Origin of the sequence: Salmonella sp. SAL04157 (assembly GCF_046551635.1) — a bacterium.
Taxonomy (GTDB): domain Bacteria; phylum Pseudomonadota; class Gammaproteobacteria; order Enterobacterales; family Enterobacteriaceae; genus Salmonella; species Salmonella enterica.
This window is the reverse complement of the sequence record NZ_JBGDVS010000002.1, coordinates 284,192-396,088: the sequence shown is the minus strand read 5'-3', so window position 1 is coordinate 396,088 and position 111,897 is coordinate 284,192. Positions and strand designations below refer to the sequence as shown.

The window sequence follows — 111,897 nt, the reverse complement described above, 5'->3', positions numbered from 1 at the left end:
AACTGATCGTTCAGACCCGCAATGACGGTAATGGAGTCTGATAATCTGGCGTTTGGCGCCGGTGCCCGATGAGTACTGCATCCTGCCAGGAACAATGCTGTGATAACAAGAAGCCAAAAACGCATGCCGCAACAATCCTCTGTTTTTATTTTGGTATTAATTTAGCGTCGAAATTACCTGCTTTTCAAGAAACGATTTTACTTAAGTGGCCGAAATGAGCATTGGATGCCCCTCAACGTCGAGTCGTCGAAAGCGCAGACCGTAGGCTTGCGCCAGATAAGAGGGGATGAGCACCTCTTCCCGGCGGCCGCAGGCAATGAGTTTACCGCGCTTTAGTAACCAGGCTTTATGCGCATGGCGCAGCGTGTGGTTCAGATCGTGGCTACTCATCACAATCGCGATTCCTGCCTGACACAAATGATGTAATACCCGATCCAAAGCGTTTTGTTGCGCAACATCGAGACTGTTCATCGGCTCATCAAGCAGCAATAATTGACCGACCGGATTAGCGTCGGGATGAATTTGTAGTACAACGGCAGCAAGGCGAACACGTTGCCACTCGCCACCGGAAAGCTGATTCACGCTTCGCCCCAGTTTGTCGCCCAATCCAAGCATATCGGCCACCTCGTTAAGCTGCCCGGTTCGCGTTTTATCCGGTTGATGCAATGTCAGGTAATGCCAGACCGGCATGGCGAACGGCGGATTTTGCTGTTGCGCAAGATAAGCGCGGTGTTGGGCAAGCGTTGCCGTCGCCCATGCCTCCAGCGGCGCTCCGCCAAACCTGATGCTCCCCTCGCCTGAGGTTAACCCCGCCATACGCGCCAGCAACGTGCTTTTTCCGGCGCCGTTCGGCCCGACAAGGTGAAGGATCTCTCCTGCGCTTACTTCGCCGGAAAGCGGCCCCAGGCGGGTGCTCTCGGCGACGTCCTTTAATTGCATCAATTGAGACATTATTTTGCCAACGCGATTTTTATGCTTTCCATCACAATAGGATCTTCAGGCGTCATATCCGGCGAAAAACGCTGTACTACCTGACCATCCCGGCCTACCAAAAATTTTTCAAAATTCCACAGAATATCATCCGGATAGAGTGGCGTACGCCCTTTGCTTACCATCCGTTCGTAAAAGCCGCTCTTCTCCGGCGCGACTGCCGTTGGCGCAGCGGCTATCAGTTTTTGATACAGCGGATGGCGCGCGTCGCCATTCACATCAATTTTACTGAACATCGGGAACGTGACGCCCCAGGTGCTGGCACAATAGGTTTTAATCTCCTCTTCGCTGCCTGGCTCCTGCCCCATAAACTGGTTGCAGGGAAAACCCAACACGACAAACCCCTGATCTGCCCACGCCTTCTGGATATTTTCCAGCTGTTCATATTGCGGCGTCAGGCCACATCTGGAGGCGACATTTACAATGAGCAGCACTTTTCCAGCGTATTTTTCAAGTGTAGTGACCTCTCCATCAATCGTCGTAACGTGAGTATTAAGAAGCGAGTTTTGCATGGTGTCTCCCTGATGTCGGTAGAATAGCGGGTTTCATCGTTAGCCTTTAATCATAGACTGCGAATGATGAAAGCAGTTGTTTACCGATGCGCTAACGCGCGGATTTGAGCAGCAGCCAGATAAACACTGGTGCCCCCAATGTGGCGGTGACCACCCCGATAGGCAGTTCAGCCGACGCCAGCGCCAGTCGGGCGACCACATCAGCCAATAGCAGGGCGATAGCCCCGGCCAACGCACAGCCGGGAAGTAAAACCCGGTGATCGGTTAAACCACATAAGCGCAGGATGTGCGGAATAACCAGACCGATAAAACCAATCGCCCCCGCCATCGCCACGCTGACGCCCACCATCCAGCCGGTGGCGACGACCAACAAATTGCGCCAGAACCACAGCGGCAGGCCAAGCTGCCGCGCCGAGGTTTCCCCTAGCGCCAGCATATTCAGCGGTTGCGACTGGCAACATATCCAGATCAGTACCGGGATGAGCGCAATCATTAGCCAGCTCTGCTGCCAGTCAACGCCGCCGAATCCTCCCATCATCCAGTACATTAATTGCCGCAGATCGAAAGAGGTGGAAAAATAGATAGCCCACGTCATCAGCGCGCTACAGATAATGCCCAGCGCGACGCCCGCCAACAACAAGCGGCTGGTAGAGAGATGGCGGCGCGCAAAACGCAGCAGGATTAACGTAATAATGAGCGCGCCGGCTATAGCGCACAGTCCCAGCGCCCATCCAGGCAGTTGCCCCTGCCCCAGTAAGACGGCGGCAATAAGCCCAACACCGGCCCCATTCGAAACGCCGAGCAGGCCCGGTTCAGCAAGTGGGTTTTCAAACAGCGCCTGCATCACAGCGCCCGATAGCGCCAGCGCAGCGCCAACCAGCAATACCGCAAGCGTGCGGGGAAGACGAATTTGCCAGACAAACAGTTCTCCCCGGGCGCTTAACCAGTCACCGGGGGCAATCCACTGTTCGCCTGCGCATAAGCTCAGAAATGTAGCCAGTAGCACCAGCAGTGACAGGCTCAGAAGCCAGCGAACGTTTCGTCGCTGTTGTTGGCGGGCAAAAGTCAGCATGTTATCCATTCAGCTGAAAAGAGGTAGCGTGATTTTACGGTGGGTATCCTTTACTTGAAAGAAAAAAGGCCGCAATGCGGCCTTTTTAGTTATACGAGTCATCTTTCAGGCTAACAGATACGCTGTCATCCCGCTGATCTACTTTCGGGATGGCAGCGTATCTGCCGCAATACACCCTGATGGATGTTATGCCTGGATCTGATTACTCTTCTTTGGGCGAAGCGTTCTCGACCCGGCTCTTTAACTTCTGCCCGGGTCTGAAGGTCACCACGCGCCGTGCTGTAATAGGAATATCTTCACCCGTTTTCGGGTTACGCCCCGGACGTTGATTTTTATCACGCAGATCGAAGTTACCAAAACCAGAGAGTTTCACCTGCTCACCGTTTTCCAGAGCACGACGGATCTCTTCGAAAAACAGTTCAACCAGTTCTTTGGCATCCCGCTTGCTAAGCCCAAGCTTATCAAACAGATATTCTGACATTTCAGCTTTTGTAAGCGCCATAGGTTCAATCCCTCAATGATGCCTGGAATCGCTCTTTTAATGCCTCTACACATTTGGCGACGGTAGCGGCAATCTCCTCTTCTTCGAGTGTACGGTTGGTATCCTGAAGGATCAGGCTGATAGCGAGGCTCTTATAACCCTCCGCAACACCCTTACCGCGGTACACGTCAAATAAGTTTACGCCAACTACCTGATTTACGCCAACTTTCTTACATTCGGATAAAATATCCGCTGCGGGAACGTTTTCTGCAACAACAACCGCAATATCGCGACGGTTGGCCGGGAAGCGTGAAATCTCCCGCGCCTGCGGCACGATACGGTCTGCGAGCTTATTCCATTCCAGTTCAAACACCAGCGTACGACCATTCAGATCCAGTTTACGTTCCAGTTCAGGGTGAACAACCCCAATAAAACCAATACGTTCATCTTTCAGATAAATCGCCGCAGACTGTCCCGGATGCAGAGCCGGATTCATCTCCGCCTTAAACTGGATATCACCCAGTTTGCCGGTTAAATCCAGTACTGCTTCCAGATCGCCTTTCAAATCATAGAAATCAACGGTCTCTTTTGCCAGGTTCCAGTGCTCATCATAGCGGTTGCCGCAAATCACGCCAGCCAGCATCAGATCCTGTCGAATACCCAGATTGGCTTGTGTATCCGGAACGAAACGTAAACCGGTTTCAAAAATACGCACGCGATTCTGCTGGCGGTTTTGGTTATAGACCACCGTCGTCAGCAATCCGCTCCACAGAGACAGACGCATCGCCGACATCTCAACGGAGATAGGGTTTGGCAGCAGCAGCGCTTCTGCGCCTGGATGGATAAGCTGTTGTACTTTAGGATCGACAAAGCTATAGGTAATCACTTCCTGATAGCCTTTGTCGTTCAGCATGGTTTTAACCCGCTTCAACGACAGATCGGCTTCACGGTGCGTCCCCATGATTAAACCGGCCTGGATTGGCTCGTCCGGAATATTGTTATAACCGTAAACGCGGGCCACCTCTTCCACCAGATCTTCTTCAATCTCCATATCGAAACGCCAGGTCGGCGCCACGGCTTTCCACTCGTCCTGCCCTTCGGTCACTTCACAGCCCAGACGACGCAGAATATCACTGACCTGCTCATCCGCAATATGATGCCCGATCAGGCGATCCAGTTTACTGCGACGCAGCGTAATGGTGGCGCGTTTCGGCAACGTTGCTTCGTTGCTCACATCAATTATCGGACCCGCATCACCGCCACAGATATCAAGAAGCAGACGAGTAGCGCGCTCTATCGCTTTATATTGCAGCGCCGGGTCTACCCCGCGCTCGTAGCGGTGAGACGCATCGGTATGCAGACCGTGGCGGCGAGCGCGACCGGTGATAGACAGCGGATTAAAGTACGCACATTCCAGCAGCACATTTTGCGTTTCGCCGTTCACGCCGGAATGTTCGCCGCCAAAAATACCGGCTATCCCCAGCGCCTTATGGTGATCGGCGATCACCAGCGTGTCCGCATTTAACGTCGCTTCGCTACCGTCCAGCAGGACGACGGTTTCACCCTCTTTTGCCATCCGCACGACAATACCGCCATCAATGCGATCTTTATCGAAAGCATGCATTGGCTGACCCAGTTCGAGCAGCACATAGTTCGTGACGTCAACCACCGCATCGATGGAGCGAATACCGCAGCGACGCAGTTTCTCTTTCATCCACAGCGGCGTCGGCGCGTTAACATTGATGCCTTTTACCACCCGGCCAAGATAGCGTGGACACGCATCAGCGGCCTCTACCGTAATCGGCAGCGTATCGCTGATGGTTGCCGCAACCGGCGCCATTTCAGGCTCCTGGAGCGGCGCTTTGTTCAGTACCGCCACATCACGCGCAACGCCGATGATACCTAAGCAATCCGCACGGTTTGGCGTGACGCTAATTTCGATGGTATTGTCGTCGAGCTTCAGGTATTCACGGATATCGGTACCCAGCGGCGCATCCGCCGGCAGTTCGATAATGCCGCTGTGATCGTCGGAAATCCCCAGTTCGGAGAAGGAGCACAGCATCCCTTCAGACGGTTCGCCGCGCAGTTTTGCCGCTTTAATTTTGAAATCGCCCGGCAGAATAGCGCCAATGGTGGCCACCGCTACTTTCAGCCCCTGACGACAGTTTGGCGCGCCGCAGACGATATCCAACAGGCGTTCTCCGCCAACGTTGACTTTCGTTACACGCAATTTGTCAGCGTTCGGATGCTGGGCGCACTCAACCACTTCCCCAACCACAACGCCATTGAAGCTTCCCGCGACCGGCTCAACGCCGTCTACTTCCAGGCCAGCCATCGTAATCTGGTTAGCCAACGCATCGCTATCAATTGCCGGGTTAACCCACTCGCGTAACCACAGTTCGCTGAATTTCATTGTTTTATCCTGCCTTTATTTAAACTGTTTGAGGAAACGCAGATCGTTTTCGAAGAATGAACGCAGGTCGGTGACGCCGTAACGCAACATGGTCAGACGTTCCATCCCCATACCAAAAGCGAAGCCAGAATAGATTTCCGGATCGATACCGACATTACGCAGCACATTCGGATGCACCATCCCGCAGCCCAGCACTTCCAGCCATTTGCCGTTTTTACCCATCACATCCACTTCTGCAGAAGGTTCGGTAAACGGAAAATAAGAAGGACGGAAGCGAATCTGCAGATCCTCCTCAAAGAAATTACGCAGGAAGTCGTGCAGCGTACCTTTGAGGTTGGTGAAGCTGATGTTGGTATCAACAATCAGACCTTCCATCTGATGGAACATCGGAGTATGCGTCTGGTCGTAGTCATTACGGTATACACGGCCCGGCGCAATAATACGGATCGGCGGTTGCTGCGCTTTCATCGTCCGGATCTGGACGCCAGACGTCTGGGTCCGCAGCAGACGGGTCGCGTCAAACCAGAAGGTATCATGATCGGCGCGGGCCGGATGATGACCCGGAATGTTTAACGCATCGAAGTTATGGTAGTCATCTTCGATTTCCGGGCCAGTCGCCACGGTAAAACCAAGCTCACCGAAGAAACTTTCAATACGGTCAATGGTACGCGTGACCGGATGCAGACCACCGTTCTCAATACGGCGCCCCGGCAGGGAGATATCAATGGTTTCAGCGGCCAGACGGGCGTTAAGCGCTGCGCTTTCCAGCTCGGCTTTACGCGCGTTAAGCGCCTGTTGTACCTGCTCTTTCGCGGCGTTAATGACTGCCCCGGCTGCCGGACGCTCTTCCGGCGGCAGATCGCGTAGGGTCGTCATCTGAAGGGTTAAATGCCCTTTCTTGCCCAAATATTCGACGCGTACATTGTCTAACGCGGCAACATCTGACGCCTGGTTAATGGCGGCCGCTGCATTGGCAACCAGCTCTGCGAGATGTGACATGGTTTTCCTCATTGTGTCGGTGAAGACACCGGTTCATTGGACGTAATCTCTCGATTTCAGATACAAAAAAAGCCTCCATCAGGAGGCTTTTTTGCGCTGTTTTTCGTTTCGTTTTTCACGCGCTAGCCTCCTGGGATCAGGTGCTAAAGTAAAAAAAGAAACGGAAAATAGCAGCGTTCATGCTTGCGTTACCTTATGTGGTAAAACCGAATATCCTTTATTGAAAAGGGTTACAGGTCAATTGTCAACTCACTGAACAGTAAATAAAAGAGAGGGAGCCAGGCTCCCTCTTTTCACTGGCTTATGCCAGAGCTGCTTTCGCTTTTTCAACCAGTGCGGTGAACGCGACTTTGTCGAATACGGCGATATCAGCCAGGATCTTACGGTCGATTTCAACAGAGGCTTTTTTCAGGCCGTTGATGAATTTGCTGTAAGAAATACCGTTCTGACGTGCTGCTGCGTTGATACGCGCAATCCACAGTTGACGGAACTGACGCTTACGTTGACGACGGTCACGGTAAGCATACTGACCAGCTTTGATAACTGCCTGGAAGGCAACGCGGTATACGCGAGAACGCGCACCGTAGTAGCCTTTGGCTTGTTTCAAAATTTTCTTGTGACGTGCGCGTGCAATTACACCACGTTTTACGCGAGCCATATGTGCTCTCCTGTATCTATTCTAATTAAAAAGTTAAAAACGTTAACGGCTTATGCGTACGGCAGGCACGCGATAACCAGGCCCAGATCGCCTTTAGAAACCATGGCTTTCGGACGCAGGTGACGTTTACGTTTAGTCGCTTTTTTGGTCAGAATGTGACGCAGGTTAGCGTGCTTGTGCTTAAAACCACCTTTACCGGTTTTTTTGAAGCGCTTAGCAGCACCGCGTACGGTCTTAATTTTTGGCATTTTAATAACTTCCACTTCGCATTGTTAATAAACGAAACATAGGCGAACAAAACCTGTGAAGCCCGAAGGCTTCACAGAATTGTTACTTGAAGGCCTTACTGTTTCTTCTTAGGAGCAAGCACCATGATCATCTGACGGCCTTCGATCTTCGTTGGGAAGGATTCGACCACTGCCAGTTCTTGCAAATCGTCTTTCACGCGATTAAGCACTTCCATACCGATTTGCTGGTGGGCCATTTCACGACCGCGGAAACGCAGCGTGATTTTGGCCTTATCGCCCTCTTCGAGAAAGCGAATCAGGCTGCGGAGTTTTACCTGATAGTCGCCTTCATCTGTCCCAGGACGGAATTTAATTTCCTTCACCTGGATAACTTTTTGCTTTTTCTTCTGTTCCTTAGAAGACTTACTCTTTTCATAGAGGAATTTGCCGTAATCCATTATACGACAAACCGGCGGCTCGGCGTTAGGGCTGATTTCGACTAAGTCTACTCCGGCTTCTTCAGCTTTTTCCAGAGCTTCTCTCAGACTCACAATACCAAGCTGCTCGCCTTCCAGACCTGTTAAGCGAACTTCTTGCGCGCGAATTTCGCTATTAATACGATTCGGACGCGCCGTTTGAACTCGTTTTCCGCCTTTAATACTTTATTCCTCCAGTTGTTGAAGACTGCGGCTGCGAATCTCTTGTTGCAGCTTCTCAATCACGTCATTTACGTCCAGACTGCCCAGGTCTTTACCGCGGCGGGTGCGAACGGCAACTTTGCCTGCTTCCACCTCTTTATCACCACAGACCAACATATAAGGGACACGACGTAAAGTGTGCTCGCGGATTTTAAAGCCAATCTTCTCATTTCTCAAGTCTGCTTTTACACGAATGCCCGCATTTTGTAGTTTCTGCGTCAATTCGTTAACGTATTCAGACTGCGAATCGGTAATATTCATCACGACTACCTGAACAGGCGCGAGCCATGTCGGGAAGAAACCAGCGAACTCTTCGGTCAGGATACCGATGAAGCGTTCCATCGACCCAAGAATCGCACGGTGAATCATTACCGGCACCTTACGCTCGTTGTCTTCACCTACATAGGAGGCGCTCAGACGAGACGGTAAGGAGAAGTCCAGCTGTACTGTACCGCACTGCCATGCACGATCGAGGCAGTCATATAAGGTAAATTCAATTTTCGGACCGTAGAATGCGCCTTCACCCAGTTGATACTCAAACGGGATATTATTTTCTTCCAGCGCAACCGCCAGATCCGCCTCAGCACGATCCCACATCTCATCGCTGCCGATACGCTTGTCAGGACGAGTGGAAAGCTTGACGACGATCTTCTCGAAGCCAAAGGTGCTGTACATATCGTAGACCATACGAATACAAGCGTTAACTTCATCGCGGATCTGCTCTTCGGTGCAGAAGATATGCGCATCATCCTGCGTAAAGCCGCGTACGCGCATCAGACCATGCAGCGCGCCTGATGGCTCGTTACGGTGGCAGCTACCGAATTCCGCCATACGCAGCGGCAAATCACGATAGGATTTCAGACCCTGGTTAAAGATCTGAACGTGGCCCGGGCAGTTCATCGGCTTGATGCAATATTCGCGGTTTTCTGAGGACGTGGTGAACATCGCATCTTTATAGTTGTCCCAGTGCCCGGTTTTTTCCCACAGCACACGGTCCATCATGAACGGGCCTTTAACTTCTTGATACTGGTACTCTTTGAGTTTAGAACGAACAAAGACCTCCAGCTCGCGGAAGATAGTCCAGCCGTCGTTATGCCAGAACACCATGCCCGGCGCTTCTTCCTGCATATGATACAGGTCGAGCTGCTTACCAATTTTACGGTGGTCGCGTTTTGCGGCCTCTTCCAGGCGCTGCAGATAAGCGTTCAGGGCTTTTTTATCTGCCCATGCCGTACCGTAAATACGCTGCAACATCTTATTATTGCTGTCACCACGCCAGTATGCGCCGGCAGTTTTCATCAGTTTAAAGTGATGGCAGAAACGCATATTCGGCACGTGCGGACCACGACACATGTCGACATATTCTTCATGATGGTACAAACCAGGCTTGTCATCATGAGCAATGTTTTCATCAAGAATGGAAACTTTGTAGCTTTCACCACGCTTCACGAAGGTTTCACGCGCTTCGTGCCAGCTGACTTTCTTCTTGATAACGTCGTAATTTTTCTCGGCGAGCTCATGCATCCGCTTTTCGAGCGCTTCGACATCTTCCTGAGTTAACGTGCGGTCAAGATCAACGTCATAGTAAAAACCGTTGTCGACAACCGGGCCGATCGCCATTTTCGTGTGCGGCCAAAGTTGCTTGATTGCGTGACCTAACAGATGCGCGCAAGAGTGACGAATGATCTCCAGACCCTCTTCATCTTTTGCGGTGATGATGGAAAGCGTCGCATCATTTTCAATCAGATCGGAAGCATCAACCAGCTCGCCATTCACACGGCCCGCAATGGTGGCTTTCGCCAGGCCAGGACCAATGTCCAGAGCAACATCCATCGGGCTTACAGGGTGGTCATAATGGCGTTGGCTGCCATCAGGAAGAGTAATAACAGGCATGTAATATCCTTATTTGCAGTGGTGACCCATACGCAAGATCACATACAAAGAGAAAATGAATTTATTGACAGTGAGTTGTGTATCCATCTAGCCAACCATTGCTAAATTGGCGCACAACCTTCGACACAGACGAAAATCGCTATTTTCGTCCGGCATGACGATGGTAACACTAAAAAAAGGGAGATTGCATCTTTCTGTTCTACAGAACCTGAATCCCAACACACTACCCAGCACGCGTATCGTTAATGATGTACATGGTCACTCTGAGTCTCGACTTACTGCCACCGTATGAGTCATTCACATCAGATAGCTTTTTACGACGACCGCTATCTATTATTCTCCAGATGGGGACCTGGCAGCATGCGATAACGCACAATACGAAACCCACTTTCCAAAGCACATACCAGCAAAGAGCCATTACATGCTGCTATGAAGCTTCTATAACTAGCAACGTCTCCCTTATGATGCCGTACTTGTAATTCGTCTGTGTTGCTTGAAGTATGTCGCGGCACGATGTGAGATGAGTTACTCGTCAAGTGATAGCCCTTTCTCTGTATAGTCTTTTACAGAACTAGGGAACCTCATGATGAACCTTTGAATACCACTGTATATAAACGCAGTAACAATCATGCGTAATTATCAAAAGCATTTACATTGCTTGATGTTTGTGCTGCAAACGCTTGATAGCTTCATGCTATCGGAGGCGCAGTAGATAGGAGTGTTAATGAGTGTTAATATGTCAATAACACGGTTTTGATATCGGGAAGATAGTGATGAGTAATGATTATAGACTACCAGATTCAGAATATCTTGCCAGAAGATTTTCCGTACCACACCTTGTTTGCCTGATGGCAATATTATTAATATTTTTAATACTAAGCATTTTTTCTAAAGGCTCTATATGCTTATAATTTCATACATTGTATTATGCTTATTATTTATAGTTTATCTCTATACTCTTTCCGTAAGAATTGAGGGAAAAATAATAAACGTAATGGTCCCATACCTGATAATAACAGTGCCTACACTGTACGTGTTTGAAGGTATATTTGTATACCTCTCAGAGGTGCGGAAGTATACAGTGGAATATTTGTTTTTCTATACTTGCTATATAACATACATAGCATCATTTGTTATTTCTTATCTTTACACACAAAGAAAACCCATATACAACAAATCAAACACAAAAAATAAACCAAGGTATGTGTTTACTTCATTGTTATTCACCCTCCTTGCTTTTATCATTTACCTTCCAGTGTTGATGGAGTTCAGAGAGTACATACTTAGCCCAAGAAGAATATACGAATTAACCAGAACAGGGTATGGTATATACTTCTATCCTTCATTAATGTTTTCTCTTGTCGCTTCTATTTGCGCGTTCTTTACATACAAAAAATCAAAGTTATTTTGTATTTCCATAGTTTTATTTAACTGTATACTTATTTTCTTGCATGGTAACAAAGGACCAATATTTAGTATATTTATAGCATTCATCCTTTATCTTTCATATATTGAAAATAAAAAAATTAAATTTATGTTCCTGGTGAAATCGTTTGCTGTTATAGCAGTCATTGTAACGGCATTCTTTGCATATACGTTTACTGATGGGAATCCGATAGAAAATATGGCGAATTACTCGGATTATACCCGTAATGCTGTTCTTGTTGCTTCCTCAAACTTTGACTTTATGTATGGAAAATTACTAATGGAGAGCGAGGTTTACTCGAGGATTCCGAGGGCTATTTGGCCTGATAAGCCTGAAGATTTTGGCGCATTGTATCTGGCAAAAGTATTTTTCCCTGATGCATTCTACAGAAATCAGGGCGCTCCTGCTTTCGGGTATGGTGAACTATACGCAGATTTCGGGCTTTTTACACCAGTTTGGTTAGTTATATCTGGAGTATTTAAAGGCGTCCTGGCTAAGTATTTCTCCAATAAAACTCAGGAAACAAAGTCAGCACATTATTTCATAATGTTCCTATTTTGCATTGGAATAAGTGTGATTCCTGTTAGCATGGGATGGTTGTTCCCTGAGCATTTGATGATTGCCTTTATGGTATACATTGCATCTTCCTTTATTTTTTCAGCGCATATAAGATTCGTTTTACTAAGAAGCGATAAATAAGTTATACGGCGGCAATGCCGCCGTTTTATTTAGTTTTGAAGCGTAAATCTTGTTGGGTTTGCTGAACAGCATTACCAACGTAAATTACTTTTGATGCATTCATGATAGTGCTTGAGTTTCCTAATAATGATTTATGAATAGCCCCTCAATTATGTATTTCTCGCCGCCGGTTATTATTAGTCCTGCCGCTACTCCCCCCTAATCCACATCTACTCATATGCGGATCATCCCGAGATTATCACCGTAATATAATCTACCATTGATACCAATAAACGCTGTGTTATGAATGACAGTTCCCTGCTTAAGTTAGATTAGGTACACACATCTTACGGCACGAAAGGGATCAATGTGAAACAGTATGAAACATATATATGCGTTATTACCAGTAATGACGCGGAACTGGTGAAACAGGTTTAAACGAACGTGAATGGATGTGAATGAAGGATAGTACTTATACGCAAGATCACATACAAAGAGAAAATGAATTTATTGACAGTGAGTTGTGTATCCATCTAGCCAACCATTGCTAAATTGGCGCACAACCTTCGACACAGGCGAAAATCGCTATTTTCGTCCGGCATGACGATGGTAACACTAAAAAAAGGGAGATTGCATCACTCTGTAGCAAATCAAGACCCTTGACAGGATTTCTCCGTTATCTTTCTACGCGCCGTATAGCGCTTCTCATCGACAACCTAACTTCTGCGCCAGACTCCCCTTTGTTGTTTTCACCTCGCTGGCTACCGCTTCAGGCAAGGCAGACCACAGCGTCAGCACTGGCTTCGTTTTATGTTCGATAGCGTCCACGGTAACCTGATAGTCGCAAAAATTCGCCGAACGGGGCGTATTCTGATCCATAATAAACGCAGCGTAATTTCCTTCACTTTTTGACGGCGCCGTTCCGGTGAATAAAACCTTCCAGTACCCGCTGGGAATTTCTACCGTCGCATCTTCTGGCAATGTGGCGATATGCCGCTCAAAAAGGGGGCCGGTCACTACGTGCACTACAGATACATCAGCCTGTTTGGCAAGTTCGCGCACCCGGTTTTCCAGTGCAGCCCATGCTCCCTGATTCAGGGCGGATTTCTGCGGCGTAATATTCGATAAATAATTTAACGACGGCCAGTCCGATACGCCGCCCAATCCTGCCAACGGCGCCTGGTGTCCCCTATCGACTTTTAATAGCGTATGGGCATTTTTATAGGCGGAAGGGGCCAACGTATCCGAGGGCGGTAAATCGGGGTCCTGCGCCCAGTTCCGCGGGCGACCGCTTGCCTGGCTGGTCTTTGTCACGCTATAGGCAACCCAGTTGGCAAATTTCGTGGCGCTATTATTATTGAGCGTATAGACATGGCGATAGATTGTTTGTTGACTTCCTCCTTGAGGACAGCCAACGCTACAGTTATCAGGTTGCTGAACGAGTACGTTACGATGGGGTAACTCGGGTGCCGATGTTGTATCCTGGGGAGGATACGATGTAGTACATGCGCTTAATAATACTACGGGCAGTAATTTTAGCAGATTAATGGTCTTATTCACTTTTGCTTCCTTAATAATAACCGCCCTAATAATTCAGATAGTAATAATTTGGTTATATTACCCTACCAGCCGTTAGATACTCTCATCATTAAAGACAACACTATCACGGTAAAAATTAATAACAGATAAACATCGAAGTCATCATAGAAAATGAGCTCAAAAGAATACAACGTGATATTCATGTTGATACCAAAAAACATCGTATTATATGCATAATCGTGAAGCCAATAATTTCTCGCACTCAGATAGCGAATGAAAAATGGATATTCAATAATATCTGACGCATTTTTTTCAACACCATTTTTCAACATTAAGGCAACGTATCCTCTCAATGACTCGCTGCTGGCAGGAGTTTAGTTATATTTAAAGGTTTAATAAGCACTGCGCATCATGCTGCTGTGCTTATTACTTTGTAAAAATAAGAGTATTCACTTTCATATTCAGGGGTAAAAAGTGAACAAATACAGCTATTGCGCAACGATGATTGCCGCCATACTCAGTACGACCACAATGGCCAATGCCAGTAGCCTTGCTATTTCAGTGGCGAATGATGATGCAGGTATATTTCAACCATCCTTAAATGCCCTTTATGGGCACAAGGCTGCAGACCGGGGTGATTATACTGCCGGGCTCTTTTTAGGCTACAGCCACGATCTCACTGACGCCAGTCAACTCTCTTTTCATATCGCGCAAGATATTTATTCTCCATCAGGCGCTAACAAGAGAAAGCCTGAAGCCGTCAAAGGCGACCGCGCGTTCAGCGCCTTTCTTCATACCGGACTGGAGTGGAATTCATTAGCCACCAATTGGTTACGTTATCGTTTAGGTACCGATATCGGCGTTATTGGTCCTGACGCAGGTGGTCAGGAGGTTCAGAATCGGGCGCATCGAATAATAGGCGCAGAAAAATACCCTGCCTGGCAGGATCAAATTGAAAACCGTTATGGTTATACGGCCAAAGGAATGGTGTCCCTTACGCCAGCTATTGATATTCTGGGCGTCAATGTGGGCTTCTATCCAGAAGTCTCTGCTGTCGGCGGCAATCTCTTCCAGTATTTAGGGTACGGCGCAACCGTTGCGCTGGGAAATGATAAGACCTTCAACTCTGATAATGGGTTTGGGTTACTGTCCCGCCGAGGGTTAATACACACTCAAAAAGAGAGATTGATCTATAAGGTATTTGCTGGCGTTGAGCGCAGGGAAGTTGATAAAAACTACACGTTACAGGGGAAAACGCTGCAAACAAAAATGGAAACGGTGGATATTAATAAAACCGTGGATGAATATCGCGTCGGTGCCACCATCGGCTATTCTCCCGTCGCATTTTCTCTTTCTTTAAACAAAGTCACGTCGGAATTTCGCACCGGAGACGACTATTCTTATATCAACGGCGACATCACCTTCTTCTTCTGAGGCGTCACCACGGAATAACCGGGTTACGTAATGTAACCCGGTACAATATTACATCTTATAGCCCAGCGTTACCGTAGTGCGGCGATCGGTATGTTCAGGCGCTGATTCAGGCGGCTGCGAGTTCCACGTTAAATTATACCCCACCTTTAGACCAAAATGTTCGTTAATGGCGACATTGAGGGCTGTTTCCGAATTTAGTGTGGTGTCTTCTGCGCCAAATACTGACACCCCCTGTGTAAACTTAGCATTGTCAGTTAACTGCCAGGCATAGCTGCCGGAAGCATAACCCAACGGCTGCGTTTCAGTGGTATCGTCCGTATGTTCGTCATAGCGAACCCCTGGACCGAATTCAAAACGGAAGCTGTGCACTGGACCATTAAGGAACTGCCGCCCGTAACCGGCGGTCAGTACGTCGCGCTGACGATAACCGTTGAAACGGTCTGTCAGCCAACTGGCCTGGCCAAAGGTATAATCATAATCCGTCATATTAAAACGGTTACGCGCGCCTACCGCATATTTTTCTGAAGAGCGTTCATCATTAGAGGAGGTATTGCTGGCATTGCCCCATAATGACCAGGCGGTACGTTGTCCATACCAGGTCATCGCCGTGTCAGCCGTTAAGGAAGAACTTTTAGTATTGCCTGACTGAGCAAGGTAGCCCGCATTCAGATTACCTTCAAAAGGTTTTTTCGCGGTGGAGGGATCATCCATGACAGTAAAAACGGAATCATCGGCGGCGGCATACAGAGACGCGAACACGCCACCCGCCAGCATAACTACAGCGGGTACTGCCTTCAAAAGCTTCATTTATATAGAGTCCGTACAACTAAAAAAGAGACCACGACGGTCCCGGAAACTTTCATAGGGATCAATGACAAACGCCCCTGGAAAGGTAGCGAATTATAAGAAGCCCCGAATAACATAGCAATCAATTACTATTTCATTTTTTGAATAAGAACCCTCCCGAAGCATTCATTTATTTATATAACTTTACATCGTACTTCTTTAAATAAAGATCCGGAAAATCATATTGTTAATTCCTTCACTTTCCGGGGATTAAGTGCCAGACTGAAATCAGCCTAACAGGAGGTAACGATGGTACGTATCTATACGTTGACGCTTGCGCCCTCTCTCGATAGCGCAACAATCACGCCGCAAATTTATCCCGAAGGTAAACTGCGGTGCTCCGCGCCGGTATTCGAACCCGGCGGCGGGGGTATTAATGTCGCTCGCGCCATTGCGCATCTTGGCGGCGCCGCGACCGCAATTTTCCCGGCTGGCGGCGCTACCGGCGAACATCTGGTCGCACTACTGGCTGACGAAAATGTCCCCGTGTCTACCGTCGATGCGAAAGACTGGACGCGTCAGAACCTGCACGTCCACGTCGAGTCCAGCGGCGAACAGTATCGTTTTGTTATGCCCGGCGCCACGCTGGACGATGACGAATTTCGCCAGCTTGAAGAACAGGTACTGGAAATTGAATCCGGGGCAATTCTGGTTATCAGCGGCAGCCTTCCGCCCGGCGTTAAGGTCGAGAAACTCACGCAACTGATTTCCGCCGCGCAGAAGCAAGGCATTCGCTGCATTATTGATAGCTCTGGCGACGCGCTCACCGCCGCGCTGGCGCTTGGCGATATCGAACTGGTGAAACCGAACCTGAAAGAATTGAGCGCGTTGGTTAATCGCGATCTGACGCAACCTGATGATGTGCGTAAAGCGGCCCAGGAATTAGTGCAAAGCGGCAAGGCTCGCCGGGTAGTGGTCTCTCTGGGGCCGCAAGGGGCACTGGGCATAGACAGTGAGAATTGCATCCAGGTTGTTCCTCCCCCGGTGAAAAGTCAAAGTACTGTTGGCGCAGGCGACAGTATGGTAGGCGCGATGACGTTAAAACTGGCGCAAGACGCGCCGCTGGAAGAGATGGTGCGCTTCGGTGTGGCGGCAGGCAGCGCTGCTACGCTCAATCAAGGTACGCGTCTGTGTTCTCGTGACGATACCCAAAAAATATACGCCTATCTTTCCGCGCAATAATCGTTTCCCCCTCGCCGAGGGGGAAACCGGAAAATCGGTTAACGGGCGGCGCATCCGCCGCTGTTAAAAACACAGTTGCTCCCAACGAGGTGAACGATGGCCAGTGGCGATATTACCCGTTATGTTATTACCGTAACCTTCCATGAAGATTCCCTGACCGAGATTAACGAACTCAATAATCATCTGACGCGCAGCGGTTTTTTGCTGACATTAACGGACGATGAAGGGAATGTGCATGAGCTCGGCACCAATACGTTTGGCTTTGTTAGCGCTCAGAGCGCTGATGAAATCAAAGCGCTTGTCGCCGGACTTGCGAAAAGCGCGTTAGATAAGGATGTCGACATTACCGTGGCGACCTGGGAGGCGTGGAGTAAAAACGCACAATAAGTGCCATTCCCGCCGCGGCGCGTCCGCGATGTGCGTTAGTTCGTATTTTTCAACCGCATTTTTGCGCTAACCTTATGATCTGGCAGACAACGTGGGGAGAGACATTATGTGGCAAGCTATCAGTCGTCTTTTAAGCGAGCAAGTCGGTGAAGGCGAAATCGAACTGCGTAATGAACTGCCAGGCGGAGAAGTTCATGCCGCATGGCATTTACGTTATGCAGGCCATGATTTTTTCGTAAAGTGCGATGAACGAGAAATGCTTCGCGGTTTTACCGCTGAAGCCGATCAGCTGGAGCTGCTCTCCCGCAGTAAAACCGTTGTTGTGCCTAAGGTATGGGCGGTAGGTTCGGATCGGGATTACAGCTTTTTAGTCATGGACTACCTCTCGCCCCGCCCGCTGGATGCCCATAATGCGTTTATTCTTGGGCAACAGCTGGCGCGCCTGCACCAATGGAGCGACCAACCTCAATTCGGCCTCGATTTTGATAACGCGCTCTCTACCACGCCGCAGCCGAATACCTGGCAACGCCGTTGGTCGACTTTTTTCGCCGAACAGCGCATTGGCTGGCAGCTTGAACTCGCTGCGGAAAAAGGCATTACCTTTGGTAATATTGACGCCATTGTTGAACATGTTCAGCAACGTCTGGCGTCGCATCAACCGCAGCCTTCTCTTTTGCATGGCGATCTATGGTCGGCGAACTGCGCGCTTGGCCCTGACGGCCCCTATATCTTCGATCCAGCCTGCTATTGGGGCGACAGAGAATGCGATCTGGCGATGCTGCCGCTGCATACCGATCAGCCACCGCAGATTTATGATGGCTATCAGTCCGTTTCGCCGCTACCGCTGGATTTTCTCGACAGGCAGCCGATTTACCAGCTCTACACCCTGCTTAATCGGGCAAGGCTGTTTGGCGGTCAGCACCTGGCTACTGCGCAAAAAGCGATGGATCGGCTGCTTGCGGTATAGGTACAGCCCATGCCGGATACGGGCTATCCGGCATTTTTCAGTTTACATGAAGCCTAACAAGGAAAAGAAAAAGTAGCCGAGCACGATAGTAATGACCGGCAAAATATAGAGCGGGAAAAACTGTAAAAAGATGGTATGGTGCGGCACCACGATACGTGACTCTATCTGCTCACGCGTTAGCCCTTCCGCGCCTTTTGCTTTTTCCAGAATCAACTGATCTTCCACGCCTTCACGCAAAAAACGTGACTGGCGGCTCATTCTGGCGCCGGAATCCTGCATCGCCAGCCCGACAAAAATCAGAATAAAAATGAGCCAGAAACCGATATTCAGGCTTCCCTGAAAATTCGGCGTCGGCGAGTTGTACCAAAAAACATTCAGAAACGGCGTATTCACGCGCATCATGTCTATCATTACGTGGGTAAAATCCAGCATTACCGCATTTATCCCCTCCTGCTTTTCACTGTGCGCATACATAAATTTAAGGACTGAGATGAGCGTGGAAAGCAGTGCCGGAATAAAAATAACCCACCCAACAACTCTTTTTAGGATTGCAATGCGTCCAGCTTGTTGATACGTCATGAGTTCCCCTTGATAAAGACGCGTCGTTTTGGCCTAAGTCTACCTGTTGATTCCCGTTTTCGCCTGATCTTTAAGGGCGATATACTAAGAACATGGTCATAATGAACGCTTAATTCGTTATTTTTTAATCTCAACAGGAGAGGTTGTGATGTCAACCCCACGTCAAATTCTTGCTGCAATTTTCGATATGGATGGACTACTGATCGATTCCGAACCGCTCTGGGATCGCGCTGAACTGGACGTGATGGCAAGTTTAGGCGTAGATATTACTCGGCGCCATGAGTTACCAGACACGCTTGGGCTACGCATTGATATGGTTGTCGATCTCTGGTTTGCGCAGCAACCGTGGAGCGGCCCCGATCGCCAGGAAGTGACAAACCGTGTCATTGCCCGCGCGATTACGCTTATCGAAGAGACGCGCCCTCTTTTACCGGGTGTGCGCGAGGCCGTGGCGCTGTGTAAAGCGCAGGGGCTATTAGTGGGGCTTGCCTCGGCATCGCCGCTGCATATGCTGGAAAAAGTGCTCACCATGTTTGAACTGCGCGACAGTTTTGACGCGCTGGCCTCTGCGGAAAAATTGCCCTACAGCAAACCGCATCCGCAGGTCTATCTGGATTGTGCGGCCAAACTAGGCGTTGATCCATTAACCTGTGTGGCGCTGGAGGATTCAGTGAATGGTTTAATCGCGGCAAAGGCGGCGCGAATGCGCGCCATTGTGGTGCCAGCAGAAGAAAACCAGCATGATCCGCGCTTTGCGCTGGCGAATATCAAACTTAACTCACTGACAGAGCTGACGGCGGCGCATCTACTCGGTTAAGATGTTTCCGAAACAAAGTCAACGGGCAATTAGCCGCTGAGCCAGACAGCAAGCGGCTTTGACAGAGACAAAGAGTTACAACGTCACCACTTCCGCCTACTGTATAAAAACCCTATACTGTATGAATTGACAGTTTAATGGGTTTTATCATGACGGCGGAAGGACATCTTCTTTTTTCTATAGCCAGCGCGGTTTTCGCCAAGAATGCCGAGTTAACGCCCGTCCTTGCGCACGGCGACTGGTGGCATATTATTCCTTCGGCTATTTTGACCTGTCTGCTGCCGGATATCGACCACCCCAAATCTTTTCTTGGTCAGCGCCTGAAATGGGTATCGAAACCGATCGCCCGCGCGTTCGGTCACCGGGGGTTTACCCATAGTCTGCTGGCGGTCTTTGCCCTACTGGCGACCTTTTATCTCAAGGTACCGGATACGTGGATTATCCCGGCGGATGCGCTGCAAGGCATGGTACTCGGCTATTTAAGCCATATCGTCGCGGATATGCTCACCCCCGCAGGCGTTCCCTTACTGTGGCCGTGTCGCTGGCGTTTCCGCCTGCCTATTCTGGCGCCGCGCAAGGGCAATCAACTGGAGCGATTTTTATGTATGGCGTTGTTTGCCTGGGCGGTGTGGATGCCGCAATCCATGCCGGAAAACAACGTCATACGCTGGTCTTCGCAGATGATCACTATCCTGCAAATGCAGTTCAATCGTTTTATAAATCACCAGATTGATTAGTAAACCAACGCCAAAGTCATTTTTGGTATAAACCATTCCATTTGAATATAAGAGCCAGCTCACAGTTCTGCTAATCTTGCGCGAACAGAATCGCTAAAACACAGCGCTTCATAATAAAAAAATCAGGAGAACGGGGATGAATTTTCCATTAATTGCGAACATTGCGGTGTTCGTCATTCTGCTGTTTGTACTGGCGCAGGCCCGTCATAAACAGTGGAGTCTGGCTAAAAAAGTGCTTGTCGGCCTTGTGATGGGCGTGGTCTTTGGTCTGGCCCTGCACACCATTTATGGCGCTGACAGTCAGGTGTTAAAAGACTCCATTCAGTGGTTCAATATTGTCGGCAACGGCTATGTGCAATTGCTACAAATGATTGTGATGCCGCTGGTATTCGCCTCTATTTTAAGCGCCGTGGCACGACTGCATAACGCCTCTCAATTGGGGAAAATCAGTTTTCTGACTATCGGCACACTGTTATTTACTACCCTTATCGCAGCGCTGGTGGGCGTGCTGGTTACCAATCTGTTCGGACTGACGGCGGAAGGTCTGGTTCAGGGCGGCGCGGAAACCGCGCGTCTGAATGCCATTGAGACGAGCTATGTCGGCAAAGTGGCCGATCTCAGCGTGCCGCAGCTGGTGCTGTCTTTTGTACCGAAAAATCCGTTTGCGGATCTGACTGGCGCAAATCCTACGTCTATTATCAGCGTGGTGATTTTCGCCGCATTCCTGGGCGTGGCCGCGCTTAAACTGCTGAAAGATGATGCGCCAAAAGGCGAGCGTGTGCTTGTTGCTATCGATACCCTGCAAAGCTGGGTGATGAAGCTGGTGCGTCTGGTGATGCAACTTACGCCTTATGGCGTACTGGCGCTGATGACGAAAGTGGTTGCCGGCTCCAATCTGCAGGACATTATTAAGCTTGGAAGCTTCGTGGTAGCGTCATATCTTGGTCTGGCGATAATGTTTGTGGTTCACGGCATACTATTGGGCGTGAACGGGATTAGCCCGCTGAAATATTTCCGCAAGGTGTGGCCGGTGCTGACATTTGCCTTTACCAGCCGCTCCAGCGCCGCCTCCATTCCACTTAATGTGGAAGCGCAAACCCGCCGCCTGGGCGTGCCGGAGTCCATCGCCAGCTTTGCTGCCTCTTTTGGCGCGACCATCGGCCAAAACGGTTGTGCCGGTCTTTATCCTGCGATGTTGGCGGTAATGGTTGCGCCGACGGTCGGCATCAACCCCTTAGACCCCGTATGGATAGCCACGCTGGTGGGTATCGTTACCGTAAGTTCGGCGGGTGTTGCCGGCGTTGGCGGCGGCGCGACCTTCGCCGCGCTGATTGTGCTGCCTGCCATGGGCTTACCGGTCACGCTGGTCGCGCTGTTAATCTCCGTCGAACCGTTGATTGATATGGGCCGTACCGCACTGAACGTGAGCGGCTCAATGACCGCGGGTACGCTGACCAGCCAGTGGCTGAAGCAGACCGATAAAACCATTCTCGATAGCGGAGAAGACGCCGAACTGGCGCATCGATAATACATTATCGGGAGTTCACATCGTCTGAGACACGACGATCAACAACTCAAAATGTCTGTCACTAAAAACGCCGGTCTCCAGTACCGGCGTTTTGTTTTTTCTTAGTCAGCGATTTCGTTTTCCTGGCGAACCTGATTCGCCCAACGTTGCGCCGATTCTGGCACGCTAAAGGCGGGCGACCGTTGAAATGACTCCCCCGTCAGAACAAAGGCAACATATTTACCGCGCAGTATCCAGACGTCGCGAAACGTATCCATTTTTATCGCATGTTCCGGCGGCGCGGGTTCAACACGCGGAATATAGCTAATAATCTGGCGATTTTGCTGGCGAAGAGGTTTCATCATTAATGCTTCACTAAAAGAGGCTAAGGCTAAAAATCAGAAAAACACTATTTTAGCCGATCTTCGCCCCCGACGTCCTGTTCCGCGCGTGCGATTTCCCCGTTATACCCTGTCTTCCGTTCCGCTCTCCCCCGGCATAATTGCTGAAATGTTCTATAGTTAGAGTGATTTTGACTACTACCACGCCCATTTCAGTGATGAAAGCAGGAGACGAGTTCAATGTCGCATAATGAGAAATCCCCCCATCAGTCCCCCGTGCATGATACCCGTGAATCACAGCCCGGCCTGGACTCCCTGGCGCCGTCAGACGGTTCACATCGCCCCACGCCAGAACCGACGCCGCCGGGCGCGCAACCGACGGCCCCCGGCAGCTTAAAAGCGCCCGAGACCGCGAATGATAAGCTCACTGCCCTCGACGCCTTTCGTAAAGGCAGCGAAAATTATGCGCTGACCACCAATCAGGGCGTGCGCATCGCCGACGATCAAAATTCTCTTCGCGCCGGCAGCCGTGGCCCTACGCTGTTGGAAGATTTTATCCTGCGCGAGAAAATTACCCACTTTGACCATGAGCGTATCCCGGAGAGGATCGTTCACGCCCGCGGATCTGCAGCGCACGGCTATTTTCAGCCATATAAAGACCTGAGCGACATCACGAAAGCCGCGTTTCTGTGCGATCCACAGAAAATTACCCCGGTCTTTGTTCGTTTTTCGACAGTACAGGGCGGCGCGGGGTCTGCTGATACCGTACGTGATATCCGCGGTTTTGCGACCAAATTTTATACCGAAGAGGGAATTTTCGATCTCGTCGGTAATAACACGCCGATCTTTTTTATCCAGGATGCGCATAAGTTTCCGGATTTTGTGCACGCCGTTAAGCCCGAACCTCATTGGGCTATTCCGCAAGGACAGAGCGCGCACGACACCTTCTGGGACTATGTTTCCTTACAGCCTGAGACGCTGCACAACGTCATGTGGGCAATGTCGGATCGCGGTATTCCACGGAGTTATCGGACGATGGAAGGGTTCGGCATTCACACCTTCCGTCTGATCAATGCACAAGGGAAAGCGACCTTTGTCCGTTTCCACTGGAAACCGTTGGCAGGTAAAGCCTCGCTGGTGTGGGATGAGTCACAAAAACTGACCGGTCGCGATCCGGATTTTCACCGCCGGGATCTGTGGGAGGCCATCGAAGCGGGCGATTTCCCGGAATACGAGCTGGGCCTACAACTCATTGCCGAAGAGGATGAATTTAAATTCGATTTTGATCTGCTCGATCCGACCAAACTGATTCCGGAAGAGTTGGTGCCAGTACAACGCGTCGGCAAAATGGTGTTAAACCGTAATCCGGATAACTTTTTCGCTGAAAACGAACAGGCGGCATTTCATCCAGGGCATATTGTTCCCGGCATTGATTTTACCAACGATCCGCTGTTACAGGGGCGTCTGTTCTCTTATACCGACACGCAAATCAGCCGTCTGGGCGGGCCAAACTTCCACGAAATTCCGATTAACCGCCCTACCTGCCCCTACCATAACTTCCAGCGTGACGGTATGCACCGGATGGATATCGACACCAATCCGGCGAACTATGAACCGAACTCCATTAATGACAACTGGCCGCGCGAAACGCCGCCAGCGCCAAAACGCGGCGGCTTCGAATCATACCAGGAACGCGTGGATGGCAATAAAATCCGCGAACGCAGCCCTTCTTTTGGTGAATATTACGCGCATCCTCGCCTGTTCTGGCTCAGTCAGACGCCGATAGAGCAGCAGCATATTATTGACGCGTTCAGCTTTGAACTGGGTAAAGTCGCCCGCGCGTATATTCGGGAGCGGGTGGTCGATCAGTTAGCGCATATTGATGTCACGCTGGCTCAGGGCGTCGCGCATAATCTCGGTTTTGCACTCACCCATGAGCAAACGCAAATTGCCCCGCCTCCTGATGTCAACGGTCTGAAAAAAGATCCGGCGCTCAGCCTGTATGCGGTGCCGGACGGCGATGTTAAAGGCCGCGTGGTCGCTATCCTGCTGAACGACAAGGTTAACGCCGCCGATCTGCTGACCATTTTGCAGGCTTTAAAAGCTAAAGGCGTCCACGCAAAACTGCTCTATTCACGGATGGGTGAAGTAACGGCTGATGACGGTTCAACATTAACTATTGCGGCAACCTTTGCCGGCGCGCCGTCGCTAACGGTCGATGCGGTAATAGTACCGTGCGGCAATATTGCCGATATCGAGAGTTGCGGCGATGCCCGTTACTACCTTCTGGAAGCCTACAAACATCTGAAGCCCATCGCACTGGCAGGCGACGCCCGACGGTTTAAGGCGCTTTTAAACATTGATAGCCAGGGGGAAGAAGGACTTGTTGAGGCAGATAACGTTGACCACCACTTTATGGACACTCTATTGACGTTGATGGCGGCACACCGTGTCTGGTCGCGTGCGGGGAAAATTAACGCGATTCCTGCATAAACGGCAAAAAATGCGGCGCATTCTTGCGCCGCAAACTCAGGAGCTAAATATCAAGAAAACTGCCAGGACGATATCCACGTTCTGCAATCGCTGCCTTGAGTGACACAGACGTCAACACCTCCAGTTCAGTTAAGCGGGGGTAACAATAGGCGCTCTGGCGAATAATGTTGTCCACAAATGCCGGATGACACATCACCTCCAGAGAGGCTTCTCCTCGATGCGCCGAGGCATCCAGAATGCGTAAAAAGCACGCTTCGGTGATCTCCTCGCCGTAAAATTCACTACTAAATCCTTGAGTGCTGCGCAAATCCGACGGCAGATCGTCGGCGTTCAACACCGTCTGGCGGTCAATACGTAACGCAATCCCGCGCTGCGCCGCAAAGCGGGCGACGATGGGGAAAATTTGCGGGAACATATGCACATGATGGTGGCTGTCGAGATGCGTTGGCTCGCGGCCAAATACGTCGATGAAACGCTGATACTGACACGCCAGTTCATGCGCAATTTCATCCAGCGGAAGCGTATCCTCCTCCGCCATTTGCCAGATCCATTTCCCCAACAGGCCGTCTCGCGTCAGGCCCGGCATCTCTGACACCGGTTTGCCTAACGTCAAAACAAAATGCATTCCCACCCCAAGCGCAGGCAGCTCGCGGCTAAGCTGCGCCGCATGGTCAATAGCCTCGCCATTGACCAGCGCCGTCGTGGAGGTCACAACGCCGTTGCGATATGCTTCAACAATGCCGTAATTTTGCCCTTTACTCAGGCCAAAATCATCGGCATTCACAATCAACACGCGTTCCATAGCCTACCTCTGTCAGTGGTGCTTACCTTTAAGCGCTTCGATGCAAGCGGCAAAATTAGGCAGCCATTTTTCATGCGCCAGAATGAGCTCACGCGCCAGGACTTCTGCGTCGCGGTCGGAATGCACCAGCGGACTCAGGTTAAGCGCCAGCAGCACATCATTAAAGTTTCCGCTCAGCGCCGCATTGCTGGCCGCGACCTCAAATCCTTTAATAGTGTGGATAAGCCCCAGCACTTTTTCGTCAAAACGGGTGATACGCGGGTGCGGCGTCGCGCCATTGCGTCCCAGAATGCAGGTCATTTCCACCGCCCAGTCCGCCGGGATATTCTCGACATGCCCATGATGTGGAATATTAACGTAATGCTCAGTCTGCTTGTCATTATAAATAGCGTTAATGACTTCACAAGCGGCATCGGAATAATAAGCGCCGCCGCGTTGTTCAAGCTCTTTCGGCTTCACGTTTAGCTCAGGATTTTTGTACAAGTCGAAGAGTTGTTTCTCCACTTTCTGTACGACCTGAGCGCGCGCGCCGCCTTTGTAATATTCGCCCATTTCAATCGCCAGCATCTCTTTTTGCTTGAAGTAATACAACAAATAAGAGCACGGCAGCATGTTCAGCGAGCGAATCAATCCTTCACTAAACGGCAGATCAAAGATATTTTTTACGGTTGATGCTTTCAACTGACCGGACGCCACGCCATCCAGTAATTCTGCGAACCGTGAGGTGCCATTCACCAGCACATCTTTAATAAAGACCATATGGTTTAGACCAAACAGGTCAATGGAAAGATCGTCATTCTCATTCAGCGCCAGCACGTCATGAATAAACATTTTCATGCCGACAGGAATATTACATACGCCAATGAACTTTTTAAAGTTGGTATGACGATAAACCGCTTCCGTCACCATCCCCGCCGGATTAGTAAAGTTAATGACCCACGCATTCGGACATAATTCTTCAACATCTTTAATGATGTCAAAAATAACCGGAATGGTACGCAACCCTTTAAATAAACCGCCAGCGCCGTTGGTTTCTTGCCCCAGATAGCCGTGGCTAAGCGGGATACGCTCGTCCAGTTCACGGGCTTTGAGTTGACCAACGCGTAGCTGGGTAGTAACAAAATTAGCGTCTTTCAGCGCTTCCCGGCGATCCAGCGTTTTATACAATTTTAGCGGAACGCCTGCTTTATCAATCATTCGCTGGCAGAGATCATAAATAATGCCCAGCTTCTCTTTCCCGCCTTCAACGTCAACCAGCCATAATTCGGTGACAGGTAATTCATGGTAGCGTTTAATAAAGCCTTCAAGTAATTCAGGGGTGTAGCTGCTCCCGCCACCAATAGTGACGACTTTTAATTTCTGGCTCATAATATCTCCCTTCAGTGTATGACACTGATATGTATTACGCTATGCCCGCTCGTAAGAAATAGCGTGACGTTCCCCGCGCTATTGGGGCAAGCGTGAAATGTAATTAATCGAGCAATGCAAACCGTTACTCATTAATTTCCGTCAATCGCTTCCGATAACTATTCGGCGTGAATGAGGTCATCTTCTTAAACGTTTTAATAAACAGACTTGGACTGCTATACCCGGCTTCATAAGCAATATCCGTAACCGAATAGTTGGTCATTTCCAACTGTTTCTTGGCAAAATTAATGCGAATCTCATTAATGATTTGCATCGGCGTTTTGCTGTAATAACGTCGGGTGGCGCGCGTCAGATACTCCTGGGATTTTGCCGACAGGCGCACCATATTTTCCAGCGCATGTTCGCCAAACTGCGTTTTATCATGCATTATCTCCACGGTTGCTTTCAGCCATTGTGGAATATCATCATAAACCTGCTCTTCGCGGTAATGACGTAAGCGGTTTATAATATAAAATGTCACCACTTCAATAAATTCGTCGAGCCCATTACCGCGAAAGTTCAACGACGCAATCACCGTTTCAATATAGGTAAGGAAGGTGCTATTCGCCCTGTATACCTGCGATGCCACAAAACAAAACGGCAGTAACGGAAGATAATGCTGTTCAAAAAAACGTTTACTAATTCCTACGTTCAGAATACGCGTTGCGCCAAACTCATAGAAACTTTGGTGATTCGAACCCACCGGGATAAAAACAAAATCTCCACGTTCCAGCAGCACACGCTTCCCGTTAATCTCCTGGTAATAACGTCCGGTTAATACCAGGGTAAATTCATAATAGTCGTGCTGATGCAGCCCGGTGACGCTTTCCGTCTTGTTATAGATAAACACATGGAAATTTTTGCCATTGAAGAGCTGCTGCTCATAAACCGTTTTGATTTCCGTTGCGTTAACCTGTAGCTGCATCATCCGCCCCCTGTTATTTCAGTTTCTCATGGAGCTCAATCAACTCGGCGATCAGTTCACGAGCCAGCATTGAGGTCATCAAATGATCCTGAGCGTGAACCAGGACCAGACTGACTTTCATTTTACCTTCGCCCTGATCGCCTTCGATGAGTTTTGTCTGCACAAGATGCGCTTCATTGAGCGCTATGCGCGACTGGTCCATCATCGCTTTCGCCGCCTCAAAATCGCCTTCTTTCGCTTTTCTGAGCGCGCCATATGCCAGGCTGCGCGCCTGACCAGAATTGATGATAAGCCCCATAACGACTTCTTCGAGTTCCTCAGCCGCTGTCTGGTTATCTACAACATTTTCAAGATCAAACATAGTCTTTCCTCTGATTCAGCCCGGCATGGCATCCCATGCCGACGCGGAGTTTAGAATTTCAGTGCGTTAGCGATATCTTCTTCGCTTTCTTCCTGCTCGATGGCGTTCTGCGCTTTGTTAGCCACCACCACGAAGGGGAGATAAATCAGGGTAGCGACCGCTAGGTTAAATAGCGCAACCAGTAATGCGGCGACGCTGCCGTTGGTGTTAAAGAACGCCCCCAGCCCGGTTGGCATGGTCCACGGCGCAATATTGGTAATCGGCGGAATAATACCCAAATAGTAAGCCACCAGCGTAATCGCCGCCAGAATCGGTTGTACCAGAATAAAGGGGATAAACATCACCGGGTTCATAATAATCGGCAGACCAAACAGGATGGGTTCGTTAATCTGGAAGATACCTGACGGCAGCGCCAGTTTTGCCACCTGGCGATAGTCCGCGCGACGAGATGCGAGGAAGATAGCGATGATCAGACCCAGCGTTGCGCCGCTACCACCGAGGAAGATATAAGAATCCAGCATCGGTTTCGCCCAGATATGGAACGTTTTACCGGCTTCCAGCGCCGCATCGACGGAGCCATACTGCTGGTAAATAGAGATGTTTTCCAGCGCCCAGGGCGTCATGATGCCGCTGTCCAGCGCGGTCAGCGCCAGCGAACCATGAATACCAAAGAACCACAGCAGCGGTACAAAAATGACATATGCCCACCCTACCACGCTACCCAGCGATGCCAGCGGCGTAGAGATAGTGTCCATAATAATCTGATGGAAGTTAGAACCGTAATTAGACAGCGCCCAGGCAATAATCCCCATAATAGAGAGAATAATAAAGCCGGGAATTAATGCTGAGAATGAACGAGACACCGAAGCCGGTACGCTGTCCGGTAGCTTAATCACCCAGTTACGCCGGACAATAAATGTAAACATCTCCGCGACCACCAGGCCAATAATAATACCGGAGATAATATTCGCGCCGCCCAGCCAGTTAGCGCCTACGGCATAGGCCTCGCCGACACTATACGGCGTTACGGTCATAAATGCCGCCACGGAGAGCAGTCCGGCGGCCAGCGCATCAACCTTGCGCTCTTCCGCCAGCGCCATGCCGATAAAAAATGGCGCCATGAGCGACATAATGCCCAATGTGCCGTTATAGACGTTCCCGCCGATGCCTTTCAATCCATTAAGTGTTTCAATGGTTGAGGCATCAAGCCGAATGCCCATGGAATAAAAAAACGACCCCTCCCCAAAGCTCAGGAAAACGTTATTAATTAATACAAACATCGCCCCCGCAAGGGTTAATGGCATTAAACGAATAAAGCCGTTCTTGATTGCATTAACGTGTGGCTGCTTTCCTATTTTTACAGCAAAAGGAAGGAGTACCTTTTCAAGTGAAGCAATAACGTTACTCATAGAAAAATACCCTTAAATACCGCAATAAAATATTGCGGTTAGTGTATGAAATAACTCTTTGACGGGAAAAATTAAAAAATAATTAATTCGCGGCGGCTTTTTTAATTGCCGCTACCGCAGCTTTAAGCACGCCTAAACCATCTACCTTGCCGTACAACATTGAATCAATGACTTCTACCGGTTTACCGGGTAATAAACGCTGAATTTCGGGGAGCATATAAGCAATTTGCGGGCCTAATAACACGACGTCCGCTGCCGGGCCTTTTTCACCGGCCAGGGTTTCAGGGAATGCTTCAATAATAACCGGTACTTCATATTTTTCAGCCTGAGCGCGCATTTTTGATACCAGTAACGATGTTGACATGCCCGCAGAACAAAACAGATAAATGTGTTTCTTTTCCATAAAAACCTTCCTCATGTGCGATTATCTGTCAACCAGATACGCCGCAAGCCTCAACCTGCATCCATACTCTGGGCGACTTGCGTAACCGGATTTACTTTTTTAGGTGGCTGAAATGAGTATACGGGATCGGACCGCCGGATGGTATTTCCTTGACCCACTAAATTGTCTCTCATTGACCTGGCGTTATGACCCCCCTCACATTTCGGGCAAATAATTCGCGATAATAAATAAGGTTATTGCAGGCACAAAAAAACCGGCTCGCAGGCCGGTTTCCTTGAATGTTCAGGCAATGTACAGTTGTTACTGCTTCGGCGCCTGTGGGTCAGTGTCGTACTCCGCACAGGTCTGGTAGCCGGAGTTAATCACGTGCCCGGTATCATCCAGCGCAACAAAGTAGGTTTCCGCTTTACCATCACGTTGACCCAGGATGTAGGTCTGACAGGTACCGCGCGCATGAATCATGCTCACTTCAGATGACGGTTTGCCCGCAATCTGCGCAACCTGTGCCCTGCTCATTCCTTTTTTAACATCTTTAACGACAGGCTCAACAAATTGGTCTTTTGTACGATCATACGCCGTACAGCCTGCCAGCATAGTCATTACCGCCGCTGCGCTTAAAATTCCTGCTACGTTCTTGTTCATTTTCCGTCCTCTTGTTTATCAGCGTGTTATGTAAGCCTGGAATACATCAGAATATTTTTCAAGCCGCGACCCGCCACAAAAAGCCTTTCGGAAAATTCTCTAACGCGGCGATATGTTGTTTTAAACACCGCTTAGCCCGCCAAACCTTGTCGTTTCAGCGGCGAAGGGTTAGCTTTAACAGGGTAAAGATTCATTTTTTTAATGTCGAAGGGGGTTAAATGACTCTGCAGCAAGAGATAATCCAGGCGCTTGGCGCGAAACCGCATATCAACCCTGAAGAAGAAATTCGCCGCAGCGTGGATTTTCTTAAAGCGTACCTGAAAACCTATCCCTTTTTGAAATCGCTGGTGTTAGGCATCAGCGGCGGGCAGGATTCGACGCTGGCCGGGAAACTTAGCCAGATGGCTATCGCCGAATTGCGGGAAGAGACCGGTGATAATGCGCTGCAGTTTATCGCCGTTCGTCTGCCTTATGGCGTGCAGGCCGATGAACAGGATTGCCAGGACGCCATTGCTTTTATTCAGCCGGACAGAGTACTCACCGTCAATATTAAAGGCGCCGTCCTCGCCAGCGAACAGGCGCTGCGCGAAGCGGGAATTGAGCTGAGCGATTTTGTTCGCGGCAATGAAAAAGCGCGTGAGCGAATGAAAGCGCAATATAGCATCGCCGGTATGACTCACGGCGTCGTGGTGGGCACCGACCATGCGGCGGAAGCGATAACCGGGTTCTTCACCAAATATGGCGATGGCGGTACCGACATTAACCCGCTTCATCGCCTTAACAAACGCCAGGGCAAACAGCTTCTCGCAGCGCTGGGCTGTCCTGAGCATCTGTATAAAAAAGTCCCCACCGCCGATTTGGAAGACGACCGCCCTTCACTACCTGATGAAGCCGCGCTGGGCGTAACGTATGACAATATTGACGATTACCTGGAAGGCAAAACGCTGGACCCCGCCATCGCTAAAACTATCGAAGGCTGGTATGTAAAAACTGAACATAAGCGCCGTTTACCGATTACGGTATTCGACGACTTTTGGAAAAAGTAAGCGTACTTCTACTGTTGCGCCGGATATCGCTCGTCTATCCGGCCTCCTCTCTTCCCAGCCTCTTTTTTAATCACCCATCCGCTGTTATACTGGATGAATAACCAGTTAACGGAGATCACTGTGGTACGGCGTCAATCAGCCCCCCGCCTTGAGTTTGAAGCGGCGGCCATTTACGAATATCCAGAACATTTACGTCCTTTCCTCAGCGAAGCGCCAGCCTTACCGGGCGTCTATATATTTCATAGCGAAAGCGATACGCTGCCGCTTTATATCGGTAAAAGCGTAAATATTCGCAGCCGGGTGCTCTCACATCTGCGAACGCCTGACGAGGCCGCTATGCTGCGACAGGCGCGGCGGATAAGCTGGATCTGCACCGCTGGGGAAATGGGCGCGTTGCTGCTGGAGGCGCGGCTGATCAAAGAACAACAGCCGCTGTTTAACAAGCGGTTACGGCGTAATCGCCAGCTTTGCTCTCTACAGTTGAGCGAACAAAAGATTGAGGTCGTTTCCGCCCGCAGCGTCGATTTTTCCCATGAGCCGAACCTGTTTGGGCTCTTCGCCAACCGTCGGGCGGCGCTGCAAAGCTTACAGAACCTCGCCGATGAACAAAAATTGTGTTATGGCCTGCTGGGGCTTGAACCGGTAAGCCGTGGGCGCGCCTGTTTTCGTTTCGCTCTGAAGCGCTGCGCTGGCGCGTGCTGTGGGCAAGAAACCCCGCAGGCGCATTTTCTTCGCCTGCAGGCCTCACTGGAACGGTTACGTGTGGTTTGCTGGCCCTGGAAAGGCGCTATCGCGTTAAAAGAGAGCCGCCCACAAATGACCCAGTTCCACATTATCAACAACTGGTTATGGCTGGGGGCGGTCCCCTCGCTGGATGAGGCCACCACCCTGGTGCGCACCCCTGCGGGCTTTGATCAGGATGGCTATAAAATTCTCTGTAAACCGTTAATGTCAGGTCAATATGAGATCATTGAACTGCACACCGACTGTCGCCAGTCATAAAGAAAACCGCCGATCCTGTCCACCTCAACGATTGTGTTGTCGACAAGACCGGCGGTCTTAAATTATGCGGAAAGTTATTCTGCCGCAGCAGGCATTTTACCTTGTTGCGCCGGGCGTTCTGTCAGACGCTTCTCAAAATTAGCGTTATATTGCTTTTTCTGCTCCGGTGTCAGAACGTTATAAATTTTATTCTGGGTTTCCATATGCGCCAGCATATTGGCCTTGCGCTGCGCTTCCATTTTCGTAATTTGCGCTTCGGCTTTGGCTTTATCGAAGGTATCGCTGGCGATAATATCATGCATGGCGCGACGCTCTTCCAGCAGCGGACGTTTCATTTGCTCGCGCTGCGCTTTCATAATATCGCGAATTTGTTGCTTCTGTGCGTCTGTCAGGTTCAGGTTTTTAAACATCATATCGTGATGTGGGCCAAATTTACCTTTATGCTGCATCATTGGCTTCGCATCCGCTGGCGCGGCGGTGGTAGTCTCAGCGGCATGAGCCAGATTCGCAGCACCCATCGCCAGGGTAGAGGCAACAAATAGAGCAGTCAGTTTACGCATATTTCCATCCTTCCTTTCAGTTATTTTTACGGCATATTTAAAACAGCGCCGTGTTGTCGTGATTAACTTTAACCGTCTTAGCGTCAATTAGTCATAACAACGGTAAAACAATGAAAGTATAAAAAACACTTTTTCGCCAATTGTGAAGAAAAAAAGAATAAATTGCGCAGAGTTGAAAGATAAATATACAGTAGCATGATATAGCAGAAATTATGCAGAACTATAACGCAGCAACGCTTATTAATAAAGCAATTCTCCAGGAATAATCCGTAATAGCATGAAACTGTGTCCCAAATCATCCCTGTAATCCTAACGTGAGCTTACAGGGACATTTATCAAGGCAGTCTTTCCAGCATTAATCCAGCCCGCAATCCGCAGGCGACAGAGGGATTAGGAAAGAGAACATATTCAACGTCATGCGTCACCGTCACGCGCTTATCCCCCTCCTCGGCCAGCAACGTTCCCTTCGCAAAGGCAGTAAAATTCAGCGTTTGCGCATCCATATAAAGCGCGAACTTGTCGCTGTGACGCGTGATTTGCGACACCACCCGATAGCGTAGCGGCGGCGAAGATGAGCTTGACGTTTCGATACCGCTCAGCAGCGCCGACAACGCCTGCGAGGTTACGCTGAACTGCGTCAGATCGTTTTGCCCAAACGGCAACGCCTTTCCCAACTCCAGGGTACAGGAAAGCGCGCCGAAATGTTCAGAGCTAAAGTGCGTAAACGTACCGCCGGGCGCCTGATGAAATACCAACGCCTCCAGTCCTGCCGCGCCCAGCCACGCCAGAAAATCCGCCTCCCACGGGCGGTCGCGCTGCGGCAATACGCCAAAACGCAAATGATGCGAGCCACGAATGGCGGTATGCAGATCCAGATGCCAGCGTACCCGCGCCTGGCCAGATGAAAAGAAGGTCTCCAGACTTAGCTCCAGCTCACGCGCCCGCCGCGTTTCATCGCTTTCGGCAAAGGACTGCCAACGCCCGCCAAACATACGGTTCATATCGCTGTGACAATAGCGTATTCCCGCCGCCAGCGCCTGCGGATTGCCGAGCACCACCAGCACTCGCCACGTTAACATCAAGCTGCCTGAGAACAGCGCCGACAGCAGCTTATCCAGCATCTCTACCGGCGCGGTTTCATTGCCGTGTATCCCCGCAGAAAGAATTAACGCGCGGTCGACCGGCGCATCGGGCGTGAATTCAAGCAGACCATGGCCTAACCAGCGCCAGCGAAAACCCGCGCCCTTCCCCTGCGTCACCCGTGGTGTCGTGCCGCTTAGCGTCAACGCCAGAAAGTTATCCATCAGCCGCCCCCGTTTGCTGGAAAGGATAAACCGACCCCAAATCCAGCAGATGCGTTAACACATCCAGCGCCTCCCGGCCTTCTCGCAATAATAACGGATCGGCCAGATCGGCGGCGGTCAGGCGATCGCGATAATAACGATCCGCCCACGCGTTAAGGGCCGTAAACAGAGCGTCATTCATCATTACCGCTGGATTCACCGCCCGTCGTTCTTCTTTTGTTAACACCACGCGTAATCGCAGACAGGCCGGGCCGCCGCCGTTGGCCATACTTTCTCGCAAATCAAACACCTGCATCGCGCTGATGGGGTTATCCTCCGCCACCAGCTTATTCAGATAGCGCCAGACGCCGACATGGTCCTGACATTCCCGCGGCAACACTAACAGCATTGAGCCGTCGTCACGGCTTAACAACTGACTATTAAACAGGTAGGTCGCCACAGCATCTGATACAGAAACCTCTCCGGCGGGCACCTCTATCGCCATAAAACCGTCAACGCGCGTACGCAACTGATTAATGAGCACTTTCTGCCGGGCAAACGCCGCTTCGTGACAAAACAATACCTGTCGATTCGAAACGGCGATGACATCATTATGGAATACGCCTTGATCGATGACCTCCGGGTTCTGCTGAGCGAAGATAACCTGTTGCGGATTCACCTGATTAAGACGCGCCACGGCCTCGCTGGCTTCGCGGCTCTGGCGCGCCGGATAACGAGCGGGTCGTATTTCATTCTCCTCTTCGCGCCCATAGACAAAAAGCTGTACGCCTGCCGAACCATACTCGCCGCCAAGACGGTTATGATTCGCCGCGCCTTCATCTCCCAATAATGCGACCTGCGGTAACGCGCTATGCACTGAAAACTGACTTTCATCGCGAAATATGGCGCGTAGCAGCGCTTCGGTAACAGGCGCCTCAAGAGCGCGATGAAATTTATTGTTTAAATTCGCCACCGTCAGGTGAACTTTCCCGTCCAGCGCGTCTGCCGATGGGCAAACCGTCGCCGCATTCGCAACCCACATTGGCGACGCGGAACTCACGCTGGAAAGCCAGCGTGGCGCCTGACGCGCAACCTTATCCAGAATCTGCTCATCGCTACCCGTGAAGCCGAGCTGACGCAACGCCGGAATAAAAGGCCGCTCATGCGGCGGGATCACCGCCTGGGGAAAGCCGGCATCCGCCAAAGCTTTCATCTTTAGCAGCCCCTGCTTTACCGCCAGACGAGGATTCGACACCTGAAAACGGTGGCGGGTCGATGCCTCATTGCCGAAGGATAGCCCGGCATAATGGTGCGTAAGCCCCACCAGCCCGTCAAAATTAACTTCATGCGCCGTCATACCGCCTCCCTGCGAGAAAAGTCGAGGCCGGGGCTTAATGTCGCAGGCAACGTCAGTTCGGGAGATTCCAGACTGGCCATCGGCCAGGCGCAATAATCGGCGGCATACCAGGCGCTGGGCCGATGGTTGCCAGACGCGCCGACACCACCAAACGGCGCAGTACTCGCTGCCCCGGTGAGCGGTTTATTCCAGTTAACGATCCCTGCCCGCGCCTCCAGCAAGAGCTGTTCGAACTGCGCGCGATCCGTCGACACCAGCCCACACGACAGACCAAAACGGGTATTATTCGCCAGACGAATCGCCTCATCGAAATGCGCATAACGCCAGACGTTCAGCAGCGGACCAAACACCTCTTCATCCGGCACATCCGCGACGCCCGTCAGCTCAATGATGCCAGGCGTCAGCAGAGAGGTTCCCTCTTTGACCTTCCGCGGCGCCAGTAACGTGCGCCCGCCTAATGCCTCTCGTTGACGCCAGGCCTCCATCACATGCTGTGCCGCCTGCGCTGAAATCAGTCCGCCGATAAACGGCTGCGGATCGTCGTCCCATCTGCCGGGCTGCAGACGTCCGGCGATGTCAACCAGCCGCGCCAGAAATGCATCTCCCTGCGCACCCTGTTTTACCAGAAGGCGTCGCGCGCAGGTACAGCGCTGTCCGGCGGTAATAAACGCCGATTGCAGCGTCAGATGTACCGCCGCATCTATATTTGCCACATCCTCAATAATGAGCGGGTTGTTTCCGCCCATTTCAAGAGCCAGGATTTTTTCCGGCTGGCCGGATAGCTGGCGATGAAGCTGATATCCGGTACTGGCGCTGCCGGTAAACAGCAGTCCGTCGAGATCGTCGAGCGAACTTAGCGCTTGTCCGGTCTCCCGGCCGCCCTGCACCAGATTAAGAACGCCTGCCGGTAGCCCCGCCCGTTCCCAGAGTTTTATTACCGTTTCCCCGGTCCATGGCGTTAGCTCGCTAGGTTTGAAGATCAGCGTATTGCCTGCCAGCAACGCGGGCACAATATGGCCATTCGGTAAATGGCCGGGAAAGTTATAAGGGCCGAATACCGCCAGCACACCGTGAGGACGATGGCGCAACGTCGCGGCGCCATCGACAAGTTCGCTTTTTTGTTCGCCGGTTCTGGCGTGGTAAGCCTTAATCGAGATGGCAATCTTATTGATCATCGCCGTCACTTCCGTCGCCGCCTCCCAGCGCGGTTTACCGGTTTCACGTGCGATGACCTCCGTGAGCTCGGCTTTATGCGCCTCCAGCAGGGCGGCAAATTTCTCTACGATAGCCTGTCGTGCGGCAAAAGGCTCTCTGGCCCAACGAGGAAACGCCGCGCGCGCCGCCTGACAGGCTTCGGCGACCTGTGCCGCATTAGCGTCATTCCCCTGCCAAAGTATCTCCGCGCTCACCGGGTTCGTTTTGCGGCGGCGTTCGCCCTGACCGGTTATCCAGTCGCCGTTTATCCATAGCGTCATACGGTTTTCTCCTCAGCGCAAAGGCGTACCAGCCGAACGTGGTCGCCCGCGCGACATTTCAGCGCATCCAACTGCGCAGCGGTAAGTACAAGTCGTGAAGTCTGCGGATCGGCACGCACCAGCGCGGCCCGAAAGTGGTGATAGTTTTCATTGGCGACCAGACATGCCGGATAGTCGCCAGGCGCGGGTTGCCCTTCCGCGACTTCCACCAGTCGGCTTTTACGAATGGCCCGCACGCGGTCAATATCACACTCCAGCGTCGGCCCGCCGTCGAAGATGTCGATATAGTGGCGATAGCGAAAGCCTTCCTTTTCCAGCACCGCGCGGGCTGGCGCCGTTTGCGGGTGGACTTCGCCAATTACGGCCTGTGCCTCTTCAGATAAGAAGTGGGTATAAATAGGATGTTTGGGCATCAGCTCGGCGATAAACGCTTTTTGCCCGGTACCGCATAAAAAATCCGCCCGGCTGAAATCCATAGAAAAAAAGCGTTTGCCGAGACTTTGCCAGAAGGGAGAATAACCGTGCTCGTCAATGACGCCGCGCATTTCCGCCACCACTTTCTCATTGAATTTATCGCGAAACGCGGCCATAAACATAAAGCGCGATTTTGACAACAGGTAGCCGTTACCCTCTTTACGCCATTCGGGATCGAGAAACAGCGTGCAAAGCTCACTGCTGCCAGTGTGATCATTACTCAGGAATAATGTTGGCAACGCGTTATATACATTCAGCTCTTTGGAGGCATGAACCAGCGTACCGACACGATAGTTATACCAGGGGTCATTAAGGCCGACCGCGACCTCAATGGCGCAGATCCCGCCGACCTCACCCGTTTCACTGTCCTCGAGAACGAATACATACCCTTGTTCGCCTTTTGGCAGCTCGCCGGACCAGGTTTTTAGCGCGCGTTCAATGCGGGCCGCCAGCGTCGCTTCATTTGCCGGTAGCGAGGTTAAGCCGCCGCCCGTTTTGCCTGCAAGCTGCATCAGCGCGGCGATATCCGCATGTTCGACAGGACGAATCACCCGCATGATGCGCCTCCCGTCTGAAGGCGTTCGCACGCCAGGGCAAAACGATCAAGCCCGGTGGCTATCTCCTCGTCGCTCACATTTAACGCTGGCGCAAAACGCACCACGTCGCCGCCGGCGATGAGCACCATCACGCCTGCTTTTGCCGCTTCCTGGGCGATGAGTTTGGCTTTTCCGGCAAACTCCGTCTGTAGCACACAGCCAAGCAGTAGCCCCAGCCCGCGAATTTCACTGAACATGCCAAAACGTACATTAATGGTATTTAGACGTTCAATAAACGCATCGTGGCGCTGTCTGACGCCGTTTTGCATCTCCGGCGTATTGATGATATCCAGTACTTTTCCGGCAACTGCCGTCGCCAGCGGATTACCGCCGTAGGTGGTGCCATGGGTGCCTGGCGTCATAACGCTGGCATAGTCTTGCGTGGTCAGCATCGCGCCTATCGGGAAGCCGCCGCCCAACGCTTTAGCAGTCGTCAGGATATCGGGTGTAACGCCATAATGCATATATGCATACAGTTCGCCGGTACGTCCGACGCCCGTCTGCACCTCATCAAAAATCAGTAACGCCTGATGCCGGTCGCACAATTCACGCAGCCCCTGCAAAAAAGCTTTCGTGGCGGGGATCACGCCGCCCTCGCCCTGCACAGGCTCTACGATCACGGCGCAGGTATTGTCATCAATTAGCGCGCTGGCGGAGTTCAGATCGTTATAGGCTGCATGACGAATATCCGGCGGCAGCGGCGCAAAGTCCTGTGAATAGGAGGGTTGACCGCCAGCGCTGACGGTAAAGAGCGTGCGACCATGGAACGCGTTTTTAAAGGCCACAATGCCGCTTTTATGATTGCCGACACGATCGTGGGCATATTTGCGCGCCAGTTTTAATGCTGCTTCATTTGCTTCAGCGCCTGAATTACAAAAGAAAACGCGTTCGGCGAAGGTCGCGTCGATCAGTTTTTTCGCCAGTCGCAGCGCCGGCTCATTGGTGTAACCGTTCCCGGTATGCCAGAAGCGATTCGCCTGTTCATTTAACGCCTCGCGCAACGCCGGATGCGCATGTCCCAATGCGTTGACCGCGATCCCGCCAGCAAAATCAATGTACTCTTTCCCCTGCTGATCCCACAGGCGTGAGCCTTCTCCGCGTACAGGAATAAAAGGCGCGGGAACATATACCGGCACCATCCATTCATCAAAGTTTTCGCGCGTAACTGACAGAGACATAGCGACCTCTTTTGGTAAAAATAAAGTTATCTATATGTTAATTAATATGAGTGTTTGCGCTGTAAATGTAGATTGCAGCATTCGTGCCAGCCAGCGTTAACATTGCATAAACAGAAGTGATAAACGGTAAATCAATGGGTTACAGCGTAGCGATATTCACTTTTACTGCATGAAAAGTGAATATTTCCACATAATCGGTGGCTAAAAAGAGGAAAAAGCGAAATATTATTCAGTTGCCAAATATAATTCTGGAATTGTGATCTTATACGAAATTTACTGGAAATTACCGCCCCGTTCTGGCGCATCTGCACGCAAACCGTGCCATTTTCGCGCTATAGAAAACACCATACGCTTCCATTGGCCGAATCTGACGATGAGTGGCAGTCACCCGGTAAAATTTCTGTTACCATCCCAACACGATTCACCTTGCAAAGTGGCAGTGACTATGAAATTTGTCTCTTTTAATATCAACGGCCTGCGCGCCCGTCCCCATCAGCTTGAAGCGATTGTCGAAAAACACCAGCCCGATGTGATCGGCCTACAGGAGACAAAAGTCCACGACGAAATGTTCCCGCTCGAAGAGGTCGCGAAGCTGGGCTATAACGTTTTCTATCATGGACAAAAAGGCCATTACGGCGTCGCGCTGCTAACAAAAGCCACGCCCATTTCCGTCAGACGCGGTTTCCCGGATGATGGCGAAGAGGCGCAACGCCGCATTATCATGGCGGAAATCCCCTCGCCGCTGGGTAATATTACCGTCATTAACGGCTATTTCCCGCAGGGGGAAAGCCGGGATCATCCGTTGAAGTTCCCCGCGAAAGCGCAGTTTTATCAGAACTTGCAAAACTATCTTGAAACGGAACTCAAGTGCGATAATCCGGTATTAATTATGGGCGACATGAATATCAGCCCGACCGATCTGGATATTGGCATCGGCGAAGAGAACCGCAAACGCTGGCTGCGTACCGGTAAATGCTCCTTCCTGCCGGAGGAGCGTGAATGGATGTCGCGGTTACTGAAGTGGGGATTAGTGGACACGTTCCGTCAGGCGAATCCGCAAACGATGGATAAATTTTCGTGGTTTGATTACCGCTCAAAAGGTTTCGTGGATAATCGCGGGCTGCGTATCGACCTCTTGCTGGCAAGCGCTCCGCTGGCGGAACGTTGCGCAGAAACCGGTATAGACTACGACATTCGCAGTATGGAAAAACCCTCCGACCATGCGCCGGTCTGGGCGACGTTTCGTGTTTGATTCCGCTTTCTGATTAACCGTAAGGCCGGGATAGCGCGACGCTTCCCGGCAGGAATAACGACCTTAACAACAATGATAAAAAAACTCGATGTTGTTGCTGCCATCATTGAACGCGACGGCAAAATTCTGCTGGCCCAGCGCCCAGATCATGCGGATCAAGCCGGTTTATGGGAATTTGCCGGCGGTAAAGTCGAACCCGGCGAAACCCAGCCGCAGGCGCTTATCCGCGAGCTACGCGAAGAGTTAGGGATTGACGCCACGCCCGGCGTCTATATCGCCAGCCATCAACGCGACGTGTCTGGCCGACGGATTCATTTGCACGCCTGGCATGTGCCTGCGTTTAACGGTCTGATACGTGCGCTGGAACATCAGGCATTAGCCTGGTGTACGCCGGAAGAGGCGCTGGAGTACCCCCTCGCCCCGGCGGATATTCCGCTATTGCAGGCGTTTATGGCTTTACGCGACGCCAGACTAACGGATTCGTGCTGATGGTTTTTTCGTCACGCTGGCACTGGAGCAAGACGCCTTCCACTTTTATTACCGCGCCTTCGGAGTAATTCTGATCCTGGTAAACGCAGCACTGAATGCAGGGCTGGGACGACTGACCGCGCGTGCTGAAAACTTCCGGCGGGACATTCACCTGAATATCAGGACGACTGTTCTGGTTTGCCAGCCCGACCATTGGCATTATCGCCATCACGGCGACCACGAGGCTTCGGCGCATAGGATTTCCTTATTTTTCTAAGTATATTCTCAGTATAACGGTAAGCCGCCGTGAAAACTTTAATCCTCTTTTGTCATCGCTTTTAGTTATGACCCTCGCCCCGTTATGAATTTACTTAGCAGCGTCATTTTTTTCTTGCTTACCGTCACATTGCTGATGGTATAGTCGAAAACTGCAAATACATATTCTGATAAAACGCAAATACAACCACATTAATATATAAGAGGTTTTTATATCTATGGATCAGACATGTTCTCTGGAATCGTTCCTCAACCATGTACAAAAGCGCGACCCGCATCAAACCGAGTTCGCGCAAGCCGTCCGTGAAGTCATGACCACCCTGTGGCCGTTTCTTGAACAAAACCCCCGTTACCGCCACATGTCTTTACTGGAACGTTTGGTTGAACCAGAGCGCGTAATTCAGTTTCGCGTAGTGTGGCTGGACGACAAAAACCAGGTGCAGGTAAATCGCGCCTGGCGTGTGCAGTTCAACTCTGCTATCGGCCCCTATAAAGGCGGTATGCGCTTCCATCCTTCGGTAAACCTTTCCATCCTTAAGTTCCTCGGCTTTGAGCAAACCTTTAAAAATGCCCTCACCACGTTGCCGATGGGCGGCGGTAAAGGCGGCAGCGATTTCGATCCGAAAGGGAAAAGCGAAGGCGAAGTGATGCGTTTCTGCCAGGCGTTGATGACTGAACTGTATCGCCATTTAGGGCCGGATACCGACGTGCCTGCCGGGGATATCGGCGTGGGCGGGCGCGAAGTGGGCTTTATGGCGGGAATGATGCGCAAGCTTTCCAATAACAGCGCCTGCGTCTTCACCGGCAAAGGGCTTTCCTTCGGCGGCAGCCTGATTCGTCCGGAGGCGACGGGCTATGGCCTGGTCTACTTCACCGAAGCGATGCTTAAACGTCATGGTCTCGGTTTCGAAGGGATGCGCGTCGCCGTGTCCGGCTCCGGCAACGTAGCGCAATACGCCATTGAGAAAGCGATGGCCTTTGGCGCGCGCGTGGTTACCGCGTCGGATTCGAGCGGGACGGTGGTCGATGAAAGTGGCTTCACGCCAGAGAAGCTGGCGCGTCTGTGTGAAATTAAAGCCAGCCGTGACGGTCGCGTCGCTGACTACGCCCGTGAGTTTGGCTTAACCTATCTGGAAGGCCAGCAGCCCTGGAGCGTACCGGTGGATATCGCCCTGCCATGCGCGACGCAGAACGAACTGGACGTTGACGCCGCGCGCGTACTGATTGCCAATGGCGTAAAAGCCGTGGCGGAAGGGGCAAATATGCCAACCACGATTGAAGCGACCGATCTCTTCCTTGAGGCGGGCGTACTGTTTGCGCCGGGTAAAGCCGCCAACGCAGGCGGCGTGGCGACATCAGGGCTGGAAATGGCGCAGAACGCCGCGCGGTTGAGCTGGAAAGCCGAGAAAGTGGATGCCCGTCTGCATCACATTATGCTGGATATCCACCACGCCTGTGTCGAGTACGGCGGCGATAATAAGCATACCAACTACGTTCAGGGCGCCAACATCGCCGGTTTCGTGAAAGTTGCCGACGCCATGCTGGCGCAGGGCGTCATTTAATCCCGTCGTCAGGCCAGATGGCTTTACGCTTATTCGGTCTGACGGCCTGTCTCCTCAGCAGGCGGGCTTTTTTTGCCCGCTCGCTTACGCGGCGCGCTCTTTTTCTTTTCTCCACCGCCTGGCGCGACTATCCCTCTGAAGCGCTTCACCGGCGTGCGCTTAGCCTGATCGATCAGCTGATATAACGTGCCGACCAGCGGTTGCATAAAATCCTGATAACGGCACTGCTTTTCGCTGATTTGCGTCAAAACAGATTCCCAGTGCGCGGTCATATCTGGACGGGCCGCCATTTCCGGCAGCGAATGTATTAACGCTTTGCCAGCATCGGTAGAATGAATGTAGCGCCCTTTTTTGGTCAGGAAGCTACGTTTGAACAGCAGTTCGATAATCCCGGCGCGCGTGGCTTCCGTCCCCAGCCCATCGGTCGCGCGCAGGATCTTTTTCAGATCTTTATCCTGCACGAAGCGGGCAATTCCGGTCATCGCGGAAAGCAATGTCGCATCGGTGAAATGACGCGGCGGCTGGGTTTGGCGTTCGACCACTTCCCCCTTTTCACACAGCAACTCATCACCTTTGGCGACAACCGGCAGCGGCGTACCGTCGTTTTCCTCGTCGCGCTCTTTACTGCCCAGTAACGTCCGCCAACCGGCCTCCGCCAGAAAACGCGCTTTGGCGACAAATTTTCCTTTGGCGATTTCCAGTTCAATAACGCATTTACGAAACACCGCGTCCGGGCAGAACTGCATCAGATACTGACGCGCAATAAGGGTGTACACTTTCGCTTCGTTTTCCGTCAGATGGACAGAAGAACTGCGCGCCGTCGGGATAATCGCGTGGTGCGCATCCACTTTTTTGTCATCCCAGCAGCGATTGCGCGTATCAGGATTAACCACAGGCTGCGGCAGTAAATCCGGGGCGTGGACGCTAATCGCGTTCATGACCGCCTGCCGTCCGGCAAAGTGTTCTTCCGGCAGATAACGGCAGTCGGAACGCGGATAGGTAATCAGTTTGTGGGTTTCATATAGCTTCTGACAAATATCAAGCACGTTTTGCGCGCTCAGGCCAAAGCGTTTAGCGGCTTCAATCTGTAGCGTCGAGAGCGAAAACGGCAGCGGCGCGGATTCTGATTCCCGTTTATCATTATAACTGGTTACCAGCGCGGGCTGACCGTTGATTCGGTTCACTACATGCTCCGCCAGCGGACGATGAAGCAAGCGCCCCTCTTCATCCTGATAAGGTTCGCACGCCTCGCTCGGCTGCCAGATAGCGGTAAAACGCTCGTCGGCAGGCGTAACGATGTGCGCCTTTACTTCAAAGAAGTCTTTGGCGACGAAGTTCTCAATCTCTTCGTCTCGCCGCACCACCAGCCCCAGTACCGGCGTCTGCACGCGTCCCACGGATAACACGCCCTGATAGCCGGCATTCCGGCCCAGGATCGTGTAAGCGCGGGTCATATTAATGCCATACAGCCAGTCCGCTCGCGCTCGCGCCAGCGCGGAGACGCACAGCGGCACGAAGTCGCTGTTCGCTCGCAGCCTGTCAATAGCACGCTCGACCGCCTGCGGGTTAAGGTCGTTTATCAGACAACGCCGCACCTGCTGGCGCTTTTCGGCAGGAAGCTGGAGATAATCCAGCACTTCATCAACCAGAAGCTGCCCTTCGCGATCCGGGTCACCGGCGTGAATAATTTCACCGGCTTGATGCAAAAAGCGCTTAATCACATTGAGCTGTTTGGTGACGGAAGGACGAGGCTGAAGCTGCCATTTTTCCGGCACGATAGGCAGGTCAGCCAAATTCCAGCGCGCATAACGGCTGTCATACGCATCCGGCTGCGCCTGTTCCAGCAAATGACCAATACACCAGGTGACGACCTGCCCGTTTCCGCACTCAATAAAACCATCGCCTTTACGGTGCGGTTTTGGCAGCACATCCGCAATGGCGCGCCCCAGACTCGGTTTTTCGGCAATAAACAACCGCATCAGGTTAACGAATCTCAACCATAGCGCGACCGCCGCGGGCCTCGACCAGTTCGCCAATCGCGGTCAGATCGATACCAAATTCCGCCGCGGTGGCTTTAACATCGTCTTCGGCGTCCGGCGTTACCGCCAACAACAGACCGCCTGACGTTTGCGGATCGCACAGCAGGCTACGAACTTCACGCGACATGTCGCCCATCAGATGACCATAGCTGGCGAAGTTGCGCTCTGTGCCGCCCGGTACGGCGCCCAGGGCAATATACTCTTCCACACCCGGCAGTTTAGGGATGTCCTGATAGCAAAGCAGCGCCTGCACGCCTGCGCCCTGGCACATCTCGCTCAGGTGCCCCAGCAGGCCAAAACCGGTAACGTCAGTCATGGCTTTTACGCCATCGATATTGGCAAACGCCGCGCCAGCAACGTTCATCCGACACATGACTTCCGTCGCCAGCCCCTGATGTTCAGGTTTAAGCAGCGATTTTTTCTCGGCGGTGGTCAACACGCCAATCCCCAACGGTTTGGTCAGAAAGAGCTTGCATCCCGCCTGCGCGGTACTGTTTTTCTTCACCCGTTCGGTCGGCACTACGCCTGTGACCGCGAGACCAAAGATCGGCTCCGGGGCGTCAATAGAGTGTCCGCCCGCCAGCGCGATACCGGCCTGATGGCAGGCAAAGCGCCCCCCCTCGGTCACTTCACGCGCAATATCGGGCGACAGTGTGTTAATCGGCCAGCCAAGGATCGCGATCGCCATAATCGGTTTGCCGCCCATCGCAAAAATATCGCTGATGGCGTTTGTTGCCGCAATGCGGCCAAAATCAAACGGGTTGTCGACTATCGGCATAAAGAAGTCGGTGGTGCTGATAATACTGGTGCCATTACCCAGATCGTAAACCGCCGCATCATCGCGGGTTTCATTACCCACCAGCAGGTTCGGGTCGACGAACTTCGCCTGCTCGCTATGCAGGATAGTCTCCAGCACTTTAGGGGAAATTTTACAACCGCAACCAGCGCCGTGGCTGTATTGCGTTAAACGAATGGCTTGCTCGCTCATGGACATCTCCTGTCATTGCATTCGCGCTATGGTAGCGCTCATTCCCTGATGTGGTAAGTATCACTGTCTGAATTACCGCGCCTTTGCTCAGAATCCAGACAGTTTTATCCCTCAGCGTCAGAAATAACGCACAAACGGCGTGGGGTCGGGGGTACTGATCGTCGTTGACGCTTTGAGCTGCGGCGTGCCGAGATAGAGAAAACCAACAATTTTATCCTGAGGGCGGCACTCAAAGGCTTCCCGCACGATAGCGCTCTCCGTTAATGCACCGCTACGCCAGATACCATTAAACCCTTGCGCAATCGCCGCCATTTGCATCGCCATCACCGCGCATCCGGCAGACATCTCCTGTTCCCACACCGGAACCTTATGGTTTTCTTCGCATTTCGCCACCACGGTAATGATCAGCGGTGCGCGAAACGGCGCATTACGCGCTTTTTCGATCGCTTTCTCATCGCCCCCGGCAGCGACAGCGCCTTGTTCAAGCACGGCGCTGAAGCGGTCGCGCCCCTCTCCTTCAATCACAAAAAAACGCCACGGCTGTAGAGATTTATGATCGGGAACACGCATTCCCGCCCGCAGAATGTTCTGTAATTGCTCTCCGACAGGCGCCGGTTCTGCGAGACGAGAGGCGCTACGACGGTTGATCAGCAGTTCTAGTGCATCCATTTGATTAACTCCAGCAATGATATTTATTCACAAAATTAACACGGGAGCGGATTTTGTTACAGCGCAGGCAGTGATTCCTGCTGACAACTGCCTGATGGGTCATTACGATAGCCACATCTTAATGCTTTATCCTCACCAAGGTATAAGCGTTGTTACTCAGATAGGGAGAATACATGCGAACCCTGTGGCGATTTATTGCCGGATTTTTTAAATGGACGTGGCGAGTGTTGAACTTCGTCCGTGAAATGGTACTCAACCTGTTCTTTATTTTTTTGGTTCTGGTGGGCGTTGGGATCTGGATGCAGATCGGTAACGGCAGCAACAGTGAGCAAACGGCGCGCGGCGCTTTGCTGCTGGATATTTCCGGCGTCATTGTGGATAAACCCTCCACCAATCACCGTCTGGGCGCGCTGGGTCGCCAGTTATTTGGCGCCAGCTCCGACCGTCTGCAGGAAAACTCCCTGTTTGACATCGTCAACGCTATTCGTCAGGCGAAAGATGACCGTAACATCACTGGTATCGTTCTGGATCTGAAAAACTTCACCGGCGCCGATCAGCCGTCAATGCGCTATATCGGTAAAGCGCTGCGCGAATTCCGCGACAGCGGCAAACCGGTTTTCGCCGTGGGTGAAAACTACAGCCAGGGTCAGTATTACCTCGCCAGTTTCGCCAATAAAATTTGGCTTTCCCCACAGGGTCAGGTAGATCTTCACGGCTTCGCTACGAATGGCCTGTACTACAAAACGCTGCTGGATAAACTGAAAGTCTCTACCCACGTTTTCCGGGTCGGCACCTATAAATCCGCCGTCGAGCCGTTTATCCGCGACGATATGTCGCCCGCCGCCCGCGAGGCCGACAGCCGCTGGATAGGCGAACTGTGGCAGAACTACCTGCATACCGTTTCCGCCAATCGCCAGATTTCGCCGCAACAACTCTTCCCCGGCGCGCAGGCTATTATCGACGGGTTAACCAGCGTGGGCGGCGACACCGCCAAATATGCGCTCGACCATAAACTGGTGGACGCCCTCGCCTCCAGCGCAGATGTTGAAAAAGCGCTGACGAAGCAGTTTGGCTGGAGCAAAACCGAAAATAACTATCGCGCGATCAGCTATTACGATTATTCGCTGAAAACGCCTGCGGATACCGGCGGTACTATTGCGGTTATTTTCGCCAATGGCGCGATTATGGATGGCGAAGAAACGCCAGGGAATGTCGGCGGCGACACTACGGCATCGCAGATCCGCGACGCACGCCTTGATCCTAAAGTGAAAGCGATTGTGCTGCGCGTCAATAGCCCAGGCGGTAGCGTCAACGCCTCCGAAGTTATCCGCGCCGAACTGGCGGCAGCAAGAGCGGCTGGCAAACCGGTGGTGGTCTCAATGGGCGGTATGGCGGCCTCCGGCGGTTACTGGATCTCTACGCCGGCAAACTATATCGTGGCCAGCCCCAGCACGCTGACGGGTTCAATTGGCATCTTCGGCGTCATCAATACGGTAGAAAACAGCCTGTCGTCGATTGGCGTACACAGCGACGGCGTTTCCACCTCGCCACTGGCGGATATTTCGATGACCAAAGCGCTGTCACCGGAAGTGCAGCAGATGATGCAACTCAGTATTGAGTACGGCTACAAACGCTTTATCACACTGGTGGCAGACGCGCGTAAGCGTACGCCGGAGCAGATTGATAAAATCGCACAGGGCCATGTCTGGACCGGAGAAGACGCGAAAGCCAATGGTCTGGTGGACAGTCTCGGCGACTTTGACGACGCCGTCGCCAAAGCGGCGGAGCTGGCGAAACTGAAACAGTGGCATCTTGATTACTATCAGGACGAACCGACGGTCCTTGATATGGTCATGGACAGTATGACCGGATCAGTACGCGCCATGCTGCCGGAGGCCATTCAGGTGATGCTCCCGGCGCCGCTCGTTTCTGCCGCCAACACGGTGAAGGCCGAGGGGGATAAACTGGCGGTATTTAACGATCCGCAAAACCGTTATGCGTTCTGTTTGACTTGCGCGAACGTTCGCTAATGCTTCATCAATAGCCATACCGGATGGCGGCGTCTGCTCATAGCCGCCATCCAATAATCATTAATACGTCCTTCGCGACACGACTGAACATTATCATGCAAAAGAAATCAATTTACGTTGCCTATACCGGCGGTACTATCGGTATGCAGCGCTCAGATAAAGGGTATATCCCGGTGTCCGGGCACCTTCAGCGCCAGCTGGCGCTGATGCCGGAATTCCACCGCCCGGAGATGCCGGATTTTACCATCCATGAATATGCCCCGCTGATGGATTCATCAGATATGACGCCGGAAGACTGGCAGCATATCGCTGCAGATATCAAAGCGCACTACGATGAGTATGACGGTTTTGTTATTCTGCACGGCACCGACACGATGGCGTTTACCGCATCGGCGCTCTCTTTCATGCTGGAAAATCTGGGTAAACCGGTTATTGTGACAGGGTCACAAATTCCGCTGGCTGAGCTCCGCTCCGACGGGCAAATTAATTTGCTGAATGCGCTTTATGTCGCCGCCAACTACCCTATTAATGAAGTAACGCTGTTTTTTAATAATCGTCTGTTCCGCGGCAATCGCACGACCAAAGCCCATGCGGATGGTTTTGACGCTTTTGCCTCTCCTAATCTGCCGCCCTTGCTGGAAGCAGGAATTCACATTCGCCGTTTAAATACGCCTCCCGCGCCCTACGGTTCTGGTGAATTAATCGTTCACCCTATTACGCCGCAGCCGATAGGCGTAGTGACGATTTATCCGGGGATTTCCGCCGAGGTAGTACGTAACTTTCTGCGTCAGCCGGTAAAAGCGCTGATTCTGCGCTCTTATGGCGTAGGCAACGCGCCGCAAAATAAAGCGTTTTTACAGGAGCTGAAAGAGGCCAGTTCGCGCGGCATCGTGGTGGTTAACCTGACGCAATGCATGTCAGGGCGAGTCAATATGGGCGGGTACGCTACCGGTAATGCACTGGCGCACGCTGGCGTGATTGGCGGTGCCGATATGACCGTCGAAGCCACCTTAACCAAACTGCATTATTTGTTAAGCCAGGGTCTGGACACTCAGGCGATTCGTAGCGCGATGGCGCAAAACTTGCGTGGTGAATTGACGCCGGATGATTAAAAAATCCCGACGACAAGGAGAAGATAATGACAAACCGGGCCTTATTACTGGTCGACTTGCAAAATGACTTTTGCGCCGGCGGCGCGCTGGCTGTAGCGGAAGGCGACAGCACCATCGACATCGCCAACGCTCTTATTGACTGGTGCCAGCCCCGGCAGATTCCGGTGCTGGCCAGCCAGGACTGGCATCCCGCGCAGCATGGCAGCTTCGCCAGCCAGCATCAGGCGGAACCCTATAGTCAGGGAAAGCTGGACGGGCTGCCGCAAACGCTCTGGCCGGATCACTGCGTTCAACATACCGACGGCGCGGCGTTACATCCCCTGCTTAACCAACATGCGATTGACGCCTGCATCTATAAGGGTGAAAACCCGCTGATTGATAGCTACAGCGCGTTTTTTGACAACGAACATCGGCAGAAAACTACCCTTGATACCTGGCTTCGCGAGCATGACGTTACCGAGCTTATCGTGATGGGGTTGGCGACCGATTACTGCGTAAAATTTACGGTGCTGGATGCGCTAGAGTTGGGCTATGCCGTTAACGTTATCACCGATGGCTGTCGCGGCGTGAATATTCACCCGCAGGATAGCGCACACGCGTTTATGGAGATGGCGGCGGCAGGCGCGACGCTGTATACGCTGGCAGACTGGGAAGAGACGCAGGGCCAGGCTGTCGCCAGGTAGCGGAGCAGGTATCGTATCCGGTCAATACATCACGCAACGGTGAGACCATTGCATAGATCTTTGGGCCGGATACGTCACGTCAGCGTCGCTACCAGGCAAAGCTCAACGCAGGCTGGAGAGCGCTTCTAACAAAACAGATTAAAAAGCGCGGGCTGGCTGGCGCAATGTTCTGGGAATAAGGCACCGATGACAATAATCAGTTAGCGACACAGTTGGCGGACTCGCTGGACATTAAGCGTAATGGGTAAAAATATGGCGGGCCTGTGCCTGACAGCAATGTGCAGGCCCGGTAAGCACAACGCATCGGCAATGAAACCGCCGGATGGCGGCTACCTCTTATCCGGCTGCCGTTACTGCATTTTCAATGTCGCAATCGGCTTTGACGTAATACCGAAATCCGCTTTGAGCTGCTGCTTGCTTTTCATCACCATCTGACCGTGAGTATCGATCGTCATATGTTGCGCTTCGGTATTGTGCCGCGCCTGCCATAGCATCACCAGCTGTAGGCTGTTTTCTTTCTGTTCCGGCGTCAACGCCACGCCATCCGGCCATTTACCCAGCTCAACGGCGGTGGATAAACGTTGATACACTTCCGGCGTCATGCTGTTAATGATCTCATCAAGATTCATGATGTGTCCGCTCCTGTGGAATAATTTGCTGAATCGTTTTTTCAACCTTTCAGTTGATCGCCGTTTTTCTCGTCAGAAAAGGCCAGCGAGGCCGAATTAACGCAATAGCGCTCACCGGTTGGCTGCGGCCCGTCCGGGAAAACGTGTCCGAGATGCGCATCACAGTTTCCGCAACGAATTTCGACACGCTGCATGCCATGAGAAAAATCGTCTATGTAACGAATCGCCTCTTCGCTGACAGGCTGGTAAAAGCTAGGCCAGCCGCAGCCTGAATCGTATTTGGTGTGGGAGTGAAAAAGCGGCGTATCACAGACCAGGCAGTGATAAACCCCATCGCGTTTATTATGTAGCAGGCGTCCGGTAAATGGCGGTTCTGTGCCACGATCCTGCGTCACGTAGAATTGCATTTCGGACAATTTTTTCTTGAGTTCTTCTGCTGAAGGTTGGTTAGCCATTTGCTCACATCTCACTTTAAACGTGCTCACATTGCCTGACCGATTCTAACAAAACATTAACACCTCAGTACCAACTTTTGTTCTAAACTTGATCATTGCGAAATGGCGGCTCATGAATCGTGACTGATGTCACATTATTATCTCGGTTGCCCTTTAAAATTCGGGGCGGCGCCCCCATGTGGTTTCAAGCCGAAAGGAAGAGTGAGGCGAATCAGCCGCGCAAAGGCCGCGCAAAGGTTGTGCAGAGGATTGATTTGTCGCAATGATTGACACGATTCCGCTTGACGCTGCGTAAGGTTTTTGTAATTTTACAGGCAACCTTTTATTCACTAACAAATAGCTGGTGGAATATATGACTATCAAAGTAGGTATCAACGGTTTTGGCCGTATCGGTCGCATTGTTTTCCGTGCTGCTCAGAAACGTTCTGACATCGAGATCGTTGCAATCAACGACCTGTTAGACGCAGAGTACATGGCATACATGCTGAAATATGACTCCACTCACGGCCGTTTCGACGGTACTGTTGAAGTGAAAGACGGTCATCTGATCGTTAACGGTAAAAAAATCCGTGTTACCGCTGAACGCGATCCGGCTAACCTGAAATGGGACGAAGTTGGTGTTGACGTAGTGGCTGAAGCTACCGGTATCTTCCTGACTGACGAAACCGCGCGTAAACACATCACCGCTGGCGCGAAAAAAGTGGTTCTGACGGGTCCGTCTAAAGACAACACCCCAATGTTTGTTAAAGGCGCTAACTTTGACAAATACGAAGGCCAGGACATCGTTTCCAACGCTTCCTGCACCACCAACTGCCTGGCGCCGCTGGCTAAAGTTATCAACGACAACTTCGGCATCATCGAAGGTCTGATGACTACTGTTCACGCGACTACCGCAACCCAGAAAACCGTTGACGGCCCGTCTCACAAAGACTGGCGCGGCGGCCGCGGCGCATCTCAGAACATCATCCCGTCCTCTACTGGCGCTGCTAAAGCGGTAGGTAAAGTACTGCCTGAACTGAATGGCAAACTGACTGGTATGGCGTTCCGCGTTCCGACTCCGAACGTATCCGTTGTTGACCTGACCGTTCGTCTGGAAAAAGCGGCTACCTACGAGCAGATCAAAGCTGCTGTTAAAGCTGCTGCCGAAGGCGAAATGAAAGGCGTTCTGGGTTACACCGAAGACGACGTTGTATCTACCGATTTCAACGGCGAAGTATGCACTTCCGTGTTCGATGCTAAAGCAGGCATCGCGCTGAACGACAACTTCGTGAAACTGGTCTCCTGGTACGATAACGAAACCGGTTACTCCAACAAAGTACTGGACCTGATTGCTCACATCTCCAAATAAGTTGAGATGACACAGTCATTGGTAAGAGCGACTCAGGTCGCTCTTTTTTTTGCTTAAAGATATACCCGTCATACTTCAAGTTGCAGGTGTGTTGGCTATGCTTTCTCACCCGAATCACTGACGGAAGTCGAACTTATCGGGATGAATCAGGGATGTCCCTGGCCGTAGGTTACCTACGATTGTTCAAATTCGTTCCCGATGAATTTGTCGTTCACTTGCCGCGTTACTCGGCCTGCGGCCCCGCCTCTACGGGCCAGCGCAAGCACTGGTCAAGGCACAAGCGCCTTGTCATGCAACTCGAATTATTTAGGGTTAAGAGGATTGCGTAATGATTAATAAAATTTTTGCCCTCCCGGTTATCGAACAGCTTACCCCTGTCCTTTCCCGTCGTCAGCTTGATGACCTGGATCTGATCGTCGTTGACCATCCGCAGGTTAAAGCCTCTTTTGCATTACAGGGCGCGCACCTTCTCTCCTGGAAACCCGTTGGCGAGGAAGAGGTATTGTGGCTCAGTAATAATACGCCTTTCAAAACCGGCGTGGCGCTACGCGGCGGCGTACCGATCTGCTGGCCCTGGTTTGGACCTGCGGCTCAACAGGGTCTGCCGTCACACGGCTTTGCGCGTAATCTACCGTGGGCGCTAAAAGCGCATAATGAAGATGATAATGGCGTAATGCTGACATTTGAGCTGCAAAGCAGTGAGGCCACCCGGAAATACTGGCCGCACGATTTCACGCTGCTGGCACGTTTTAAAGTGGGCAAAACCTGTGAAATTGAACTGGAAGCGCATGGCGAGTTTGCAACCACATCCGCGCTCCACAGCTATTTTAACGTTGGCGACATCGCCAACGTTAAGGTCAGCGGACTCGGCGATCGGTTTATTGATAAAGTTAACGACGCTAAAGAAGGTGTCCTGACCGACGGTATGCAAACCTTTCCGGACCGTACCGATCGCGTTTACCTCAATCCTGAAGCATGTAGCGTGATCCACGATGCGACATTAAACCGCACGATTGATGTGGTCCACCACCACCATCTTAACGTCGTAGGCTGGAACCCTGGCCCGGCGTTGTCCGTCAGCATGGGCGACATGCCGGATGACGGCTATAAAACGTTTGTCTGCGTTGAAACGGCTTATGCTACTGCGCCGCAACAAGCCACAGAAGAAAAACCCTCTCGTCTGGCGCAGACTATCTGCGTCGCAAAACGCTAAAAGTGAATGGATAACGGCGTTGCTATAGGCTCTGGAAGGCGTCAGCCGCCATCAGGCATGACCTGCCGGATGGCGGCGCTTACGCATTTTATCCGGCGTCACACCATATCCAACGCGGTTTTCCCTTTTGGCGCAGGCCAGGCGTTGTCCAGTAAGGCAAGTTCGTTTGCTGACAAGGCGATCTCAAGCGCCGCCGCATTTTGCTTCACGTGTTCTGTACTTCCGGCTTTCGGGATCGCCATCACGCTCGGATGCGCAATCACCCACGTCAGTAAGATTTGCGCCGCCGTAGCGTTATGCGCTTGCGCAATTTCATTCACCACCGGATGATTCAGTAAACCGCTACGTAATCGGCCAGCCTGCGCCAGCGGGCTATAGGCCATCACTGGCATTCGCTGTTGTTGACACCACGGCAATAAATCATACTCAATACCGCGTGACGCCAGATGATAGAGCACCTGATTTGTCGCGCATTGCTGTCCCCCAGGGATGCGCCACAGCGCCTGCATATCGTCATAAGCAAGATTAGAGACTCCCCAACGGCGAATTTTCCCCTGCGCGATTAGCCGCTCCATACCTTCAACGGTCTCTTCGAATGAAAAGTTTCCGGCCCAGTGCAATAGATAGAGATCGAGATAATCTGTTTTCAGACGACGCAGGCTTTCCTCACAGGCGGCAACTATCTTCTGGCCGCCAGCGTTCCACGGGTACACTTTTGACACCAGAAATGCCTCATCGCGTCGCCCTGCCAGCGCCTCGCCCACGACCTTTTCCGCCCCGCCGTCGGCATACATTTCCGCCGTATCAATAAGGCGTAACCCCAAATCCAGCCCCACGCGCAGCGCCGAAACCTCGCGCTGACGTTGATCCGCGCGCTCGCCCATATACCATGTTCCCTGTCCGATGGCAGGAAGCGTCACCTGCCCGCAAAACGTTACGTTTTTCACTGATTTCATTTCCTTTTCAATGTCACTCGACGGTAAAACAATACAGGACTCTTAGACCCTACGGTAATGTCCGGCATCATACCGCGCAAGGGGGCGATTTTCTTGTCACTGACGAACGTCATCCGCAATCATGTCGACGATGCGGGTAATATGCGCGGCGGGTCGCTGATTCAGTAATAATTGACGCATCACATTCATATAGGGCGTCACATGTTGAAAGAACTCCAGATATCCTTTACAGAGATAATTTTGCCGTTCGCCGCCGTCCATGCAAATTCGATGTTTCGGACAACCGCCGTGACAGGCAAAGCGCCACGTACAGTTCTGGCAGCGTGAGGAAAGGTTTGCTTTAGCCGCGCCAAACTGCTGCTGAAAAGAAGAAGCCGCCATTTCTTCTAAAGAGTGTTGCTGCAGATTGCCCAGTTTATAGGCGGGAAAAACAAAATGGTCACAGCTAAACACGTCGCCATTCTGCTCCACCAGCAAACTTTGCCCGCAGGTCGACTGCATCGTACAAAGCGTGGCGGGCTCCCCCATCCAGACGCCAAGTAAGTTGTCAAAAAGCTGTACGAATATGCGTCCGACATCGTGACGTATCCATTGATCAAAAACATCGCACATAAAGGCGCCCCACCCTTCAGGCGTGACGGAAAAGGGCATCAGCGAAGGCGAATCCTCATTGTCAGATAACGTCAAAGAACGCTGCGTTTTTTGCGCGAGCGGCTCAACAATGGGAATAAATTGCAGGTGTTTACTTTCCAATTCCTGCGTCAAAAAATGATAAATAGCGTTGCCATGACGGCATGACACATCATTCACGACAGTGAGCGTGTTGAACTCGACATCATTTGCCTGCAGAAGGCGGATAGCATTAACGACACGGGAAAAAGACGCCCGCCCTGACGGCGTTTTCCGGTAATTATCATGAACGACTTGCGGCCCATCAATCGATATACCAATCAGGAACTGGTGCTGCGCAAAGAAAGCCGCCCATTCTTCATTGATTAATACGCCATTGGTTTGCAGACTGTTGTAAATAGTTTTGCCGTTGGCATAGCGTTGCTGCAAGCGCACCACTTTTTGGTAAAAAGAAAGACCGCATAGCGTCGGCTCTCCCCCCTGCCAACAAAACGAGACCTCTGAGGATGGCGTATCATCAATTACCCGGCGGATATACGTCTCCAGCACATCGTCAGACATGACGCGCTGGCCCCGGGGTTTATCAAGATAGAAACAGTACTTGCAGGATAAGTTACACAGACTGCCGCTGGGCTTGGCTACGGTATTGAATACTATGCTCATTCGTCTTACTCGCTGTGAAGAATGGGTATAGCATAAGCGGGACGTGACAGGGCGATATCAGCCAGCATTGCAACAATTATTACGCTAATTGTTAGCACAGTTGTAATCACCTGGATTTTTCATATAAAAGGCTAGTTTTTTAAATTGATGTAACAAAGTATAAATCACATAAGGCTGCGCCATACCCGGTCAACAGCGCATTTATGCAAGCCGCCATGTTCGCGTTTCAGACAGCACAAAGCCTGCATAACGCAGGCTTTGTCATGGTTTTTCTGGCAAATTCAATCAATCAGAATCTATAGGTCACGCCAGTAGAAAGGATACCGGTCCAGGATTTATCCACCATCGGGCTATCGGTAATTTCATCCGACAGACGGGTGTAGCGCGCAGTACCATATACGCTCCAGTTACCGGCGAAATTATAGTTAGCGCTCAGTTCAAGATACGGGTTCCAGCTATCGTTCGGGTTATAGCCGCGCAGGCCGCTACGCGAAGATTCTTTACGTGATACGCCGTAATAGTAATCGTTCTGGTTCTCGCTATTCCATTCAACCCCGATACCTGGCGTTAAGGTCAGCCCGCCATTGGTATACCGATAAAGCCAGGCCAGATCCCAGACAATACCGTTACTGTTATCCAACGTATCCCCTGCCAGTGAGGTACGCAGGAATCCATACTGGGTGTGATGCGCGTAAGAAACGCCCGCCATCATAGTACTTTTACGCCTGTCCAGACGACGCAACTGATGGTCATCGCTGTCGCCCGGTTTGAAGTACATCGGGGACCAGTATGCCATGATTGACAACTTATCGGCATTGTCATTCCACAAGTAGTACCCGCCGCCCAGACCACGGAACCAGAAGTTTTCGCTTTCATAAGCGATGACCGGTATCGGATAAACATCGCTATCGTAATCTTTATAAGGGTGTTCAACCACACCAACGCCTGCGCCCAACGTCAGGTTGCTTTCAGCGTGCGCGACGCTGGCGGATGTTGCAATAAACACGCCAAGAGCCAGAAGTTTAAGTTTGGTCACAATCCATAATTCCTTATTCAAATGTTCTGCGGCAAAAGTGTAACCGCCAATACCTGTAAGCCCAACTATTTTACACAATGTAACCGTTTAATATCACCATCACCGATTATTTTCAGATGATCGGCTGATGATCGTTATGTGACCGGGAACGCTTTTTCTGATATCCACCAGCCTTTTCTACCTGATGAGTTATTGATATGTCATCGAAATCCACTGACGCGTACAGGCAAGTTTTGCAAATGCCATCTACGCTTAATGTTAAGAAGGTGTATCACCGGACACGTTGATCTTCTGGCCAATAAAATGGCATGAGAGTTGCTTTTTTTTTTCCTTAGCAGAGACGGCGTTCAGTCTACCTCTTCCGGGAGCCTCTACTATTCATATGAACGGCTCTTAACATGTGCGAAAAAACGAAAGGATGGCATATCATGAATATATTCGATCACTATCGCCAGCGTTACGAAGCTGCCAAGGACGAAGAGTTCACACTGCAGGATTTTCTTACCATTTGTCGGCAAGATCGCAGTGCTTATGCCAACGCGGCAGAGCGGCTATTAATGGCTATCGGCGAGCCTAATATGGTCGACACTGCCCAGGAACCCCGACTTTCCCGACTCTTCTCCAACCGGGTTATTGCTCGCTATCCTGCGTTTGAAGAGTTTTACGGCATGGAAGACGCGATTGAACAGATTGTCTCTTATCTGAAACATGCGGCGCAAGGGCTGGAAGAGAAGAAACAAATTCTCTATTTGCTGGGACCTGTGGGGGGTGGCAAATCATCGCTCGCTGAACGGCTGAAATCGCTAATGCAGCGCGTGCCAATTTATGTTTTAAGCGCCAACGGCGAGCGTAGCCCGGTCAACGATCATCCGTTATGCCTGTTTAATCCGCAGGAAGACGCGCAGATTCTGGAAAAAGAGTACGGTATTCCGCGCCGCTATCTCGGTACGATTATGTCCCCGTGGGCGGCCAAACGCCTGCATGAGTTTGGCGGCGATATTACTAAATTCCGCGTGGTGAAAGTCTGGCCCTCCATTCTGGAGCAGATTGCCATCGCCAAAACGGAACCCGGCGATGAAAACAACCAGGATATTTCGGCGCTGGTCGGCAAGGTGGATATTCGTAAACTCGAACATCACGCCCAGAATGATCCGGATGCGTATGGTTACTCTGGCGCGCTGTGCCGCGCTAACCAGGGGATCATGGAGTTCGTCGAGATGTTTAAAGCGCCTATTAAGGTGCTGCACCCCTTGCTGACCGCAACCCAGGAAGGTAACTACAATGGTACGGAAGGTATTTCCGCCCTGCCCTTTAATGGCATCATACTTGCCCACTCAAACGAATCTGAATGGGTGACTTTCCGTAACAATAAAAATAACGAAGCGTTCCTCGACCGTGTCTATATTGTGAAGGTGCCTTATTGCCTGCGAATCTCCGAAGAGATCAAAATCTACGAGAAACTACTTAATCATAGCGAGCTGGCTCATGCGCCCTGCGCGCCGGGCACATTGGAAACGCTTTCGCGCTTCTCGATTCTTTCCCGCCTTAAAGAGCCGGAAAATTCCAGTATTTACTCGAAAATGCGCGTTTATGACGGTGAAAGCCTGAAAGATACCGACCCCAAAGCTAAATCGTACCAGGAGTATCGCGACTATGCGGGTGTGGATGAAGGGATGAACGGTCTCTCCACCCGATTCGCCTTTAAGATCCTCTCCCGCGTATTCAACTTCGACCATGCGGAAGTGGCGGCAAACCCGGTGCATCTGTTCTACGTTCTGGAACAACAAATCGAGCGCGAGCAGTTCCCGCAGGAGCAAGCTGAGCGTTATCTGGAGTTCCTGAAAGGCTACCTGATCCCGAAATACGCCGAATTTATCGGCAAGGAGATCCAGACGGCCTATCTCGAATCTTACTCTGAGTATGGGCAGAACATTTTTGATCGTTACGTGACTTATGCGGATTTCTGGATTCAGGATCAGGAGTATCGCGACCCGGATACCGGTCAACTGTTCGATCGCGAGTCGCTGAACGCCGAACTGGAGAAAATTGAGAAGCCGGCGGGTATCAGTAACCCGAAAGATTTCCGTAACGAGATCGTCAACTTTGTCCTGCGCGCCAGAGCCAACAATAGCGGCCGTAATCCAAACTGGACCAGTTACGAGAAGCTGCGCACGGTGATTGAGAAAAAAATGTTCTCTAATACTGAAGAGCTGTTGCCGGTCATTTCTTTTAACGCCAAAACATCGACTGACGAGCAGAAAAAGCATGACGACTTTGTCGATCGGATGATGGAGAAAGGGTATACCCGTAAGCAGGTTCGTTTGCTGTGCGAGTGGTACCTGCGCGTGCGTAAATCGTCGTGATGTTAATGCCCGATGGCGCTTGCGCTTACCGGGCCTACAAAGTAATGTTCTGTAGACTGGCTAAGCGTTAGCGCTATTCGGCACTGACAGAACAGGCGCTCAGTTGGCAGTACGGGGGGCATATGACCTGGTTCATAGACCGACGTCTTAACGGCAAAAATAAAAGCACGGTGAATCGCCAGCGCTTTTTGCGCCGTTATAAAGCACAAATTAAGCAGTCGATTTCCGAAGCGATTAATAAACGCTCTGTGACCGATGTCGACAGCGGAGAGTCCGTCTCTATTCCAACCGATGATATTAGCGAACCGATGTTTCATCAGGGGCGCGGCGGTCTGCGCCATCGCGTCCATCCGGGTAACGATCACTTTATCCAGAATGATCGCATTGAGCGTCCGCAAGGCGGTGGTGGCGGCGGTTCCGGCAGCGGTCAAGGTCAGGCCAGCCAGGACGGCGAAGGCCAGGATGAGTTTGTTTTTCAGATTTCAAAAGATGAGTATCTGGATCTGCTCTTTGAAGATTTAGCGCTGCCTAATCTGAAAAAAAACCAGCATCGCCAGCTTAACGAGTATAAAACTCACCGCGCCGGTTTCACCTCAAACGGCGTGCCGGCCAATATCAGCGTGGTACGTTCGCTACAAAACTCTCTGGCGCGACGTACAGCAATGACGGCAGGAAAACGCCGCGAACTGCACGCGCTGGAAACGGAACTGGAGACCATCAGCCATAGCGAACCAGCGCAACTGCTTGAAGAGGAGCGGTTACGTCGGGAGATTGCCGAACTGCGGGCTAAAATCGAGCGGGTGCCGTTTATCGACACCTTTGATTTACGCTATAAAAATTATGAAAAACGGCCTGAACCCTCCAGCCAGGCGGTAATGTTCTGTCTGATGGACGTCTCGGGTTCGATGGACCAGGCAACCAAAGATATGGCCAAGCGTTTTTACATTCTGCTCTATCTGTTTTTGAGCCGAACGTATAAGAACGTAGAGGTGGTTTATATCCGCCACCATACCCAGGCGAAGGAAGTGGACGAACATGAGTTCTTTTATTCGCAAGAGACCGGCGGGACGATTGTCTCCAGCGCGCTTAAACTCATGGATGAAGTAGTTAAAGAGCGCTACGACCCCGGTCAGTGGAACATCTATGCGGCGCAAGCGTCAGACGGTGATAACTGGGCCGACGATTCACCGCTGTGTCATGAGATTCTGGCGAAAAAGCTGCTGCCGGTAGTGCGCTATTACAGCTATATCGAGATTACCCGCCGCGCCCACCAGACCTTATGGCGCGAGTATGAACATCTGCAGGCGACGTTCGATAACTTCGCCATGCAGCATATTCGCGATCAGGAGGATATTTATCCGGTATTCCGCGAATTGTTTCAGAAACAGAGCGCCAATCAAAACGTATAAATAAACCCGCCCGTTCATATGTCGGGCGGATTTTAATAAACCTGGTGTTCGGTTTTTATGACTGAAGCAATTACCCGCGAATAGTCTGAATGAAGGTATTCCGGCATATCGGGTAATTTAACCCATTAATAGAATTCCATCATGTTAATATCACCAACACCAAGGCCAAGGCTGATATCCAAGATGTTCTGGTTGCCCCACTCCAGGAGGAAGAATGTGACAGGCAGGGACTGTATCAAAAACATGATCAAGAACATGTGAAAAAGGATTATCCGCCATCGCCGACGACGTAAAACCTGCTGCCAGTAATGCAAAAAATAAAATCACAGCCATCTCTTTAAATCGTTTCATAGTGCCTCCGAACGGAAGTACATTATTATCCTTACCACTTCACACTCCTTTCATCATCATAATAAAGGTTATTTTCTTTTTGTCACAAATAGATCAGTATTGTTGGTTAAAAATTTAGTTTTTATCACAATAGTCACACACGAAAATATAAACACAGCGTATTAATTGGTTTATTAAACCGAGAATGATTTTTATTCCATAACATCAACACGTTTTATTTTTAAACAGTCTATTAGAGGAATTCTCATCGCTATGGTAAACTAACGCATCCGACTTTCAGGGCTGTAGTTCATCATGAATTTGCATCATAAAGCGCTCAGGCACTTTATCTCGGCAAGCGTCATCGTTTTGACATCGTCCTTCCTGATTTACGAACTTATTGCCAGCGACAGGGCAATGAATGCCTATATGCGTTATATCATGGAGAGAGCCGATTCGTCGTTTTTGTACGATAAGTACCAGAATCAGAGCATCGCCGCACATTTGATGCGAACTTTTGAAGCGCCGGGAGACCCCGTCACCGCAGAAAAACGCCGCGCGTTTTGCGACGCCTTTGAGGCTATTAACGGTACGCACGGCGTCAACCTGACCCGGCATAATTATCCGGCGCTACATGGTACCCTGCAAACCGCCGCTACACAGTGTACCGATAATCTTGATGACGCCCTTTTACTGCCTGCATTTGATCAGGCGGTAAGCATCAACCGTTCGCAGGACGACCACAGTCACGGGCTGGGCACACTGGAGCTTAAATTCCGTTATTACGTTGATTTAAATAAACATTATGTCTATTTCTATGATTTAATCAACTCACGGCGCTTCGCCATGCATCGTTGGACTTTTTTACAAAAAGGTACAATGGGTATTAACAGAAAAGATATAGATAAACTTTTTACCGGCCGTACGGTTATTTCAAGTATTTACATGGATGATATTACCCAGGAAAACGTCATGAGCTTTTTAACGCCAGTCTATCTGGCGGGAACGTTAAAAGGTATCGTGATGGTGGATGTTAACCAGGATAATTTAAAAAATATTTTTTATACCCAGGACCGTCCTCTGGTTTGGCGTTATCTTAACGTAACACTAAAGGATCTGGATTCCGGAAAAGAAATTATTATTAATCAAAGCAAAAATAATCTGTTTCAATATGTGAATTATAGCCATGATATCCCTGGTGGACTGCGCGTTTCGTTGTCCCTTGATTTAACCTATTTCCTTGTCTCGTCCTGGAAAGCGCTGGCCTTTTACTTACTGGCAACGGCGATCCTGCTTAATATGGTACGGATGCACTTTCGGCTTTATCGCAACGTCACACGCGAAAATATTAGCGATGCCATGACCGGGCTTTACAACCGTAAAATATTAACACCGGAGCTGGAACAGCGATTGCAACGCCTGGTCAATACCGGGACGCCGGTGACATTTGTCGCTATTGATTGCGATAGGTTAAAACTGATCAACGATACCCAGGGGCACCAGGAAGGCGACCGAATTATTACCCTGTTGGCGAAAGCGATTAAAACATCGATTCGTAAAAGCGATTACGCCATTCGCCTCGGCGGCGATGAGTTCTGTATTATTCTTGTTGATTACGCGGCGGATTTGGCTATCCATCTGCCGGAGCGTATTATTCGTAACCTGCAAATTATCGCACCGGATAAGACAGTCCATTTTTCTGCCGGGATTTATAATATGCAGCCCAATGATACGATTAATGATGCCTACCAGGCTTCCGATGCGCAGCTCTATCTGAACAAACAACAAAAACAACATCGTTCATCATAGTGCTTCGCAGTAAATGTTCATATTACACCAGGAGTGAGAAATGGCCGAAATGACTGAAGTCGCGAAGGGTGTCGCTACACACCAACGTTTAGTGGCTTTATTAACCCAGGAGAACGCACGCTATCGTGTAGTGAGCCATGAAGCGGTAGGAAAATGCGAAGCGGTTTCTGAAATACGCGGTACTGCGCTGGGCCAGGGCGCAAAAGCGCTGGTCTGTAAAGTCAAAGGCAACGGCGTCAACCAGCACGTTCTTGCTATTCTGGCGGCCGATCAGCAAGCCGACCTCTCTCAGCTTGCTTCACATCTGGGCGGCTTACGCGCTTCCCTTGCCAGCCCGGCGGAAGTCGATATGCTGACCGGCTGCGTTTTTGGCGCGATCCCGCCTTTCAGTTTTCACCCCAATCTGAAACTGGTCGCCGATCCGCTCCTGTTTGAGCGTTTCGATGAAATTGCTTTTAATGCCGGCCTGCTGGAAAAATCAGTCATTATGAATACACAGGACTATCTGCGCATCGCCCGACCAGAACTGGCAGTCTTCCGCCGCTTACAGTCATCGCCAACGGCTTAGAGCCTATCCCCTTCAAGGAGCAATATAGACACAACGATAATGATAAAAATGGCGAAAAACGACGCCGTTATCATCAGCGCTTCAAGAAACGGTGGATCGTACATAATTGTATCCTCAGGAAGACAACAATGACGGTTCACCTGTTAGCAATACGCGGCGTTGATGGCAATTTAATGACCACGCCGTTTTTCACGTAAAGATTGTCTTTCAGGCAGTTGCCTGAAATCCGCATCAATCGTTAAAAAGGCCTGTGCGCTTTGCCGTTTGGGCGTAAAGTAGTCAGGCTTACTTTTTGGCAAGGAAACCATAATGTTTGATGTCACTTTGCTGATCCTGCTCGGACTGGCAGCTCTGGGATTTATCAGCCACAACACCACTGTCGCCGTCTCAATTCTGGTGCTGATTATTGTCCGCGTAACCCCGTTGAATACCTTTTTTCCCTGGATTGAAAAACAGGGACTCACCGTCGGGATTATCATTCTGACCATCGGCGTGATGGCGCCCATCGCCAGCGGAACCCTACCGCCCTCCACATTGATCCACTCTTTTGTGAACTGGAAATCGCTGGTCGCGATTGCCGTCGGCGTTTTCGTCTCCTGGCTGGGCGGTCGCGGCATTACGCTGATGGGAAACCAACCGCAGCTCGTCGCCGGGCTGCTGGTCGGTACGGTACTTGGCGTCGCGCTGTTTCGCGGCGTGCCGGTCGGCCCACTGATTGCGGCGGGGCTGGTCTCTTTAATTGTGGGGAAGCAGTAACTCGCCCGTCAGATACTGGCCTGGCGTCTGCCCCAGGCCTTTTTTAAACATGGTAATGAATGCCGTGGTGGAATCATAACCCAGCATTTGCGCCGTCTGCTGTACATTACGTCCCGCGATCAGCGCTTGTAGCGCCAGGATTAATTGCAACTGATGACGCCAGCGACGAAAGCTTAGTCCCGTCTCTTTGACGACCAGCCGGGCAAGGTTACGCTCGCTCATCGCGAATACGCTGGCCCACTGCCCTAACGTATTCCATCGCGCGGGCTCCTGCGCCATTGTCTCAACCATTTGGCGGATTTTCGGATGCCCCGATACTGGTAATTGCAATTGTTCCTGCGGCTGCTGCGGCAGTTCATCAAACAACACCTGAATAAGGCGCTGCGTTGGCATTTGCGCTCTTTCGGGATCGGTTCTGCGCGCCAGCGACAAAATCAACTCCCGGCATAACGGCGAAATTTTCAGCGTGCAGCAACGCTCCGGCATGACGACCGCTGCAGGTTCAATAAATAAAAAGCACAGCTCCGCCCCTGCGGTCACATGATTACTGTGCGGCAGCGAGCCAGGGAGCCAGACGGCATACTGGGGCGGAACCATCCACATCGCATTTTCCACCTCGCAGGTAATCGCGCCGTGCAGAGCGAGGATCTACTGTCCCTTGCGATGCTGATGGCGAGGGCTAAACAGTTCATCATCCCTGGCGCGAATACAAAAGGCCACAGCGGCATCGTGGTGAAGGTCGGGATCGTAACCGTCCAGTCTCAGGCCAATCATTATATTGTCCGATTTTAGCGATAAATTGTCATTTTAGCTTGATTCATCCAAACAGTAAAAACTGTTAAGGTATCGCCTCGCCTGACGAGATGAGAAAACGATGACGACAGCCCTTTCACCACGCGGCAAACAGGGTGCTTTACTGATTGCCGGTATTTTGATGATAGCCACTACGCTGCGCGTAACATTTACCGGCGCTGCACCGTTGCTGGAGACAATCCGTTCGGATTACGGTCTTTCCACCGCCCAGACGGGCCTGCTAACAACCTTGCCGCTTCTGGCGTTTGCACTGGTTTCGCCACTGGCGGCCGGTATTGCCCGCCGGTTTGAGATGGAACGCAGTCTGTTTGCCGCAATGCTGCTGATTTGCGCGGGTATTGCCCTCCGCTCCCTGCCCTCCGCTGCATTGTTGTTTGCCGGAACTGCCATTATTGGGTGCGGGATAGCGCTGGGTAATGTGCTGCTACCAGGATTGATTAAGCGCGATTTTTCACAACATGTCGCCAGGCTGACGGGCGCGTATTCATTGACGATGGGCGCCGCCGCCGCGTTGGGGTCCGCGCTGGTGGTTCCGCTGGCGTTGCACGGTTTTGGCTGGCGCGGCGCGCTGTTAATGCTAATGCTGTTTCCGCTGTTGGCGTTTCTTATCTGGTTGCCGCAGTGGCGCACTACCCGCTCAGCTAACCTGAGTAGCTCCCGGGCATTACATGAACGCGGTATCTGGCGTTCGCCTTTAGCCTGGCAAGTTACGTTGTTTCTTGGGCTTAACTCACTGATTTATTATGTGATTATCGGCTGGTTACCAACAATACTCATCAGCCACGGTTACAGCGAAGCACAGGCAGGATCGCTACATGGCCTGCTGCAACTGGCGACCGCGGCGCCTGGGTTAGCTATTCCGCTTATTTTGCATCGCTTTAACGATCAACGCTGGATTGCCGCGCTGGTCTCACTATTGTGCGCAGTGGGCGCGGCGGGGCTTTGGTTTGTGCCGGGCCAGGCTGTCATCTGGACGCTACTGTTCGGCTTCGGTTCAGGCGCGACGATGATACTCGGCCTGACGTTTATCGGCCTGCGCGCCAGTTCGGCGCATCAGGCGGCGGCGCTTTCCGGCATGGCGCAGTCGGTCGGGTATTTACTGGCGGCATGTGGGCCGCCCGTCATGGGAAAACTTCATGATGCCAGTGGTAGCTGGTATCTGCCGCTATCAGGCGTGACGGTTCTGGCTATCATCATGGCGATTTTCGGCCTCTACGCCGGACGCGATCGAGAGATAGCGTCATAAATAAACCTGATACCCACTTGAATGCCTGATGACGCTTCGTTTATCAGGCCTGATCCATTAAAATCATTACCGCTATCCGACAAAAGTACCGTAAGCGACACCATCACAGGAGGGAAAAATGCGAATCCAGTGTAAGCGCGTCTATTTCCCGGCGGAAAAAGACGATGGTTATCGGGTATTGGTTGACAGGCTATGGCCGCGAGGCATTAAAAAATCCGCGCTGGTCTATGATGAATGGAATAAGGCCATTACGCCCTCAACCGAATTGCGCAAAGCCTTTCATAGCGAAGTGATTGATTTTAACCACTTCGCGCAGCAATACCGGGCAGAACTTGCGCAACAGTATCAAGAAGGCAAACGGCTGGCGGATATTGCCCGACACCAACCGCTAACGTTGCTATACGCCGCTAAAGATACTCGCCAGAACCATGCCATTGTACTGGCGGAGTGGCTACGAGAGCTGTGATTGTCGTGCCGCCGCCTGGCCTGGTTGTCTGTCCGGGGACAACGGCATCAAATGTTCTGCCCGCACCCAGGCAAAACCGTGCTGACCATCGACGGAGGCTACATCGCCCGTAACCAGCCACAGCGCCCGAGGCGCTTCTTTCGGCAGTAAGGTGACGTGTCCATTTACCGGGTTAATGAATTCATCCCCAGGTTGGCACAGGCAAAATAGCTCAACCGACTTACCAATATTCCGCCGTCCGGCGGGTGTTTTAGCACCAATAACTATTGCCAACGCGCCCGGCTTTAACTGAAACATATTTTCTTGCGCCGCATGAAACTCATTATCAGATTGTTCTTAATCATATCCCGTCGGACCGCAGGTTGTCACTTTTTCGTATCAGGGTGCTCTCTGCGCCATAATGTCCACTCATCAATGATTTCGCCATTGGGCAATTTGCAATCGGAACGCACGCCTTGTGGGGTCTGCACCGGCATCAGCGTACCGCCTTGTTGCTCACAGTAGACGGCTGCCGGATTAGGCATCCCAATGCGCGGCGGCCTGGGGGCGTTGGGTTGCGACGATGAACAAGCGCTCAGCAGCAATACGCCTGGCAACGCAATCCACGTAAATTTCATAACGACTCCTTAAAGAAAGCGATATTTTGTCCAGGATAACCTGGCGGGTACGCTATTTCCATACTTTCTGTCAGCGCTTTAGCGGGTGTTTATCCCGGGTTAAGTCAGTAATAGCCACGCCCTGTCACAAAGTAACCGACCTTTTGTCGCTGAGAAAACCCTGCTATTCTGGCGCCCCCTGAACAGTGAAGGTAATAGCATGAGAGTGGGTATCCTCTTCCCTGTCGTCATTTTTATTACGGCAATATTATTTTTGGCATGGTTTTTTATTGGCGGTTACGCCGCGCCGGGAGCATAACCATGAGGAAAACAACGATGGTGTTGATGGGCATCGCGCTAATTGCGGTGGCGGGTACCGAACTGGGCTGGTGGTAAATTCATTTTGAATAATAAAGGCTACCTGTCGTAGCCTTTATTATCTCTGAAAGTTCTGCGTTTAGCTTTTGATTTTTCTGTAGATTAACAGCACGACAATCGCGCCGATCACCGCGACTGCAAAGCTGCCGAAGTTGAAACCATCCACTTTGCCAAAGCCAAAGAACGTACTGATCCATCCTCCGACTACCGCACCAACGATCCCCAGAATGATCGTCATAAAGAATCCGCCGCCATCTTTACCTGGCATGATCCACTTAGCCAAAATACCCGCAATAAGTCCAAAAATAATCCATGAAAGAATGCCCATTTTTTCCTCACTTATGTCTTAACGTTAGCGGTTTATTTGCCGTTAAAAAGAATAGCACATCGTCAGGAAAGTGAAGTTTGTGATATCCATCACCTTTTAGCGTCGTGGATAAAAGCGCATAAATATCAGGGTTGCAATCATTAATGATAACGATTATCTTTATCAATACCGAGTGGTTGAGTTTATAACCCACCTGTTCGGTACGACATTGCTCACATTGCTTCCAGTATTATTTGCCCGCCTCACCGAGTGCGGGCTTTTTTTGCTAACCGCTATCTATCCCATGTCGAATTCATGGTCTTTTTCAGCCGCGCTATTTTGCGTGATACGGGGTCATCTCCAGCGCCGTACATTCATCCTGCTTGTCCTGCTGCATAAACCCCATGGTCACCATAAACAAACCGATCATAAATGGCACTTCATAAAGCTCTTCAATCAAATCTGTGTAACGCGCGTTATGCAGGAATATCGGCGACAACCACCGATGATGCTCGACAGTGTCGGAAATCAGATATGAACATGCCGTCACGGCAAACAGCCACAATGGCAGAGAAACGTCCCGCAGACGACGAACAATCTCCTTACGTAGCCCGGCAGAAAACAGGACTGGAAATACCAACGCAGCAATTAATAGCACTGAAATCATTCTGAACAATATACGCGGCTCGTCAGGGAAATAGTCACGCCCCCAACTGGTGCTTCTACCCAATAGCACCACCCACCAGACAACAGCCCATAGCCAAAACTGCTTTGCCCCTTCGGGGCGGGAAAGTGGCCGTATATACCAGGCGGTAAATAGCGCCCCAAACAGTAACCATAACGCTTGTCCGTTTTCAATCCATCGGACCACCACGCCGTTAAGCAAAGGCAATTGCCAGTCCGCCGTAAACGGGATGACCACAGCGGCAAGCGCAAGAGTAAGTGCTGACGAAGTTAATCGGGTATCGAGTTTCATGATTATAAGACTCTTCTGGTTTTTAATACCCAATCATAAGTTTTATGAATACGCTCTCATTAGCAAACAATGCGATATTCTTAATGTTTTCTTAATGTTTCTTTTCAACCCATGTCTGATGTAAATAAACAGCGCTTTTCAATACGCAAAAACCGCATCACGCTGGCGACGCGCGATGCGGCTTCTCATTTAAAAAATCATTTTATATCAAATAGATACTACAAGATCCTCACCAACCGCAAACGTCGTGTTCGTTTTCGGTATCGTAGGAACGCACGGTATTGACCAAATCCTTCACAACTTCTGCTGCAACTTCAGGTACCAGCAACGTCATCGGTGCTTCCGTTTCATAGTCCACAGAGACGCCGTTGCTATTATTCGTGACCGTGACGGTATAAGTAGCTTTTCCCATTATTATTCTCTCCCGGCATGAATGACTTTTCGTGAGGTCGCCCCTTCCATCAGTACTTCCGGCGCGACAAAAAAGTCGATGTTAAAATAGGTATCATCCGTCATGACCTCAATATTGTGCCACTTTTCCGGAGGAAACACGCCAAACTCGCCGGCATTGATCACCATGATTTCTTCCGGCTCAGAGCAATGTTCATCAGCGTATCCGAGATATTTGACCGCCCCCTGCATCACCGAGAGGCGAGGATAAACGCCGGGTCGCGTTCCCTTATCAAGGTGGCGTTCGAAAATTCCGGCAGGCGCCGTCTCTTTGTTCCAGAATGGCGTGGAACGTGTATGGATATGATTTTGTGGAATTTGCCGCATTTGCTTCCCTCTTCCCGCAGGTTACTCAGCGATAATCTCATCGCTGTCGTAAAAAGGTTACGCTCCAAAAACAGCATTTTAAATACCATTTATTGGTTACTATTTTGCTGTTTTCCACGCAATAAAACCGAAAGGAGAGCAATGACCCGCCGTTGTCGACGGGTCCAGGGGGTTAAGACTGGAGCGTTGCCAGCCGGGCGGCAAATCCGACGAAAAGAAGGCCAATCAAAGAATTGCCCACTTTTGCCAGTTTCTTTTTGGTACCAATATAGTGGGTTACAAAAGCGCCAGAAAGAATTAAAAAGCTCAGATAGCAAAAACTGACGATTTCAAGGGTGGTCGCCAAAATAAAAAATGACACCCCAGTATGCGGCGCAGTAACGTCAATAAATTGCACAAAAAAGGAAACATAAAAAAGTATGGCTTTAGGATTAGTCAGGCTAAGAATTAAAGCACGCTTAAAAATAGCGCCAAAAGGAACTACCGTTTCCGTCGCCGCCCCCCCCTTTGAGGTCAGCGTGGCGTAAAGGATTTTTGCGCCAAGGTAGAGCAGATAAAACGCGCCGAGATAGCGAACAATGTTAAACAGAACCGGCGTTGTTTTGATCAGCGTCGCCACGCCCGCATACGCCAGAAACATTAATATCGCATCGCCGATAAACACGCCGCATGCGGCAAGATATCCTCCTTTAACCCCGCGTCCCACGCTGTTTTTAAGCACAAAAAGCGTATTCGGCCCCGGTACCAGAACGATAAAAATCGCCCCAACCAGGTACGTCCAATAATTCAGAACACCATACTCCGCGAACACATTAACCTCTTCCTGAAAACATTTACGCTTAGCTGCGAAACAGTATGCTAACGAATGCACCGGAAGATGGGAAGCGAAACCACGTCCCTCCAGCCGCTATTCCGCCACGCTTATATCCACATCACCCAAAAACGTTCTTGTATCGCGCCCCCCGCAGGCAATCACCAGGTATTGGCCCACGTTTCCTCATGGGGAATTAACGCGCGCGTCGCACCAAAGACAGAGATGCCAACACATCACTGATATCGCTCTCATTCAGATTCGGCGCATTAAAGTGCGTTCTCAGCCACACCATATCCTCATGGCTGAAAGCGCCGACCATCAGGCGCTGGCTGATAATGATCAACATTTGATTATCAAGTTGTCGAATACGTTGCCGGGTGACCGACAAGGTTTGTATAGGAAAGGAGGGTTCTGGGCCGGTTCGCCACTGCGCTAAATAGCGGTACTGTATCGCTTTACTGGCATCCATTAGCGAACGAATAAAAGGGGTTATCGAATGCGGGTCCAGACCGTTATTTTTCGCTTCTTCTTCAGCCTCGGCAAAAACATTTTGTTCACGCGTGAAATCCTCTATCGGCAGATGGTGCTTCATTTTATAAGCAGCCACATCTTTCATTAATAACATGCGTTCATTGAGCGCGGTTAAGAGTGCGCCAAGCGATACCGACGTTACCGAATCGGCAAAAGTGGTGCTGCACATCAATAAAGAACAAAGAAAAATGGCGATATGACGAATCATTAATCAACCTCCTTTTACGGAGGCCTGACAGTAATTTACCTTTATTAAGATAACATTAAGTAATTATTACAGATTGGTATTAATGCTTATTCGTTTAAACTGGAGTGATAAAAAGAACAGGCCGTTGATTCTACGGAATCTTCACCTTCACTTAAAGTGCATAAAATATACAACAAATCACACAAATGTGATGCACATCACGTTTTTATGATTTTTTATTACGGTTTTATGATATAGGTCTAATTTTAATAGGTCACTAATTTCTCTCCCCCGCTCAGGGAGATCGGCTTCAATTTACATCGAATATGGTGAAATATGACTACCATTACACTAGTCAACGAACAAAATAGTACTGGCAATCCTTTTTCTGCACATATGTTATGTGAACAGCGAGCTATTCAGGAAATTACTTACGAACTATTGCAATCGCAGCAGCATGTCTCAAATAAGGATATCATCGCCAAACTTATTGAAAAACTGGAAACAGAAAAAGACGTAGTGCAGCTTGATATTTACCGTAATGCCTTAGAAGCCGTTTTGTTTCAGACACCTGACGACATCTAATATATACCCAAAATAATTCGAGTTGCTTAAAGGCGGCAAGGGAGTGAGTCCCCAGGAGCATAGATAACTATGTGACTGGGGTGAACGACAAATCTGCCGGGAGCAGATTTGAACGTCGCGTGCGACGGCCCGTCAGGGCGAGGCCCATGGATGGGCCGAGTAATCCGTAGCCAACACATAAGCAACTTGAAGTATGAAGGGTATAAACAAGGGAGGGGGTTACTCCTCCCCTGTTCGTTAATAATGCAGATGCCTCAACGTGCGGTACCTGATTTTTCGTAGCCGTTTGCATGGATTTGCGGTGCAACATGCTGCATGCTTTCTGGCATCTCATGCTGCCGGTATACGGCTGGCAGTAATGTTAAGCCTGAGCCATTCTTCACATGAAGACTAAATTTACCCGATTCTTTTAACGCCTGAATAAGATTTTCCTGGGCGGGAGTTAATGTCTCATCATGCCACAGAACAATATGCTCGAAAGACGTTGATAAAAGATCGGGCATCGGCGCCTGCCAGGGGATGACTTCAACTCGCATACCTTCACTACAATATTTAATCGTTTCCAGCCATAGCTCAATGGGGTCGTTCAGCGAAAACGCAGCAATAAGCATTGTGCCTGCTGGCGCCTTTCGTACGCTACTTAGCTGGAACGTGGCGTATTCAATAATCGCAGTATCCAGTAATGCCTTTTCAAATCGGCGTGCATCATCATCGCCTGCGGACAACCACAGCCGTAAAGGACGCAGTATTGACTCAATTACGATACACGGCGGAATTTCCCGACCATAACGCCAGAGTAATTTTCGCAATTTGGCGGGTTCGAATTTTCTACACTGCGCTAAAATCTCTTCCTGGTAGAATAACCATCCCGAGCGGCAATGCGTTTCTTCACCATAGAGGGCAGGTTTAATCTCTTTTAATGAGAAGCCTTTGCTTAACGCGTCGATAATATGCTGTATTCTGATAGCATCTTCTATGCAATAAAAACGATTGCCAACTTCATCTTTGGTAGGTTGAAGCAGGCCATAGCGTTCCCAGGACCTGATATTTGCTGTTGTGACACCACACTGCGCCGCCATTGCGCTAATACTAAAAGTAGCCATGCCTGTCTGGCCTCATGATGATGTAAGAAAGCATAGTGAACCTAAACGCCATCAGAAGCAAATCATTATTAAGCAATGACCTTACTATTTACACGTGAAATTACATTATCGACATTATTTATTGTCAGCCAGTGCGTAAAGGCTTTAGAGACGGACAGTATTTGATAATCCAGAACTGTTCTACAACCTAATTTAGTCAGAACATGGTAGCGTACTGAGTAAATAGTTTTTAAATGTACATTCAGCTCACAGCTTATTTGTCGGATATCCATTCCTTTAACAAGCATCGCCAAAACATTTCTTTCATTCGCCGTTAATCTGACTTTCTCTGACCTGGGAAAAAATTGACCAGCAGCGGCCAAAATCAGTAATTCACGCCACTCAGCTATAGAGGCATCGACCTTTATTCGATATATGGCATGATGTTCATCAATAAAGTTATATTCATTATGGGTAACAATCCCAATGAGTACCGTTTTAAATGTGGAAGTAATATACTGCTGTACGGTGTAGTAATCGTCGATATCAAAAATAATATAATTTACGTTGCCAGCTATTATTGCGACGTCCTTAAATAAGGACTCCAGACCATAATTAAGAAACAGGTTTTCGCTCAATAACCTTGTATCTGTCTTTAAAACAGATGATGCGGAACCAGTCATATCCACCTCAACAAAACGAGAGCCATGTGGGAATATCCATTCGATGGCCCGCATAAGATCATCTGCTTACTTCAGCGATGAGAACCTATTAAGTAGTAGTTGAGGAACGCCGTTTGCGCAACCTGACAGACGTCCTGGGGCATCTTATGTGAACTGCGTGGGGATGTGCGTTTTCGCAAAATCCACAAAGCGTACGACCGCAGGCAGCAAAATATGCCAGTCCTGCTGCTCCAGACCTAAATATTCACGCTGCGCCGCACGCAACGTGGCAGCATAATCTTCCGGCAACTGAGGTAACAGCCAGTCAGCCGCCGCATCCTTAGAGGTAAATCTCCCGGTAGAAAGGGTGTACCAGATACGCGCCAGGGTTAAAACGATATGATACTCATCTCCCTGCACATCTGCCGTGGATTGCCAAAGGTCGAGGGGATAACGCAAGGCCTTCAGCAACTGCGCCGCAGGGGCTGGCGTGAACAGCCGTTCCGCGCGTTCGCCCTTTAGCGGTATACTGGTTTCCAGAATTTGGGTTATCAGTAACACCATGTCCCAGTCCTGTTGCGCTGGTTCATAAATCCCCTGACAAATGTCCTCTCTTAGCCACTCGCCAAATTGCATTTCCCGGGAAGGTGGAAAACACCAGGGAACCAGCTGCGAATAAAGCACGACAGTGACCTCCAGAGCGCGTTTTTCTGCCGACGCCCCCGGCGGCGATGAAAGCGCCAGCAATTCCTGCATCAGCATTGCGCGTTGAGTCTCCGTCAGCGGCTGACATATTGTCACCAGCAGATCAATGTCGCTGTTTGGCTTCAGACCGCCCGCGACAGCGGAACCATATAAATGAATAGCACGCAACGTATCGCCTGTGACACGAGTAATCAGGCGACATGCCGCTTCCGTTTGGCATTGAATCGAGGGCGGTATGGACAGCGTCATCATCGCTCCGGGGGCGCAGGTATTTTTTATATTGATTGCCAGAAATATGGCATAACGGCAGAAAAAAAGCTCGCTATTCATAGCGAGCTTTTAACATTGCAATCAGACTTAATGATGTAGCATTTCGTCAACGACCTCATTCGCCTTTAACTGATAAGGATAATAGGTAGGCCAGTTTTCCATCTCTTGCAACAATGCCTGCTGCGAGGTATTTCCCATAAAGATATGGAAATGCGCCGATTTGCGCGGGGCAATGATATGATCGCTAAACTGAACATATTTAGGCGCTTTGCTATTCGCATCTTTACATTCGAACAGATAGCGCACCCCTTTTTTACCCGATGCGTAAGTCAGAATTTTATAGCCGGCATAATTGTATTTACAGGATGCAACGTTATTGTCGCGATGGAATTCTATAACGCCATTTTCAATGCCGATAGTCTCAACATTCGTCGCGTATCCTTTGCGATAATACGCTTTAATATCCTCAAACGTTTTCTCCGGGTCTTTCTTCGCCTTTTGCCTGAAGACAGGGTCCAGTTCGCCGCTGACCAGATAAGGATAGACGGATTGCCACATACCATCCCAGTCGGTGAGCGCGCGATCGCGTACATTAGCGTCATCAAACACGCCCGCTGCCGCTTTTTGCTCAACCTCCGTCATCGGCGCGCCATGAGCATGATGACCATGCGCGAAGGCAGGACTATTTACCAACAGCATTCCCAGAAGCATTGTCAGTTTTTTTAAATGAATCACCAAAACGTTACCCTCATCTTTTTTAGAAAGATGATTGTTATATTATAACATTGCATTTATTTCAACAAAAACTCAGCGGCCACCGCGCAGGTGGCCTTTTTTGATATCAACTGGTCCGCCATCGAGGAATTGAACCCCGAACCTTAGAGGTAGAAGCTCTATGCTCTATCCGGTTGAGCTAATGGCGGAAGAAAAATTACGCGGCCATTTTAAGGCAGACGTCTGCGCATTGGCTGCATGCCCGCGCACAATTCTGGCAATGGTCGTGATCGTGCCTTGCACACTCTTCGGCGCAGGCTTTGCAGATATCCGCGCACAGGCGGCATAATTTTTGTGAGTACTCGCTTTCCAACGCCATAAATTGCGCCGCCAGGCGACAAATGGCCGCACATTGCATATCTAACTGGATGCAGTGCTTCATCATTTCGACGTTATCTTCACGCAGACAAGAAGAGGCGCAGATATCACACGCCGCCGCGCATTCATAACACTGCTCAATACACTCACGATGTTCTTGTTGCATAAATGACTCCTTATTTTATTAAGAGGAGTAGATAAGTCTGCACAGAAACGCCGGGATAGCCAAACGGCTACCCCTCTTTTTCATACTTTTTGAACAAAAGTGCTGAATAAAACAGCAATAGTAAAGCCGGAAATCGGCCTCCGTGATGTGACGTCTATACTGTAATGTTCATCTGCTTTTCATCGGAGGTAAAATGGAGTATTTAGCACGACTAAATATCGTTGCGATGCTGATGTCAACGACGTTCTGGATCAATCTGGCGGTCGTTTTTTTCGTCACCCTCATTACTTACTGGCTCATCAACTGGCTACTTAATGTGGTCTATAAAGCGCTACAACGCCCGGATAAAAAGGATGACGCTCATGGGCGGCTGCGGCCTATTGTTTTCGAGATGCTGAAAAAGACCAGTAAAATGCTCATCTTTTTTGCCGCATTTCTCTTTAGTCTGCGCTTTGTCGCCCTGCCCGACCGGTTATTCTCTACCCTCTCTCACGCCTGGTTTTTAGTGGTTGCGATTCAAATGGCGATTTGGCTTGATCAGGGCGTACAGTCATGGATGCGTCATTTACTGTATGCCCCAGGCTCCAATAAAAACCCGGTGACGTTAGTCATTCTTGGTATGATTTTGCGCGTGCTCGTCTGGTCTATGATGCTGCTCTCCATCCTGGCGAACGTCGGCGTGGATATTACCGCACTGGTAGCCAGCCTCGGCGTGGGCGGTATTGCTATTGCCCTGGCGGTACAAACCGTTCTGAGCGATGTCTTCGCTTCGCTGTCGATTGGTTTCGATAAGCCCTTCGAGATCGGCGATTTCGTCGTCTTTAATGATGTAGCCGGTACGATTGAACATATCGGTTTGAAAACCACTCGCATCCGTAGCCTCAGCGGCGAACAGATCGTTTGTGCGAACGCGCAGTTGTTGCAGCAAACCATACACAACTATAAGCGGATGCAAACGCGTCGTATCGTGTTTACTTTTGGCGTCGCCACTGCGACACCGCCGGAAAAGTTACGCCTCATCGGCGATATGGTGAAAAAGATTATTACCGATGTCGGCGAAACACAATTCGACCGCGCCCATCTACTGGCCTTTGGTCAGGATCGGCTGACCTATGAGGTGGTGCATATCGTCAATACCGCGGATTACAATAAATACATGGATATTCAGCAAGAGATAAATATCCGTATTATTGAAAAACTCATTGAGAATGATATCGAACTGGCGCTGCCTAGTCTGGTCGTCAGAGCCCCTGTACAGGTTGAAGAGACCAGGGACTACAGTAATACCGCTGATGCAAAAAACGCAGATAAACGCGTCATGCAGTAAAATCTCTGCCGACAATACCGGGAACCCATGGGTTCCCGGTGCGTTAACGGCGACACGGCAATGCGGAGAAACGACTTGCGGCTATTCCACCTGTAAATGGCGGGTACAGACTTGATCAAGTAGCGCAGACTGATGACTAATCACCAACATCCCTAATGAACGGCTGCGACACACCTCAAGCACGTATACCCATATCGCTTTTTGAATAGACGGATCGAGTTGCGCCGTCATTTCGTCGGCAATCAGAAAACGCGTTCGCGGGTCAAGCGCGCGCAGTATCGCAATTCGCGCCAACTCCCCGCCTGAGAGCTGCATTGGCCTACGCGTCAGCCACTCGGGCTGCACATGCAAACGCCTCATCGTTTCCGGGTCAGGCTGCCAGGCATCACGCACAGCGTCTCCGGCGCTTCGCCAGGGATTAAACGTCAGTTCAGGATGCTGGGGGACAAGCTGTACCGGACAATACTGATGCAGGGGTAACGGGCTACCGTCCAGCAGAACGTCGCCCGCCGTCGGTTTTTGCCATCCGGCCAGGACGCGCCCCAACGTTGTTTTCCCCGTTCCGCTTGGCGCATGAATTCCTACCCGTTCACCGGCAGAAATCGTAAACGTCAGGTTCTGCCATAAGACTTTCCCACCCTGACGAATAACGAGGTCGCGGCAACTTAGCATTCTATTCCCTCTCCGGTCGGCATAAATAACGGGTTTAGTTCAGGCAATGCTTGCCATTGTCGTTTTAACGGCTCACTCATCTCTTCCGGCTGTAATCGTTCACAGCGAATATTGTCCGTGATATAACCCTGATGCAGCGCCACAATGCGATCGGCATACCGCGCCGCCAGCAGCAGGTCATGAGTCACCCACAGCACGCCGCATCCCCGCTCGCAGAGACCTCGCAAGTGCTCAAGCAACTGGTTTGCCAGTGCGGTATCAAGCCAGGCGGTGATCTCATCCGCGAGGATATAACGTGCCTGGCTGAGCGAGGCGTGGCACGCCAGAATTCGTTTAGCCATCCCGCCGGAGAGCTGGCGAGGAAAGCGTTCCAGGACTGTCGGTTCAAGATCGCTTTGCTGCAATAGCTGTACCATCTGCGTCTCATCCCAGGCGCGTCCGGTCAGATGACATGCTCTGTTCAAATGTTTTCTGATATTCAGCATGGGATTAAGCGCCTGTACCCCCTGCGGCACGTAGCTAAACGTATTGCCCCTAAGCTGCCTGATGGTATGTCTGTCCAGCCGGTTGCCATCAAGCGTAATTTCCCCCCGAAAGCGTAAATTTTCCGGCAGCAGATCGAGCAGGCATTGCAGCAGCAGACTTTTTCCCTCCCCGCTGCCGCCAACCAATGCCACCATTTCGCCGGGCGCGATATCAAAAGAGACATTCTGTAATAACGGCGACCAGCGTCTCGCGCCATACCAGCGATAACGCGCGCTTTCCAGCGTAACCTTTTGTAAACTCAGCATACGTCACTCCTTAGCCACAGCCGCTGAGTGGCGCGCGCAAACTGATCGAAGAGCATCACCAGCGTGAATAACATTAGGCCGGGAAACAGCACCAGCCACCAGTTACCATGGCTAATAAACCGTAACGCATCCGCCAGCAACAGCCCCAGCGAAGGCTCATGCGGCGCCAGCCCAAACCCCAGAAAACTTAACGCCGCGCTGTGCAATACCGCATGAGGAAACATCAATAACGTTCCCGTCAACCATTGCGGCAATAGCGCCGGAAAATAGTGATATCGCCAGCAATAAAGGTGTCCATGCCCCAGACGATAGGTCAATGTCAGGTAGTCACTCTGCGCTACCCGCTCTGCGTCGGCGCGCAGAATCAGCGCCAGACGGGGCCAGTGCGTTAACGCCACGGCCGCAATGACGCCGCTTTTACCGCCGCCGAGCGTAAAACAGATAAGGATCAGCAAAAGTAAATGCGGCATGGCGAGCATGGCATCGGTTATCAGCCGCATCAGGAGGTCCAGCCGGGGATGAATGCGCGCCACTGCCGCCATCACTAGCGCGATAACGCCGCTGCACAGCGCGGCGCCAACGCCAATTTGTAAACTTGTGAAGGCCCCCTGAAAGCAACGAAGCCATACATCGCGCCCCAGATTATCGGTGCCAAACCAGTGCTGGATATCAGGCGACAGATGCCGGGCAAGCAGATTAACCTCTGGCGGCTGGCTCAACGTGGCATAACCGTATCCGGCAATAAACAGCAGGCAGGTAACGGAGAGGATCAGACGAAGCAATGTCGGGGCAGGATTATAGAGCATCGGGACGCTCCAGCGATCGATTAAGCACCACCACAAGCCAGGCTGAAATCGTATTTCCGGCAAACACTAATAGCGTACAGAATAAAACGATCCCCATGAGTAGCGGGACATCGCCACGCAGGCCGGCATCGATAGTGGCCTGTCCCAGCCCCGGATACGCAAAGACTTTTTCTGCCAGTAACGCCCCCCCCATCAGTTCGCCCAGAGAAGCAAACTGTAAGCAGAGCGCTGGGGTAATCGCATGACGTAACACCTGGTGACGTAACAGCGACCATCCTTTATCCCCCTGAGCGCGCGCAAAACGAATAAATTCGCTCTTCATTACGCTGGCTATTTTTTCTCGCGTATGCAGCGCAATTTGCCCCATGCCCAATAGACTTAACGCACATACCGGCAACACAAGATGGCGTAAACGTTCCGATAAAAGAGCTGTTCCTGCATTATTTCCGGGGTCCCAGGCGCAACAAACAGGTAATACCGGCCAGCGGACGGCAAACAGCGCCAGCAACAGCATTGCTATCCAGAAAGTGGGCAACGATGACAATAAGTAGCTGATACGGCAAATTATCTTATCCGGCCAACGGTGGAGAAAACGTCCGGCCAGAAAACCCAATGTCACGCCCAGTACACCAGACAACAGCCAGGCGCCAGCCAGCAGCGCGAATGACGTCGCAAAACGTTCCCGGATCACGCTGGCGACAGGCATGTTGAACAGCATGGAATACCCCATGTCTCCCTGGAGCAGACGCCAAAACCAGTGACCGAAACGCTCCCACAGCGGCTGGTCAAGCCCCCAGCGCGCCGCAATCCGCGCATATTGTTCTGGCGGAACATGGAGCAGATCGTTGCCGATATAAGCACGGATAGGATCAACGGGCGAAAAGCTGAGCAAAATGAAGGTGCCGGCAGCCACCAGCACCAACAGAATAATCAGCCGCAAAAAATGGCTGAAGAACAATTTCATCACCGACAGGTCCAGGTCCAGTCATCAAGATTGTTTAACACCGACCAGCTACCGTGGATTTCTGGCGCGCCTTTCCCCAGATCAATACAAGGGTTGGCCAAATAGGTATGCTGAATATTAAGCAGCCATGCCCATGCCGCATCGCCCTGAACGCCCGCGCCCTGCTTTCCATCCCACTCAACCTGCTGCCAGAAAGGAATCGCCTTTTGCCAGTCAGGCGCATCTATAGCCTGTTTCAGATGTGCTTCTACCGCAGGGTTGCTGTAATAGCCCGGGTTATAATATTCCACACCAGCGGCTTTCCCGCTGTAGTGATGGAAGAGTTCCATCGGGTCCAGACTTCCCCAGCCAAACAGCGTAGGGTTAGCGTGCATATGGCGCTCTACGGTTTCCCAGCTTCCCGATTGCAACGAGACGACAATGCCTAAAGGCTGCAACATGGCGCGCACCGCCTCGGCCAGATCCCGCCGGGTGCTGTCGCCACTGGCATACCATAAGGTCAGACGCGCTTCTTTACCTGCTTTTTCACGCACGCCCGCACTGTTTATCTTCCAGCCAGCCTCTTCCAGGATGGCGCGCGCTTTTGCAATATCGCCATCGCTGAATACCACTGAAGGATTTTGCCACGGCAATCCCTGCACCGCGCTATAGGCGGGTATCGCATGGCCTTCCATCACCTGTTCCGCTAGTTGCTTACGATTAATGGCATAGTTAATTGCGCGTCTGATAGCGACATCAGCGGTCACATCGTTGCCGACAGGATAACCGTTAGCATCCTTTTTACCGGCTGGCACCATCGGGAAGACTATGCCCCGGTTTTCAACGCTATCGCGTACCCAGAGTTTAAGATTATCCTGCTGCGGAGCCACCGCCATAGAAGGGGCAATGCGCACCAGTCCCAACTGTCCGCTGCGCGCGGCGGCATAAGCATTATCTTCATCCAGGAAGACAAAAACCAGCCGGTTAAAGTCATTCTTTTTACCTGCATACCAGGGGTTGGCTTCAACAATCAGTTGCTGACCAGGCTGGAAACTGACCAGTCGGTACGGACCGGCGCCTATCGGTTCGCGGGCAAACGTTTTTTCATCATAACGGCTGGCCGGAACAATCCCTAACGACCCGAGTACATTCACAAAGGTGCTCTGCGGATGGCTCAGCGTCATCTCAAGTCGGCGCGCATCCAGCGCTCGCGCATGACTAAAGTTGCCCATGTCAATTTTACCGCCACTCTTCGCCGCTTTGTTATATGTAAAAACGACATCTTCGGCAGTCAATGGCGAGCCATCGGAGAATTTCAGATCGGGTTTTAAGGTCAGTATCCAGGTTTTACCATCGGGGCTGGTGTCCACTTTTTCCGTCAGTAAATTACCCCAACTCATATCGGCGTTTTGCTTGAGCAACGGCGCATGAAGCAATAAGTAACTGCCGTGGCTCCAGCCCAGCATAGGATCAAAGCCTTCCGTTGGCTCAGGGCCAATGGCCAGCTTTAAGGTATGGCCATCTGCCGTGTCCGACGCAGCGAAAAGCGGCGAGGTGAATGCCAGAGCCATCGCGCACGTTATGAGCGCCAGTTTGCCTTTAATCATCAGTTTACCCCAGATTATACGTTGTTTTTGTTCCTCCCGGCGCAGCATAAACGTCGGGAGGCCTCCTGAGGACGGCATTATGGCGAGCATTTGTAATGAAAAAATTGATGCAGAACAGAAAGTATGACGATCTTTTAAAAACATCATACGCACAAACGCCGGGAGCGCCAACGTGGGCTAAAGGCCGCTTTTGATGGGGATAAAACGCAAGAGAAATGATGCCAGGAATAGCGGGTTAATTAACGCCATCTTATTCTCTTATTGCCTTTCTATTCTGTATTACGTCTTCCCATCCGACGCTGTTCATTTTCTCAACGTTATTAGTCAGTGCTGAAACGTAAGAAGGTATCGTAATTAGCGCCTCCTGGCTTTAAACCTAAACCAATATTAAACGAACCGGGCGTTAATGAAACTTACCAGCAGAACGCCAGTCATATGGCAACCCGATGAAATGACATGCTATGGAGTCCAACCGAAAAATGTTAACGCCGCCAGGGCTCGTGATGATTTTTTTAGCCGTACTGTTCTCATTACTGACAGGATGCGCAAGTTATAAAAACACGGCGTGGGGAATATATCCGGCTTCAACGGATATTTGTCCATCAGGTACGACATCAACAGGAGGGTGCAAAGAGTAATATCGCATATTTAATATACACCACTTTTTAAATGACTGTCCGGACATTTTCGGACGGTAAATTTTCTATTAATTTATAATGGACTAATCCCATGACAAATAAAAAACACATTTTTTCAATTATCTTTATTGGTTCTCTTTTAACGGGGTGCGCTACAGGACCATCACCGACAGGGATTGGCTTATATACGGATGTTAAAGGGCCAATTACTGCCACGAGTCTCCCGGCAACCAAAACCGGTAAAGCGTGTGCGCAAACGGTATTGGGTATTGTAAATACCGGCGACGCATCTATTGATTCAGCGAAAAAAGCGGGCGATATTTCTTTAGTGTCGAGTGTTGATTATGAAACTACGGGCTCATATCCGTTTTATGGTAAAACCTGTGTTGTCGTAAGAGGACAATAACAACAGTAAGCCGGCGATGCCGCCGGCTTTTTATCCCATTTTACGTGCCGCTATCTTTGTCTGTTCCTTGCGACTCAGCCCCCGCTTTAAGGTTCTGTTAAGATTTTACGCATACTCTACAAGCAGTTGTTAATAAAGGATAATAATAATGGCACATTTCTCAAGACTGCAAATAACGCTTCACTGGTTAACACTGCTCCTGACAGGCATCGCATATGCGGCTATTGAGTTACGAGGGTGGGCGCCAAAAGGCTCCAGCGTTTATCTGTTTATGAAAGACATACACTATGATATGGGCGTTCTGGTCTGGGCGCTGATGTTTTTACGGTTATATCTTAAACACAAATACCCGGATCCGGTCATTACGCCTCCCCCTCCTCACTGGCAGCACGTAGCCGCTAAATTAATGCATATCGCGCTTTATCTCACTTTTCTCGCCTTACCGCTGCTGGGCGTCGCGATGATGGCGTCAGGCGGGAAAAGCTGGAGCTTTTTTGGTTTTACTGTACCGGTATTTTTGACGCCAGATAGCACCCTAAAATCGGATATAAAGCGTATTCATGAAATGCTGGCCAATATCGGCTATTTCCTGATTGCCATGCATGCAGCAGCGGCGTTGTTTCACCATTACATACAAAAAGACGATACATTTTCAAGGATGTTACCCGGTAAATCATGACTATTTCGGCCATCCCGGCGTGAGAGAGCACGCCGGGCAAGGCATTATTATTCCAGCGCTATCGGTTTCGACTGATAGCGCCTTATACCGTTTGTAATCGACAATATACGATATTTTTCCGGTTCCACGTGTAGGTGATATGTACGACGCCGCCCTCGCTAATAATAGCGGGATAAGAATACTCACCGTGGTCACTTTCCAGGTCCAGTAGCGGTAGCCATGATTCGCCATTATCCTGGGAAGCAATCAGTGAAAGCGGATAGCGCTTTCCCCAGTTGCCGTTGACCGGATTTAACGCAAGAATCAGCGTACCGTCCTGCATACTAACCAGATCGATACCACTATTATTATTCGGTAAAGATGTCGCGCGGGCAACAGACCAGGTAGCGCCATAGTCGATTGAATCACTGCGAAAAATTGCCCCGCGTGTGCTTCGTAACAACATATGGATATGCCCCGGAGAAGACTCCCACAGCGTAGGCTGAATAACGCCATCCCAGCGCAGGAGGTTTTCCAGACAACATTCCCACAACATCCCCTTTTTTACACCATCCCACAACGCTACGTTTGTCCCGGAAATAGCGTTATCAGGCTCCAGCGGAACAAAAGAGATATTCCAGTGTTTTCCTTCGTCAGAGGATCGATCCACAAATGCCCTCCACCGTTCAGGACTTTCAATCGACCCTGGCGCAATCCAGGCGCCATTTGATGCCAGCAGGAGTTTATTTTTTACGGGACCGCGCGGCAAAATATCATCGTTAACCAACGGAGCTGGCGTACTCCAGGTAAATCCTCGATCGCTGGAGATGATAAACCAGGTTTTCCACACGTGTACGTCGCTGCCTACTTTATAAAATAACCACAATTTATCCGACGGGTAAAATAACACCGGATTCCAGTGCGCTTCCCCCTCGCGTGCCGCCACTCGCTGCGGTGTTGTCCAGATATTATGTTCATAGCGAGATAGCCAGATGGCTGTATCTTCGCTTCCTTCGCGCAACCCCGCGAACCATGCGGCCACGAGCGTACCGCACGGTAAGCGAACAAGCGTAGAGGCATGGCACTGGAAGGACTCGGTTCTGCTTTCCGGTAAAATGACCTGCCGATTGACGAGCGCTAATTTCATACCTGCCTCTATTAAATAAGGTAAAAAGCATCAGCTTTTTTATGTATGAAAGTAGTGTTAGCAGAAATAGCATCAACGCGGTGAAAACGATGAACTGCTATACGAATTTATGTTCAGATATCGCGCCCATAACAGGCAGAATGTCGAGAGTGGTCAAAAATTGGACTGACCTCGCGGATAATTCCAACTTACCGCCGTCCAATGGCGACGAGGTCAGTGGCACGGGATAATATAGAGGTCAGGGTTATAATATTTAGCGATCTGTGCCTACAAGCATGACGGGATACTTTTCGCTACAGGCAATGAAGGCCCGTCTAAACGGGCCTCCATTAACGCGATTATGATTTGTGTTCAATCGCCTTTGGTTTACTTTCTATGGCAATTTTTTTCGGTTTCTCGCTTTCAGGGATCTCCTGGTAAATCTCTACCAACAAGAGGCCCTGTTCCAGTTTCGCATTATTCACCTTAGCATGTTCAGGCAAAGAAAAACTCAACTGGAAATCCGCCTTACGAATACCCCGATAAATCCAGTGCGTCTGATCCTCTACCGTATCTTCAGTGTGTTTACCCGTAATATTCAGGTTGCCGCCAACCGTTTCAATTTCAAGCTCTTCCTCTTTCCAGCCAGGAACGCTCACGGTAAGCAGATAGTTATTCGCATCGCGCTTTTGCAGATCGTAAGCTGGCGTCGCAGCGGCTGGCGTATCTCCTGTTAATTGACTGAAAAGTCTATCAATACGGTTGAAACGGTCAGAGAAAAGAGAATCAGCAAACACGGGAAGTGCTGACAAGGTTCTGAGTGCCATCATTAACCTCCTGAATCACTATTCAAAAGTTCAACATCAAGGCAAGCATTGCTTGTCCACTGACTACATAGGGACGGAAAAAAACATTTTCAAGCCTATAAAAGCCTTTTTTTAGTCACAAATTTAAGTGGTTAACGAAAAATCTCATCCCGTTCATTGCCATTTCCGCAGTCCCTTCATCTTTACAATTTTTCTTCACCAGCCCAATTGATAATGATTATCAATTGCATTAATGTATACAGGTTGGTTATGGCAGTGACCAACGCCCTTCTCCATTATCAAACCCAGCGCCGCCTTCGGGCGGCCTTTTGGGAGGAAATATGGTCGCCAAAAATAAAATTCACGGTCGTCGTATTCATCAGTCTCTGCAACAGTTACATCATCGTTGTCTTTTTCAGCAACTGGCGGTAAGCCCACCAGGAACAAAATATGTTTCAGTCACCGCTGAAACAAAAAACTGGCTTATTCATCTTGTGACTTCAGAGGGTCGTTAGCACGCGATAGTGGCTGTCCATGTTGTCGCTAAAATTTTAATGAAATGACATTTGAAATGACATTTATACATCTACAATTTGCGCCCGGCTACTCCGGGCGCCATACCTGAAGATATGACACCCGTTGCCAGCTGACAGGAATTTTAGTCATCGTCTCCGGCGTAGAAAAATTCGATATCTTTATTAAACCATTTATCAATGTTGTGCCACATCAGACAACCGGTCAGAAAACTTGCGATCAATATCCCTCCTATAAGCCACTTTTTCACATATACTCCTGAATAACCCCTGTTGATGCCATTATCTGATCGATAATAAAAAGACCATCATTTGAAGAAATAGTTTCACTGACAGATACCGTATGAAACGAGACAGTGAACAGTACCGTTTTCTTCGGTTTTTATGCCATAGTATTGAGCAGTGGTGACAATCATTTTCTATCGCGCCATAATGATTTGCAGCCTATAGTTTATGATTTTAAGATTTGTCTACTCATCACATATGTCAGTGATGGATAAATTATAATACGCTTTTCTGGCGCACTTTTCGTCAGTAACAGGAATACTACAGCATTCATCGTATTGATGCCGCTTTATCTCCCGTTCTTCAGGGAATTAACGACAATTTTATGCACAAAGGATACTAATGATGAAACGTAAATTGATCCCATTTACCCTCTTTCTCGCTGCGCTTAGCGCCAGTACTACCTCTATAGCAGCTTCGCAGGAGATTTCTAAATCTATATACACCTGTAATGATAACCAGGTTATGGAGGTGATTTACGTCAACACTGAGGCTGGAAACGCCTATGCGATTATCAGTCAGGTAAACGAGATGATCCCGATGCGGTTAATGAAAATGGCCTCCGGAGCAAATTACGAAGCCATAGACAAAAATTATACTTATAAACTTTATACCAAAGGCAAAACGGCTGAACTAGTGGAAGGTGATGATAAACCTGTTCTCAGTAACTGTTCCTTAGCTAACTAACCTTCAGAAATGCCTGAAGGCTCATCAGGCATTTCCACTTCAACCTTCCTGTAACGTAACGTTAAAAAATATGTGAATCACTACAATAAAATAATGGCTAATTAGTAACCACTTTTAAACATGGCTAATCCTATTTTTAAAGAAAAGTTCGAACTGTCTTAATTGTCGTTGTTGAGCGTTTAAATGTTTTGCTTTATTAAGTGGCCCAGGTAGAATTCACAGCGGCTGGTAACCATTCATATTCGCACTATTGAACGATTACCAGCCAACCGCGCCAGGGTCTTGCATACGCTCTGGCGCGGTTAAATCCCCAGGCCATAAACGAAATCACTGGTTTCTGCTATTGCTCGTATCTTTCACGTTAACCTGCATTATGCTTGCCCACCTGATGTAGAAAAACACCGCTCTGAACCATAGGGTGTGAATTTCATTTTATAAAAAATTGCGGTGCCGGGTGCCTCCCGGTGAACCATACCACAGTCAATATGGCTCGCGAGGAACATTAACTATTTGACTGGACGCCCCGCCGCAAAGGGGGATTCACCGCATAAGAAAAATCTACAACTCACAAGTAATAAAAGACAATAACATTTTTGTGCATTTTTTATAAATGACTATCTTGTCACGTAATAAATGAAATTATTCTGTAACAGTATTGCAGGACAATACTTATTCAAAACTGAAGTGGTCAGTGGGAGTCGAACCCACATCATCAGCCTGACACTGAGGTAATAACATTATACGATAACCACATTGGACCGCCACCGAGGCCTCGAACCTCGCACCATCAACTTAGGAGGTTGATGCTCTATCCAGCTGAGCTAGTGGCGGCTGGGGACTTCTGCCAGGCGCAAAAAAGGTGCTCTCCTGGATAAGATACATACCTTGCTACTTTTCAGTAGTCGTTCAACGGCAGGTACAATATGCGAAGGCGGTCACAAAATCTTGATGACATTGTGATTAATTCCAGGAAAATTTTTCAGAGTGAATCTTGTGAGATCTGGCGTTATTTACACCAGATTGTCCTTCCTGCTTATCACCTACCTGAGCAACCTTGATTGCTTACCACAATCCTTTATCTGTGCTTATGCTGGTGAGATGTTATGTACAGCGTCACTATGACGAAGAGAGTATGACGAAGAGAGAAAAGTCAGGCAGGTACGTGTCACTGGTAAAGAAGCCCTGTTTTATTGACTGGCGGTGCGGAAGGCGAACCTTCCGCATAGCTTATGCTTTTCAGAAACGGTATCCAACCCCGACGTTGAAGCCGTTTATTTTTGTAGAGGAGATGTTGCTTCCTTCATACCCAACATCGACGACGATATTCTCCAGCGGATTCATCTGTACACCTGCGCCCCAGGCAAATCCCGTTTTCCTTGAGGAAATTTTGTTAGAAAAAGAATCGCCATCCTGAGTGGAATGTTCTTTAAACGTCGCCTTTACCGTGCCGACACCTGCCAGCGCGTATAACGAAAAATTGTCAGACAATCGATAGGCTGGCCCAACCATAAAAGAGCCGTACTTCACCTCAAACTTGTCATGGTAATGAATACCTTCAGACTCAACAGACCCGGAAGCCTGGCTGTCTCCATATAAGTAACTTAGCGAGGAAATAAAACTTACCGGAGAGTCATCCTCATAACGATATTTCACATTTACCCCTCGGATATTTTTGAAATCCTGAACTTTACTTTGTGCATACCCCACGGAAAAGGCGTTAGTATCGGCCTGTGCAACATTTACAACCAAAACGCCTGTAGTAATAACTAAAGTGGATAAAATAATATTTTTCATAACAACTCCTTAATACTACTTATTATTTACGGTGTGTTTAAACACCTGCGGTACCGATCCGGCATTCAGTTATCGCCACTATGCCGAATCGACAAAACCACGAATAATTCACCACTATCGCTCCTGATACGTTTACTTCCTGAAAGAGATTTTTACTACCGAAGTTCTCTATCGCTCCTTAAGGTAACCGGTTCTACAATGTCATCTCACTTTTATAGATTTGAATGCTAATTTTTCTCACGCATATATTTTTAACAGAAACCATAAAGTGTTTAGCCACTATAGAACAACAAACTCGCCATACAACCATTTGATATTTAAAGAAAAACCATCACAACCACATTAAGAAACCTGACGCCGATCGGCTAAAAACATGTCATTAAGCAAACTCGCCATATAACCAGAACATATCGCATTGTGCTTCACAGTCCTCACGTGACGCTCCAGCCGCAATACCGTTATATGTCATCGCAGGCGCTGTAATCATATTCACGATAATGCTTAGCACGATTTATTCCCGCTCCGATTTAATCTTTTAATATATCTATCAGTTACAACATTTCTTGTTATAAGAATAGAATCAACACCACAATTCCAACATAAATATCACCCGTGTTGAGAGAAAATTTACATTCCAGAAAAATAATAACAGACGCAAATATTGAACGCGCGATAAAAAAGTCTATTTCGCTATAAAACCCATTATTATTAAGAGTGGTTAACTCTTCGTTGAATAAAAAATGCCAATGACGTTCCATAATTCATTAGATGAACTTCACAAGTCATTACATATAACAGGAGGTGTTATGAGACATCATGCTTTTATGCTTTGGACATTACTTATTTTTTCATTCCATGTTTTGGCCAGTTCAGGCCATTGTTCTGGTTTACAACAGACATCATGGGAAATTTTTATCTACGATTTTGGTAGTAAAACCCCGCAACCGCCTGCAAATACCGATAAAAAGCAAGCCAGGCAGATTAGTTCACCATCCTGCCCGACGGCAAAACCCATGATGTCCGCACCAACCAACGACGCCAGGAAAGGGAATACTTTCTCCAGAACATAATGTTATTTATCTACAATGGTGCCGAACGACTACTTTTAGCCATCCGGAAATCTTGATTGCCATCAAATATAGCTGGCATTATTTTTCCTGACGTGTATAGTGCGCCCCGTTATCCCCATTAAGGAATTTGTTTGTCTCGTAAAATGACAGGAATTGTCAAAACCTTTGATTGTAAGAGCGGTAAAGGTCTCATCACCCCCTCCGATGGACGCAAAGATGTTCAGGTCCACATTTCAGCATTTAGCCAACACGAAACAGAAGCGCTTATCCCCGGTATACGCGTTGAGTTTTGTCGTATTAATGGCCTCCGCGGACCTACCGCCGCCAACGTTTATCTTTCATAATTCGTCCCTCGGCATTTTTTCAGAAAAATTTAGCGAGCCCGTATACCTCCGCAGTCTGCTATGAGGCTTTGTCTGAAAGGCTGCAGAATGTTTTCAGTGACGAAAATCTAAAGGATTTATTTTGCTGATGACTCCCGTGACCTCTCTTATCATATATCGGGTGTCAGCCCCCTTCTCACTTTGTTTAACGTGAAGAAATGTACAGCCGTTTTTCACTGTGATAGCATCTAATATTGCAAAAGTATTTAACGCTATATACCCATCGTCACAGGAGTGGCTGGCTGCGCGCATTTAACCGAAGTATTTATGTGATTCTATCGGAATTATCTCTATTGCCGCTCAATGCTACGTCATATTCAGTGGGTATAAATCGCCAATATAGTTGTAACGCTATTTATTTTTAGGGTAATAATTGAATGACTTTGCTTTCAGGAAAAACCACACTGGTTCTCTGCCTCTCCTCTATTTTATGTGGATGTACGACGAACGGCTTACCCGCACCTTATAGTATTAATGTGTCGTTCCCAGTCATTACACAAAACCAGATTAATTCCGGTGGTTATTACATAAATGACGCGGAACAAATTCGGACAACTGATGGTCTGTGCCTTGATACAGGCTCAGATCAACAGAATCGTTTGACGCTGCGGGAGTGTAAGCATGTGCAATCTCAGCTTTTCTCATTTCACCGAGACAGAATAATGCAGGGTGAGAAATGTCTGGATGCTGCAGGACAGGGTACGAAAGAAGGCACGCCAATCATTCTTTATTCATGCACGGGTAATGATAACCAGCGCTGGCTCACTGATGATAACAAAATTAAGGGGAAACAGAGCCGAAAATGCCTGGGCACAAATAGCATTATTGTCAGAAAAGGCGACCCTGTTGTGTTGGCCGATTGCGATTTTAGTCGCGCCCTGGAATTTACCATCAGGTAGCAGGACACCGCTGTGAAGAGAGAGCCGCTAACCTCATGACACGACAACAGGTTAGCGACCTTTACTTCCACGTGTGGCCAATTTACTTTACGTCCGCGACGTCAGGATGACAAAACGGCGGCTAAACCTTGACACAGGTTATATACCCAGCTTAAATACTGGTCATCCAACCAGTAAAAAGGAAATGGCGATGTTCGTCGAACTCGTTTATGACAAGCGAAATGTTGAAGGTTTGCCAGGCGCACGCGAAATCATCCTCAATGAACTCACAAAACGTGTACATCAACTTTTTCCCGATGCGCAAGTGAAAGTTAAGCCAATGCAGGCGAACGCATTAAACAGTGACTGTACAAAAACCGAGAAAGAACGGCTGCACCGTATGCTGGAAGAGATGTTTGAAGAGGCTGATATGTGGCTGGTCGCCGAATAACGTCCCCTCCTGCGAAAGCGACATATCCGATCGAAAACAGCGCCCTGAGGCGCTGTCTGTGACGATATAACGCAAACGCCACCACTCAGAACATGTAGCGGAAGTGGCGTTTATAGCGTGGTCAACATTCTATTTGCCAAATGCCGCCAGCTCCAGTCCTTGCCACTGAACGTTTTGCCCAGTGCCACACCTGTACGCCCTATCAACGGATTATACGTTTTGCTGCGCATCGACACTATTGGTCACGGTTTTACAGTAAAAACGGTACCTGTTCTCAGGTTTTTCCGGCGTCAGTGCACCGTTATAATGGTGAGGTGTGACGCTATTGTAGTCGTTCAAGATGTATCCATTAATTTGTCCGGTTTTCTTGTTCATTAAGTCACCTGTTTTGTGTTGAGGTGAGAATATCACCTTTAATCAGGTGACCAAATTTACTGTGTCACTACAAGAATGAGAATAGATGAAATGTTACCTTCCACACAGGGATATAATAATCCTGGTAATTAAAAATTTATGTTTACTTATAAATTACTAATGATATCGAATCTCTATTACCGCATATAAATCAACCCAATACAGTTACAATGAGATAAGTGAATGTAGTTTTAAATTCAGTTAGTTGTTTATCTATAGTTGTCTCTTTGGTATTAACAATAATTAATTGATTGTACTGAATAAACTATCATTTTACCTCTGTAATAGACATCTATTTTAGTTTTATTGACGTTAGACTATGTATCTTACTATCTGCACAAGACATAGAACCAGAAACAAGTCAGGCATTGCCAGAATAAAATCAACGTCATGAAACAATGGGTTATGAACACATATATCATTCAGATAAAGAAGTAATAATCGGGAGAGTAGATATCATGAAAAAACCTGTTTTTTTCCTTCTGACCATGATCATCTGCAGCTATATTTCTTTTGCCTGCGCTAATATCAGTGACTACAAAGTTATGACCTGGAATCTTCAGGGCTCTTCAGCATCTACAGAAAGTAAATGGAATGTCAATGTCAGACAGCTTTTAAGTGGTACTGCCGGTGTGGATATTCTTATGGTACAGGAGGCCGGTGCTGTTCCCACCTCAGCGGTTCCTACCGGACGACATATTCAGCCTTTTGGAGTGGGTATTCCCATTGATGAATACACCTGGAATCTCGGAACCACCAGCCGTCAGGATATAAGATATATCTACCACTCGGCTATTGATGTTGGAGCGCGCCGTGTTAATCTGGCAATAGTTTCCAGACAAAGAGCGGATAATGTTTATGTCTTGCGTCCGACAACTGTCGCATCTCGCCCCGTCATTGGCATCGGACTGGGTAATGATGTTTTTCTGACAGCGCACGCACTGGCTAGTGGAGGTCCGGATGCTGCAGCTATTGTCAGGGTTACCATTAATTTTTTTAGACAACCTCAGATGCGGCATTTATCCTGGTTTCTTGCCGGGGATTTTAATCGCAGCCCAGACAGACTTGAAAATGACCTGATGACTGAGCATCTGGAACGAGTTGTAGCCGTACTCGCACCTACAGAACCCACGCAAATTGGCGGTGGTATTTTAGATTATGGGGTCATTGTCGATCGAGCACCTTATTCACAAAGGGTTGAAGCATTACGTAATCCACAACTCGCTTCTGATCATTATCCCGTAGCCTTTTTGGCACGAAGCTGTTAATGAGTAAATAGCGTTGACGACATGTACTTTGAGCGTAAGGTGCAGAATATATATTTATTATAAGGTAAAATTATGAGTTGTTTTACCAGTCCAGCAATTATGGAAATGTTAGGTCATTATAAATGGCGTGTTTATGAGCCATTCAGGTTTTATCTCAGTGAAGATAAAAATGATGTCATTGAAGTACCGGTAGGATTCGTTACCGACCTTGCCACTGTTCCGCGTATTTTCTGGTCATTATTACCACCGGATGGTGAATATGCCAAAGCGGCAATCATTCATGACTACCTGTATCATTATCCATTACGTAACAGAAAAGAGTCCGATCTCATATTCCTGGATGGAATGAAAGTTCTGGGCGTGCCAAAATGGAAAAGGATAATAATGTATTTAGCCGTAAGAATATTTGGCTGGAAATACTATCATTCTCATACCATACAACATAATTAATTTCTCGTTTTTAACACACAAAGAACTATAGAAAAACCTGACGCCTTAATATAGTAATAATAAGACTTAGTGGCTTTCACCAGTTCTCTGTGTGAATATATCATTATATGCTATCATCACAAACCGCCATAGTGGTAAGTAAGGGAATTACAACCTTACCCGTTCCTTTATCCATCCATAAACAAATGACTCATTCGCCTGGCGCTTTTCAGCTAACTCCAGATAGCGTTGTCCCTGACTACAATTCAATGCACGGATAAGTATCATTTCGCCCTCATCTCTCCGGTGAGAGAGAAAAAATGTTAGTGCCGAAAGCGTCCGTGGCCCAATCTGACCATCTGCTATCAAATCCGGATAAATTTTTTGCTGATCATTAAAAACATTAAGCCAACGCTGGAAGTACTTAATCGGGATTGAGGGTCCCATGTTCACACCAGTATCACAAAGCTCAGCTGCGATAGAGTGAGAGATAATGGCAACCTGATCAAGTCGTGGACCATACCAATAATCTGCCTCAAGGATTTTTAATGCTTGATTACGGGTAAGATTCCGCATATCCCCCATATAGCCATTAGCCCGGGCCGTCGTCAGGGTTATACCCCAATGCGTTGGTCCCCCCCTGTCGTCAGGGTGATCAACGTAACCACCTTCTCTACTAAGGATAGCTGCAAAGATTTCATCTTTAGTCATAATGACTCCTTCTAATATTAATAAAATACGTACCTGAATGCTATGATTGATAATGCAATGAATCTGATAAAAAACTTATTGAAGTATATAAACAATTTATATTTAAGTGGATAGCCAACTTAATAAACAATATTAACCAGACCACTAATAAACGGTCTGTTTAATTTAATAGGCAACATAGGTAAGTTTCATTTATTTAGAAAGTATAAGTTCTATTACAGGTCTTGCATCATAAAAAGACATGTTGTATACGTCAGCTCTTTGCCCTCGATGTGATTGACATACGCTACCTATTGAAAAGCATGAACTTATTAATGGGCCGAATGCATCAATTCGTTGTTGGGTATACGTCTGCGGTTCCGGAAGAAAAGGTATCACGCCAGGATTAGACGTAGTGCTTAAACCTAAATAACTGGAATTCATTGTGCTTACACCATCCTTTACCAGACCTGTTGCGCTATCATAAACAAGCGCCACGGCCTTTTGAATATTCTCGGGTAAAATAGATAATGTGGAAACATACTCTCTTTGCAATCGCATCATCGTTTTTTCATAAGCATTAAAGTGACCACCTTGCGTTTCCAGATAGGTGATGGATGGGAGCAAGCTGTAGAAATTATTATCTGCACGAATCTGATATCTGTATAAATTACCTTTGAATGTTGAGCGAGAATAGTACGCCCTGGCTATAGCATATGTTTGATTAACACTTGAGGTTGTTGCAATATAGCGACTATCACTACTTCCACCACTACATGACCTTCCACTGATAAATTGCTGAAAGTTACGGTTATACCCAAGTAGTGAAAACCCATCGCGAAAAATAACGTCCGGCGGGGTTGAGTCCACACGATACACAAAATCTACTGCATAGTTATTAAAGCTAACTATAGATAAGGTTAAGAGTATTAACTTTTTCATTATTTCTTCCCCCCTCTTACTTGGGTCCAAAGCATTGTGTCGCACTGCACGATGATAGTCCCACAAGAGCATTTGCTGAAAAGGTATTTACAAAAAGCGGATAGGTCCAGATATTTTTTTGAACATGAATCCTTACGGATTGCCCTGTACTATAAAAATATCTTGCCTGGTCAAGAAGTTCTTTAAAGGAGGGTGCCCATATGCTCTGCTTTGATACCGCACATGCAACAACTGGTGTACCACTACCGTTAGCTTTAACCGTTTTTATGCAAAAATAAGGACTAGTATCTATCTGACCAACATGTATTTCACTGATAACTTCGTCTGAGTAATAGGCGTTCGTTTTATCTCCTGTCCACTCAGCGCTGGCATTAAAAGAATAAAGGAGAGTTAATAATGTATAAACAGGCACAAACTTATTTATATACATGCTACTCTCCTGTACATTTAAAATAATTAACAAAGAACAAATTTATTATATCTCATCACATCTAAATCCAGTCTATCATGATTTACTTCAACACAATGTTACCAACCACAACAAACACTCAAATTACTTGTGAATAGCAATTAATACATATATAAAAAATTTCATCACTGATAATAAGCACACCTGTTTTATCAGTTACAGAATTCCTGCCACGGTAATAACACAGGTACTTCCGGCTCGTATTGATCGCCGTCGTCTGTCTACTGGTTTTCATTTTCAGCAAAGCAGGACATAACTCATTAAGAAATTGACGATAATTTAACAAGCCCGTTCTTTGCAAGAACGTTCTGGATAACTATCAGATCACTATTGTAGGATCAAAGAGTGGGGAATAAATCATTATCATCCAACTGAATCATGGACGACATCTTATTAACTGGCAATCTTTTTCCGGTGTAGTGATCCTACCCGCGTAATCTGTCTGTACCCTCCAGGTAAAGTGTCCGGCAATTTAGTCAGCCTATTGTTGATAACCGCCAGAAAAGTAATATGTTCAGAAAGATGATCTAATAAAGTTGTGAGTTGTAGGTCTCTGAGATCTAGTATAAGGCAATGATATTTCAAACATTCCCGCATCCAAGTTTGTTGCGCGAAAATTTACCTAAAGAAAAAATAATAAGCCTTAATATTTTTACAGTATTTCAACTTATAGCAGAATAAATGTTCGTAGATGGCGTAAAAACCTGATGAGCAGGAATATCGATAGCCAGTAAATCACTCCTGTGGTAATGCAGACCACCTGATGACTGTGAAGGTCGCTTCATCTGAAGCGCCGGTGAAGTCCAGCGATTTAAGTGAAAAGTAGCCAGCAGGCGCTTCTGCTGGTCCATATTCCTCTATTTTGCCAGGCCATACTGAAGTGCCACACAGGTATCTGCCAGAGCGGTCCTAAGCTAATAAATATAAAAGCAGTTACTGCCTACCTCAAGAAATATGCGCTCATGATCATTTAAAGCTCTTTTCAAGAAACTGATAATAAGCTTGTCAATATAATATTATGCAGTCTCTATTAAGCGCCTGGTTTATTTGTTTTGCATAATCATATAGTTGACTTTTCGAGTAAGAATTTTCTTGCAAAGACAAATAAACGTGTTTTATATCTCTAAATAAGTATACATCACCATGGATATGAGCCTCTATATAATTCCCTTCATAGCCTGTACCATAATTAGAGTGAGCTAAAAACTTTTCGCCCTTAGCCATTTTAACCAAACTCTTAAAGCAATTATAACCAAAAAAATCATTTTGACAGGATGCGATCAGGTTCTCCATATGCCAAAATGTAGATAATTTACTCGTATCCAGACCAAATCTGTGGCCGTAGGTATCAAAAGGTGAGAATGTACAATTTGTTTTTACATTATCATTTAATTCAAAAAATGATTTCCCATAGGCGCTGGCACCTCCATTTTTACCGTTCAGAAAGTCCAGTGCAGCATAAATTGGTCTGCTTGTAGGGCTAAAGGTTCTACTATTGGGAGTATATGCTACGGAAAAACCGCCTGTCTGACCATATGGGGCATAAGGTGAATCTGCAAGCTTCTCCAGTTCAAATGCTTTAGTTTCAACTGAATCACGTCCGACATTATAAGCAGGTAAATCGCCTGGTCTGCAACCTAATGCATAAGAGTTCAGATATTCTTTATTTTTTAAGAGAGAGACAAAGTCAATTTTTGCTGCATTAAAATTTATTGTCAGCCGGGCATTTTGTAAAACATCCACCATCTTATTTAGCAAGAGAGCGCAATCTATTTCGGCACCACACTCACGGCTTATCCGCCTGAGCGCTTTTTCTCTTATTATGTCAGCGTCGCGCTGACACCTGGAATGAATATGCGCAAGTACTTGTTTTCCAAAAAGGCGACCATACACCTTTTTACGCTCTTCATTGCTGATACCGCAAAACACTTCGTCAAAAGAAAGCCTGTACGCTGCGCTTACAGAACCTCTCGCCGCTCTGCTTTCTGGAAATGGCGGAACATCTTCAACAACATTTTTAACTTGCTGAATGTCTGAAGACAGAGGAGTACGTCCGACATTTTTTTCCTTATCTGTTTCCAGATATTCCGGAACCTTCACACTTCCACTGTAGAAGATAGGTTTGAGCATATGTCTCCTGAATTTTTATGACTAATATAGCATTCACTTTCGCTGACGTATTCTTCACCAGGCTGATATTTCAACACCTCTTAACAGCCTTGTAGAAGTGCAAATAAAGACACTACTAATTTCATAAAATGCTTAATCTACCCACTATTGCAGGCAATAAATCATCACCTTTTATTGAAATAATCCCCTGATAATAACAATAAATCTGGTAAGGCACTTTCAAAAAATAGCCAAACCACACATCATAAAGAAAACCACTACAATCAAAACCGGTAACTATCAACTTTCAGGGGGCTCAGGTTACCATGACGATCGGGGTAAAGGATAGATTACTATTGCGGTCTGAATTGAGGGAGTTTTGATAAATTATTTTGATAACCGTTCGAATGCTAATAATAAAAACGGGAACGTTAAGTCCCCGTTTTTATTTTAACAATTATCGTTATTACATATTTGCGATAATCGCGTCGCCAAACTCACTACATTTCAGCAGCTTAGCGCCGTCCATCAGACGTTCGAAGTCATAGGTCACGGTCTTCGCGGCAATCGCGCCTTCCATACCTTTAACAATCAGATCCGCCGCTTCAAACCACTGCATATGACGCAGCATCATCTCCGCAGACAGAATAATGGAGCCTGGGTTGACTTTATCCTGGCCCGCATATTTCGGCGCAGTCCCGTGAGTGGCTTCAAACAACGCGCATTCGTCGCCGATATTCGCACCCGGTGCAATACCGATACCGCCAACCTGAGCCGCCAGGGCATCGGAAATATAGTCACCGTTCAGGTTCATACAGGCGATAACGTCGTATTCCGCCGGACGCAACAGGATCTGTTGCAGGAACGCATCGGCGATAACGTCTTTAACCACGATCTCTTTACCCGTGTTCGGGTTCTTAATTTTCAGCCACGGACCGCCGTCAATAAGCTCACCGCCGAACTCGTCGCGCGCCAACTGGTAGCCCCAGTCTTTAAACGCGCCTTCGGTGAACTTCATGATATTGCCTTTATGTACCAGCGTGACGGAATCGCGATCGTTAGTAATAGCGTATTCAATCGCCGCGCGAACCAGACGTTTAGTGCCTTCTTCAGAACACGGTTTGATACCGATACCGCAGTGCTCCGGGAAGCGAATTTTCTTCACGCCCATCTCTTCGCGCAGGAACTTGATCACTTTCTCAGCGTCTGCAGAGTCAGCTTTCCATTCAATTCCGGCGTAGATATCTTCAGAGTTTTCACGGAAGATGACCATATCGGTCAGCTCCGGATGTTTCACCGGACTTGGCGTGCCCTGATAGTAACGAACGGGACGCAGACAAACGTACAGGTCAAGCTCCTGACGCAGGGCAACGTTCAGAGAGCGGATACCGCCGCCAACCGGCGTGGTCAACGGACCTTTAATCGCTACGCGGTAATCACGAATTAAATCAAGGGTTTCAGCGGGAAGCCAGACATCCTGGCCGTAAACCTGTGTGGATTTTTCTCCGGTGTAAATTTCCATCCAGGAAATTTTACGCTCGCCTTTATAGGCTTTCTCGACGGCGGCATCGACCACTTTAAGCATGGCTGGAGTGACATCAACACCGATACCATCGCCTTCAATAAACGGGATAATCGGATTCTCAGGAACGTTGAGTTTGCCGTTTTGCAGGGTGATCTTCTTACCTTCCACCGGAACAACTACTTTGCTTTCCATTCACCTCTCCTTCGAGCGCTTCTGGTTTGCTCGTCTGTCATCGCGCTGCATGTGCAATGGCGTCCTGCTGCACGACTGCGTTAGAGCAATTTTTTGTTAATGTTTTGTAATGAGCATGTCAATACTACCCTATTGTTTGCCGCCATGAAAGACACTCATTATTGCGCTATAATGCGGCAATTAATAAGTTCTGAAAACACCATGCAAAAAACTTCTTTTAGAAATCACTACGTTAAGCGATTCAGCTCACGACAAGCATCTAAATCACGGAAAGAAAACCAGCCAAAACGCGTGGTTTTGTTCAATAAACCTTACGATGTGTTGCCGCAGTTCACGGATGAAGCAGGTCGCCGCACGTTAAAAGATTTTATTCCTGTGCAAGGCGTTTATGCCGCAGGCCGCCTGGACCGCGACAGCGAAGGGCTTTTGGTGCTGACTAATGACGGCGCGCTGCAGGCGCGCCTCACGCAACCGGGCAAGCGCACCGGCAAGATTTACTATGTTCAGGTAGAAGGCATCCCGGATAATGAAGCGCTACAGGCGCTTCGTACTGGCGTCACGCTCAACGATGGCCCTACCCTGCCCGCCGGTATTGAGATTGTCGCGGAACCTGACTGGCTGTGGCCGCGCACCCCGCCGATTCGCGAACGGAAGAATATTCCCACCAGTTGGCTAAAAGTCACCTTATATGAAGGCCGCAACCGCCAGGTAAGACGCATGACTGCGCATGTCGGTCATCCCACTCTACGATTAATTCGTTACAGCATGGGCGACTACACGCTCAGCGGCCTCGATAATGGACAGTGGCGCGAGATCGCACAGGAGAAAGACAGATGAAACGGCTTCTCATTGCTTTTGCTTTATTAACACCGTTATCCGTCAATGCGGCCAGCTTCGACTGCCAGAAAGCGCAGGCTGCGGATGAAAAGGCTATCTGCGCGCACCTGACGCTGAATGATAAAGACGTGGAAATGCACACCAAATATCAGTTTCTGAAAGGGTTGTTCGCGATGGGCAGTCGCGGCGCCCTGCAGGACGCCCAGCAGAGCTGGCTTAAACAGCGTCAGCAGTGCAAGGCCGACGTCACCTGCCTGACAAAAGCTTATAACGAGCGTCTGAAACAGCTTGACGCGATCTATGACCACATTGATAAACCGCTGTAATAAGGATGCCTATGTTCAAGCCGCACGTGACCGTTGCCTGCATCGTACATGCCGAAGATAAATTTCTGGTGGTGGAAGAGACCATCAACGGTAAATCGTTATGGAATCAACCTGCCGGACACCTGGAGGCAGATGAAACGCTGGCGCAGGCCGCCGCGCGAGAACTGTGGGAAGAGACTGGCATCACGGCACAACCACAGTATTTTATCCGTATGCATCAGTGGATTGCGCCGGATAAAACCCCGTTCCTGCGCTTTTTATTCGCCATCAAGCTTGATCATATTTGCGCGACCGCCCCCCATGACAATGACATCGATTGCTGCCGTTGGGTGAGCGCCGACGAGATTCTGAACGCGCCGAATTTACGTTCTCCGCTGGTGGCTGAAAGCATTCGCAGTTATCAAACGGGACAACGTTACCCCTTATCCATAGTGGGCGAATTTAACTGGCCGTTTACAGAGGGTGTCAAGTAAAGGGCTGCGTGATAGAATACGCCGCCTTGAAGTTCAATGTCGCGAGTATTCCAATGTCAGAAAGCCCAAAAAAAGTGATCGTCGGCATGTCCGGCGGTGTCGATTCCTCCGTTTCCGCCTGGCTGTTGCAACAACAGGGTTATCAGGTAGAAGGCCTGTTCATGAAGAACTGGGAAGAGGACGATGGTGAGGAATACTGTACCGCGGCAGCCGATCTGGCTGACGCGCAGGCCGTGTGCGACAAGCTTGGCATTGAACTGCATACCGTCAATTTTGCCGCAGAATATTGGGATAACGTCTTTGAACTGTTCCTTGAAGAGTACAAAGCGGGCCGTACGCCGAACCCGGATATTCTGTGCAATAAAGAGATCAAATTTAAAGCCTTCCTTGAATTTGCCGCAGAAGATTTAGGCGCCGACTATATCGCCACCGGTCACTACGTTCGCCGCGCGGATGTAAACGGCAAAAGCCGGTTGTTGCGCGGGCTCGATGGCAACAAAGATCAGAGCTACTTCCTCTATACGCTTGGCCATGAGCAGATTGCGCAAAGTCTGTTCCCGGTTGGCGAGCTGGAAAAACCGCAGGTGCGTAAAATCGCCGAAGATCTGGGGCTGGTAACCGCCAAGAAAAAAGATTCTACCGGTATCTGCTTTATCGGCGAGCGCAAGTTCCGCGACTTTTTAGGGCGCTATCTGCCTGCGCAGCCGGGGAAAATTATTACCGTTGACGGCGATGAAATCGGCGAGCATCAGGGTCTGATGTATCATACGCTCGGTCAGCGTAAAGGGCTGGGAATCGGCGGCACCAAAGACGGTAGCGAAGCCCCCTGGTATGTGGTGGATAAAGACGTTGAAAACAATGTGTTAATTGTCGCCCAGGGGCATGAGCACCCACGCCTGATGTCGGTAGGCCTCATCGCCCAGCAGCTACATTGGGTCGATCGCGAACCGTTCACCGGCACCCTGCGCTGTACGGTAAAAACCCGCTACCGCCAGACCGATATTCCGTGCACGATTAACGCGCTGGATGACGATCGTATCGAGGTCATTTTTGACGAGCCGGTTGCCGCCGTTACGCCGGGCCAGTCCGCTGTCTTTTACAGCGGCGAAGTCTGCCTGGGCGGCGGCATTATCGAGCAGCGACTGCCGCTGACGGTCTGATTATTCAATACACAACATCATTCAAGTCGCCTCAAAGCGGCTTAAAAGATGAAGTGTATTTTATTTGATACAAGGAAGCAGTGATTGTGGCAAAGAATTATTATGACATCACCCTCGCGCTGTCTGGCATTTGCCAGTCGGCACGCCTGGTGCAACAACTGGCGCACCAGGGGCACTGTGATGCCGACGCGTTGCACGTTTCACTCAACAGTGTCATTGATATGAATCCCAGTTCTACTCTGGGCGTGTTCGGCGGCAGCGAAGCTAACCTGCGTCTTGGTCTGGAAACACTGCTCGGCGTGCTGAATGCCAGCAGCCGACAAGGACTTAACGCCGAACTGACGCGTTATACGCTTAGCCTGATGGTGCTGGAGCGCAAGCTGTCATCCGCCAAAGGCGCGTTGAATACGTTAGGCGATCGCATTAACGGCCTGCAGCGCCAGCTTGACCATTTTGATTTACAGTCAGACACGTTAATGAGCGCCATGGCGGGCATCTACGTGGATGTGATTAGCCCATTGGGCCCACGCATTCAGGTGACGGGCTCCCCGGCCGTTCTGCAAAGTCCGCAGGTTCAGGCCAAAGTCCGCGCTTCGCTACTGGCAGGCATCCGTGCAGCCGTGCTCTGGCATCAGGTAGGCGGTGGTCGCCTACAGCTTATGTTTTCTCGTCATCGCCTGACGACTCAGGCAAAACAAATTCTTGCTCATTTAACCCCGGAGTTATGATCTATGGAATTATCCTCACTGACCGCCGTTTCCCCTGTCGATGGACGCTACGGCGATAAAGTCAGCGCGCTGCGCGGAATTTTTAGCGAATACGGTTTGCTGAAATTTCGTGTACAAGTCGAAGTACGTTGGCTGCAGAAATTAGCCGCGCACGCAGCGATCAAGGAAGTTCCTGCTTTTGCTGCCGACGCAAACGGTTACCTGGATACGCTTGTTGCAAACTTCAATGAAGAAGATGCCGCGCGCATTAAAACCATTGAGCGCACCACGAATCACGATGTGAAAGCGGTTGAGTATTTTCTGAAAGAAAAAGTCGCCGCGATCCCGGCGCTACATGACGTTTCCGAGTTTATCCACTTTGCCTGCACTTCTGAGGACATTAACAACCTGTCGCACGCGTTAATGCTCAAAACCGCGCGCGATGAAGTGATCCTGCCTTACTGGCGTCAGGTGATTAACGCGGTTAAAGATCTCGCCACGCAGTATCGCGACATTCCTCTGCTCTCCCGCACCCACGGCCAGCCGGCAACGCCTTCCACTCTGGGTAAAGAGATGGCGAACGTGGCGTATCGTATGGAGCGTCAGTTCCGCCAGCTCAACCAGGTGGAGATCCTCGGTAAAATCAACGGCGCCGTAGGCAACTATAACGCGCATATCGCCGCCTATCCGGAAGTTGACTGGCATCAGTTCAGCGAAGAGTTCGTCACCTCACTGGGCATCCAGTGGAACCCTTACACCACCCAGATTGAACCGCATGATTATATTGCGGAACTGTTTGACTGTATCGCGCGCTTTAACACCATCCTGATCGATTTCGATCGCGATGTCTGGGGCTATATTGCGTTGAACCATTTCAAACAGAAAACCATCGCCGGGGAGATCGGTTCTTCTACCATGCCGCACAAAGTTAACCCCATTGACTTTGAAAACTCAGAAGGCAACCTCGGTCTGTCTAATGCAGTGTTGCACCATCTGGCAAACAAACTGCCGGTTTCCCGCTGGCAGCGCGATCTGACCGACTCAACCGTTCTGCGTAACCTGGGTGTCGGCATCGGCTATGCGCTTATCGCTTATCAGTCCACCCTGAAGGGCGTCAGCAAGCTGGAAGTAAACCGCGATCATCTGCTTGACGAACTGGATCACAACTGGGAAGTATTAGCCGAACCGATCCAGACCGTCATGCGCCGCTATGGTATTGAAAAACCATATGAAAAACTGAAAGAGTTGACCCGTGGCAAGCGTGTTGATGCCGAAGGAATGAAACAGTTTATTGATAGTCTGGCCCTGCCGGAAGCAGAAAAAACGCGCCTTAAAGCCATGACGCCGGCAAATTATATCGGTCGCGCTGTGACTCTGGTCGACGAACTTAAATAATGCGTGCCTCACCCTCTTTTCTTCAGAAAGAGGGTGACTATTTGTCTGGTTTATTAACTGTTTATCCCCAAAGCACCATAATCAACGCTAGACTGTTCTTATTGTTAACACAAGGGAGAAGAGATGATGCGCGTACTGGTTGTAGAGGATAATGCATTATTACGCCACCACCTGAAGGTTCAGCTCCAGGATTCAGGTCACCAGGTCGATGCCGCAGAAGATGCCAGGGAAGCTGATTATTACCTTAATGAACACCTTCCGGATATCGCTATTGTCGATTTAGGTCTGCCGGATGAAGACGGCCTTTCCTTAATACGCCGCTGGCGCAGCAGTGATGTTTCACTGCCGGTTCTGGTGTTAACCGCGCGCGAAGGTTGGCAGGATAAAGTCGAGGTTCTCAGCTCCGGGGCCGATGACTACGTGACGAAGCCATTCCACATCGAAGAGGTAATGGCGCGTATGCAGGCGTTAATGCGCCGTAATAGCGGTCTGGCCTCCCAGGTGATCAACATCCCGCCTTTCCAGGTGGATCTCTCACGCCGGGAATTATCCGTCAATGAAGAGGTCATCAAACTCACGGCGTTCGAATACACCATTATGGAAACGCTTATCCGTAACAACGGTAAAGTGGTCAGCAAAGATTCGCTGATGCTTCAGCTGTATCCGGATGCGGAACTGCGGGAAAGTCATACCATTGATGTTCTCATGGGGCGTCTGCGGAAAAAAATACAGGCCCAGTATCCGCACGATGTCATTACCACCGTACGCGGACAAGGATATCTTTTTGAATTGCGCTAATGAATAAATTTGCTCGCCATTTTCTGCCGCTGTCGCTGCGGGTTCGTTTTTTGCTGGCGACAGCCGGCGTCGTGCTGGTGCTTTCTCTGGCATATGGCATAGTGGCGCTGGTCGGCTATAGCGTAAGTTTTGATAAAACCACCTTTCGTCTACTGCGCGGCGAAAGCAACCTGTTTTATACCCTCGCCAAATGGGAAAATAATAAAATCAGCGTTGAGCTGCCTGAAAATCTGGACATGCAAAGCCCGACCATGACGCTGATTTACGATGAAACGGGCAAATTATTATGGACGCAGCGCAACATCCCCTGGCTGATTAAAAGCATTCAACCAGAATGGTTAAAAACGAACGGCTTCCATGAAATTGAAACCAACGTAGACGCTACCAGCACGCTGTTGAGCGAGGACCATTCCGCGCAGGAAAAACTCAAAGAAGTACGTGAAGATGACGATGATGCCGAGATGACCCACTCGGTAGCGGTAAATATTTATCCTGCCACGGCGCGGATGCCGCAGTTAACCATCGTGGTGGTCGATACCATTCCGATAGAACTAAAACGCTCCTATATGGTGTGGAGCTGGTTCGTATACGTGCTGGCCGCCAATTTACTGTTAGTCATTCCTTTACTGTGGATCGCCGCCTGGTGGAGCTTACGCCCTATCGAGGCGCTGGCGCGGGAAGTCCGCGAGCTTGAAGATCATCACCGCGAAATGCTCAATCCGGAGACGACGCGTGAGCTGACCAGCCTTGTGCGCAACCTTAATCAACTGCTCAAAAGCGAGCGTGAACGTTATAACAAATACCGCACGACCCTGACCGACCTGACGCACAGTTTAAAAACGCCGCTCGCGGTTTTGCAGAGTACGTTACGCTCTTTACGCAACGAAAAGATGAGCGTCAGCAAAGCTGAACCGGTGATGCTGGAACAGATCAGCCGGATTTCCCAGCAGATCGGCTATTATCTGCATCGCGCCAGTATGCGCGGTAGCGGCGTATTGTTAAGCCGCGAACTGCATCCCGTCGCGCCGTTGTTAGATAACCTGATCTCCGCGCTAAATAAAGTTTATCAGCGTAAAGGGGTGAATATCAGTATGGATATTTCACCAGAGATCAGTTTTGTCGGCGAGCAAAACGACTTTGTCGAAGTAATGGGCAACGTACTGGACAACGCTTGTAAATATTGTCTGGAGTTTGTCGAGATTTCGGCTCGCCAGACCGACGATCATTTGCATATTTTCGTCGAAGATGATGGCCCAGGCATTCCCCACAGCAAACGATCCCTGGTGTTTGATCGCGGTCAGCGCGCCGATACCCTACGACCAGGACAAGGCGTGGGGCTGGCTGTCGCGCGCGAGATTACGGAACAATACGCCGGGCAGATCATTGCCAGCGACAGTCTGCTCGGCGGCGCCCGTATGGAGGTCGTTTTTGGCCGACAGCACCCCACACAGAAAGAGGAATAAACATTTCTGTGCGTTCTTCCACGCATCTCGTTAAGCATCCGTTATAATCGGTGTCAGATACCAGCCTGCGGATACTTAACATGGAATACCAATTAACTCTTAACTGGCCCGACTTTCTTGAACGCCACTGGCAAAAACGCCCGGTGGTGTTAAAACGTGGGTTTAGCAACTTTATCGATCCGCTCTCGCCGGATGAGCTGGCGGGGCTGGCGATGGAAAGCGAAATCGACAGTCGTCTCGTTAGCCATCAGGATGGCAAATGGCAGGTCAGCCATGGCCCTTTCGAAAGCTACGATCATCTGGGTGAGAGCAACTGGTCGCTGCTGGTACAGGCGGTAAACCACTGGCATGAACCAACCGCCGCCTTGATGCGCCCGTTCCGCGCTCTGCCGGACTGGCGTATCGACGATTTGATGATCTCCTTTTCCGTTCCCGGCGGCGGCGTTGGCCCGCATCTGGATCAGTATGATGTGTTTATTATCCAGGGAACTGGTCGCCGTCGCTGGCGCGTGGGCGAAAAGCTGCAAATGCGTCAGCACTGCCCGCATCCCGACCTGTTACAAGTCGATCCGTTCGAGGCCATTATTGATGAAGAGCTGGAGCCGGGCGACATTCTGTATATTCCGCCAGGATTCCCGCATGAAGGCTATGCGCTGGAAAACGCCATGAACTATTCGGTTGGTTTTCGCGCGCCCAATAGCCGTGAGCTGATCAGCGGTTTTGCCGATTACGTCCTGCAACGGGAGTTGGGCAATACATACTACAGCGATCCGGATATGCCGTCCCGCAAGCATCCGGCGGATATCCTGCCGCAGGAGATGGATAAACTGCGTAATATGATGCTCGATTTGATCAATGAACCCGCGCATTTCCAACAGTGGCTTGGCGAGTTTCTCTCTCAGTCACGCCACGAACTGGATATTGCGCCGCCGGAGCCGCCGTATCAGCCTGATGAGATTTACGATGCTTTAAAGCAAGGCGAGGTATTAGTACGTCTCGGAGGGCTTCGCGTATTGCGTATCGGCGATGAGGTCTATGCGAATGGCGAAAAAATAGACTCTCCGCATCGCCCCGCTCTGGAGGCGCTCGCCAATCATATTGCACTAACCGCTGAAAACTTCGGCGATGCGCTGGAAGACCCGTCCTTCCTCGCGATGCTGGCGGCGCTGGTGAATAGCGGGTACTGGTTCTTCGAAGGATAAGAACATCGCAATGCCCGGCGACCGCCGGGCTGACGCAAACTATCCACAACGATCGCCGCCAGGTTTGGCGAAATCGTTATATTGCGGATCGCCCGGATAAGTGCCCGCCGGAAATGTTTTCATTATTGCCCGCGCCCGCAACAGCATTTGCGGCGTTAACTCCGGTTTACCCAGCCATTGATAAATATCGCTTTGTAATAGCAGGCTACGAACAAGCTGTATTGAGCGTTTGCCATATTGCTGCGAGGCCAGCCTCACCGCATCATCAATAAACGTTATGCAGGTTTCATCGCCGGTCATAAAACATGCTGCAGATTGTTGCTGGCGCTGGGACCAGGAAGGCGGATATTCGGCGCTCCAGGCAGAAAAATTTATGGCGGAAAATATCCCGCCATAAATAATAAAACGCTTCACCACAATGCGTAACATTCGCTACTGGCCGCGCTTCGCCGTCAGCTCCGCGATACGTACAATCACCTGTACCGCTTTTTCCATCCCCTCCAGCGTCACAAACTCATGTTTACCATGATAGTTATATCCGCCGGTAAAGAGATTAGGACACGGCAGGCCCATAAACGACAGTTGCGCCCCGTCTGTACCGCCGCGAATCGGTTTCATCTCCGGCGTAATATGACAGTCGCGCATGGCCTGCTGGGCGATATCGAGAATATGCGGATGTTCAACCACTTTTTCGCGCATATTGTAATAACTGTCTTCTATCACCAGCTCGATATAGCAGTCCGGATGCAGTCCCTTACCGACTTTTTTGGCAATCTCCATCATTTTGCGTTTACGCGCTTCAAACTGCTTACGGTCGAAATCGCGAATGATGTAGTGCATTTCGGCCCGATCAACGGTGCCTTTCATGCTGGCCAGATGATAAAACCCTTCGTAACCTTCGGTGGTTTCAGGCGCTTCATCCGCCGGCACTTCCGCGTGAATCCTCGCCGCCAACGACAGCGCATTGACCATGACGCCTTTCGCCGTACCAGGATGCACGTTATTGCCGACGATTTTGATATTCACCGAGGCGGCATTGAAGTTTTCAAACTCCAGTTCGCCCACGCCGCCGCCGTCGACCGTATAGGCCCACTGCGCGCCAAAGGCCTCAACATCGAAGTGCTTCGCGCCTTTCCCTACCTCTTCGTCAGGCGTAAACGCCACTTTAATGTCGCCGTGGGGAATAGGATTACCTTTCAGCACCGCCAGCGCGGTCATGATCTCCGCAACACCGGCTTTATCGTCCGCGCCCAGCAATGTCTTACCATCGGTAGTAATCAGCGTCTGTCCCAGTAATTGATGCAGTACCGGGAACATCACGGGTGACAACACCTCATCGCCAATCCCTAATGCTATATCGCCGCCGCGATAATTCTCAACAATCTGCGGGTTAACGTTTTTACCGCTGAAATCCGGAGAGGTATCCACATGGGAGATAAAACCAATGGCGGGAATATCCCCCTCAACATTGGCCGGGAGCGTCGCCATCAACGTCCCTTTTTCGCTTAATGTAATGTTAACCAGCCCCATCTCTTCGAGCTGCTGTTTGAGCAAACGTAGTAACTTCCACTGCCCCTCAGTGCTGGGAACCTGCCGAACACCCGACTTTGATTGGGTATCCAGCGATACGTAGTGTAAAAAACGCTCAAGTAGTTTATCCATGCAGTCACCCTCACTTTTCGTGACAACATTATTAATAAGCAAGAAAAGACAAATATTGCGTCAGGTCACTTTTATCCCTGCAAACAAGAATATTTCACTTTGACACGCTTTCTGACTATAAAGCTAAGTCAGTAATTCGCAACAAGGATTGGCGATCACAGTGGTTTGCCGTAGAATGACCGCCCTCATTAAGAGTGATTAAGGTGGTTAACCACAAACCCCGCAGCGGTCAGCCATCCGTTGCGTTTACATGGGACAGAGTAAGAAATTGAATAAACAACCGCGTTCGCTTTCACCGCTGGTGCTTTTGTCGGGAATTAGCAAAAGTTTCGATGGCAAAGAGGTCATTTCACAACTGGATTTGACCATTAACAATGGCGAATTCCTCACGCTGCTTGGCCCTTCCGGCTGCGGTAAAACAACCGTTCTTCGCCTGATTGCCGGCCTGGAAACCGTTGATGCCGGGCATATCATGTTGGATAACCAGGATATCACCCACGTTCCCGCCGAAAATCGTTATGTGAACACCGTATTTCAAAGCTACGCTTTATTTCCGCATATGACGGTGTTTGAAAATGTCGCGTTTGGCTTACGGATGCAAAAAACGCCAGCCACCGAGATTGCGCCCCGCGTGACCGATGCGCTGCGTATGGTGCAGCTTGAAGAGTTTGCACAACGTAAACCGCACCAGCTTTCCGGCGGACAGCAGCAGCGTGTGGCTATCGCCCGCGCGGTGGTGAATAAACCTCGCCTGTTATTACTGGATGAATCGCTCTCCGCGCTGGACTATAAATTGCGCAAACAAATGCAGAACGAGCTTAAAGCATTACAGCGTAAACTCGGTATCACGTTTGTTTTTGTCACTCACGATCAGGAAGAAGCGCTCACCATGTCCGATCGTATCGTGGTAATGCGTAATGGCGTGATTGAGCAAGACGGCACGCCGCGTGAAATCTATGAAGAGCCAAAAAACCTGTTTGTCGCCGGTTTTATCGGCGAAATTAACCGCTTTGACGCAACCGTCATTGAACGGCTTGATGAACAGCGCGTCCGCGCCAGCGTAGAAGGTCGGGAGTGCAATATATACGTCAATTTCGCTGTCGAACCAGGCCAAAAACTGAACGTCCTGCTGCGACCGGAAGATCTACGCGTCGAAGAGATCAACGATGATAACCACATCGAAGGGCTTATCGGCTACGTGCGCGAGCGCAATTATAAAGGTATGACGCTGGAGTCGGTGGTTGAACTGGAAAATGGCAAAATGGTGATGGTCAGCGAATTC

General features: G+C 49.7%; 118 protein-coding genes, 2 tRNA genes, 7 pseudogenes and 1 other annotated feature (2 of these 128 only partly in view). Of the genes and pseudogenes, 50 read left to right on the top strand and 77 right to left on the bottom strand.

Annotated features, from left to right (window positions below; genetic code table 11):
• The 12 genes from ACLJRE_RS05560 to thrS all read right to left on the bottom strand — a co-directional run.
• A protein-coding gene (locus ACLJRE_RS05560) for a C40 family peptidase (protein ID WP_001213256.1) crosses the window boundary here: on the bottom strand, positions 1 to 125 show its beginning. It extends 340 nt beyond the left edge of the window; 125 of the gene's 465 nt are visible here — the first part of the coding sequence; its start codon is at positions 123 to 125; its stop codon lies off the left edge, out of view.
• 76 nt (positions 126 to 201) lie between these two features.
• On the bottom strand, positions 202 to 951 hold the full coding sequence (gene btuD, locus ACLJRE_RS05555) for a vitamin B12 ABC transporter ATP-binding protein BtuD (protein ID WP_410957333.1): 750 nt from the start codon (positions 949 to 951) through the stop codon (positions 202 to 204).
• Positions 951 to 1,502 (bottom strand): glutathione peroxidase, encoded by a 552-nt coding sequence (locus tag ACLJRE_RS05550; protein WP_001181565.1) that lies wholly within the window; start codon positions 1,500 to 1,502, stop codon positions 951 to 953. The genes btuD and ACLJRE_RS05550 overlap by 1 nt, the downstream gene beginning before the upstream one ends.
• Positions 1,503 to 1,593: 91 nt before the next feature.
• On the bottom strand, positions 1,594 to 2,574 hold the full coding sequence (gene btuC / locus ACLJRE_RS05545; RefSeq protein WP_000954977.1) for a vitamin B12 ABC transporter permease BtuC: 981 nt from the start codon (positions 2,572 to 2,574) through the stop codon (positions 1,594 to 1,596).
• A 202-nt stretch (positions 2,575 to 2,776) separates the two neighbouring features.
• Entirely contained in the window at positions 2,777 to 3,076 is a 300-nt protein-coding gene (gene ihfA / locus ACLJRE_RS05540; protein ID WP_001229266.1) for an integration host factor subunit alpha, read from the bottom strand.
• A gap of 4 nt (positions 3,077 to 3,080) precedes the next feature.
• Positions 3,081 to 5,468 carry a phenylalanine--tRNA ligase subunit beta gene (gene pheT / locus ACLJRE_RS05535; protein WP_000672395.1) on the bottom strand — a complete coding sequence of 796 codons (2,388 nt, stop codon included), beginning with the start codon at positions 5,466 to 5,468 and terminating at the stop codon, positions 3,081 to 3,083.
• 15 nt (positions 5,469 to 5,483) lie between these two features.
• Complete coding sequence (gene pheS, locus ACLJRE_RS05530; RefSeq protein ID WP_000018570.1) at positions 5,484 to 6,467, bottom strand: phenylalanine--tRNA ligase subunit alpha; 984 nt, start codon at positions 6,465 to 6,467, stop codon at positions 5,484 to 5,486.
• Between the two features lie 62 nt (positions 6,468 to 6,529).
• Positions 6,530 to 6,653 (bottom strand) — a sequence feature (Phe leader region).
• Positions 6,604 to 6,648, bottom strand: a complete 45-nt coding sequence (pheM, locus tag ACLJRE_RS05525) for a pheST operon leader peptide PheM (protein ID WP_001386830.1) — start codon at positions 6,646 to 6,648, stop codon at positions 6,604 to 6,606. Its footprint overlaps the feature before it by 45 nt.
• 115 nt (positions 6,654 to 6,768) lie before the next feature.
• On the bottom strand, positions 6,769 to 7,125 hold the full coding sequence (rplT, locus tag ACLJRE_RS05520; RefSeq protein WP_000124850.1) for a 50S ribosomal protein L20: 357 nt from the start codon (positions 7,123 to 7,125) through the stop codon (positions 6,769 to 6,771).
• Between the two features lie 50 nt (positions 7,126 to 7,175).
• Entirely contained in the window at positions 7,176 to 7,373 is a 198-nt protein-coding gene (gene rpmI, locus ACLJRE_RS05515) for a 50S ribosomal protein L35 (RefSeq protein WP_001124225.1), read from the bottom strand.
• Positions 7,374 to 7,468: 95 nt separating this feature from the next.
• Positions 7,469 to 8,011: a translation initiation factor IF-3 gene (infC, locus tag ACLJRE_RS05510; RefSeq protein ID WP_001574431.1), complete on the bottom strand. Its 543-nt coding sequence runs from the start codon at positions 8,009 to 8,011 to the stop codon at positions 7,469 to 7,471.
• Between the two features lie 3 nt (positions 8,012 to 8,014).
• On the bottom strand, positions 8,015 to 9,943 hold the full coding sequence (gene thrS, locus ACLJRE_RS05505) for a threonine--tRNA ligase (RefSeq protein ID WP_001144226.1): 1,929 nt from the start codon (positions 9,941 to 9,943) through the stop codon (positions 8,015 to 8,017).
• Positions 9,944 to 10,844: 901 nt separating this feature from the next.
• On the opposite strand from thrS, the gene rfc reads away from it, so the two are divergent.
• A complete protein-coding gene (rfc, locus tag ACLJRE_RS05500; RefSeq protein WP_058108931.1) occupies positions 10,845 to 12,068 on the top strand; it encodes an O-antigen polymerase Rfc in 1,224 nt (407 codons plus the stop codon).
• A 306-nt stretch (positions 12,069 to 12,374) separates the two neighbouring features.
• Here the strand turns inward: rfc and ACLJRE_RS05495 are convergent.
• The 3 genes and pseudogenes from ACLJRE_RS05495 to ACLJRE_RS05485 form a co-directional block, all read right to left on the bottom strand.
• A pseudogene (locus ACLJRE_RS05495) lies at positions 12,375 to 12,580 on the bottom strand (hypothetical protein).
• A 172-nt stretch (positions 12,581 to 12,752) separates the two neighbouring features.
• A complete protein-coding gene (locus ACLJRE_RS05490; RefSeq protein WP_001044092.1) occupies positions 12,753 to 13,607 on the bottom strand; it encodes a DNA/RNA non-specific endonuclease in 855 nt (284 codons plus the stop codon).
• A pseudogene (locus ACLJRE_RS05485) lies at positions 13,604 to 13,918 on the bottom strand (hypothetical protein). Before ACLJRE_RS05485 ends, ACLJRE_RS05490 begins: the two are co-directional and overlap by 4 nt.
• Before the next feature lie 142 nt (positions 13,919 to 14,060).
• Here ACLJRE_RS05485 and ACLJRE_RS05480 point away from each other — a divergent pair.
• Entirely contained in the window at positions 14,061 to 15,020 is a 960-nt protein-coding gene (locus tag ACLJRE_RS05480; RefSeq protein WP_001046435.1) for a lipid A deacylase LpxR family protein, read from the top strand.
• A 48-nt stretch (positions 15,021 to 15,068) separates the two neighbouring features.
• On the opposite strand, the gene ACLJRE_RS05475 is transcribed toward ACLJRE_RS05480, so the two are convergent.
• Positions 15,069 to 15,827 (bottom strand): YdiY family protein, encoded by a 759-nt coding sequence (locus tag ACLJRE_RS05475; RefSeq protein ID WP_000770981.1) that lies wholly within the window; start codon positions 15,825 to 15,827, stop codon positions 15,069 to 15,071.
• 288 nt (positions 15,828 to 16,115) lie between these two features.
• Between ACLJRE_RS05475 and pfkB the strand changes: the two genes are divergently transcribed.
• The 3 genes from pfkB to ACLJRE_RS05460 all read left to right on the top strand — a co-directional run bounded on the left by pfkB (position 16,116) and on the right by ACLJRE_RS05460 (position 18,402).
• Positions 16,116 to 17,048: a 6-phosphofructokinase II gene (pfkB, locus tag ACLJRE_RS05470; RefSeq protein WP_023212242.1), complete on the top strand. Its 933-nt coding sequence runs from the start codon at positions 16,116 to 16,118 to the stop codon at positions 17,046 to 17,048.
• A gap of 96 nt (positions 17,049 to 17,144) precedes the next feature.
• The gene (gene ghoS, locus ACLJRE_RS05465) at positions 17,145 to 17,435 is read left to right on the top strand and encodes a type V toxin-antitoxin system endoribonuclease antitoxin GhoS (protein ID WP_000146133.1); all 291 of its coding nucleotides are present in this window, start codon (positions 17,145 to 17,147) and stop codon (positions 17,433 to 17,435) included.
• 106 nt (positions 17,436 to 17,541) lie between these two features.
• The gene (locus ACLJRE_RS05460; protein ID WP_000267686.1) at positions 17,542 to 18,402 is read left to right on the top strand and encodes a fructosamine kinase family protein; all 861 of its coding nucleotides are present in this window, start codon (positions 17,542 to 17,544) and stop codon (positions 18,400 to 18,402) included.
• A 42-nt stretch (positions 18,403 to 18,444) separates the two neighbouring features.
• Here ACLJRE_RS05460 and ACLJRE_RS05455 read toward each other — a convergent pair whose 3' ends face one another.
• On the bottom strand, positions 18,445 to 18,981 hold the full coding sequence (locus ACLJRE_RS05455; protein WP_023212243.1) for a YniB family protein: 537 nt from the start codon (positions 18,979 to 18,981) through the stop codon (positions 18,445 to 18,447).
• A gap of 148 nt (positions 18,982 to 19,129) precedes the next feature.
• Here ACLJRE_RS05455 and hxpB point away from each other — a divergent pair, with 148 nt between their 5' ends.
• The 3 genes from hxpB to tcyP all read left to right on the top strand — a co-directional run bounded on the left by hxpB (position 19,130) and on the right by tcyP (position 22,063).
• A complete protein-coding gene (gene hxpB / locus ACLJRE_RS05450; RefSeq protein ID WP_000106852.1) occupies positions 19,130 to 19,798 on the top strand; it encodes a hexitol phosphatase HxpB in 669 nt (222 codons plus the stop codon).
• A 137-nt stretch (positions 19,799 to 19,935) separates the two neighbouring features.
• A complete protein-coding gene (locus tag ACLJRE_RS05445; RefSeq protein WP_000505804.1) occupies positions 19,936 to 20,535 on the top strand; it encodes a metal-dependent hydrolase in 600 nt (199 codons plus the stop codon).
• A 136-nt stretch (positions 20,536 to 20,671) separates the two neighbouring features.
• A complete protein-coding gene (gene tcyP, locus ACLJRE_RS05440) occupies positions 20,672 to 22,063 on the top strand; it encodes a cystine/sulfocysteine:cation symporter (protein ID WP_001010663.1) in 1,392 nt (463 codons plus the stop codon).
• 101 nt (positions 22,064 to 22,164) lie between these two features.
• Here tcyP and cedA read toward each other — a convergent pair whose 3' ends face one another.
• Positions 22,165 to 22,407 (bottom strand): cell division activator CedA, encoded by a 243-nt coding sequence (gene cedA, locus ACLJRE_RS05435; protein WP_000977510.1) that lies wholly within the window; start codon positions 22,405 to 22,407, stop codon positions 22,165 to 22,167.
• Between the two features lie 216 nt (positions 22,408 to 22,623).
• Here cedA and katE point away from each other — a divergent pair, with 216 nt between their 5' ends.
• The gene (gene katE / locus ACLJRE_RS05430; protein ID WP_000019097.1) at positions 22,624 to 24,876 is read left to right on the top strand and encodes a catalase HPII; all 2,253 of its coding nucleotides are present in this window, start codon (positions 22,624 to 22,626) and stop codon (positions 24,874 to 24,876) included.
• A 43-nt stretch (positions 24,877 to 24,919) separates the two neighbouring features.
• Here the strand turns inward: katE and chbG are convergent, their stop codons facing one another.
• The 7 genes from chbG to osmE form a co-directional block, all read right to left on the bottom strand.
• Positions 24,920 to 25,678: a chitin disaccharide deacetylase gene (chbG, locus tag ACLJRE_RS05425; RefSeq protein ID WP_023212244.1), complete on the bottom strand. Its 759-nt coding sequence runs from the start codon at positions 25,676 to 25,678 to the stop codon at positions 24,920 to 24,922.
• Positions 25,679 to 25,690: 12 nt separating this feature from the next.
• Positions 25,691 to 27,046, bottom strand: a complete 1,356-nt coding sequence (locus ACLJRE_RS05420) for a 6-phospho-beta-glucosidase (protein WP_023212245.1) — start codon at positions 27,044 to 27,046, stop codon at positions 25,691 to 25,693.
• Positions 27,047 to 27,170: 124 nt separating this feature from the next.
• Positions 27,171 to 28,013, bottom strand: coding sequence for a transcriptional regulator ChbR (chbR, locus tag ACLJRE_RS05415; protein ID WP_000983393.1), 843 nt, complete (start codon positions 28,011 to 28,013; stop codon positions 27,171 to 27,173).
• A gap of 10 nt (positions 28,014 to 28,023) precedes the next feature.
• Positions 28,024 to 28,371 carry a PTS N,N'-diacetylchitobiose transporter subunit IIA gene (gene chbA, locus ACLJRE_RS05410; protein ID WP_000459883.1) on the bottom strand — a complete coding sequence of 116 codons (348 nt, stop codon included), beginning with the start codon at positions 28,369 to 28,371 and terminating at the stop codon, positions 28,024 to 28,026.
• Between the two features lie 50 nt (positions 28,372 to 28,421).
• Positions 28,422 to 29,780 carry a PTS N,N'-diacetylchitobiose transporter subunit IIC gene (chbC, locus tag ACLJRE_RS05405; RefSeq protein ID WP_000073063.1) on the bottom strand — a complete coding sequence of 453 codons (1,359 nt, stop codon included), beginning with the start codon at positions 29,778 to 29,780 and terminating at the stop codon, positions 28,422 to 28,424.
• 82 nt (positions 29,781 to 29,862) lie between these two features.
• Complete coding sequence (gene chbB, locus ACLJRE_RS05400; RefSeq protein WP_000412161.1) at positions 29,863 to 30,183, bottom strand: PTS N,N'-diacetylchitobiose transporter subunit IIB; 321 nt, start codon at positions 30,181 to 30,183, stop codon at positions 29,863 to 29,865.
• A 300-nt stretch (positions 30,184 to 30,483) separates the two neighbouring features.
• A complete protein-coding gene (osmE, locus tag ACLJRE_RS05395) occupies positions 30,484 to 30,825 on the bottom strand; it encodes an osmotically-inducible lipoprotein OsmE (protein ID WP_001039301.1) in 342 nt (113 codons plus the stop codon).
• Positions 30,826 to 31,043: 218 nt separating this feature from the next.
• Here osmE and nadE point away from each other — a divergent pair, with 218 nt between their 5' ends.
• Positions 31,044 to 31,871: an ammonia-dependent NAD(+) synthetase gene (nadE, locus tag ACLJRE_RS05390; RefSeq protein WP_000174980.1), complete on the top strand. Its 828-nt coding sequence runs from the start codon at positions 31,044 to 31,046 to the stop codon at positions 31,869 to 31,871.
• A gap of 120 nt (positions 31,872 to 31,991) precedes the next feature.
• Positions 31,992 to 32,873 (top strand): excinuclease Cho, encoded by an 882-nt coding sequence (gene cho, locus ACLJRE_RS05385; protein WP_001605640.1) that lies wholly within the window; start codon positions 31,992 to 31,994, stop codon positions 32,871 to 32,873.
• Between the two features lie 74 nt (positions 32,874 to 32,947).
• On the opposite strand, the gene spy is transcribed toward cho, so the two are convergent.
• The 6 genes from spy to ACLJRE_RS05355 all read right to left on the bottom strand — a co-directional run bounded on the left by spy (position 32,948) and on the right by ACLJRE_RS05355 (position 39,796).
• Positions 32,948 to 33,433, bottom strand: coding sequence for an ATP-independent periplasmic protein-refolding chaperone Spy (gene spy / locus ACLJRE_RS05380; protein WP_001228999.1), 486 nt, complete (start codon positions 33,431 to 33,433; stop codon positions 32,948 to 32,950).
• Between the two features lie 335 nt (positions 33,434 to 33,768).
• Positions 33,769 to 34,737 carry a succinylglutamate desuccinylase gene (astE, locus tag ACLJRE_RS05375; protein ID WP_023212246.1) on the bottom strand — a complete coding sequence of 323 codons (969 nt, stop codon included), beginning with the start codon at positions 34,735 to 34,737 and terminating at the stop codon, positions 33,769 to 33,771.
• Positions 34,730 to 36,073: an N-succinylarginine dihydrolase gene (gene astB / locus ACLJRE_RS05370; protein WP_001629620.1), complete on the bottom strand. Its 1,344-nt coding sequence runs from the start codon at positions 36,071 to 36,073 to the stop codon at positions 34,730 to 34,732. Before astB ends, astE begins: the two co-directional genes overlap by 8 nt.
• Complete coding sequence (gene astD / locus ACLJRE_RS05365; RefSeq protein WP_023212247.1) at positions 36,070 to 37,548, bottom strand: succinylglutamate-semialdehyde dehydrogenase; 1,479 nt, start codon at positions 37,546 to 37,548, stop codon at positions 36,070 to 36,072. Before astD ends, astB begins: the two co-directional genes overlap by 4 nt.
• Positions 37,545 to 38,579: an arginine N-succinyltransferase gene (astA, locus tag ACLJRE_RS05360; protein WP_001263889.1), complete on the bottom strand. Its 1,035-nt coding sequence runs from the start codon at positions 38,577 to 38,579 to the stop codon at positions 37,545 to 37,547. Before astA ends, astD begins: the two co-directional genes overlap by 4 nt.
• Positions 38,570 to 39,796, bottom strand: a complete 1,227-nt coding sequence (locus tag ACLJRE_RS05355; protein ID WP_000059498.1) for an aspartate aminotransferase family protein — start codon at positions 39,794 to 39,796, stop codon at positions 38,570 to 38,572. The genes astA and ACLJRE_RS05355 overlap by 10 nt, the downstream gene beginning before the upstream one ends.
• 445 nt (positions 39,797 to 40,241) lie before the next feature.
• Between ACLJRE_RS05355 and xthA the strand changes: the two genes are divergently transcribed.
• Both xthA and ACLJRE_RS05345 read left to right on the top strand, forming a co-directional pair.
• The gene (gene xthA, locus ACLJRE_RS05350) at positions 40,242 to 41,048 is read left to right on the top strand and encodes an exodeoxyribonuclease III (RefSeq protein WP_000673954.1); all 807 of its coding nucleotides are present in this window, start codon (positions 40,242 to 40,244) and stop codon (positions 41,046 to 41,048) included.
• A 72-nt stretch (positions 41,049 to 41,120) separates the two neighbouring features.
• Positions 41,121 to 41,537, top strand: a complete 417-nt coding sequence (locus ACLJRE_RS05345) for a pyrimidine (deoxy)nucleoside triphosphate diphosphatase (RefSeq protein WP_000592141.1) — start codon at positions 41,121 to 41,123, stop codon at positions 41,535 to 41,537.
• On the opposite strand, the gene ACLJRE_RS05340 is transcribed toward ACLJRE_RS05345, so the two are convergent.
• Positions 41,497 to 41,772: a YnjH family protein gene (locus ACLJRE_RS05340; protein WP_001254682.1), complete on the bottom strand. Its 276-nt coding sequence runs from the start codon at positions 41,770 to 41,772 to the stop codon at positions 41,497 to 41,499. The two genes, ACLJRE_RS05345 and ACLJRE_RS05340, sit on opposite strands and share 41 nt — an antisense overlap.
• Before the next feature lie 238 nt (positions 41,773 to 42,010).
• On the opposite strand from ACLJRE_RS05340, the gene gdhA reads away from it, so the two are divergent.
• Positions 42,011 to 43,354, top strand: coding sequence for an NADP-specific glutamate dehydrogenase (gene gdhA / locus ACLJRE_RS05335; protein WP_000372865.1), 1,344 nt, complete (start codon positions 42,011 to 42,013; stop codon positions 43,352 to 43,354).
• A gap of 29 nt (positions 43,355 to 43,383) precedes the next feature.
• Here gdhA and topB read toward each other — a convergent pair whose 3' ends face one another.
• The 3 genes from topB to ACLJRE_RS05320 all read right to left on the bottom strand — a co-directional run bounded on the left by topB (position 43,384) and on the right by ACLJRE_RS05320 (position 47,050).
• Positions 43,384 to 45,333 carry a DNA topoisomerase III gene (gene topB / locus ACLJRE_RS05330; RefSeq protein ID WP_001235863.1) on the bottom strand — a complete coding sequence of 650 codons (1,950 nt, stop codon included), beginning with the start codon at positions 45,331 to 45,333 and terminating at the stop codon, positions 43,384 to 43,386.
• Between the two features lie 4 nt (positions 45,334 to 45,337).
• Positions 45,338 to 46,381, bottom strand: coding sequence for a selenide, water dikinase SelD (gene selD, locus ACLJRE_RS05325; protein ID WP_023212250.1), 1,044 nt, complete (start codon positions 46,379 to 46,381; stop codon positions 45,338 to 45,340).
• A gap of 117 nt (positions 46,382 to 46,498) precedes the next feature.
• Positions 46,499 to 47,050, bottom strand: a complete 552-nt coding sequence (locus ACLJRE_RS05320) for an NAD(P)H nitroreductase (RefSeq protein WP_023212251.1) — start codon at positions 47,048 to 47,050, stop codon at positions 46,499 to 46,501.
• A 173-nt stretch (positions 47,051 to 47,223) separates the two neighbouring features.
• Between ACLJRE_RS05320 and sppA the strand changes: the two genes are divergently transcribed.
• From sppA to pncA, 3 genes are all read left to right on the top strand, one after another.
• The gene (gene sppA / locus ACLJRE_RS05315; protein WP_023212252.1) at positions 47,224 to 49,080 is read left to right on the top strand and encodes a signal peptide peptidase SppA; all 1,857 of its coding nucleotides are present in this window, start codon (positions 47,224 to 47,226) and stop codon (positions 49,078 to 49,080) included.
• 95 nt (positions 49,081 to 49,175) lie between these two features.
• Positions 49,176 to 50,192: an asparaginase gene (gene ansA / locus ACLJRE_RS05310; RefSeq protein ID WP_001170134.1), complete on the top strand. Its 1,017-nt coding sequence runs from the start codon at positions 49,176 to 49,178 to the stop codon at positions 50,190 to 50,192.
• A 26-nt stretch (positions 50,193 to 50,218) separates the two neighbouring features.
• Entirely contained in the window at positions 50,219 to 50,875 is a 657-nt protein-coding gene (gene pncA / locus ACLJRE_RS05305; protein ID WP_000184707.1) for a bifunctional nicotinamidase/pyrazinamidase, read from the top strand.
• Positions 50,876 to 51,225: 350 nt separating this feature from the next.
• Here the strand turns inward: pncA and ACLJRE_RS05300 are convergent, their stop codons facing one another.
• Positions 51,226 to 51,504, bottom strand: coding sequence for a YeaC family protein (locus ACLJRE_RS05300; protein ID WP_001046864.1), 279 nt, complete (start codon positions 51,502 to 51,504; stop codon positions 51,226 to 51,228).
• Positions 51,505 to 51,545: 41 nt separating this feature from the next.
• The gene (gene msrB, locus ACLJRE_RS05295; RefSeq protein ID WP_001519539.1) at positions 51,546 to 51,959 is read right to left on the bottom strand and encodes a peptide-methionine (R)-S-oxide reductase MsrB; all 414 of its coding nucleotides are present in this window, start codon (positions 51,957 to 51,959) and stop codon (positions 51,546 to 51,548) included.
• Between the two features lie 352 nt (positions 51,960 to 52,311).
• On the opposite strand from msrB, the gene gapA reads away from it, so the two are divergent.
• Positions 52,312 to 53,307, top strand: a complete 996-nt coding sequence (gapA, locus tag ACLJRE_RS05290) for a glyceraldehyde-3-phosphate dehydrogenase (protein WP_000153505.1) — start codon at positions 52,312 to 52,314, stop codon at positions 53,305 to 53,307.
• Between the two features lie 328 nt (positions 53,308 to 53,635).
• The gene (locus tag ACLJRE_RS05285; protein ID WP_000608663.1) at positions 53,636 to 54,520 is read left to right on the top strand and encodes a D-hexose-6-phosphate mutarotase; all 885 of its coding nucleotides are present in this window, start codon (positions 53,636 to 53,638) and stop codon (positions 54,518 to 54,520) included.
• A gap of 98 nt (positions 54,521 to 54,618) precedes the next feature.
• Here ACLJRE_RS05285 and ACLJRE_RS05280 read toward each other — a convergent pair whose 3' ends face one another.
• From ACLJRE_RS05280 to ACLJRE_RS05270, 3 genes are all read right to left on the bottom strand, one after another.
• A complete protein-coding gene (locus ACLJRE_RS05280) occupies positions 54,619 to 55,476 on the bottom strand; it encodes an aldo/keto reductase (protein WP_000843754.1) in 858 nt (285 codons plus the stop codon).
• Positions 55,477 to 55,572: 96 nt separating this feature from the next.
• A complete protein-coding gene (locus tag ACLJRE_RS05275) occupies positions 55,573 to 56,769 on the bottom strand; it encodes an anaerobic sulfatase maturase (protein WP_000029250.1) in 1,197 nt (398 codons plus the stop codon).
• Positions 56,770 to 57,058: 289 nt separating this feature from the next.
• Complete coding sequence (locus ACLJRE_RS05270; protein ID WP_000163762.1) at positions 57,059 to 57,805, bottom strand: MipA/OmpV family protein; 747 nt, start codon at positions 57,803 to 57,805, stop codon at positions 57,059 to 57,061.
• A gap of 428 nt (positions 57,806 to 58,233) precedes the next feature.
• Between ACLJRE_RS05270 and yeaG the strand changes: the two genes are divergently transcribed.
• Both yeaG and ACLJRE_RS05260 read left to right on the top strand, forming a co-directional pair.
• On the top strand, positions 58,234 to 60,168 hold the full coding sequence (gene yeaG, locus ACLJRE_RS05265; RefSeq protein WP_001518010.1) for a protein kinase YeaG: 1,935 nt from the start codon (positions 58,234 to 58,236) through the stop codon (positions 60,166 to 60,168).
• Between the two features lie 122 nt (positions 60,169 to 60,290).
• Complete coding sequence (locus ACLJRE_RS05260) at positions 60,291 to 61,577, top strand: YeaH/YhbH family protein (RefSeq protein WP_000219713.1); 1,287 nt, start codon at positions 60,291 to 60,293, stop codon at positions 61,575 to 61,577.
• A 150-nt stretch (positions 61,578 to 61,727) separates the two neighbouring features.
• On the opposite strand, the gene ACLJRE_RS05255 is transcribed toward ACLJRE_RS05260, so the two are convergent.
• Positions 61,728 to 61,928 (bottom strand): hypothetical protein, encoded by a 201-nt coding sequence (locus ACLJRE_RS05255; RefSeq protein ID WP_129462523.1) that lies wholly within the window; start codon positions 61,926 to 61,928, stop codon positions 61,728 to 61,730.
• 294 nt (positions 61,929 to 62,222) lie between these two features.
• Between ACLJRE_RS05255 and dgcJ the strand changes: the two genes are divergently transcribed.
• Positions 62,223 to 63,716: a diguanylate cyclase DgcJ gene (gene dgcJ, locus ACLJRE_RS05250; RefSeq protein WP_023212253.1), complete on the top strand. Its 1,494-nt coding sequence runs from the start codon at positions 62,223 to 62,225 to the stop codon at positions 63,714 to 63,716.
• 49 nt (positions 63,717 to 63,765) lie between these two features.
• A complete protein-coding gene (locus ACLJRE_RS05245) occupies positions 63,766 to 64,284 on the top strand; it encodes a YbaK/prolyl-tRNA synthetase associated domain-containing protein (RefSeq protein WP_161970696.1) in 519 nt (172 codons plus the stop codon).
• On the opposite strand, the gene yoaI is transcribed toward ACLJRE_RS05245, so the two are convergent.
• Positions 64,281 to 64,388, bottom strand: a complete 108-nt coding sequence (yoaI, locus tag ACLJRE_RS05240; RefSeq protein WP_000272235.1) for a small membrane protein YoaI — start codon at positions 64,386 to 64,388, stop codon at positions 64,281 to 64,283. The genes ACLJRE_RS05245 and yoaI overlap by 4 nt on opposite strands.
• Before the next feature lie 205 nt (positions 64,389 to 64,593).
• On the opposite strand from yoaI, the gene ACLJRE_RS05235 reads away from it, so the two are divergent.
• Positions 64,594 to 65,040, top strand: coding sequence for a DUF441 domain-containing protein (locus tag ACLJRE_RS05235; RefSeq protein ID WP_000460698.1), 447 nt, complete (start codon positions 64,594 to 64,596; stop codon positions 65,038 to 65,040).
• Here ACLJRE_RS05235 and ACLJRE_RS05230 read toward each other — a convergent pair.
• Positions 65,020 to 65,814: pseudogene (locus tag ACLJRE_RS05230) on the bottom strand (AraC family transcriptional regulator). The gene ACLJRE_RS05235 and the pseudogene ACLJRE_RS05230 sit on opposite strands and share 21 nt — an antisense overlap.
• Positions 65,815 to 65,914: 100 nt before the next feature.
• Here ACLJRE_RS05230 and ACLJRE_RS05225 point away from each other — a divergent pair.
• Positions 65,915 to 67,099, top strand: coding sequence for a CynX/NimT family MFS transporter (locus ACLJRE_RS05225; RefSeq protein ID WP_023212255.1), 1,185 nt, complete (start codon positions 65,915 to 65,917; stop codon positions 67,097 to 67,099).
• Positions 67,100 to 67,217: 118 nt separating this feature from the next.
• Entirely contained in the window at positions 67,218 to 67,565 is a 348-nt protein-coding gene (locus ACLJRE_RS05220) for a DUF488 domain-containing protein (protein ID WP_023212256.1), read from the top strand.
• On the opposite strand, the gene ACLJRE_RS05215 is transcribed toward ACLJRE_RS05220, so the two are convergent.
• Positions 67,551 to 67,862 (bottom strand): hypothetical protein, encoded by a 312-nt coding sequence (locus ACLJRE_RS05215; protein ID WP_000487132.1) that lies wholly within the window; start codon positions 67,860 to 67,862, stop codon positions 67,551 to 67,553. The two genes, ACLJRE_RS05220 and ACLJRE_RS05215, sit on opposite strands and share 15 nt — an antisense overlap.
• 68 nt (positions 67,863 to 67,930) lie before the next feature.
• A complete protein-coding gene (locus tag ACLJRE_RS05210; RefSeq protein ID WP_000673492.1) occupies positions 67,931 to 68,182 on the bottom strand; it encodes a DUF333 domain-containing protein in 252 nt (83 codons plus the stop codon).
• Positions 68,183 to 68,381: 199 nt separating this feature from the next.
• On the opposite strand from ACLJRE_RS05210, the gene ACLJRE_RS05205 reads away from it, so the two are divergent.
• A complete protein-coding gene (locus ACLJRE_RS05205; RefSeq protein WP_001589065.1) occupies positions 68,382 to 68,480 on the top strand; it encodes a YoaK family small membrane protein in 99 nt (32 codons plus the stop codon).
• A gap of 138 nt (positions 68,481 to 68,618) precedes the next feature.
• Here the strand turns inward: ACLJRE_RS05205 and ACLJRE_RS05200 are convergent, their stop codons facing one another.
• The 6 genes from ACLJRE_RS05200 to ACLJRE_RS05175 form a co-directional block, all read right to left on the bottom strand.
• Positions 68,619 to 68,867 carry a GlsB/YeaQ/YmgE family stress response membrane protein gene (locus ACLJRE_RS05200; protein WP_000512149.1) on the bottom strand — a complete coding sequence of 83 codons (249 nt, stop codon included), beginning with the start codon at positions 68,865 to 68,867 and terminating at the stop codon, positions 68,619 to 68,621.
• Positions 68,868 to 69,180: 313 nt separating this feature from the next.
• Positions 69,181 to 69,822 carry a hypothetical protein gene (locus tag ACLJRE_RS05195; protein ID WP_023212257.1) on the bottom strand — a complete coding sequence of 214 codons (642 nt, stop codon included), beginning with the start codon at positions 69,820 to 69,822 and terminating at the stop codon, positions 69,181 to 69,183.
• Positions 69,823 to 70,051: 229 nt separating this feature from the next.
• Positions 70,052 to 70,234, bottom strand: a complete 183-nt coding sequence (locus ACLJRE_RS05190) for a DUF1869 domain-containing protein (RefSeq protein ID WP_000513733.1) — start codon at positions 70,232 to 70,234, stop codon at positions 70,052 to 70,054.
• Between the two features lie 2 nt (positions 70,235 to 70,236).
• A complete protein-coding gene (gene yeaR, locus ACLJRE_RS05185) occupies positions 70,237 to 70,599 on the bottom strand; it encodes a DUF1971 domain-containing protein YeaR (RefSeq protein WP_001248993.1) in 363 nt (120 codons plus the stop codon).
• A gap of 172 nt (positions 70,600 to 70,771) precedes the next feature.
• The gene (leuE, locus tag ACLJRE_RS05180; protein ID WP_000457186.1) at positions 70,772 to 71,410 is read right to left on the bottom strand and encodes a leucine efflux protein LeuE; all 639 of its coding nucleotides are present in this window, start codon (positions 71,408 to 71,410) and stop codon (positions 70,772 to 70,774) included.
• Between the two features lie 196 nt (positions 71,411 to 71,606).
• Complete coding sequence (locus ACLJRE_RS05175; protein ID WP_000617984.1) at positions 71,607 to 72,152, bottom strand: chorismate mutase; 546 nt, start codon at positions 72,150 to 72,152, stop codon at positions 71,607 to 71,609.
• Positions 72,153 to 72,234: 82 nt separating this feature from the next.
• Here ACLJRE_RS05175 and ACLJRE_RS05170 point away from each other — a divergent pair.
• Both ACLJRE_RS05170 and ACLJRE_RS05165 read left to right on the top strand, forming a co-directional pair.
• A pseudogene (locus ACLJRE_RS05170) lies at positions 72,235 to 72,389 on the top strand (hypothetical protein).
• A 78-nt stretch (positions 72,390 to 72,467) separates the two neighbouring features.
• The gene (locus ACLJRE_RS05165; RefSeq protein WP_000208086.1) at positions 72,468 to 72,716 is read left to right on the top strand and encodes a biofilm/acid-resistance regulator YmgB/AriR; all 249 of its coding nucleotides are present in this window, start codon (positions 72,468 to 72,470) and stop codon (positions 72,714 to 72,716) included.
• Positions 72,717 to 72,970: 254 nt separating this feature from the next.
• Here ACLJRE_RS05165 and ACLJRE_RS05160 read toward each other — a convergent pair whose 3' ends face one another.
• From ACLJRE_RS05160 to ACLJRE_RS05135, 6 genes are all read right to left on the bottom strand, one after another.
• Entirely contained in the window at positions 72,971 to 73,819 is an 849-nt protein-coding gene (locus ACLJRE_RS05160) for a MerR family transcriptional regulator (RefSeq protein WP_000190269.1), read from the bottom strand.
• Positions 73,820 to 73,887: 68 nt separating this feature from the next.
• Positions 73,888 to 74,481 (bottom strand): helix-turn-helix domain-containing protein, encoded by a 594-nt coding sequence (locus ACLJRE_RS05155; protein ID WP_001562706.1) that lies wholly within the window; start codon positions 74,479 to 74,481, stop codon positions 73,888 to 73,890.
• A gap of 144 nt (positions 74,482 to 74,625) precedes the next feature.
• Positions 74,626 to 75,414, bottom strand: coding sequence for a cryptic aminoglycoside nucleotidyltransferase ANT(3'')/ANT(9) (gene aadA, locus ACLJRE_RS05150; RefSeq protein WP_023212258.1), 789 nt, complete (start codon positions 75,412 to 75,414; stop codon positions 74,626 to 74,628).
• Between the two features lie 108 nt (positions 75,415 to 75,522).
• Entirely contained in the window at positions 75,523 to 76,170 is a 648-nt protein-coding gene (gene zinT / locus ACLJRE_RS05145) for a metal-binding protein ZinT (protein WP_001537483.1), read from the bottom strand.
• A gap of 111 nt (positions 76,171 to 76,281) precedes the next feature.
• A tRNA-Arg gene (locus tag ACLJRE_RS05140) sits at positions 76,282 to 76,358 on the bottom strand.
• A gap of 8 nt (positions 76,359 to 76,366) precedes the next feature.
• Complete coding sequence (locus ACLJRE_RS05135) at positions 76,367 to 76,693, bottom strand: four-helix bundle copper-binding protein (RefSeq protein ID WP_023136871.1); 327 nt, start codon at positions 76,691 to 76,693, stop codon at positions 76,367 to 76,369.
• Positions 76,694 to 76,886: 193 nt separating this feature from the next.
• Between ACLJRE_RS05135 and ACLJRE_RS05130 the strand changes: the two genes are divergently transcribed.
• On the top strand, positions 76,887 to 78,020 hold the full coding sequence (locus ACLJRE_RS05130; RefSeq protein ID WP_000456065.1) for a mechanosensitive ion channel family protein: 1,134 nt from the start codon (positions 76,887 to 76,889) through the stop codon (positions 78,018 to 78,020).
• A gap of 81 nt (positions 78,021 to 78,101) precedes the next feature.
• Here the strand turns inward: ACLJRE_RS05130 and ACLJRE_RS05125 are convergent, their stop codons facing one another.
• Genes ACLJRE_RS05125 through ACLJRE_RS05105 form a run of 5 tightly spaced genes read right to left on the bottom strand, consistent with a single transcriptional unit; the run spans position 78,102 to position 82,887 of the window.
• Positions 78,102 to 78,692, bottom strand: coding sequence for an ATP-binding cassette domain-containing protein (locus tag ACLJRE_RS05125; protein ID WP_000947460.1), 591 nt, complete (start codon positions 78,690 to 78,692; stop codon positions 78,102 to 78,104).
• Positions 78,686 to 79,483, bottom strand: a complete 798-nt coding sequence (locus ACLJRE_RS05120; RefSeq protein WP_023212259.1) for an ATP-binding cassette domain-containing protein — start codon at positions 79,481 to 79,483, stop codon at positions 78,686 to 78,688. The genes ACLJRE_RS05125 and ACLJRE_RS05120 overlap by 7 nt, the downstream gene beginning before the upstream one ends.
• The gene (locus ACLJRE_RS05115; protein WP_000966649.1) at positions 79,477 to 80,289 is read right to left on the bottom strand and encodes an ABC transporter permease; all 813 of its coding nucleotides are present in this window, start codon (positions 80,287 to 80,289) and stop codon (positions 79,477 to 79,479) included. Before ACLJRE_RS05115 ends, ACLJRE_RS05120 begins: the two co-directional genes overlap by 7 nt.
• Positions 80,279 to 81,253 (bottom strand): ABC transporter permease, encoded by a 975-nt coding sequence (locus ACLJRE_RS05110; RefSeq protein ID WP_001662605.1) that lies wholly within the window; start codon positions 81,251 to 81,253, stop codon positions 80,279 to 80,281. Before ACLJRE_RS05110 ends, ACLJRE_RS05115 begins: the two co-directional genes overlap by 11 nt.
• Positions 81,253 to 82,887: an ABC transporter substrate-binding protein gene (locus ACLJRE_RS05105; protein ID WP_000946072.1), complete on the bottom strand. Its 1,635-nt coding sequence runs from the start codon at positions 82,885 to 82,887 to the stop codon at positions 81,253 to 81,255. Before ACLJRE_RS05105 ends, ACLJRE_RS05110 begins: the two co-directional genes overlap by 1 nt.
• A gap of 681 nt (positions 82,888 to 83,568) precedes the next feature.
• On the opposite strand from ACLJRE_RS05105, the gene ACLJRE_RS05100 reads away from it, so the two are divergent.
• Entirely contained in the window at positions 83,569 to 83,883 is a 315-nt protein-coding gene (locus ACLJRE_RS05100; protein WP_000182479.1) for a TRL-like family protein, read from the top strand.
• Between the two features lie 148 nt (positions 83,884 to 84,031).
• Complete coding sequence (locus ACLJRE_RS05095) at positions 84,032 to 84,562, top strand: cytochrome b (protein ID WP_000929970.1); 531 nt, start codon at positions 84,032 to 84,034, stop codon at positions 84,560 to 84,562.
• An 82-nt stretch (positions 84,563 to 84,644) separates the two neighbouring features.
• Here ACLJRE_RS05095 and ACLJRE_RS05090 read toward each other — a convergent pair whose 3' ends face one another.
• The 4 genes from ACLJRE_RS05090 to ACLJRE_RS05075 all read right to left on the bottom strand — a co-directional run bounded on the left by ACLJRE_RS05090 (position 84,645) and on the right by ACLJRE_RS05075 (position 87,257).
• Entirely contained in the window at positions 84,645 to 85,688 is a 1,044-nt protein-coding gene (locus ACLJRE_RS05090; RefSeq protein WP_000761750.1) for a sialidase family protein, read from the bottom strand.
• 338 nt (positions 85,689 to 86,026) lie between these two features.
• Positions 86,027 to 86,494: an Hsp20 family protein gene (locus ACLJRE_RS05085; protein WP_058108928.1), complete on the bottom strand. Its 468-nt coding sequence runs from the start codon at positions 86,492 to 86,494 to the stop codon at positions 86,027 to 86,029.
• Positions 86,495 to 86,689: 195 nt separating this feature from the next.
• Positions 86,690 to 86,920 (bottom strand): hypothetical protein, encoded by a 231-nt coding sequence (locus ACLJRE_RS05080; RefSeq protein ID WP_077944341.1) that lies wholly within the window; start codon positions 86,918 to 86,920, stop codon positions 86,690 to 86,692.
• Between the two features lie 211 nt (positions 86,921 to 87,131).
• Entirely contained in the window at positions 87,132 to 87,257 is a 126-nt protein-coding gene (locus tag ACLJRE_RS05075; protein WP_000758944.1) for a hypothetical protein, read from the bottom strand.
• Between the two features lie 376 nt (positions 87,258 to 87,633).
• Here ACLJRE_RS05075 and ACLJRE_RS05070 point away from each other — a divergent pair, with 376 nt between their 5' ends.
• Entirely contained in the window at positions 87,634 to 87,978 is a 345-nt protein-coding gene (locus ACLJRE_RS05070) for a c-type lysozyme inhibitor (protein ID WP_000977725.1), read from the top strand.
• Positions 87,979 to 88,732: 754 nt separating this feature from the next.
• Here the strand turns inward: ACLJRE_RS05070 and ACLJRE_RS05065 are convergent.
• Positions 88,733 to 88,809, bottom strand: a tRNA-Arg gene (locus tag ACLJRE_RS05065).
• 405 nt (positions 88,810 to 89,214) lie between these two features.
• The gene (gene pagC / locus ACLJRE_RS05060; protein WP_000789469.1) at positions 89,215 to 89,772 is read right to left on the bottom strand and encodes a virulence membrane protein PagC; all 558 of its coding nucleotides are present in this window, start codon (positions 89,770 to 89,772) and stop codon (positions 89,215 to 89,217) included.
• Positions 89,773 to 90,578: 806 nt separating this feature from the next.
• On the opposite strand from pagC, the gene pagD reads away from it, so the two are divergent.
• From pagD to msgA, 4 genes are all read left to right on the top strand, one after another.
• Positions 90,579 to 90,842: a virulence protein PagD gene (gene pagD / locus ACLJRE_RS05055; protein ID WP_001531085.1), complete on the top strand. Its 264-nt coding sequence runs from the start codon at positions 90,579 to 90,581 to the stop codon at positions 90,840 to 90,842.
• Positions 90,843 to 90,973: 131 nt separating this feature from the next.
• On the top strand, positions 90,974 to 91,186 hold the full coding sequence (cspH, locus tag ACLJRE_RS05050) for a cold shock-like protein CspH (RefSeq protein ID WP_001529140.1): 213 nt from the start codon (positions 90,974 to 90,976) through the stop codon (positions 91,184 to 91,186).
• A 416-nt stretch (positions 91,187 to 91,602) separates the two neighbouring features.
• Complete coding sequence (locus tag ACLJRE_RS05045; RefSeq protein ID WP_001531094.1) at positions 91,603 to 92,124, top strand: RICIN domain-containing protein; 522 nt, start codon at positions 91,603 to 91,605, stop codon at positions 92,122 to 92,124.
• Positions 92,125 to 92,314: 190 nt separating this feature from the next.
• Positions 92,315 to 92,554, top strand: coding sequence for a virulence protein MsgA (gene msgA / locus ACLJRE_RS05040; protein WP_000497451.1), 240 nt, complete (start codon positions 92,315 to 92,317; stop codon positions 92,552 to 92,554).
• 152 nt (positions 92,555 to 92,706) lie between these two features.
• On the opposite strand, the pseudogene ACLJRE_RS05035 reads toward msgA, so the two are convergent.
• Together ACLJRE_RS05035 and ACLJRE_RS05030 are read right to left on the bottom strand one after the other, a co-directional pair.
• Positions 92,707 to 92,790: pseudogene (locus tag ACLJRE_RS05035) on the bottom strand (hypothetical protein); the annotation flags it as partial.
• Complete coding sequence (locus ACLJRE_RS05030; RefSeq protein ID WP_001036548.1) at positions 92,765 to 92,929, bottom strand: hypothetical protein; 165 nt, start codon at positions 92,927 to 92,929, stop codon at positions 92,765 to 92,767. The gene ACLJRE_RS05030 and the pseudogene ACLJRE_RS05035, both read right to left, overlap by 26 nt.
• A gap of 497 nt (positions 92,930 to 93,426) precedes the next feature.
• On the opposite strand from ACLJRE_RS05030, the gene cdtB reads away from it, so the two are divergent.
• Together cdtB and ACLJRE_RS05020 are read left to right on the top strand one after the other, a co-directional pair.
• Positions 93,427 to 94,236, top strand: a complete 810-nt coding sequence (gene cdtB / locus ACLJRE_RS05025) for a cytolethal distending toxin S-CDT (protein WP_001529135.1) — start codon at positions 93,427 to 93,429, stop codon at positions 94,234 to 94,236.
• Between the two features lie 72 nt (positions 94,237 to 94,308).
• Positions 94,309 to 94,686 (top strand): DUF1353 domain-containing protein, encoded by a 378-nt coding sequence (locus tag ACLJRE_RS05020; RefSeq protein ID WP_001277616.1) that lies wholly within the window; start codon positions 94,309 to 94,311, stop codon positions 94,684 to 94,686.
• 147 nt (positions 94,687 to 94,833) lie between these two features.
• On the opposite strand, the gene ACLJRE_RS05015 is transcribed toward ACLJRE_RS05020, so the two are convergent.
• The 3 genes from ACLJRE_RS05015 to pltB all read right to left on the bottom strand — a co-directional run bounded on the left by ACLJRE_RS05015 (position 94,834) and on the right by pltB (position 96,727).
• On the bottom strand, positions 94,834 to 95,376 hold the full coding sequence (locus ACLJRE_RS05015; RefSeq protein WP_000158843.1) for a glycoside hydrolase family 108 protein: 543 nt from the start codon (positions 95,374 to 95,376) through the stop codon (positions 94,834 to 94,836).
• 192 nt (positions 95,377 to 95,568) lie between these two features.
• Positions 95,569 to 96,297 (bottom strand): typhoid-like toxin S-CDT ADP-ribosylating subunit PltA, encoded by a 729-nt coding sequence (gene pltA, locus ACLJRE_RS05010; RefSeq protein ID WP_000733630.1) that lies wholly within the window; start codon positions 96,295 to 96,297, stop codon positions 95,569 to 95,571.
• Positions 96,298 to 96,313: 16 nt separating this feature from the next.
• Positions 96,314 to 96,727, bottom strand: a complete 414-nt coding sequence (gene pltB / locus ACLJRE_RS05005) for a typhoid-like toxin S-CDT binding subunit PltB (RefSeq protein WP_023212262.1) — start codon at positions 96,725 to 96,727, stop codon at positions 96,314 to 96,316.
• A gap of 612 nt (positions 96,728 to 97,339) precedes the next feature.
• Between pltB and ACLJRE_RS05000 the strand changes: the two are divergent.
• Positions 97,340 to 97,485, top strand: a pseudogene (locus ACLJRE_RS05000) (hypothetical protein); the annotation flags it as partial.
• 286 nt (positions 97,486 to 97,771) lie between these two features.
• On the opposite strand, the gene sopF reads toward ACLJRE_RS05000, so the two are convergent.
• Positions 97,772 to 98,896: a type III secretion system effector SopF gene (gene sopF, locus ACLJRE_RS04995; protein ID WP_023212263.1), complete on the bottom strand. Its 1,125-nt coding sequence runs from the start codon at positions 98,894 to 98,896 to the stop codon at positions 97,772 to 97,774.
• Between the two features lie 445 nt (positions 98,897 to 99,341).
• Positions 99,342 to 100,592, bottom strand: a complete 1,251-nt coding sequence (gene icd, locus ACLJRE_RS04990) for an NADP-dependent isocitrate dehydrogenase (RefSeq protein WP_000444506.1) — start codon at positions 100,590 to 100,592, stop codon at positions 99,342 to 99,344.
• Between the two features lie 171 nt (positions 100,593 to 100,763).
• Here icd and rluE point away from each other — a divergent pair, with 171 nt between their 5' ends.
• From rluE to ACLJRE_RS04945, 9 genes are all read left to right on the top strand, one after another.
• Positions 100,764 to 101,429, top strand: a complete 666-nt coding sequence (gene rluE, locus ACLJRE_RS04985) for a 23S rRNA pseudouridine(2457) synthase RluE (protein ID WP_001249416.1) — start codon at positions 100,764 to 100,766, stop codon at positions 101,427 to 101,429.
• Complete coding sequence (locus tag ACLJRE_RS04980; RefSeq protein ID WP_000825956.1) at positions 101,426 to 101,755, top strand: lysozyme inhibitor LprI family protein; 330 nt, start codon at positions 101,426 to 101,428, stop codon at positions 101,753 to 101,755. The genes rluE and ACLJRE_RS04980 overlap by 4 nt, the downstream gene beginning before the upstream one ends.
• 11 nt (positions 101,756 to 101,766) lie before the next feature.
• Positions 101,767 to 102,228 carry an NUDIX hydrolase gene (locus ACLJRE_RS04975; RefSeq protein WP_000476064.1) on the top strand — a complete coding sequence of 154 codons (462 nt, stop codon included), beginning with the start codon at positions 101,767 to 101,769 and terminating at the stop codon, positions 102,226 to 102,228.
• A 53-nt stretch (positions 102,229 to 102,281) separates the two neighbouring features.
• A complete protein-coding gene (mnmA, locus tag ACLJRE_RS04970) occupies positions 102,282 to 103,388 on the top strand; it encodes a tRNA 2-thiouridine(34) synthase MnmA (RefSeq protein WP_053299851.1) in 1,107 nt (368 codons plus the stop codon).
• 86 nt (positions 103,389 to 103,474) lie between these two features.
• Positions 103,475 to 104,116, top strand: coding sequence for a high frequency lysogenization protein HflD (hflD, locus tag ACLJRE_RS04965; RefSeq protein WP_001519653.1), 642 nt, complete (start codon positions 103,475 to 103,477; stop codon positions 104,114 to 104,116).
• 3 nt (positions 104,117 to 104,119) lie between these two features.
• Positions 104,120 to 105,490, top strand: coding sequence for an adenylosuccinate lyase (gene purB, locus ACLJRE_RS04960; RefSeq protein WP_000423763.1), 1,371 nt, complete (start codon positions 104,120 to 104,122; stop codon positions 105,488 to 105,490).
• 126 nt (positions 105,491 to 105,616) lie between these two features.
• Positions 105,617 to 106,288 (top strand): two-component system response regulator PhoP, encoded by a 672-nt coding sequence (phoP, locus tag ACLJRE_RS04955; protein ID WP_001537766.1) that lies wholly within the window; start codon positions 105,617 to 105,619, stop codon positions 106,286 to 106,288.
• Positions 106,288 to 107,751 carry a two-component system sensor histidine kinase PhoQ gene (phoQ, locus tag ACLJRE_RS04950; RefSeq protein WP_001031687.1) on the top strand — a complete coding sequence of 488 codons (1,464 nt, stop codon included), beginning with the start codon at positions 106,288 to 106,290 and terminating at the stop codon, positions 107,749 to 107,751. Before phoP ends, phoQ begins: the two co-directional genes overlap by 1 nt.
• A gap of 80 nt (positions 107,752 to 107,831) precedes the next feature.
• Positions 107,832 to 108,953 (top strand): cupin domain-containing protein, encoded by a 1,122-nt coding sequence (locus tag ACLJRE_RS04945; RefSeq protein ID WP_000456511.1) that lies wholly within the window; start codon positions 107,832 to 107,834, stop codon positions 108,951 to 108,953.
• 87 nt (positions 108,954 to 109,040) lie between these two features.
• Here ACLJRE_RS04945 and ACLJRE_RS04940 read toward each other — a convergent pair.
• A pseudogene (locus ACLJRE_RS04940) lies at positions 109,041 to 109,382 on the bottom strand (hypothetical protein); the annotation flags it as partial.
• 3 nt (positions 109,383 to 109,385) lie between these two features.
• Positions 109,386 to 110,615 (bottom strand): peptidase T, encoded by a 1,230-nt coding sequence (pepT, locus tag ACLJRE_RS04935; RefSeq protein WP_000359410.1) that lies wholly within the window; start codon positions 110,613 to 110,615, stop codon positions 109,386 to 109,388.
• 250 nt (positions 110,616 to 110,865) lie between these two features.
• Between pepT and potA the strand changes: the two genes are divergently transcribed.
• Positions 110,866 to 111,897: the 5' portion of a spermidine/putrescine ABC transporter ATP-binding protein PotA gene (gene potA / locus ACLJRE_RS04930; protein ID WP_000531583.1), read on the top strand. It continues 105 nt past the right edge of the window; only the first 1,032 of its 1,137 coding nucleotides appear in the window; its start codon is at positions 110,866 to 110,868; the stop codon falls past the right edge of the window.

Excerpts from the sequence above, each read along its gene's own strand:
- btuD (WP_410957333.1), bottom strand. The coding sequence starts at position 951 with ATGTCTCAATTGATGCAATTAAAGGACGTCGCCGAGAGCACCCGCCTG.
- ACLJRE_RS05550 (WP_001181565.1), bottom strand. The coding sequence starts at position 1,502 with ATGCAAAACTCGCTTCTTAATACTCACGTTACGACGATTGATGGAGAG.
- btuC (WP_000954977.1), bottom strand. The coding sequence starts at position 2,574 with ATGCTGACTTTTGCCCGCCAACAACAGCGACGAAACGTTCGCTGGCTT.
- ihfA (WP_001229266.1), bottom strand. The coding sequence starts at position 3,076 with ATGGCGCTTACAAAAGCTGAAATGTCAGAATATCTGTTTGATAAGCTT.
- pheT (WP_000672395.1), bottom strand. The coding sequence starts at position 5,468 with ATGAAATTCAGCGAACTGTGGTTACGCGAGTGGGTTAACCCGGCAATT.
- pheS (WP_000018570.1), bottom strand. The coding sequence starts at position 6,467 with ATGTCACATCTCGCAGAGCTGGTTGCCAATGCAGCGGCCGCCATTAAC.
- rplT (WP_000124850.1), bottom strand. The coding sequence starts at position 7,125 with ATGGCTCGCGTAAAACGTGGTGTAATTGCACGCGCACGTCACAAGAAA.
- rpmI (WP_001124225.1), bottom strand. The coding sequence starts at position 7,373 with ATGCCAAAAATTAAGACCGTACGCGGTGCTGCTAAGCGCTTCAAAAAA.
- thrS (WP_001144226.1), bottom strand. The coding sequence starts at position 9,943 with ATGCCTGTTATTACTCTTCCTGATGGCAGCCAACGCCATTATGACCAC.
- rfc (WP_058108931.1), top strand. The coding sequence starts at position 10,845 with ATGCTTATAATTTCATACATTGTATTATGCTTATTATTTATAGTTTAT.
- ACLJRE_RS05475 (WP_000770981.1), bottom strand. The coding sequence starts at position 15,827 with ATGAAGCTTTTGAAGGCAGTACCCGCTGTAGTTATGCTGGCGGGTGGC.
- pfkB (WP_023212242.1), top strand. The coding sequence starts at position 16,116 with ATGGTACGTATCTATACGTTGACGCTTGCGCCCTCTCTCGATAGCGCA.
- ghoS (WP_000146133.1), top strand. The coding sequence starts at position 17,145 with ATGGCCAGTGGCGATATTACCCGTTATGTTATTACCGTAACCTTCCAT.
- ACLJRE_RS05460 (WP_000267686.1), top strand. The coding sequence starts at position 17,542 with ATGTGGCAAGCTATCAGTCGTCTTTTAAGCGAGCAAGTCGGTGAAGGC.
- ACLJRE_RS05455 (WP_023212243.1), bottom strand. The coding sequence starts at position 18,981 with ATGACGTATCAACAAGCTGGACGCATTGCAATCCTAAAAAGAGTTGTT.
- hxpB (WP_000106852.1), top strand. The coding sequence starts at position 19,130 with ATGTCAACCCCACGTCAAATTCTTGCTGCAATTTTCGATATGGATGGA.
- ACLJRE_RS05445 (WP_000505804.1), top strand. The coding sequence starts at position 19,936 with ATGGGTTTTATCATGACGGCGGAAGGACATCTTCTTTTTTCTATAGCC.
- tcyP (WP_001010663.1), top strand. The coding sequence starts at position 20,672 with ATGAATTTTCCATTAATTGCGAACATTGCGGTGTTCGTCATTCTGCTG.
- cedA (WP_000977510.1), bottom strand. The coding sequence starts at position 22,407 with ATGATGAAACCTCTTCGCCAGCAAAATCGCCAGATTATTAGCTATATT.
- katE (WP_000019097.1), top strand. The coding sequence starts at position 22,624 with ATGTCGCATAATGAGAAATCCCCCCATCAGTCCCCCGTGCATGATACC.
- chbG (WP_023212244.1), bottom strand. The coding sequence starts at position 25,678 with ATGGAACGCGTGTTGATTGTGAATGCCGATGATTTTGGCCTGAGTAAA.
- ACLJRE_RS05420 (WP_023212245.1), bottom strand. The coding sequence starts at position 27,046 with ATGAGCCAGAAATTAAAAGTCGTCACTATTGGTGGCGGGAGCAGCTAC.
- chbR (WP_000983393.1), bottom strand. The coding sequence starts at position 28,013 with ATGATGCAGCTACAGGTTAACGCAACGGAAATCAAAACGGTTTATGAG.
- chbA (WP_000459883.1), bottom strand. The coding sequence starts at position 28,371 with ATGTTTGATCTTGAAAATGTTGTAGATAACCAGACAGCGGCTGAGGAA.
- chbC (WP_000073063.1), bottom strand. The coding sequence starts at position 29,780 with ATGAGTAACGTTATTGCTTCACTTGAAAAGGTACTCCTTCCTTTTGCT.
- chbB (WP_000412161.1), bottom strand. The coding sequence starts at position 30,183 with ATGGAAAAGAAACACATTTATCTGTTTTGTTCTGCGGGCATGTCAACA.
- osmE (WP_001039301.1), bottom strand. The coding sequence starts at position 30,825 with ATGAACAAGAACGTAGCAGGAATTTTAAGCGCAGCGGCGGTAATGACT.
- nadE (WP_000174980.1), top strand. The coding sequence starts at position 31,044 with ATGACTCTGCAGCAAGAGATAATCCAGGCGCTTGGCGCGAAACCGCAT.
- spy (WP_001228999.1), bottom strand. The coding sequence starts at position 33,433 with ATGCGTAAACTGACTGCTCTATTTGTTGCCTCTACCCTGGCGATGGGT.
- astE (WP_023212246.1), bottom strand. The coding sequence starts at position 34,737 with ATGGATAACTTTCTGGCGTTGACGCTAAGCGGCACGACACCACGGGTG.
- astB (WP_001629620.1), bottom strand. The coding sequence starts at position 36,073 with ATGACGGCGCATGAAGTTAATTTTGACGGGCTGGTGGGGCTTACGCAC.
- astD (WP_023212247.1), bottom strand. The coding sequence starts at position 37,548 with ATGACGCTATGGATAAACGGCGACTGGATAACCGGTCAGGGCGAACGC.
- astA (WP_001263889.1), bottom strand. The coding sequence starts at position 38,579 with ATGCGGGTGATTCGTCCTGTCGAACATGCGGATATCGCCGCGCTGATG.
- ACLJRE_RS05355 (WP_000059498.1), bottom strand. The coding sequence starts at position 39,796 with ATGTCTCTGTCAGTTACGCGCGAAAACTTTGATGAATGGATGGTGCCG.
- xthA (WP_000673954.1), top strand. The coding sequence starts at position 40,242 with ATGAAATTTGTCTCTTTTAATATCAACGGCCTGCGCGCCCGTCCCCAT.
- ACLJRE_RS05345 (WP_000592141.1), top strand. The coding sequence starts at position 41,121 with ATGATAAAAAAACTCGATGTTGTTGCTGCCATCATTGAACGCGACGGC.
- ACLJRE_RS05340 (WP_001254682.1), bottom strand. The coding sequence starts at position 41,772 with ATGCGCCGAAGCCTCGTGGTCGCCGTGATGGCGATAATGCCAATGGTC.
- gdhA (WP_000372865.1), top strand. The coding sequence starts at position 42,011 with ATGGATCAGACATGTTCTCTGGAATCGTTCCTCAACCATGTACAAAAG.
- topB (WP_001235863.1), bottom strand. The coding sequence starts at position 45,333 with ATGCGGTTGTTTATTGCCGAAAAACCGAGTCTGGGGCGCGCCATTGCG.
- selD (WP_023212250.1), bottom strand. The coding sequence starts at position 46,381 with ATGAGCGAGCAAGCCATTCGTTTAACGCAATACAGCCACGGCGCTGGT.
- ACLJRE_RS05320 (WP_023212251.1), bottom strand. The coding sequence starts at position 47,050 with ATGGATGCACTAGAACTGCTGATCAACCGTCGTAGCGCCTCTCGTCTC.
- sppA (WP_023212252.1), top strand. The coding sequence starts at position 47,224 with ATGCGAACCCTGTGGCGATTTATTGCCGGATTTTTTAAATGGACGTGG.
- ansA (WP_001170134.1), top strand. The coding sequence starts at position 49,176 with ATGCAAAAGAAATCAATTTACGTTGCCTATACCGGCGGTACTATCGGT.
- pncA (WP_000184707.1), top strand. The coding sequence starts at position 50,219 with ATGACAAACCGGGCCTTATTACTGGTCGACTTGCAAAATGACTTTTGC.
- ACLJRE_RS05300 (WP_001046864.1), bottom strand. The coding sequence starts at position 51,504 with ATGAATCTTGATGAGATCATTAACAGCATGACGCCGGAAGTGTATCAA.
- msrB (WP_001519539.1), bottom strand. The coding sequence starts at position 51,959 with ATGGCTAACCAACCTTCAGCAGAAGAACTCAAGAAAAAATTGTCCGAA.
- gapA (WP_000153505.1), top strand. The coding sequence starts at position 52,312 with ATGACTATCAAAGTAGGTATCAACGGTTTTGGCCGTATCGGTCGCATT.
- ACLJRE_RS05285 (WP_000608663.1), top strand. The coding sequence starts at position 53,636 with ATGATTAATAAAATTTTTGCCCTCCCGGTTATCGAACAGCTTACCCCT.
- ACLJRE_RS05280 (WP_000843754.1), bottom strand. The coding sequence starts at position 55,476 with ATGAAATCAGTGAAAAACGTAACGTTTTGCGGGCAGGTGACGCTTCCT.
- ACLJRE_RS05275 (WP_000029250.1), bottom strand. The coding sequence starts at position 56,769 with ATGAGCATAGTATTCAATACCGTAGCCAAGCCCAGCGGCAGTCTGTGT.
- yeaG (WP_001518010.1), top strand. The coding sequence starts at position 58,234 with ATGAATATATTCGATCACTATCGCCAGCGTTACGAAGCTGCCAAGGAC.
- ACLJRE_RS05260 (WP_000219713.1), top strand. The coding sequence starts at position 60,291 with ATGACCTGGTTCATAGACCGACGTCTTAACGGCAAAAATAAAAGCACG.
- ACLJRE_RS05255 (WP_129462523.1), bottom strand. The coding sequence starts at position 61,928 with ATGAAACGATTTAAAGAGATGGCTGTGATTTTATTTTTTGCATTACTG.
- dgcJ (WP_023212253.1), top strand. The coding sequence starts at position 62,223 with ATGAATTTGCATCATAAAGCGCTCAGGCACTTTATCTCGGCAAGCGTC.
- ACLJRE_RS05245 (WP_161970696.1), top strand. The coding sequence starts at position 63,766 with ATGACTGAAGTCGCGAAGGGTGTCGCTACACACCAACGTTTAGTGGCT.
- yoaI (WP_000272235.1), bottom strand. The coding sequence starts at position 64,388 with ATGTACGATCCACCGTTTCTTGAAGCGCTGATGATAACGGCGTCGTTT.
- ACLJRE_RS05235 (WP_000460698.1), top strand. The coding sequence starts at position 64,594 with ATGTTTGATGTCACTTTGCTGATCCTGCTCGGACTGGCAGCTCTGGGA.
- ACLJRE_RS05225 (WP_023212255.1), top strand. The coding sequence starts at position 65,915 with ATGACGACAGCCCTTTCACCACGCGGCAAACAGGGTGCTTTACTGATT.
- ACLJRE_RS05220 (WP_023212256.1), top strand. The coding sequence starts at position 67,218 with ATGCGAATCCAGTGTAAGCGCGTCTATTTCCCGGCGGAAAAAGACGAT.
- ACLJRE_RS05215 (WP_000487132.1), bottom strand. The coding sequence starts at position 67,862 with ATGTTTCAGTTAAAGCCGGGCGCGTTGGCAATAGTTATTGGTGCTAAA.
- ACLJRE_RS05210 (WP_000673492.1), bottom strand. The coding sequence starts at position 68,182 with ATGAAATTTACGTGGATTGCGTTGCCAGGCGTATTGCTGCTGAGCGCT.
- ACLJRE_RS05205 (WP_001589065.1), top strand. The coding sequence starts at position 68,382 with ATGAGAGTGGGTATCCTCTTCCCTGTCGTCATTTTTATTACGGCAATA.
- ACLJRE_RS05200 (WP_000512149.1), bottom strand. The coding sequence starts at position 68,867 with ATGGGCATTCTTTCATGGATTATTTTTGGACTTATTGCGGGTATTTTG.
- ACLJRE_RS05195 (WP_023212257.1), bottom strand. The coding sequence starts at position 69,822 with ATGAAACTCGATACCCGATTAACTTCGTCAGCACTTACTCTTGCGCTT.
- ACLJRE_RS05190 (WP_000513733.1), bottom strand. The coding sequence starts at position 70,234 with ATGGGAAAAGCTACTTATACCGTCACGGTCACGAATAATAGCAACGGC.
- yeaR (WP_001248993.1), bottom strand. The coding sequence starts at position 70,599 with ATGCGGCAAATTCCACAAAATCATATCCATACACGTTCCACGCCATTC.
- ACLJRE_RS05175 (WP_000617984.1), bottom strand. The coding sequence starts at position 72,152 with ATGATTCGTCATATCGCCATTTTTCTTTGTTCTTTATTGATGTGCAGC.
- ACLJRE_RS05165 (WP_000208086.1), top strand. The coding sequence starts at position 72,468 with ATGACTACCATTACACTAGTCAACGAACAAAATAGTACTGGCAATCCT.
- ACLJRE_RS05160 (WP_000190269.1), bottom strand. The coding sequence starts at position 73,819 with ATGGCTACTTTTAGTATTAGCGCAATGGCGGCGCAGTGTGGTGTCACA.
- ACLJRE_RS05155 (WP_001562706.1), bottom strand. The coding sequence starts at position 74,481 with ATGACTGGTTCCGCATCATCTGTTTTAAAGACAGATACAAGGTTATTG.
- aadA (WP_023212258.1), bottom strand. The coding sequence starts at position 75,414 with ATGACGCTGTCCATACCGCCCTCGATTCAATGCCAAACGGAAGCGGCA.
- ACLJRE_RS05135 (WP_023136871.1), bottom strand. The coding sequence starts at position 76,693 with ATGCAACAAGAACATCGTGAGTGTATTGAGCAGTGTTATGAATGCGCG.
- ACLJRE_RS05130 (WP_000456065.1), top strand. The coding sequence starts at position 76,887 with ATGGAGTATTTAGCACGACTAAATATCGTTGCGATGCTGATGTCAACG.
- ACLJRE_RS05125 (WP_000947460.1), bottom strand. The coding sequence starts at position 78,692 with ATGCTAAGTTGCCGCGACCTCGTTATTCGTCAGGGTGGGAAAGTCTTA.
- ACLJRE_RS05120 (WP_023212259.1), bottom strand. The coding sequence starts at position 79,483 with ATGCTGAGTTTACAAAAGGTTACGCTGGAAAGCGCGCGTTATCGCTGG.
- ACLJRE_RS05115 (WP_000966649.1), bottom strand. The coding sequence starts at position 80,289 with ATGCTCTATAATCCTGCCCCGACATTGCTTCGTCTGATCCTCTCCGTT.
- ACLJRE_RS05110 (WP_001662605.1), bottom strand. The coding sequence starts at position 81,253 with ATGAAATTGTTCTTCAGCCATTTTTTGCGGCTGATTATTCTGTTGGTG.
- ACLJRE_RS05105 (WP_000946072.1), bottom strand. The coding sequence starts at position 82,887 with ATGCTGCGCCGGGAGGAACAAAAACAACGTATAATCTGGGGTAAACTG.
- ACLJRE_RS05100 (WP_000182479.1), top strand. The coding sequence starts at position 83,569 with ATGACAAATAAAAAACACATTTTTTCAATTATCTTTATTGGTTCTCTT.
- ACLJRE_RS05095 (WP_000929970.1), top strand. The coding sequence starts at position 84,032 with ATGGCACATTTCTCAAGACTGCAAATAACGCTTCACTGGTTAACACTG.
- ACLJRE_RS05090 (WP_000761750.1), bottom strand. The coding sequence starts at position 85,688 with ATGAAATTAGCGCTCGTCAATCGGCAGGTCATTTTACCGGAAAGCAGA.
- ACLJRE_RS05085 (WP_058108928.1), bottom strand. The coding sequence starts at position 86,494 with ATGGCACTCAGAACCTTGTCAGCACTTCCCGTGTTTGCTGATTCTCTT.
- ACLJRE_RS05070 (WP_000977725.1), top strand. The coding sequence starts at position 87,634 with ATGATGAAACGTAAATTGATCCCATTTACCCTCTTTCTCGCTGCGCTT.
- pagC (WP_000789469.1), bottom strand. The coding sequence starts at position 89,772 with ATGAAAAATATTATTTTATCCACTTTAGTTATTACTACAGGCGTTTTG.
- pagD (WP_001531085.1), top strand. The coding sequence starts at position 90,579 with ATGAGACATCATGCTTTTATGCTTTGGACATTACTTATTTTTTCATTC.
- ACLJRE_RS05045 (WP_001531094.1), top strand. The coding sequence starts at position 91,603 with ATGACTTTGCTTTCAGGAAAAACCACACTGGTTCTCTGCCTCTCCTCT.
- msgA (WP_000497451.1), top strand. The coding sequence starts at position 92,315 with ATGTTCGTCGAACTCGTTTATGACAAGCGAAATGTTGAAGGTTTGCCA.
- ACLJRE_RS05030 (WP_001036548.1), bottom strand. The coding sequence starts at position 92,929 with ATGAACAAGAAAACCGGACAAATTAATGGATACATCTTGAACGACTAC.
- cdtB (WP_001529135.1), top strand. The coding sequence starts at position 93,427 with ATGAAAAAACCTGTTTTTTTCCTTCTGACCATGATCATCTGCAGCTAT.
- ACLJRE_RS05020 (WP_001277616.1), top strand. The coding sequence starts at position 94,309 with ATGAGTTGTTTTACCAGTCCAGCAATTATGGAAATGTTAGGTCATTAT.
- ACLJRE_RS05015 (WP_000158843.1), bottom strand. The coding sequence starts at position 95,376 with ATGACTAAAGATGAAATCTTTGCAGCTATCCTTAGTAGAGAAGGTGGT.
- pltA (WP_000733630.1), bottom strand. The coding sequence starts at position 96,297 with ATGAAAAAGTTAATACTCTTAACCTTATCTATAGTTAGCTTTAATAAC.
- pltB (WP_023212262.1), bottom strand. The coding sequence starts at position 96,727 with ATGTATATAAATAAGTTTGTGCCTGTTTATACATTATTAACTCTCCTT.
- sopF (WP_023212263.1), bottom strand. The coding sequence starts at position 98,896 with ATGCTCAAACCTATCTTCTACAGTGGAAGTGTGAAGGTTCCGGAATAT.
- icd (WP_000444506.1), bottom strand. The coding sequence starts at position 100,592 with ATGGAAAGCAAAGTAGTTGTTCCGGTGGAAGGTAAGAAGATCACCCTG.
- rluE (WP_001249416.1), top strand. The coding sequence starts at position 100,764 with ATGCGGCAATTAATAAGTTCTGAAAACACCATGCAAAAAACTTCTTTT.
- ACLJRE_RS04980 (WP_000825956.1), top strand. The coding sequence starts at position 101,426 with ATGAAACGGCTTCTCATTGCTTTTGCTTTATTAACACCGTTATCCGTC.
- ACLJRE_RS04975 (WP_000476064.1), top strand. The coding sequence starts at position 101,767 with ATGTTCAAGCCGCACGTGACCGTTGCCTGCATCGTACATGCCGAAGAT.
- mnmA (WP_053299851.1), top strand. The coding sequence starts at position 102,282 with ATGTCAGAAAGCCCAAAAAAAGTGATCGTCGGCATGTCCGGCGGTGTC.
- purB (WP_000423763.1), top strand. The coding sequence starts at position 104,120 with ATGGAATTATCCTCACTGACCGCCGTTTCCCCTGTCGATGGACGCTAC.
- phoP (WP_001537766.1), top strand. The coding sequence starts at position 105,617 with ATGCGCGTACTGGTTGTAGAGGATAATGCATTATTACGCCACCACCTG.
- phoQ (WP_001031687.1), top strand. The coding sequence starts at position 106,288 with ATGAATAAATTTGCTCGCCATTTTCTGCCGCTGTCGCTGCGGGTTCGT.
- ACLJRE_RS04945 (WP_000456511.1), top strand. The coding sequence starts at position 107,832 with ATGGAATACCAATTAACTCTTAACTGGCCCGACTTTCTTGAACGCCAC.
- pepT (WP_000359410.1), bottom strand. The coding sequence starts at position 110,615 with ATGGATAAACTACTTGAGCGTTTTTTACACTACGTATCGCTGGATACC.